This window comes from Streptomyces sp. NPDC001502 (genome assembly GCF_042894785.1).
Taxonomy (GTDB): domain Bacteria; phylum Actinomycetota; class Actinomycetes; order Streptomycetales; family Streptomycetaceae; genus Streptomyces; species Streptomyces kutzneri.
In genome coordinates this window covers 335,003-450,109 of record NZ_JBIAVW010000003.1, presented here as the reverse complement: position 1 = coordinate 450,109, position 115,107 = coordinate 335,003, and the positions used below count along the sequence as shown (strand labels likewise).

Here is a 115,107-nt window from a genome sequence, read left to right as displayed (position 1 = left end):
CTTCCCATGGTGCGGGTGGCGACTCAGGCCGTCGCACGACGGCGTCGGCCGGTACCGGCCACCCACACCCCACCGCCGCCCGTGGCCCTCAGGCCCTTTGACCTCAAGCGGACTTGATGTTTTACACATGGAGTCATGACCACTCCTCTGCGTACCGCTCTCGTCGTCGGCAGCACCCGGCAAGGCCGGTTCGGCCCCACCGTCGCCCGCTGGTTCGAAGCCGTAGCCGCCGCCCGCACCGACATCGAACTCACCGTCGCCGACCTCGCGGACGCCGACCTACGGGCACACTGGACCACCGACCTCACACCCCGCGGCCGCGCATTCGCCGAACACCTCGCCGGAGCGGACGCCTACGTGGTCCTCACCCCCGAGTACAACCACTCGTTCCCTGCCTCCCTGAAACAGGCCATCGACATCACCGGACCCATCTGGCGGCGCAAGCCTGTCGGATTCGTGTCCTACGGCGGCCTCTCGGGCGGCCTGCGCGCCGTCGAGCAGCTCCGCCCCGTCTTCGCCGAACTCCACGCCACCACACTTCGCGAGACCGTCAGCTTCCACCAGTTCCCCTTCGACGAAACCGGAACGCCCCACGACACCGACACCGCCGCGCAAGCCGCAACAGTCCTCCTCGACGACCTCCACTGGTGGGGCCACGCCCTACGCACAGCACGCCAACACGACGAGACACTGGGTGAAACCGCCTGACAAACCCGAACCGCCCCTTCAGCGACGTTCGTCGTAGCGGGTGGCGGCTGCCCGGTGCCGTTCGAGGCGGCTGACGGCCCGTTCGACGGTGTCGCGTTTCTTGTCGCGCTCTGCGCCGAAGCCCCGTGGCCGTCCGCCGCGCAAGCCTTCGCGCAGGCGGGCGGCCCGGCTGTCACTCTGCTCGGGAACGGTGTGTCGGATGCCGCGGCTGCGCAGGTACTCGTGGCAGGGCCCGCTGCTGCAGGCCTTGTCGGGCGCCACGCTGTCAGGCCTCTTGCGGCTCATGACCGGGCCCGGGCTCCAGGACGCCTCTCCAGGAGCGGGCCTGAAACGGGTGCAGTCCCGCCCGCCGACCCGGTGTGACGGCCAGGGACAGCGGGCGGCAGCGGCCATCGGTGCGCAAGCGGAGCTCGGTGGTGAACCCGCCGCGCGGGCAGCCCAGACCCCCACCTCCCGCACCACCTCAACCAGGCGTGCGCGGAGGCCCTGCCGCCCGCCGCTGCGCCGATGTTCTGCCCACCGGGCCCCCTCCAAGGCAGGGCCCGCGGCGGACCGCACCTGCCGGAACAGCCGCCCCGGCATCACTCACACCACCCCGCCTCAATCCCACAACGACCCGACCCCGCCACCCCGCCGGTCCCAGGCTCAGGTAGCAACGGCACGGGGCAGCGCGGGGCCGCGCAGGACATCCAGACGCGCCTGCGCCAGCCGCAGATGACGGGGGTCCAGGGCGGGCAGGGCCCCCAGCAGAGCGACCAGTTCGGGCCCCGACTCCACCGCCGAAGCCCGGTCCCGGACCTGGGACCAGCAGTACAGCGCCCCCGCTGCCGCGGCATAAACCTCGGGAGCAGCCGCCCCCTGACCGGCCAGCCGGACCCGGCAGGCCCCCATCCACAACCCCGTCGCCGGCAGGAAATCACCCGCCATCCGAGCCAGATCCGCACGGATCTCCACCCACTGGACCGCCTCCGGCGAGGAGAACCCATACAGCTGCCGGACGTGCTCCTCCCAGGCACCGGCCAGAGCAGCCGCCTCCGAATGACGGCCCTCGGTCGCCAACGCATGGATGTAAGGCCGCGGATCCCCGCCAAGATCCCCACCCGGATCCCCACCCGCGGGCGGGGCGGCCGGCCCACCCCCGTCCTGCCACCATTCCCGCCGGTCCGCCCCCGGCCGGCCCGGCTGCTGCGGCTGCGGCTGCGGCTGCGGCTGCGGCTGCGGCTGCGGGCCGGAACGCATGCCCAGCTCGCGGGCGGTCGGCAGGACCAGCGCACCCGGTGGAAGACCCGCCGCCCCCGCCGCCAGAGCGTGCACCTGCACGTCGGCCGGCCGGACCGGACCGCGGCGCAACTGCTCGATCCAGTGCCGCGTGTAACCGCTGACCGCGCCGTTCCCCGCCGCGAAACCCGGCGGGGACACCACCCCGACCACTACCCCACCCGGCAAGCCCGGCAGACCACCCCACTCCTGGAGCAACGACCAGGCCTCCCTGTCCGCCACCAGATCGACGAGCACCCTCGTCGACCCGGCAGGACGAGCCCGCAACTCACCCACCACCCAGTCCCACGGCACAGCCGTGTAACGCACGGCTGCCCGCGCCGTCCCCGCCAAAGCCAGAAACAGACCGCGGCCACGCCGGCCGGCCGTGAGCCGACCCGAGAGATAGACGAACAACGGACCCGGAGTCACAGCCGCCGCACGCAACCGCACCAACACCGTGTTCGGATCACACACCCCGTCCAGACACACCGTGTCGGTGGGGAGTTCGCTCCCCAGCAACACCGAAGCCGGCACCATCCCAAGGGCCGCAACATTCGCGCTGGGGGCGAGATGCACCGCCCGGCGGGACACCGCCGCATCCCCCGCCACGAGAAGGACATGACCCCGCTGCTGCCCCGGACCGATCAAGTACATGAACAGACCGTACCCACCCCACTGACACCGCCACCACCGACCGCCACCGGACGGGCCCCCACACACGGACAGAACGACACACAGGCGTACGCGCCCGACCGGGCGGGCAGGCCGGGCGGGCGGACGGGCCGCCGATCCGCCGATTCACCGAGAACGAGGCGGGGCGCCATGCCCACCGGTTACCTGGTCTACCCTCGGTCGGATGATCGAGTACGTGAACCAACTCGGCCCCGGCGCACCGCGGATCGGGCCGCCGCCCGCGGGCACGGCCGCCTCGGTGTGGTCCCTGGACACCACCGCGGACACGGTCGGCGGGTACCGCGTCGAGGAGGCGTACGCCGTCCTGGACGCCGGGGAACGCGAGAAGGCCGCACGGCTGGTGCTGCCCGGCCACCGCCACCGCTACCTCGCCTCGCACCTGGCACTGCGGGTCCTGCTCGCCGCCCGCCTCGGCTTGGCGCCAGACAAGGTCACTCTGGTCAGGGAGGACTGCCCGTGCTGCGGCGGCCCCCACGGCCGTCCCGCCGTCGCCGGCGGTGGCATCCATTTCTCCCTCTCCCACAGCGGCGACCTGGCCTACCTCGCCTTCGCCGCCGTCCCGGTCGGCGTGGACGTCGAGGAGACACCCGGCGCGGACGCCGTCGCCGATGTCCTGGGCTCCCTGCACCCGGCGGAAACCGCCGAACTGACCGCCCTCGCACCACCACGGCGGCCCGCCGCCCTCGCCCGCCTGTGGTCCCGTAAGGAGGCCTGCCTCAAGGCCGCCGGCACCGGACTCGCCCTCGGCACGGCCGAACCGTACGTCGGCTCCGCCCCCGCCCCGGCACCGGTGACGGGCTGGATCCTCACCGACCTGCCCGCCCCCGACGGCTACGCCGCTGCCCTCGCCGTCGCCGACCACCGCCATGAGCAGGGGAACCCGGCATGATGATCACCGTGCCGAGCGGACACGTCACCCTCTCGGACCGCCGCACCGAACGCACCTGGACCGTCGAGGTCGCCGCCTACCGCCTCGCGGCGTACCCGCTCACCCAGGCCGCCTACGCACAGCTCACCGGAACACACCCCGGCAGCACACAAGCCGGGCAGGACGGCGGACGGCTCCCGGCGCACAGCCTGTCGTGGTGGGACGCCGTCCGGTACTGCAACGCCCTGTCCCGGCAGGAAGGACTGACCCCCGCCTACCAGCTCCCCCGCACCACCGACATGGCGGACGCCGGGGACGCTGAGGAGGCCGACGTCGCGTGGGACCGGGACGCGGACGGCTACCGGCTGCCGACCGAGGCCGAATGGGAACACGCCTGCCGGGCCGGCACCACCGGCCCCCGCTACGGCCCCCTCGACGACATCGCCTGGCACCGCGGGAACTCCCGGGAACGCATCCACGAGGTCGCCGGCCGCCGCCCCAACCCCTGGGGCCTGTACGACATGCTCGGCAACGTCTGGGAATGGTGCTGGGACTTCTACGACCCCGCGGTGTACGGCACCTACCGGGTGCTACGCGGCGGCGGCTGGTTCGACGAACACTGGAGCTGCCGCGCCTCGGTACGCCGGCGCAGCCACCCCACACTCCAGATCGAGGACGTGGGACTACGCCTCGCCCGCACCCTGAGGCCCTGACCAGCCACCCGCCCGCCCTCCTTGGCGCACGCCAGCCACGGAAAGCCCCGACAAGGACCGCTGCACCAGCCCCGACCCGGCACCTGTGACGGCAGGGCCGTCCTGCTGAATGGCAGGACGTCCACCCACGGGCGGCGGACGGCCATCAGGTGCCTGCCAGGCAGCCTCCTGGCGCACCACCCGGCGGTGCACTCCATAGCGTCGAGTCAGGCTCCGAACCGAGGCGTTCTCCGGCCTCCGGTCACGACGAATCCGCTCGAACAACTCAACACGCGGCAACGGCCGCCCTCCTGACACGGCCGTGATCAACCCTCACAGCGTGGTCCCGGCCCCGAACCGGGTCGGTCCGCCACCACTCCAAACGAGTGCACCACTGCCCTTCCGACAGCGGTCACGAGGATTTCCTCAGGGACGGCCGGTTGCGGACGGGACGTTGAGCACCTTCGGTGGGTTGACCAGGAGAGTCGGATTCGGGTCTAGGGCGGTGACCCGGCAAGGTTTGCCGGGTCACCGCCCTAGCCGCGGAGGGCCTTGCGTATGAAGTCGCCGAACTCGGCGGGGTGCGTGGTCATGCCGGTGTGCCCGCCGGGGAGGTGCAGGAGTTCGATGCCGAGGCGCTCGGCCAGGAAGGCGGCCGGACGGTAGGGAAGCTCACCGCGTGAGTCCTGGCCGCAGGCGAGCACGAGCCGGTCCGACAGGGCCTCCAGCCGGTGGATGTCCGGGGTGTAGGACATGAAACCGGGCACGATGCGCCCGACGAAGTACGGCAGGTTGGCCATCGTCTGCTCGGCCCGCGCCGCTGCCTGCGGTGGGAGCTCGATCTCGGCCTTCGGCTCGGTGGTGGCGCCGTCCTTCTTCAGTCCCGCAGCGAACATTGCCATCGCCGGCATGAGCCCCTGTGTGCGGAAGGTCTCCTGCACGCGCGCCACGAGTGCGCGATGTTCGAAGGCGTCGGGCAGGACCTCCACCACCGGCGGCTCGTGCGCCACGAGGCGTTCGACGCGTTCGGGATGGGCGGCGAGCAGGTGCAGGGCGGCGATCGCGCCCGAACTGGCGCCGAACACCCGGGCGGGCTCACCGGGCGACAGCAGTTCCAGCATCCGGAACGCGTCGTCAGCGTGCTCGGCCACTCGCTGTTCGGCCTCGGGGTCGTCCAGCGTGCTCCGGGACATGCCACGCGGGTCGTAGGTCGCGACGGTGTACTCGCCGGCCAGGCCGTCGGCGATGCCGTCGAAGGAGGCCGCGCCACCCGCCCCTCCGGGTATCAGCAGCAGGAGCGGTCCCTGGCCGCGTACTTCGTAATGCAGGGTCGCGCCGTTCACGCGCAGGCTACCGATGGTCGGGGCGATCATGAGGAGTCTCCTTCTCGGGACGGGGGCCAGTGCTCCAGGAGGGTGTGCAGGGCGTCGAGGGCGCGGACCCAGGACTGCTGCGGCGAACGCTCGTGTGCGAAGCCGCCCGCGGCCTCCAAGGCGACGAACCCGTGGAACGTGCTGCGCAGCAACCTGACCGCGTCGGTCAGGTCGGGCTCGGCCAGTCCGTAGCCGCGCAGCATGCCGTAGGTCAGCTCGACCGCGCGCCGCGGTCCGGAGGCTTTCGCGGCCAGCTCAGGGTCGATCTGAATCGGGGTCTGCGTCGCCATGTAGCGCCCCGGATGCTCGTGGGCGTACTCCCTCCAGGCATTGGCGAACGCGACCAGTGCGTCCTTGCACGCCCGCCCGGCGGTCGCCTCCGCGATACGGATGGTCTTCTCGTCCGCCGCCAGCAGCGCGATCCGTCCGCGCAGATCCTCCAGACTGCGGACGTGCGTGTAGAGGCTCGCATCCTTCACGCCCAGCCGTCGCGCCACCTGCGACATGGTCACCTGGTCCAGCCCGACCTCGTCCGCCAACTCGGCGCCCGCGATCGTCACCCGCTCCGCCGTCAGTCCTGCCCGCGCCATGCGCCCTCCCCTGATCCTAGGATCACTAGGTATAACCTAGGGGTCCTAGGAATGACAAACAGGAGGCCCGTTCACACAGGTACCGCTGATGCGGATGGCTCACCGCGCTCGGCCGCCGCCGGACATGCTTCTTCCGGCTTCCCCACTCACCGGCCTTCGCCGGCAGATGCCCCGCCCCGCCTGCACGTGGTGGTCGGGTATAGCGCGAGGATCCGCGGCGGCCAGGCAGCTCTCCGCCAAGCGGCCGCGAGCGGGGAGACGGAACCGGCCACCAACAACCGGCCAGATGAGGCCACTTCGAACCGCTCCTCGGTCGGTGCCAGACGAAGCCGTAGAGGCGGGGCCGGGAAAGGACGTCCTGGACACCCGCGGCCGCGCGCCCCCCTTCAGAGCCGGCCAGCCCGGACGACTCTCCTTCGTGGCCAGCGCCTCATCCTCCGACGAGGCCAGGACGACCCTCTCGGCGCCACGCGAGAACGCCCAGGCAGCCACGGTGACGACTGATGCCGACGGACGATCCAGCTGCCGCCGCCGGGGGTCTCGGGGCACGTCGGTGCCGCCATTCGGCATCGACACGTGCCTCACCGGAACCGGAACCGGAACCGGACTCGACCTGACGGCAGCAGAGCGGCAAGCTGAGTGACCGTCGGTTTCGGAATACCTGATTCCGGGGACGGTGTCCCAGCATCGCCGTAATTGTCCCGCGCCATGACGGCGCCTCACGTGATAGCCGAGGGAGACCATGGGCTGGAAGAAGGCCAGACGTCGGACGGCCACGTCGGCCGCTCTTGCCGGAGTAGTCGCCCTCGTCCTGGCAGCTCCGCCTTCGGTCGGCGCCGAGCCCGGGAGCGGGACCGCGCCGCTGTCCGGGGCTGTGGCCGCGGCCGTGGCCGTGCCCTCGCAGCAGAACGCCTCCCCGACGCCGCCTCCGCCCCGACTCCCCCGCGACTTCCGCGGCAAGGGCAAATGGATCGTCCGCGACCTGGACATCACAGTGCCGTTCACCTGGGAGGGCAGGGACGGCGACAGCCAGATGACCGCAGGAGGCCCGCAGTACCCGATCTGGTTCACCAACCTGATCTACCACGACACGCTCTACACGCTGACATACAAATGGCCGGGTCTGAACGAGCATCCCTGCTCACGCATCCCAGGCTTCAACCTGGAGGCACTGAACCAGGGGTTCGAGAACGCCCGGTTCGTCGGGCCGGAGACCCTGCGGCGCACCCCGCAGCGGCGCGTGAACCACTGGAGGGTGGGCGTGGTCTTCCCGAACCTGCCTCCCGGGAACTATCCGCGTCTACCGCTCGCGCTGGGCGACATCTACGTCGACGAGAACAACCGAGGCACTTTCTGGCAGGTACTGCAGTTCGGTGTCCAGAACCTCTACGACCCCGCGCTGGACGAGTGGCTGGTCATGGACACCTTCGAGCACCGGCCCGGGACCGTGACGCTTCCCCGGCGGTGCGAACCGCCCGGGTGAACGTGGCCCGGCTCAGGCCGACCGCGCGCTGTCAGACTCGGCAGCCGGACCACGCCGGGGCGGGCAATGACGAGGTCGCGCCACGGTTCGGACGTGTCGTCCACGGTGTTGCCGGAGGCCCTGGCGCAGGCGACGGCGACGCCGTGGCGAAGTGTTCGTTGCGGGTCGGCAGCGGGCGCAGGAGCACTACCTGCTCCAGAAGCGCTGCGGCCCGCCAATGCACGCTGGGTGCACCGGTGCACGATCCTTCGGCGCAGGCGCAGGCGTTCAGCGGCCGTCGCGCCTCAAGGCCCACCGGGATGGTGGCGTACGAGTCACCTTTGCGTGACGCGAAATCGTCGACCCCCGGCACCCTGACCTGCCCGCCTGCGGGGTCGGGGAGCTTGAGGCTGTCAATGCTCCGTGAAAACCGACCCCCGCAGAGTCCGGGAAAGTTGACCCCGCTCCTGTAGCGCGGCCCTGTGGGAACCGCTCGGGATAGTGTTCGGCCGTGAGTCTTGAACAGCTGCGCGGCCACTTCTACTGGCTGACGTCGATCGTCATTCGGACCGATCTGGAACCAAGCGAGGCTGTCATCGAGCTGAGCTCGGAGAGCGCGAGTGCGAGGCTCCGCCTTTTGGGCATCGTGCATGCGAGGGCCGACCTGTCCGGCCCGGATGTGGACTTCGTGGACGAGGTCGTCGTGCGGGAGCTGCCCCAGCTCGGCCCGTGGCCGGTCGAGGCCCGCCACCTTCTGCAGCACCACAACAACCGCTGTGCGCTGCAGTGGTTGACCATCATCGGTCCCAGCGAAGTGGAGATCCTGGCTGAGGAGTTCAGCGACGCCTAACGTTCAGTCCCGTCCGGCGCGGTCCTTCGCCAGGAGCCCGCGTCGCTGGCGGGTGCGGTAGGAGCCGCCGGTCAGGGTGAGGACTTCGGCGTGGTGGACCAGGCGATCGATCATCGCGGCCGCGACGACAACGACGGTGTGCTTTTGGCCTTGTCACCGAATGCCATGCCGAGGATCAAGATGGCGAGGAAGGCTGGGCTGAGCTGTATCCCGATGGGCTGGGCTTCTCGGCTCCATGGGATGGCCAGTACGACACCTGACAGACCAGGCGGTCAGCCAAGCCGAGCGGTCACAACGCCGTGTGCCGGCGGAGGAGCGGCTGGAGCGCCTCCGGGAGGTACTTCTTCGTCCAGTCGACGAGCTGACCGGCGTAGGCGGAGTCGGCCCAGACGATGGTGATCTCGGGGTGCATGGGGTCCTCGGGCTCTGGTCCACTTCCTGCGGTAGGTCCAAGCTCGGGTCCGGTCGCCTGACGGGCTGACTGTCGACGGTGAGTGTCATGATCGGTCGTATGGGAGCTCTCTTCGGCTACTACGCCGCTGCTGATGACGAAGACGCCGTTCGGGCTGTGGTCCGTGAGGACGGCCGGCCAATCGGAGCGGGATATGACTCATTCGTGGTCAAGGGTGTCGATCCCGTGGTCGAGCTGCTGCCGGCCGAGGTGCTCGTTACCGGGAGAACGGCCGATGCCATTGAGGCCGACCCTCGGCATGGGCATTTGGTCGGGATGGTGGGTGACGGCGAAGTCGTCAGCCTGTCACTCACAGACTCCTTCTCTGACTCCCTCGCCCGTTTCGATCGGAAGCAACTGGCCGAAGTGGCCAGCAGTTGGGCTGCGTCGGGTGTCTTCAGTGCTCGGCCGGACCCGAGCGGGCTCACGGGCTTCCTGGAAGGTCTTGCTGCTCTTGCAGAGAGGTCGGCCGTTCACGGCCACCGGTTGTACTGCTGGATCAGTGTGTAACGATGCGCGACTCAGTCCGCCAACCGGACACGCTTCCGCAGCAGATTGAGGCCAGCTCGACCGTACATCTGGCGCCTCGGCATCTTGATCCGGTTGGCATGCCCTTCTAAGACTCCAGAGTCCGAACACCGGCCTCCAGTGGGAAGACCCCTCCGATCTGACCGGCAGCCGCCGACGGCGCATGGTGCCGTTCATTTCGCCGGTGCACGGCAGGCAGTGAGTGGCAGGCAGTGAGTGGCAGGCCGACCCCGCCGCCGGGCAACGGGCGTGAACCGGGCGGGTCGTACGGGCGCCTGGGGTACTCCTTCCGGATCTTCGCCGCGGTCCCGGGCGGGCGGTGCAGTGCGCGCCGTGGACATACCCGAGTGGTACGTCTGGATCGCTCTCGGTCTGGCCGTCCTGCAAGCCCTTGGCCTCGTTCCCATCGTCCGCCGGTTGCGCGGTCCCGACTTCGCACCCGCCGCGGCCACGCTTCCTGATCCATACGACAGGCCGTAGGGCCGGCGACGAGAGCCGGACCGCGTACGGCTGCGTTCCCGACACCCACCCGCTGAGCCACCGCAGGCATCAGCCTGCGGTGGCTCAGCCGGAGCATCATCGCCCGGGTATGCGAACTACCGGATCACCGCGACCGCGACTGTTCCGCCCCGGCTCGCCGCCGGGGTCCCCACCTTGCTGCGGCCCCGGCCCGTCACCAGGATTCCGGCCTGTGCTCCCTCCCCGCTCCTCCCCTGTCACCTGGCCCGGCGCCTTCCCCGGGCCGTTGCCTAGGCCGGCGCCCGAATGCTGGCCCTTGCCCCGGCCCTCGCCCGATGCCTTCCCGGGACCGGCGCCCGAGTCCTGGCCCCGGGCCTTCCCGGGATCCTGGCCCTGACCCTGGCCCTGCCCCTGGCCCTGGCCCTGGCCCGGCTCCTTGCCCGGCTCGTTCCCGCGCTCCGTTCCGGAATCATTGCCAGAGCCCCTGCCCGGAGCCTTGCCGGACTCCTGACCGGACTCCGGCACCTTCCCGGGGGCCTTGCCCGGCTCATGGCCCGGCACGCTCCCGGACTCCTGACCGCTGCCCTTGCTCGTACCGTGACCGGGGGGCTTCCCAGGCTCCTGGCCGGACTCCGGAACCTTCCCGGGAGTCGTGTCCGGGGTCTGGCCCGCGCCCCGGCCAGGGTCCGTGCCGGGCACCTTCCCGGGATCCTTGCCCGGCTCCTGACCGGGCACCTTCGCGGGGTCGTGGGCGGGCTCCCTGTCGGGCTCCTGGCCGGGCGCCTTCCCCGACCCCTTCCCCGGGCCGTGGTCCGACTGCTGACCGGGCACCTTCGCAGGATTCTGGCCTGACTCCTGACCCGGAACCGTCCCCGAGTCCTTCCCAGGGGCCTTGTCCGGGTCCTGGCCGGACTCCTTGCCCGGGTTCTCGCCCGACCCCTTTCCGGGCTTCTGGCCCGACTCCTGACCCGGCGCCTGTGCCGGGTCAGGAGTCGGCTCCTTGCCCGGCACCTTCTCCGAGCCTTCGCCCGGGTTCTCGTTCGAATCCTTGCCTGGCGTCTTCCCCGGGTGCTCGCCGGACTCCCTGCCCGGGTCCTTCTCCGCGTCCTTGCCCGGCGCCTGCCCGGGAGTCTGGCCGGACTCCTTGCCCGGCTGATTGCCCGACTCCTTGCCGGGAGCCTTCCCCGGGCGCTCATCTGGCTGCTGGCCGGACTTCTTACCCGGCTCCTTCGCCGGATCCTCACCAGGCTCCTTGCCCGGTGCCTGCCCGGGGGCCTTGTCCGGGTCCTGCCCGCGCTGCTTGCCTGCATCCGGTCCGGGGGCCTTGCCAGGCTCCTGACCTGACTCCTTCCCCGGGTTCTCGCCCCGATCCTGACCCGGGTCCCTGCCCGGGACCTTCTCGGAGGCCTTGTGCGGGTCCGTGCCGGACTCCTGACCTGGCGCCTTGCCGGGCTCCTGGCCCGGTACCTTCTCCGAGCCGTCGTCCGGCGTCTGGCCCGGCTTCTGGCCCGGCTTCTGGCCCGGGGTTACGGTCGGTGCCTCCCCAGGGGCCTGGTCCGGGACGTCGCCCGGGGGCCGGCCAGGGCTGTTGCCCTGTACGTTGCCCGGGCTCTGAGCGGGGGCGTTCCCGGGATTCTGGCCCGGCACCCGGCCGGGAGTGGTCTCCGGGGGCTGGTTCTGGGTCGCGTCAGAGGGTGGCTGGACTGATCCCGAGCGGGCCGTCGGCAGGACCGGGTAGGCAGAGCCCGGGGTCTGGCCCTTCGGGGGCGGGACCTCGCGGTCGTGCCTGCCCTCCGCCGCTCCGCTCGGGCGCTCGTACCATCCCTTCCGGTCCTGGTCGAAGACCGTGACGGTCTTCACCGGCTTCGCGGCGGGCTTGACCGCGACGAGGCCGGAGGACCGGAACGAGGACCACTTCGCGCCGCTGTACGTCTGCCCGCCTCTGACCGCGACGGGCGGATTGAGGGGGTTGCCACAGGCACAGCGGACCCGGGGCACGCCCCGGCCGTCGACCAGCACGGGAGTGTCGGCCTGCAGGACCGCCTGGTAGCTGGTGGGCGCGCCGTTTCGGTATCCGTGATTGGTGACCCTGGTGTCCCAACCCAGCCGGACGGGCGTCAGCGACCGCAGGTACGAGGGAATCTCGGGCTGCTGGATACCCAGCGAGACGGCAAACGCCCTGCCCTTGTCCGGGTGCTCCGTGAGGAACCGGATCTGCTTCTCGACGTCACAGCTCGCGACGTTCCGTGTTCCGCCGTACAGCCCCGGGTACCCGCCGTCGACCTCGAGCGTGCGCGCACCGCTCGTGGCGCTCGCGGTGCTCGTAGCGTCCTTCGCATTCACGCCCGCGGGCATGGGCATGGCCTTGGCGACGCTCTCGGCCTGTGTGGCCGTCGAAGGAGTGAAGGGATCGGGCCCGGCCTCCGGAGCGGCCTGGAGGAAGACCTCACCGCCCGCCGTGGAGTTTCCGCTCAGCACGGTAAAACTGAGGACCACCGCCGACACCACGGCCACCGCCGTGCTCACACTCAGCACGGCTCCGCGCGATCGCCACCTGCGAACCCGGCCACCGCCACCCGCCGGCGGCAGCGAAGATCCACCGGACGAGAACGGAAGAGGCCCCGACGGGGGCCCCGAGGGAGGCGGAGGACCTGGTGGCGGCGGAGGGGGCGGCGGGGGCGGGAGCTCTGCATGTGCGCCCCCGCCCGACAACGGGCCGGGCGGCGGGCCCGTGGGACGCTCGGAGGAGGGAGGCAGGGAATTCACGACGCTCGCCCCCCGATACAAGACAGCGGGTGGACCATGGTGACTCGCATGCGCTCACTCCTTCCGAACGGTCAAGCCTCCACATCCCGGAAGTGGAACCTGGAAATGTGGAACTCTGGACATCTGGATACGCCCGGGCGGGAACCGTCCACTACGCGTGCGTCCATCTCCTGAGTAAGCCCTCTCCCCCGCACGAGGTCATGCCGCGACCTTTCGGGACTTGACAAACCCCTGCTCGAACCCAAGGTGTCTACCCGCCAACCGTCGTCAGCCCGCGTGGGGCGAGGGCAACAGCCCGGCCGGCATCGTCGACGGCCACTGCCCGGCACGACTGCTGCTCTGTCTGGGCCGGCATGTGCGGGTGATCGCCGAGCCGGACCAGTGCGGCGGCCGGCCCGACGCGGTCGATGCCGATGCCGATGCCGATGCTGTCGAAGGGTCCGTCCCCCGGCTGCTGGGTTGCGGCGCGGCCTTCGCCAGGGTCGAGGCCGCGTTCCTCGCCGACGGGCCGCGGGCCTCCTCCATGAGTACGCGCACTCGCGTGAGGCGCTCGTCCGCCTCGGGGCACATGACCTGATGCAGCTTCAGATCGTTGTGCACGTCGAACTTCTGGGACCACAGCACCCCTTGCACCGGGGCGTCTTTTCGTGTGCGACGACACAGAGAACACGAGCGGGTCGGAGAGCCGTCGGCCGTACCGACGGCAGCTCCCACCGTTCCAAAGCCCCGCTGATCAGGTCAGCGACGAACTGAACCGCGCCTCCGGTGTAGTGCCACCAGCCACCGTCGCGTGAGGCCACGGTGACAGTCCACTGACGAGGTACCTGAGTGCCGATGAGAGCTTCCACCGGGACGGCGTGCCAAAGCACCGAGCACGAGCCTTCACTGCCTCCTACGTCGCACCACGCCCCGGGCCCAGGGCGGCTCCCCGAGCGCGTCGTCGCAGCCCGCCCCTGAGCAGCCGCGTCCGGCCCTTGGCCGAGGGTCGGACGGGTCGGTCCCGCGGGCGGCGCGGTCACCCGCGTGTCATCGCAGTGGCCCGGTTGTGGGTGGTGCACCGTCTGTGCCCGGTATCGGTGGACGGCTTCTGGATGGACGAGCACCCGGTCACCGTCGCCGCCTTCCGCCGTTTCGTGAAGTCGACGGGCCACGTGACCGTGGCCGAACGCCCCCTGGACCCGGCGGACTACCCCGGCGCCGACCCGGCCGAACTGGTGCCCGGCGCGCTGGTCTTCCGGATGACGTCGGGCCCCGTGGACCTGGACGACTGGCGCCGTTGGTGGAGCTACGCCCCGGGCGCGTCCTGGCGCCACCCCGACGGCCGGGGCAGCGGCTCGAACGGGCGCGAGCGGCACCCGGTCACCCAGGTCGCCCACGAGGACGCGCGAGGACCGCTCCGAACTCCACGACCTCGCCGCGCAGGAACCGCAGCGCCTCACCGAACTCATCGGCCTGTGGTTCTACGAAGCGGGCGTCAACCGTGCCCTGCCCCTGGACGACCGCTCCGCGCTGGAGATCCTCTCCACCCCCCGCCCCCGGCTCACCCCGCCCCGCAGCCGCTACACCTACCGGCCCGGTGGCTCCGAGATCCCCGAAGCCGTCGCGGTCAGCATCCGCAACCGCTCCTACGCCATCGGCGCCCTCGTCGACATCCCCGGTCCCGATGCCCGCGGCGTGCTGTTCGCGCACGGCGGCCGCTTCGGCGGACACACCCTGTTCGTCCGCGACAACCGCCTGCACTACGTCTACAACTTCCTCGGCACCGACCACCAGCTGATCACCGCCACCGAGGAACTCCCGACCGGCGAGAAGCTCATCCTCGCCGCGTCCTTCGAGAAGGACGGCGAGGTCTCGCCCGGCGTCGCCACCGGCGTCCTCAGCCCCTACCACGGCGACCGCAAGGTCGGCGAGGGCCGCATCAAGACCCAGCCCGGCCGCTTCACCCTGGCGGGCGAGGGACTCGCTGTCGGCCGCGACAGCGGCGAAGCGGTCACCGACCACTATCCCGGCACCGCTCCCTGGGCGTTCACCGGCGCGGCCCTTCACCGCGTCGCCGTCGACGTCAGCGGCGAACCGTACATCGACCTCGAAGCCGAGGCCCAGGCCATGCTCGCCCGCGAGCAGCCCCCGGACGCCGACCGAAGCGGCGCGTCACCGCAGGAGCTCGGCCGTGTGGATGATGTCCGGCGCAGGGGCGGCGTCCGGCGAAGAGGGCGCTCTCAGGCGGCCTCGGCCTCACCGGGTGGCTGCGATGGGTGGTTTCGGTCGACCGAGATCGAGCTCCAGGTGATCGGCAGGCGACATACGAGCGACCGCCCGTGGCATCGACCACCTCGGGCCGGTCGAGCCGGCCGGTCGCGTTCCGCCCAGCGTGCAGGGTCCGGTGCGGCTGGTCGCCAGGCCCTCCGTTCAGTGCTCGGGGTCGGGCCGGGCGGGAGGGTCGGGGCTTCCGAGCGAAAGGCACCACGGACATCCGTGGGAGTCGCTCGCGGTGCTCGCTTGATGAGGCAAGGGCAGGGGGAAGCCCGCCCTGTATTCGTCTTGAAGTACTTGTGCCGATCTCCTTTTCATTCCGGGCGGAGTGAGAGTGCCGGCCATACGCGCTTCAGAGAGGCGGCGCGTCACGCGCATCAGCGCAGCCCGGACCGTGCTCGCCGTCCGTGCTGCCGCACGCCGGACGCAGCGGGGCACGGCCGACGATGAGCCGCGATCCGATAAGTCGCCACAGGGTCCATGCTCATGCTCCTTCACAAGATCAGTCACTCCTTGGTCGCACAGAACGCAAATAGATGGATGATACTTTTTTTGTTTTGGATATATCCCGCTCTTTCCGCCGGCCATTAGCACGGAGGCACGTCGAACGGGAATTTCACAGACCGCCGCCGGTTCAGGGCGGACGCTATGGCGCCGAGATTCGACAATGTACGGATTGCCGGGGTTTTTGCGTAACCGGCAATGCGCGGATTGCCGGGGTTTTTGCCCAGCCGACGATGTGCATATTGCCGGGGTTTTCAAGGGATTCGGCGCTATCGACCGCCCTTTCGGTCAGACGCGCGGCCTGCCATGTGAGGAATTGCGCGGCATTCCGTCATAGATCATCGGCGATCGTCATATGGCAGTAGCATCGAAGGCCTATCGCGAGCCAGGGCCCCCGTCACCGGGGGTCGGCATCCCCCGGCCCGCCGTGGTGCACAGGGGCCAACACGGCTCATGGGCGGCCTGGAGCGGCTCCGCACTCGGGCAGGCCGAGACGCCCGCAGACCGCTCCACCCGTACCGCGGCGCGCCGGCGAGACAGCCGGATGGCGTCCACATGGCAGGACAGGACGTGCCTGAAGCGTTGCTGCCGCCTCAGCTCAAGGGCGTCGACACGCCGCAGACGGCCGGTCCCTGATGACGTGAACGCGGTGCAACCCGTGCCCAGTGCGGCAGAGATCAGCACGATCCACAGGAGGAGGTGTCCCACGGCTGGTCCTTTCGAAGGTTGAAGCTCAAGGGGGCACACGATCTAGGCCCCGTCGATCGTTCGGCATAACGCAGAGGCATATGCAGAGTTGCGCCCCACCCTCTGATTGCAGCCATGCGCAGCAATCCGCCGACCCTGGCATCTCAGTCCTTTTACCGATGATCAGTCGGCACACAGGGGCTCGACCCGTGGATCGGCGTGCTCAGGTCACGGCGATGGCGTCTGGCGCCAAGGAATCGACATGAAGGGATGAAAATATGGCGAGTCGGCGACTTGTGGAGACGCGTCCGGTCATTCATGGGGGCGCCGTCGAGCGGGCGCGCGGCGCGCAGCGGAGCCGTCGCGGGCCTGCTTCGGCCCGGCACTCATCGTCTCCCTGAGCTGCGGATTAGCAGCGCGACAGGACGTGGCTGCCGAGCTCTTGTCGTGTTGCCGGAATCGACGAGAGACAGGGTCGGCACTTACTCATCCGCCACCATCACCCGGATGGCGCATACCCTGACCAACATCGGCAGCGTTTATGGAATATGACAACAGCAAAGCCCCCCTTCTTCTTCCGCAGGCCTCCAGAAGAAGACGAAGGGGGAGGTGGTTTTCACACCGGTACTACCCGGATCGGAAAGTGGACTTTCACTCCGGGATCAACCGGCTCCAGCGACTTCCGGAACGCAACACTGCATGACGAGGGCCTCGAAATCGATCTGAGGTACTCGTCCTCGGTCCTAGAGGACTTCCTCCGTACGATGAGCATGATCCAGGTCGACTTCGACCGGAGGTCGGGGAGCACCGCACCGTCCACGACGGTCGGCGAGCGACCGGGCGGCAGTTCCCGTGCATGAGCCGTACGGATACCCGGACGTCCACGGTCTCCACCCCCAGCCGGCCACCACCGGGTCCTGGCGTCTGCCGGAACACGGGGAACCGCTGGGCAGGTCCGGCGAGACCCATCTGCCGTGGGATCCGGTGGAAGAGCTCGCGAACCTGCTCCAGGAGGGCCCCGTACCGGGACAGCCGGAGTCCTTCGCCCGCGCCGGCTACGAGGACACCGGTGACACGGTCAGCGCATTCGGCCTCGTCGCCGGGCTGAGGCAGGTCCAGACCCCTGCCGAGCGGCCGCCCGGACGAGCTTCCAGCGGGCACCGCCGGAACGCGTCGAGGACGCCGGTGGCAACCCTGGTGCAAACGGGCAGCCTGTTCACCGCCGTACTGGTCGCCGTCATCGCCGCCGTGGTGAGCGTCCTCAGCGGCATGGCCATCTGCGACGCCCTGCGTCACAGCGCCGGACTCCACACGGCCCGCGATGTGGTGAGCTGGTGGCCCCTGCTGATCTACGGGCCTTGGACGGTCGCCTCCCTGTCCATCCTCAGGTCCGCGCTGCACCAGCGCCGCGCGCTTCATTCCTGGTCGATCGTTCTGCTGTTCTCCACCTTGGCGACGCTTCTGTGCGTGGCCCAGGCACCCAGAACACTCGCCGCCGAGACGTCGTCCGCGCTTCCCGCCATCGCCGCGCTGGCCTGCTTCCAGCAACTGGTCCGCCAGATCACGCTCACGCGGCCGCCCCGCCAGGCCGCTCCACGACATCGGAACACGCCGGCCTCTGTGCTGGGGGCCGGGCAGACGGCCAGGGCCCGCAGGGGCCCGGACGGTGTCCGTCCCGGCTACCCCGCGACAGACGGAAAGACGGGCCGCTCTGCGTCCAGCGGGCGCAGATTCGGGTACGGCGCATGACGGTCGTACGCGTGCGGCGGTGTCCCGTACGCAGGCCGGAGCCACGGCTCTCGGCTCGGGCCTCGGAGAGACGACCGGTGTCGTGCCGGCGTCTCGGGGGCAACCACGGCGTTCTCCAGCTGTCCGGTCGGCAACAGACGGCGCGCTCCCGCGGGAGGGCCGGGCGCTCACCTTCGCACCGTCGGTGGAGTCTGACCGGCCGACAGTCCCGGTGCCGACGAACCGAGGTGCTGAGGCCGCCTGCGGGGAGCCGGCCGTGAGGTTCCCGCGCAAGCGAGCCGGCGGGAACGGCGCTGCCGGGCCACGACGCAAGAGTGCCGTGCGTCCCGTGCGCGGCGACCGCGATGAGCGGAGGCGGTGACAGCCGCCGACTTCCTGGTCAACCCGGTCCTCCCCACGCATCAGAAGGGTGCTCGCCTGCACCTTTGAAACGAAGATCGAAACCGATAGTCACGGGCCGTGCGCAGACTCAACCCGACGGTCCATGCCCAGGTCCGGACCCTGTTCACCGGGCTGCGGCCCAGGCCGCGGCTCGTACTCCGGGCCTGCCGTGTGATCAACGCCGCGGCGCCCATGGCACCCGTGTGCTCAGGGGGACCGAACCGGCCGAACCGGCCGAACCGATCGAACGAATCCACGACGCGCTCCGGCGCCTCACCTCCCACAACTGCCAAACATGACACGAAGGGCAAGAACCATGGTGTACGAACTGACCCACGCCGAGCGGATGCAGTACAAGCGGCGTCAGGACACCGCCTACCAGGACGGCCAGGACGCGGTCACCAAGCTGCAGGCGGCGCTCGCGCTCGCCGGTATGACCCTTCCCTCCCTGTGCAACGACGGGCCGGTGGCAAGCCACGGTTTCGTCCGGCTCGGTGGATGCAACGCGGACTTCGCCAACCGGCTCGCCGAAGTCATCGCCGCGGGTGCCGACGCTCTGCAGTACCAACGGTGAACCGGCGGACGGCCCCCTTGCCCGTACGCCCGGTCGGACCCAGATGTTTTCGCGCCGCACCACGGTGAGGTTCCCGAAGCCGCCCGGCATCGACCGTCCTGTTACCGGTCCACACCCTCTTGGGCCGAAAGGCGTCGTTCCAGTGGGGTGCGGAGACTGGGGCGGATGCAGATGTCGCCGAAGAAGGCGGTCAGTCGTGCGGTCTCGGCGTCGATGGCCGCGCGGGCTTCGCGGCCGATGCCCGCGTCGGTCAGGAGGTGGGTGGCGATCTCGCCGTCGGGGCGTTGGGCCCAGCCGCCGATGATGCGGCCGTTCCACCAGAGGGTGGGGCCGATGTTGCCGTACGCGTCGAAGAGTTCGGGGACGTGCGCCGGGTCGAGGTACCAGTCGCGGTGGCGCCAGCCCATGGGCGTGGGGTCCAGCGCGGGCAGCAGGACTGCGGCCGGCTCCTGTGTGGTGGGGGCCTCAAGGTGGACCGGTAGGGCATGGCCCGGGCCGCACGTCAGGTCCACGTCGACGGTGTCGATGCGGGCGAGGGCTGTGCGGGTGTCGGTGCGGGTCCAGCCGGTCCACCATGTGAGGTCTTCGGTGGTGACGGGGCCGAAGGCGGTGAGGTAGGCGGTGGCCACTTCGGCCCGGGCCTGGTCGACGGGGAGTTCGGGGTGGGGCTCGGCGATCGTCCAGCGGAACTGCGAGGAGGCCCAGGTGCCCAGCGGGCGCCCGCGGCGGATGCGTCCCTCGGCGGCCAGGACGGACAGGACTCGGCTGGTGAGGCGGGGCCTGGACTCGTACGGTTTGCCCGGCGCCACGACGATCCGCTCTCTGAGCTGCGGTACGGCGTCGGCGAGGCGGGCCGCGGATGCCTCGCCGCGTTCCACGAGCGCGGCGAGCACGGCCTGCTCGGTGGCCGACAGCCAGCGGGCGTCATGGCCGAGCTGCTCGGTCAGCACCTTGAGGAGGTTCCGGCGTTCGCGGGCTGCGACGGTGCGGGCGGTGGAGGCGTCGATCGCGGGGGCGAGGGCGCGCGGGACGACGAACATGGTGCGGCGCATGCACAGCATCCGCACCAGGTTCCGGTCGGTGTACAGGGCCCGTTCCGCCTCGGTGACCGAGGGGGTGGCGAGGCGGGCGGCCACGCTCAGGTGGACGCCGGCCGGGTCTGTGGCGTGCAGGGCGACCACGGCGTCGGCGACCTGTTCGGGGGTGGCGGCCCGGGTCGCAGGCGTGAGCAGGTGGCGGGTGACGAGGAGGCGTCGGCGATGCTCGTCGCTGATCTTCGGCCGTATGGGGGGCATGGCAGGTGGCCGGCGGCACGGGGCCGCCGTCGGCTCTCCCTTCCGGGTCGGAGCAGGCAGGTCGGATCGGGTCGGGCACGGTGGCCCCGCGCCGGTGTGCGGTGCGGGGCCACCGGGGCGGGGCGGGGCTGGGGGGCCGGGAGGTGTCTTGTCGATCAGGCCGGATCAGGGAGCGATGGCCGGTGCCATGGGGTCTCCCCAGGCCCGCCAGGCGGACGAGGGAGGCGACGCGGAGCGTCGCCGACCGAGGACAACGCGGCGAGGCGCGGTGCCGGCCCGCGAGCCCGGCCTGACCGGCAAGATCCGGAAGAGACGGCCTAGGCGTCCAGGGTGGCGAGCCAGTCGGTCAGCAGCTTGCCGACCTCGTCGGGGCGTTCCTGCTGGAGCCAGTGGCCGGCGCCGTCCAGGATGTGGGTGGCGTGGATGTTCGGCATGGTGTGCTCGAACGCCTTGATGACCTCGCCCTGCATGATGACGATGCCGTCCAGGGCGCCGCCGATGAACAGCGAAGGCTGGGTGATCGGGGCCCCCGCGTACGGCTGGAGGTCTTCCCAGTCCTGGTCGAAGTTGCGGTATCGGTTCAGCGCGCCGACCAGGCCGGTGCGCTCGAACTCGCCCGCGTACACGTCGAGGTCGGCGTCGGACAGCCATGCGGGCCGCGCCTCGGGGAAGCGCTCGCGCATCCGGTGGCCGGTGGGAACGAGCACGGCCGGCGGCTCGGTCGGGCCGGCCATGGTGTCAGGGGACATGGCGGCGTAGAAGCCGCGCAGCCAGCCCCGTACGTCGGGTTCGATCTCCGCCTCGACGCGGCCGGGCTCCTGGAAGTAGGCCAGGTAGAACTCGTGCCCGGGGGGCGCCATGTGAGCGAACATCTCACTCGGCTTCGGTCCGCCCGCCGGTGCGTAGGGGACGGACATCAGAGCGACGGCGCGGAAGGTGTCCGGGGCGAGGATCGCGGAGTTCGCGGCGATGACCGAGCCCCAGTCATGGCCCGCGATCACGGCCTGCTCCTCGCCGAGAGCCTTGACCACGGCCACGTTGTCGGCGACCAGGTCACCGATCCGGTAGCCGGACACGTCGGCGGGCTTGGAGGAACGGCCGTAGCCGCGCACGTCGATGGCGACGGCCCGGTATCCGGCCGCGGCCAGCACGGGGAGCTGGTGGCGCCAGGAGTACCAGGACTCGGGGAAACCGTGCAGCAGGAGGACCAGCGGGCCGGTGCCCTGCTCGACCAGATGGATCCGGCCCGCGGGGCCCTCGACGGTGCGGTGGACGGGTTCGGTGGTGGCGCCGTTCGCCATGAGGTTCATCCTCCAACGGATACACGTGAAGTAGTACGAGGTCGTCAAGCCGGTGCGCCAGGCGCTCCGCGCCGCATTCGGGTGGGGTGGAGCATCCCTCTTTGGACGCGTCTGTCGGATCCAGGGCATGTCCGGCTTACGAGAATCACGCTAGAAGCACTTGCGGACAGATACGGTCCTAAAGTGCCGCGCCTGGATCCGCCCGCGTCCGCTTCGCGGAACCGGCGCGAGGAAGGTGAACCTGTGCCCCCGCCCCGCTGCCGACGTCAGGCTCGGCGGCAGCGGTCTCGGAGTTCGGAGATGACGGCCTTCTCGCGCGCGTTGACGGCGCCGTCCACCGCGGCCACCCGGTCGGCCACGTCGAGGAGGTCGCTCAGATCCCCTGGCTCGGCGTCCAGGCGTCGCCACACCTCGGCGGGATCCATGTCGACCGTGTGAGCGAGCCGTTCGTCGACCACCTGATGCCGATCCCGGACCAGCCTCACCAAGTGCCGCATCAACAGCGTCTCGTCGTCGGCGATCTTCCGGTCCGCCGTGATGACGAGCCACGCGACCCACAGCGTCAACTGCGGGTGCCGGCTCCGCTCGCTCAGGCCCTCGGCGATTTCGATCACCCGGGCCTCGTTCCGGAAGACGGCTTGCGCGTGCCGCCCCGCGAGCAGCGTCGTGTAGCGGTTCAACACCACTGCGAGGGGAACGCCGACCGCGGGGATGCCGATCTTGATGATGTTGCGTTGCAGGAGATGCTTTCCGACGACGGGGAGTCCCTTCGCGGCGGAAAGCACCGTTCCGGAGTAGAAGCGCTTGACCACCGGCCGCACGAAGACCGGGACCGCCTTGACCACGCCTTCCCGGACCACTTCCCCGCTCTTGATCGTGAAGGCCACTCGAATGAGTTTCCACATGTCATCGGGGTCGGACAGGTCGAGCGGGACCCGGTAGAGGACTGCGATGTCGTAGGCCAGGCGGAGCTGGAGCCGGGTGATGAACGCGACGTCGACCATGACGGTCGCGACGGCTGCCGGAAACGTCGCCGGCGAGGCACCACCGAGGCTCCCGATGGTGGCGACGACGGCCGCCGAGTAGGCACCGGCGGAGAGCCCGCCTTCGAGGGCGGCGTACCGGGCCGCCATCTTGATCCGCTGCTCGACAATGGCATCCGCGGGTACGCCCTCGTACCGCTCCTGGAAGTACTGCCAGTTGACCTTGGCGGTGTAGGAGCTCAGGGCCTGGGCGCTGAGTTTGGTGAACCAGCCGCCCGACTTGATGTCGTCCGCGCTCAGCCCTTTGATGAACTCCCGCAGTTCGGCCCGCTCGTGCTCGACGGCCTCCCGATCGGCGTCGTCCGCGCCGGTGTCGGTGGCGTCGATCAGAGTTTCGGTCATGGCGAGTCCTCCCAGGCGGTTCAGCGTCCCGTCAGGTTGTCAGGTTTTGAACAACACCGCTGGCGTCTCGGCACGATGACTCGGTGACCCGGTGACCCGGTGACCCGCTACGCTCCCGCAATGACCACCGGACCAGCCTGGGAGCCCGCGTCCCTGCCCGAGGTGGCCGGCATGTTCCGCCGGGCCGAAGTGCCCTGGTGGATCGCGGGCGGACACGCCATCGAACTCGCCGTCGGGCGCCCCATCCGCGAGCACGACGACATCGACGTCCTGGTCCTGCGCGATGACCAGCTCGCCGTACAGCGCGTACTTGCCGGATGGGAGTGGTGGGCAGCCGACCCGCCCGGCGCCCTGCGCCCCTGGCAGCCCGACGAGTACCTGCATCCGGGTGTCCACGACATCTGGTGCCGCCCCGGGCCCGGAGCGCCGTGGCGCATCCAGATCATGCTGGACGAAGCGCAGGACGGCCTGTGGGTGTCCCGCCGTGACGTCGCCGTGCACCGTCCCGTGGCGGAACTCGGAGCGACCGGCGCGGGCGGCATCCCCTACCTGAACCCGAAGTCCAGCTCTACTACAAGGCCAAGAAGCCCCGCCCCAAGGACGAGACGGATCTCGCCGCAGTCCTTCCGTCCCTCGCGCCGGCACAGAGGATCTGGCTCGCCACAGCCATCCTCGCGACGTACGGGGCGCACCCGTGGATCGACCGGCTCGACGTGCCGGAGCAGTACCGGCGGCCGCCGCAGAAGGAGCTCCTGGACGAACTTCCCTGCGACGGGGAGCAGCGGTGAGCGTGGCGGTGACGGCCCGGTCCGGCATGCCGTGGGCGTGGTTGACGTCGTCCTCGGCAGGGTCGGCTCGCGCCTCGGGCGCGGTGCGCCCGGAGCCCCGTCGGGGTGCTCCGGGCGCAGGCGGCGTGTCAGCCGTGGCCGCCTGGCGTGGCGCCGGTCATCTCTGCGAGTACCGTCCGCCGGTCCTCTCCCGGGCGTGCGCGGAGCGGACGGGCCAGGCGTGCGCTGTCGTAGTGCCAGCGGTGATCGAGGTCCCGGGGAACTGCCTCGGTCGTGCGGAAGTCCGCGCGGGTGCCGAGCAGTTCCGTGAGGTCCTGCGCCAGGTCGTGCCAGGACACGTGGCCACTGCACGCGTTGGCGACTCCGTGCACGGGCCGGTCCAGGCTCTCGGCCACCGCGCGGGCGAGGGCGGCCGCGTGCACCCAGGCGGCTCCGTACCAGCCGTGTCCGCCGGTACCGGGACGGGGCAGGTCGATCGGCCGGCCTTCGCGCGCGGACTGGTAGAGCGTGCCGATGGCACCCCAGCGCAGCTGTTCGCGCAGCCGGTCGTGCGCGCCCCAGACGAGCGGTGACCGCACGGCGCTCGCGCCCCCGCGCCCCTCGGTCCCCGCGGCGCGCAGCAGCATCGCCTCGCAGTCGAGCTTGGCCCGCCCGTACGGGCTGACGGGCTCGTGGGGCGGCGCCTCCTCGGCGACCCGGTCGGTCCCGGGGTGCCCGTAGGCGTCGACGCTGCTGACGAAGACGAACGGTCCGCGCCGCCAGGCGTCGACCATCGTCTCCATCGCCGCCAGGTCCACGTCGTGCCGGGTGAAGGTGCAGGCGGAGTGGACGACCGCGTCGGCCTGCGCGACGGCGTCCCGCAGCCCGGCCAGGTCGGAGAGGTCGCCTTCGATGACGTCGACGCCCTCGGTGGCGATGAGATGGGCGGACTCGGGCCGGGCCAGCGCCAGCACGGGGCGGCCCTGCGCGGCGAGTTCACGCACGACGAACGCGCCCACGCCGCCCGTGGCGCCGGTGACCAGCACCGTGCCCGGGCGGATGTTCCGGGAGCGGGGGGCCGGCCTGTTCGCGGTCTTCGCGGCGTTCTGCTGCGCCGCCCGTTCGTCGAGGAGCGCGGTCAGTGCCCGGGGCGTACGGGCCTGGAGCACGTCGAGGCCCGTGAGCGGCAGTCCGAGGTCCGTACGCAGCCGTTCGGCGAGCTGAACGGCTTTCAGGGAGTGGCCGCCGAGGGCGAAGAAGTCGTCGTCCGGCGACGGGGAGACGCCGAGCACAGCGGTGAAGGTCTCCTTGACCGCTGCGGCCCGGGGGCCGGACGGGGCGTTCGGCGTGGACGGCCCGGGCAGTCGGGCATGGTCGAGCGGCCCGGCGGCCGAGCGCGGCAGCGCGTCGAGCAGGGTGACCGTGGCGGGCACGGCCTCGGGCGCGAGCGACCGGCGCAGCAGGCCCAGCAGTTCGTGACCGGACGGGCCGACGCTGTCGTGCAGGACGGCGTAGGCCACGGGCGGCCCTTGCTCGGGCCGGACCACCGTGGCGTCGGCGACGCCGGGGTGGGCACGCAGGGCCTGCGCGGCCGGGTGACGGTCGCCGTCCGGCCCGTCGCCGGGCCGGGGGTCGGCGCTTTCCCGGGGTCCGGAGCCGTCGCTCGGTCCGGGGAGGGGCAGCTTGCTCAGGGCGCGTTCCGGGTCGGCGGCGACCGCGTGGAGCAGGGCCGCGTAGTCCCGTACGGCCGCCTCCGCCACCGTGTCGTCCAGCGCGTTCGGGTCGTACTGGACGAGCGCCTGGGGCTGGGCGGCGTCGCCCGGCATCATGCCGTAGGACAAGGTGAACTTGGCGCCGTCGGAAGGGATGTCGACGTACTCGGCCGACGTATCCGGCAGCCGGAGTACCGTCGGCTCGCCGAGGACGTCGGAGGTGACGCGGACCAGTGCGGTGCCGTCGGCGCCGCGCGCCCCGGCGCCGAGGCGTTCGAGGACCAGGTCGAAGGGGATGTGCCGGTGGCGCTGCGCTTCGAGGAGCGCGGCGCTCACGCGGCGCAGCAGTTGGGCGAAGGACGGGTCGCCGGAGACGTCCACCCGTACGGGCAGGGTGTTGACGCACAGGCCGACGAGGCCGCGCATGGCGGTTCCGCTGCGGTGGGTGCCGGCCACGCCGATGACGAGGTCGTCGTCGCCGGTGAGGCGGTGCAGTGCGGCGAAGGCCGCGGTGAGCGACACCGCGAAGAGCGTGGCCTGGCGCTGTGCGCCCAGCGCCCGCAGGGCTTCGGGGACTCCTGGCGCCAGCGGCACGGTGTGCGCGGCTCCGGGGCGCGCCGCTGCGGGTGGCGCGGCCGGCTGGGGCAGGCGCGGTGGGGCGGCGTCGGCCAGCAGGTCGCTCCAGCGGTTCAGTTCCGCTTCGAAGCCGGGCAGGGCGTCGTGCTCGCGGCGCGCGTGGTCGGCGTACTGCGGCGGTGCGGCGAGTGCGTGCCGACCCGTTCCGCCGGTGGCCGCCGTGTAGAGGACGGCGAGTTCGGTGGCCACGGTCTCCAGTGAGGCGCCGTCCACGGCGATGTGGTGGAAGGTCAGCAGCACGGTGTGGTCCTGCGGGCCGTGGCGCAGGACGAGGGCGCGTACGGCGTCGCCGGCCGCGAGGTCGAACGGGCGGCCCGTCTCGCGCCGCAGCAGCTCCGGGGCGTCCGTGGCGGCGGTGTCGACGACGTGGACGGGGACCGTCCGGGGCGTCGGGAGCACCTCCTGGCAGGGCTCGCCCTCGTGCTCCGTGTAGCGGGTGCGGAGGATGGCGTGCCGGGCCACCAGCCGGGTGAGGGCGGTGGAGAAGGCGGCCACATCGAACGGTCCGCGCACACGGGTGGCGAACGGTACGTGGTACGAGTCGCCCGCGCCGCCGAGCCGCTCCGTCAGCCACATGCGGCGCTGGGCGCGGGAGAGGGGGAAGCCTCCGGCCTGCGGGGCGGTGGTGGTGGTCGTACCGGAGTGGGCGGTGTCCTGCGGTGCGTGGCCGTCCTGGCCGGCGCTCGCACCGGCGGTGGGCTCGGCTTCGGCCGTCGCGCGCCGGGCGGTGCCGGCACGGGCCCGGCGCAGCAGCTCCTGCTGGAGTTGCTGCCTGCGGTCGCGGGCCGCGGAGTCGGTGTCAGTGGACATCGCTGTGCTCCGGGGTCTCGGGGTGGAGGTCCGCGTGGGCGGCCAGGAGGGCGCGTTCGACCAGCGCGGCCTGCGCGGCGACGGTCGGGGCGGCGAAGAACTCGGCGAGGGACAGTTCCACGCCGAGTTCCTCGCGCAGGTCGTCGGTGACGGCGAGGGCGAGGAGGGAGTGGCCGCCGAGGAGGAGGAACTCGTCGTCGGCGCGGGTGACCTCGTTGCCCAGTGCCTGGCTCCACACCTCGGCGACGGCCTGTTCCAGCGGTGTCATCTTCGCCGCCGGCTCCTCCGCGGGCCGGTCCTCGGCAGCGTGCGCGCGTGCGGTGAGTGCGCGCCGGTCGACCTTGCCGGCCGGGGTGAGGGGCAGCCGCTCCAGCACGGTGACCGTGTCGGGCACCAGGTGGGCGGGCAGGACCGCGGTGAGCCGTTCGCGCAGCGCCGCGCCGTGAGGTACGGGGCCGGGCGCGGCGACGACGAACGCGACGAGGCGCGCCTCGGGGGTGCCGGCGCCGTCGACGGTGACGGCGGCGTCGTCGACGTCCGGCTGCTCGCGGAGGGCGTGTTCGACCTCCGCGGGTTCGATGCGGAAGCCGCGGACCTTCACCTGGTCGTCGTTGCGGCCGTGGAACTGGAGGATGCCGTCAGGCCGTAGCGAGACGATGTCGCCCGTACGGTAGAGCCGGCCGCCGGCCGCGGGATGCTCGACGAACCGTTCGGTGGTGAGTGCGGGCAGGCCCGTGTATCCGTGGGCGAGCCTGCTGCCGCCGATCCACAGTTCGCCCCGGTCGCCGTCGGCCGCCGGGTGGCCGTCGGCGTCCAGGACGTGTGCCGTGGCGCCGGAGATGGGCCTGCCGATCGGTATCTGCCCTTCGCAGTCCTGCGCGGTGACCCGGTGGGCGGTTGCGAAGGTGGTCGTCTCGGTCGGCCCGTAGCCGTTGACGAGCTCAAGCCAGGGGAAGGCGGCGAGCACCTCACGGGCGTGTGCGGCGGCCATCGCCTCGCCGCCCACGACGACCGAGCGGAGCTGGGCGAAGACGCGGGAGCGGCGTGCGGCGAGCTGGTGGAAGAGGGCCGTGGTGAAGAACGCCACGGTCACGCCGTGCCGCTCGACGTGCCGGGCCAGGTCCTCCAGGGAGGGCCGCTGCTCGGTGCAGACGACGACCGCGGCGCCGTTGGCGAGCGCGGCCCAGACCTCGAACGTCGAGGCGTCGAAGGTCATGGGCGAGTGGAACAGGACGCGGTCGCGGCCGGTGAGGGTGACGTAGCCGGGTGCGGTGACCAGCTCGGCGATGGCTCCGTGCGGCACGAAGACGCCCTTGGGGCGGCCGGTGGAACCGGAGGTGAACATGATGAACGCCGGGCTGTCCGGGTCGCACTCGTCGATCGGCCGACCGGTCGTGAGCGGCTCCTCGGGCAGCGCGAGGACGGGTCCGGGGAGGGTGGCCGCGTCCAGCAGCTTCGCGTCGCCGACGGTGAGCTTGACCTGCGCGTCGGCGATCATCGCCTCGGTGCGCGGGCGGGGCTGGGCGGGATCGAGCGGCACGCACACGGCTCCCGCCAGCCACAGCCCGAGCTGTGCGACGACCGTACGGGACGACCGCGCCGTCAGGAGCGCCACCCGGTCGCCGCGAGCCACCTCGTGTGCGCGCAGGTGTGCCGCGAGGGCGTGGCCGGCCTGGAGGAGACGGCGGTACGTGAGGGTGGTGTCGCCGTCCACGACGGCGAGGGCGTCGGGGGTGAGTTCGGCGTACCGCGCGACGAGCGCCGGCAGGGCGGTCGCCGGGTCGGCGGACTGCGGGCTGGTGGTCTGCGGGGTGGCGGACTGCGGGCTGGTGGTCTGCGGGGTGGTGGGTGTCATGTCAGGCTCCTTCCGGGCACGGGGTCCGGCGCTGGTCGAGGAGGGCGGCGAAGGCGCGCAGGTCGGTGCTGCGCAGCAGCTCGGGGGCGCGCAGGCGTACTCCGGCCTCGCGTTCGACGGTTGCCAGCAGTCGTGCGGCGACGACGGAGGTGCCGCCGGCGTCGGTGAAGTTGTCGCCGAGGCCGATGCCGGGCCGGCCGAGGAGGTCGCGCACGGTCGCCAGTACGAGCCTCTCGGAGGCGGTGACGGTGGCGGTGGCGTCGGCGAGGTCGTCCGTGGTGGTGGTCCCGGGCGGCACGGGGGCCGAGGCCTGGGCCTGGGCTGCCAGGGCGGGCCGGTCCACCTTGCCGTTGGCGTCGAGCGGGAAGCCGTCGACGATCCGTACGGTGGTGGGGACGGCCTGCTCGGGGAGCCAGGACCGGACCGCGTCGAGGAGGTCGCCGGTCGCGGGGGGTTCGGCGCCGTCGGCGGGCCGTACGTGTGCGACGAGGCTGCCGTGGCCGGAGCTGTCGCGCAGCACGGTGACGACGGCGGTGCGCACCCGGGGGTCCTGCTCGAAGGCGGCTTCCACCTCGACCGGTTCGATCCGCACCCCGCTGATCTTCACCTGGTCGTCGAGGCGGCCGAGGAAGTCCAGGCTGCCGTCGGCGTTCATCCGTACCCGGTCGCCGGTGCGGTAGAGGCGGTCGGTCGCGGGCAGCTGCAGGTCCTGCGGGGGCGCGGTGAACCGGCGTGCGGTGAGTTCGGGGTCGAGGTACCCGAGCGCCAGGCAGTGGCCGCCGACGCGCAGTTCGCCCTCCTGCCCGCGGGCGACGGGGCGGCCTTCGCCGTCCGTGACGACGAGGGTGACGCCCGGCAGCGCGGTGCCGATGGGCGGCGGGGTCGGGTCGCCGGCCTCCGGGTCGGTGCCGCGCATGGTGTGGGTGGTGGTGACGACGGTGGCTTCCGCGGGACCGTAGGCGTTGTGGACGGTCGCCGTGACGTCGGCGCCGGGGCGGCGGCGCATGCGGTCGCCGCCGACGACGAGGTGACGCAGCTTCAGGTCCTGCGGCCAGGGCCGGTCCAGGAGCGGTTCGACGGTGGGAGTGGCCGCCACGGCGTGGGTGAGGGCGGCGTCACGCCACCAGTCGGTGAGCACGTGCGAGTCCCAGCGGGTGTCGTCCGGGGCCGGGACGAGGGCGGCGCCTGAGGTCAGGGCGGCCCACAGTTCCAGCAGGTGCGGGTCGAACGCGACACCGATGAGCAGGGACTGGCGGTCGCCCGGCGCGAGGCCGGTCTCGGCCCGGTACCAGTCGAGGGCGACGGAGAGCGAGGACTCGGCCACGGCGACCGCCTTGGGGCGGCCGGTGGACCCGGAGGTGAGAACGGCGTACAGGGCGCCTTCGGGCGCGCGCCGGGTGCCACGGCCGGAGTCGGTGAAGGCCGCCACCGCGGTGGCGGGGGCGTTGACACCGCCGGTGGGCAGCGGCAGCAGGGCGTGCTCCCCGCTGCGGTGTTCCGCGGGCAGGACGGCGGGGTCGCCGATGAGGCAGGCGACGTCGAGGTCCTCGGTGACGGCCTGGATGCGGCGTTCGCCGGGGCGGGGGCCGAGCGGCAGGTAGACGGCGCCGAGCCGGGCGAGCGCGACGGCGGTGACCACCAGGGCGGTGGACCGGTCGAGGCAGACGCCGACCAGGTCACCGGGCCGGACGCGGTCGGCCAGATCGGCGGCGACCAGCGCGGCCGCCGCGTCGAGGTCCTGGTACGTCCAGGTCTCCGTACGGTCGATCACTGCCGGGGCCTGCGGGGTACGCCGGGCCCAGTCCTCGAAGCGGGCGAGCACACGGGTCGGTTCGGCGGCGGGGCCGTGGGCGATGCTCGGCGTGGATCCGGTGTCGAGGGGCGTGGCGGGAAGGGCGGGCGCGGTCGGGGACTGCATCATCACGACTCCGTGGAAAGGGCGGTGGTGGCGAGGGCTTCGGCCTGGTCGGCGAGCACGGGGTTGCGGAAGAGCACCTTCAGCGGCGGGCGCGTGCCCAGCCGGGGCTCCAGCCAGGCGGCCAGCTCGGCGGCCAGCAGGGAATGGCCCCCGCTGTGGAAGAAGTGGGAGCGGGCGTCGAAACGGCTGTGGCCGAGGACCTCGCGCCAGCCTTCCGTGAGCAGAGCCGTCATCGGATCGTCGGACACGGCGGACACGGCGGACACGGCGGTGGTCGCAGGCTCGGGCTCCGGGCCGGTTCCGGGCTCGGGGGTCGCGGCGTCGTCGGGGTCGAGTGCCGCCGCCCGGCGGGACAGTGCCGTACGGTCGGGCTTGCCGCCGGCGAGGGTCGGCATGGTCTCCAGCCGTGCCCAGCGGGCGGGCACGAGGGGGCCGGGCAGGCGGCGGCTCAGCTCGGTGTGCAGCGCCTTCTCGTCGAAGGCCGCGCCGTCGGCCCCGTCTTCGAGGAAGCCGACGAGCCGGGGCCCGCCGGGGTTCTCCCGGTCCAGTACGACGGCGCAGGACCGGCCGCCCAGCACGGCGGACGCGGCCGCCTCGATCTCCTCCAGCTCGATGCGGTGACCGCGCAGTTTGATCTGGTTGTCGCGCCGCCCGAGGAAGTACAGCAGTCCGTCCAGACCGCGGTAGCCGAGGTCGCCGGTGAGGTAGACGCGCTGTCCGCCGAGTGCGCCGACGGTCACGAACCGGGCGGCCGTCGCCTCCTCGTTGCCCGCGTAGCCCTCGGCGAGACCGGGTCCGGCGACGGCGAGTTCACCGACCGCGCCGGACGGCAGCGGACGGTGGTGGGCGTCCAGGACGTGGATTCGCTCGCCCGGGAGCTCGGTGCCCAGGGGGATCTCGGATCCCTCGGCGAGGGCGTCGCGGGAGACCTCGTGGACGGTCGAGCTGATGGCGGCCTCCGTGACGCCGTACACGTTGAGCACGGTGGCTTCGGTGTCGGTGAGGACGCCGCGCAGGGCCTCCACGGGAAGGCGCTCGCCGCCGAGGGCCAGGAGCCTGGGCGCCCAGCTCCCGTCACGCAGTGCGGGACGCAGGTCCTCGCGGGTGGCGAGGAAGTAGCTGGTGGGCAGGTTGGCGACGGTGACCCGGGCGGATCCGAGGAGTTCGGCGAGCTCCGCGCCCGTGGGCACCTCGTACTCGGGCAGGACGAGGCACGCGCCGGCGTGCAGGGCCGGCAGCACCTCCTCCAGTGCCACGTCGAAGGACGGCTGGGCGAACATCAGGACCCGGTCCGAGGTGGTGAGGCCGAACCGGTCGGCGGCCGCGGTCAGATGGTGCACGAGCGCCGCGGGACCGACGGCGACCGGCTTCGGCAGCCCGGTGGAGCCGGAGGTGTGGATGACGTAGGCGGTGCCGGGAAGTGCGGTGGTTCCGCGCGCGGGAGGCAGGACCGGGGCGTCGATCCGGGCGGTCGGCAGTGCTTCCGGCAGGGCCGGGGTGCCGTCACCGGTGAGGACCAGCGCCGGGGCGAGCCGCTCCAGCAGCAGGGCGAGCCGGGCGGGCGGATCGGACGGGGACAGCGGGCAGTAGACGGCGCCGGTCCGCAGGCACGCGAGCAGGGCGACGACCGAGTCGGTCCCCCGGGGCAGGACCACGGCCACCGGCCGGCCGGGCGTCACACCGGCGGCACGCAGTCGCTCGGCGAGTGAGCCGACGCGGTCGTCGAGTTCGCCGTAGGTGAGACGGCGGGCGCCGCACAGCAGGGCCGGCTGCGACGGGTGGTGCGCGGCGACGGGATCCAGCGGATCGCGGTCGGCCGGGACGGGCACGGGCGCGGCGGCCGGCTCCACGGCGGTCGGTTCCAGGTCGGCCAGCGGGGTCTCGGGGCTGTCGAGATAGGCGCGCAGCAGGTCCAGGAAGCGGCCGGAGAGCATCCGGGCGACGTCTTCGCCGAAGAGGTCCATGTCGTAGTCCCAGACCAGCGTCATACCGGGCGAGCCGTGGCGCGGGGTGACGCCGCGCCGGTCGTCCGGGAGCAGGACCACGTCGAGGTCGAAGCGGGTGGTGCCGGTGTTGAAGCCCTCGAAGAGGGTGATGTCGAGGCCGGGCACGTCGATCTCGGGCAGCGGTGCGTCGTGGGCGCTGAACATGACGGAGAAGAGCGGGTTGTCGGCGCCGGAGGTGTGCATGCCGAGCGCCCGGGTCAGCTCCTGGACCGGTACGTCCTGGTGCGGCAGAGCCCGGATGAGGGTGTCGGTGACCTCGTCCATGGCGTCCTGGGCGGGGGCGGCGCCGTCCAGGACCAGGGGCAGCGGGATGGTGTTGACGAACATGCCAACGGCGTCCTCGTAGCCGAGGGGGCGGTTGCCGACGGCGGTGCCGATGACCATCCGGGAGCGGCCGCTGTGGCGGCGCAGGAGTTCGGCGAACAGGCCGAGGAGCGTGGAGAAGGGGGTGAGACCGCGGGTACGGGCGTGCGCGCGCAGGCGTTCGGTGAGATCGGCGCCGATCGTCTGGCGCAGCTGTCCGCCGTGGTGCTTGCGGCGGGCACCGGGGCGGGTCAGGCCCGGCAGCGGCAGGTCGTGCTGCTGGTCGCGCAGTTCGGCCCGCCAGAAGTCGAGCGATTCGGGGGCGTACGCGGCTTCGGCCCGCTCCCGGACGTGGTCCGCGTACGAGGAGGCGGGCGGGAGCTCCAGGGTCTCGCCGAGGACGTGGGCGCGGTAGACGCGGAAGACGTCGTCGAGCAGGATCGCGAAGGAGTGCCCGTCGTGGATCAGGTGGTGCTCGACGTGGACCAGCCGGTGGTGGCGCTCGGCCAGTCGCACGAGGGTCCAGCGGATGAGCGGTGCCTCGAAGGTGTCGAGCGGTGTCTCGGCCTCGGTGCGCAGGAGGCGGGCGAAGGCGGCCTCGGGGTCTTCCTCGGTGCCGAGGTCGACCGTGTGCAGCCTCGGCGCACACTGCGACGCGACCCGCTGGGCCGGTACGGACCCGGTGGAGGCGACGAGTTCGAGCCTCAGACCGGGATGGCGTGCCAGGGTGGCGGCGAGTCCGCGGCGCAGCGCCTCGGTGTCGAGCGTGCCCCACAGGTCCAGTGAGGCGGTGAAGTTGTAGGCGCGACTGCCGGGCTGCATCTGCTCGTGCAGCCAGACGATCTCCTGCGAGGAGGAGAGGGGAAGCATGGGCGATCCCTGAGGTTGTCGGGTCGGTCTCCGGTGCCGGCCACGGTCGTGTCCGGTGGTCGTGCGGGCGGCTACGCGGGTCGCGCGGTGCCGCTGACTTCGTGGGGGGATGCCGTGGGGGGGATGCCGTGGGGGGATGCCGTGGGGAAGCCCGGGGGCGCGGGGGCGGGGTCACTGCACGGTGTGCTCCGAGGGGCGCAGCGCGTGGGTGAGCGCGTCGAAGGCCCGGTGCGCGGTCTCGTCGTCGAGTACCGCCCGGTCCCAGACCATCCGCAGGCGGATCTCCGCGCCCTGGGTGACGGATACGGCGAAGGGTCCGCGTACCGGTCGGCCGTCGACGTGGACCTCCCGTCCCTCGACACCGGCGAGCACCAGGGGCGGGCGACGGCTGTCGTCGTCCACCGTGAGCAGTCCGTCGAGGCCTCCGGTCCAGCCCGAACCGGCGGCCCGCACCGCGGCCACGACCGCGTCGAACGGTACGTCGGCCCGGTCGAGGTCGTCCCACCACGCGTCGGCCGTCGCCTCCGTGCCGGGTCCCGGGCCGGGTCCCGTGCCGGGTCCGGTGTCGGCCGGGAAGACGAGGGTGTTGAGGAAGCATCCGACGACCGGCTCCGCTCCCGGGGGCCGGCCGCCCCACGGGTAGCCGAGCGGGACGGCGCGGCCGGGGCCGTACAGCTCGCGGACCGCGGAGCGGCAGGCGTCGAGCAGTCCGGGGAAGGACACCCCGCCGTCGTGCGCGGGCAGCCGGGCCTGAGCGGCGCCGCTGGGCCGTGCGCCCTCGGGCACGCGGGCCGGACGGGGCGCCGGAGCGTGGGCATGCAGCGCGTGCAGCCGGTCCGCCCAGTACGCGGCCGCTTCGGGCGTCTCCGCCCGTTCCTCGGCGGCGAGTTGACGCAGGACCGCGTCCTGGTAGGCGGCGAGTTCGGCTGCCGTCTCCCCCGGTGCCGCGTGGGATGGGGTGGTCTCCTCGCTGTAGGCGGCGCCGAGTTCGTCGACGATCCGCGCCAGCGACCGGCCGTCGCAGACGGCGTGGTCCAGGGCGACGGCGAGAACGTCCTGCGCCCGCTCCGCATCGTGTACGAGGAAGAGCCGCAAGGGGGGACCCTGCGCATCCCAGGAGTCCAGCGCGCGGCGGAGCGCCTCGGCGGGCGACTCCCCCGGCAGGAGGTCCGGCCGGGTCAGACCGACGTCCGGACCGGCGACGCGCAGGACAGGGGTGCCGCGGATGACGGCGGGCCGTGAGCGCAGGGCGGTGTGCCGTGCGGCGAGCCGGGATGCCGCGGCCCGCAGGCGTTCGGGGTCGATGCTCCCGTGCGGGAACGCGAAGAACATCGGCACCACGTCGGGGCGTCCCGACGGGTCCAGCGAACGCACCAGCAGGAAGCGGCGCTGTGCTCCGGTGACCGGCAGCAGGGTGTCGGACCGGCCGTCGGTGAGACGCCGGTAGCGGGCCAGGTACTGACTCGTGATGCTGGGCACGTGGTCCTCTTCGTCGTGGCCGCGGTCGCGCGGAACGGGTGGCGCGGCGGGCGGTGCCCGCGCCGGGGTCGTCCCCGGTCGCCGTACGGTGGTCGGTCGAGGGTCAGACGGTGGGTGCGGGGGCCGGCCGTTCGTCGCCGTCGGCGGAGGCCGTGTCCCGGGGTGTCCCGTGGTCGGCGCCCGTGCCACCGTCGTCCTGCGGCCCCGGCAGGTCCCGCATCCGGCGCAGGGGGGAGAGCACCAGCGGCAGCGGTACGGCAAGGATGCCGACGGCGCACCAGGCGAGTGCCGTGCGCGAACCGTAGGACTGGGCGAGGGCTCCGCCGAGGAGCGCGCCGAGCGGCAGGGTGCCCCACATGAGGAAGCGCAGGGTGGCGTTCATCCGGCCGAGCAGCCGCGGTGGGCACATGCCTTGGCGGAAGCTGACCTGGGCGACGTTGTAGACGACGGCGCCGAAGGAGACGACCGCCGATCCGGCGGCGAAGAGGACCGCCCCGGGGACACCGTGCCCGGACAGGGGCCACAGCAGCGCGAACGGGCCGGTCACGAGGACGGACAGGAGCATGACCCGGGCCTGCCCCAGCCCGGCGGCGAGGCGCCCGGCGCACAGGGCGCCCAGGAGACCGCCCACGGCCGACGCGGACAGCACCAGTCCGAGCCCGCCGGCCTCCAGTCCGACGACACGGACGAGGTGGACGGTCTGCGTCGCCATCAGGACGGCCGTGGAGAAGTTGGCGAGGCCGGTCGTGAGGGCGATGACACGGAGCAGCGGATGGCCGAAGACGAAGCGGACGCCCTCGCCGATCTCCTTGCGCAGGGAGCCTCCGGCGGCGGCGGGTTCGGGCGCTTCCTCGGTCCGCTCGACGCGCAGGAGGAAGAGGGCGGAGAGCACGTAGCCGATGGCGTCGACGATGACCGCGAACTGCGCTCCGACGAGCTGGACCAGTCCGCCGCCGAGACCGGGGCCGGTCACCTGGGCGGTGGAACGGACGGTCTCCAGGGCGCCGTTGCCGGCCACGAGTTGATCACGGGGCAGGATCTGCGGCAGGTAGCTCTGATGGGCGACGTCGAAGAACACGGTCGCCACGCCGGTCACGAGGGCGACGACGTAGAGCTGGGCCATGGTCAGGACGTCGGCGAGCGCGGCGACGGGGATGCTTGCCATGGCCACGGCGCGCACCAGGTCCGCGCGGATCATCAGGGGCCGCTTGCGCATGCGGTCGGTGAGGGCCCCGGCGGGCAGCCCGACGAGCAGGAAGGCCGCGGTCTCGGCAGCGGTCAGGAGGCCCACCTGGAAGGCGGGAGCGTCGAGTTCGAGGACGGCCACGAGGGGCAGCGCCACCAGTGTCACTTGTGCACCGAGCTGTCCGGTGGCAGCTCCCGCGAGTAACAGTCGGAAGTCGCGCAAGCGCATAGGGCCACCGGTGGCGGCTCGGGATGTGTCGGACATGTGAACGACATTCACGGATCCATCGCTCAACAGTCAAAGCAAACCTGTCACTTTCGGACTTGTTTTGCGCTGTTGTGGGCACGGATCGGGAAATCCTTCGCGCTACACGGGGTACAGCCGCGTGAATTCCTGCCGGTGTGCATGCAATGCGGGACAGGTGGGGCAAGGGAGGACAGGGAGCACAAGGAGGCGCCGAGCGGCTCCCCTTACCCTGAGTAATGGGTTCCATTCTGACCGAAAAGACTCACCCCATGATCACGCTCCCGCGGAAGCACCTGTTCCGTCAGCTATGAACGCCCCGACGCCTGCTCGTCAGCCCCGCGCGTCGCCACCCGCCCGGTCGGCGCCGGCCGTGGTCCGGCGCGCGCAGTGCCGGACGACCGAGCCCAGGTCTCCCTCCGAGCGCAGCAGGCTCCGCTGGACGCGCGCTCCGTTGCCGTGCTCCAGGAGGCGGGCGATGCCGGCCCGTACGAGTTCCTCGTCGCCGGAGTCGGCCAGTGCGTCGCCGACGTGCCGGTACAGCGCGTCGACGGCCGACTCGGGCGCGGTCTCGCGCAGCGTCTCGGGGTGCAACAGCGGACCGTCGAGTCCCGAGCGGCCCGCCTGCCACGACGCGAGCCGGAGCAGCCCGGTGCTGACCCTGGCCGGGGGTTCGCCGGCTCGCCACTCCCGGGCCGCGGTCTCCACCAGGGCGCGTACGAGGGCGGCCAGCAGGACGGGGGTCGACGCGTCGAGGCACACGTCCGCCACCCTGACCTCCACTGTCGGATAGGAGGCGGACAGCCGCGCGTCGAACCAGATCATCCCCTTGTCGCGCAGCACGCCCGACTCGACCATGGCCCGCACCTCCGCGTGGTAGCGGTCCGCGGAGCCGAAGACGTCCACCGGCCCGGCCGCGGGCAGCCGGTTCCAGACCCGGCTGCGATAGCTGCCGTACCCGGTGTCCTCGCCCTGCCAGAACGGGGAATTCGCGCTCATCGCGGTCAGTACCGGCAGCCAGAGCCGGATGCGGTCCAGTACGGCCACGCCCTCCTCGTCCGACTCCACCGACACATGGACGTGGCAGCCGCAGGTCAGCTGCTCCTGCGCGGTCAGGCCGAACTGCCGCGACACCCACTCGTAGCGGTGTCCGGGGGACATCGAAGGGCGGACGGCCAGCGGTGACGTGCCGATCGCCGCCACGACCGCGCCGGCCGCCGCGGCGTGCCGGGCGGCCTCGGCGCGCCACCGGAAGATCTCCTCCTGCAGCTCGCCCATCTCCGTCACCGGTCTCGTGCCGAACTCGACCTGCTCCTCCTGGAGCTCCGCCTCGAAGGTGTGGCCGGCGTCCTTTCCGTCCGCCTCACCGGCGGTCGCGGCACGGTCGGCTGCGGCGAGCACCGCCCCCGACACGGCCAGCGGCTCCCCGCTGTCCGCGTCCGCCAGGAGCAGCTCTTCCTCCACACCGACGCTTCGCATGCAATCGCCCCTCTCTTCGTCGTCCTGTCCACCGATCGGTTGTCACCGTCTGCCCGGGCCCGCCGTGGATATGCGGAAGGAGACCCGCCGGGCCGGGGGTCTACAGAACCGCAGGTGGTGGGGGTGTGGGCTCCTCAGCGGGGGCCGGGGATCCGGCCGCAGAGCAGGTTGCCCGGGTCCGCGGGGTCGTCGCTGATCCAGAACTGGCGCCAGAGGAGGGCGAACCGCTCGCGGCTGAGGTGGCCGGCGCCGTCCGGGTCGAGCAGTTCGAAGACGCCGTCCAGGTCGGCCGGTCGGCCGTTCCAGGTCTCCACGAGTCGCCGGTGGTCCTCCGGCGAGATGACGCCGTCGGCGTTGCTGTCCACCGCGTCGAAGACGGTGTCGGCGGTGGCGGTGACGTCCGCGACCACGGTCGGCAGGCGGTCGACGAGGGTGAGGAGTTCGCCCATGTCGACCGCCCCGTCGCCGTTCGCGTCACCGGCCTCCAGCAGCGCCGCCCACCAGCCCATCAGCAGCGTCTCCACCCGCGCCCGCAGCTCCGTACCGGGCTCCACTCCCGGCAGCCGGCCCCAGCGGCCGACCAGCGCCGTGAAGTCCTCCTCGCACAGGTAGCCGTCGCCGTCCGCGTCGAACGCGGCGAACATCCCCCTGAGCTTGCGCTCCTGAAACGCGTTGGCCACGAGCGGCCTCCCTCGACGCCGAACCGAACCGTGAACTGCCGCCCACCGTCTACCGGGGGCGGCAGCGCGTAACTATAGGTCCGTGGCCGCACCGGCCCCCACGGGCACGTGTGCACGAAGTGTCACCCCGGGGCGGGGCGGTCAGTCGCTGAGCCGGGCGGGCCCGGTCCCGGACGGGACCGGCCGCTGTTGCTCGAACGGGGAGGGCACCGGGAAGTAGGCCTCCAGGAAGGCCGTGACGACGTTGTGCTGCTGCGTCGCCGACAGACCGCCCCCGGCTCCGCCCTCGCCGGGTCCGTCCGGGTCCTCGTCGTCCGCGAGGCAGAAGGCGTCGTGGCCGCGCTCGGCCGCCAGATCCGGCAGCCGCTCGATCTCGGAGCGGCGCGCGGTGCTGACGTAGGTGTGCGTGAGGTCGCCTTCGACGGCACGCCCCTCGGCGAGCGCCAGGTGGGAGGCGAGGGTGACCGGGGCGAGATCGTCGGCGCTGCGGAAGACGGAGCGGGCGGTGACGGCGAGCCTTCCGGGCAGCAATTCCTCGACGCGGGCGAAGGCGGACCGGGTCAGGGGGTACGGCGTGTGCGCCAGGATGTGGGGATAGGTGCGGCCGATCGCCTCCTCGACGGCCTGCCGGGTGACCTTCTGGGACGAGGTGAACACGTCGTCCCCGGCCCGGCTGCCCGGGTCCACCGCCCGCCAGTCGTGGAAGACCTTGGCCAGTCCGGAGGGCAGGAAGTAGTTCTGCGGACGCTGGGGCCTGCCGAGGAAGATGTCGTCGTTGAAGTAGAGGAAGTGCTCGGCCAGGCCGGGGATGTGGTGCAGCCGGCTCTCGATGGCGTGGGAGTTGAACACCGCGGGAGCCGCGGGTTCCATGGACAGCTCGCGATGGTCGACGACCGTGATGCGGGGATGGTCGGCAGCGAGCCAGGCGGGGGCCTGGTCGTCGGTGACGAGGAAGATGCGCCGGACCCAGGGCGCGTAGGCGGCGATGGAGCGCAGGCAGTAGCGGAGCTCGCCGCGGTCGCGGTAGCGGTTCTCGGCGAGGTCGATCCCGCCGCTCTCGTCGATCTCGGAGGGGTGACCTGAACCGGCCTCCGCCTCGGCGGCCCGGTCCCGGCGGTGGCGCCAGGCGGGGTCGGCGGCGTCCACCCAGGTGATCACCGCGTCGATCGGGAAGTCGATGTCGTCGGGGAACCGGCTCGAAAAGCAGTCGACGACGGGGTACTCCCGGTCGTCGATGCGGCGGGTGGTGGAGGCGGCCAGGGAGGGGACCCACCAGCCGTACGGGGTCTCGCGCAGCACGGCGAGGGCGCCTTCGCCGGAGTCGGGGACCTCCCAGAACTCCAGGTCGCAGCCGGTCTCGGGGCCGTACTTCAGGGTCCGGCCGGAGGTGATGACCGGCCGGTGGACGCGTACGGCCCGCACGCGGGCGGTGTGCGCCGGCTCCTTCCCATCCCTGCCGTCCTTGCCGGTCTCGACGGACTCGACCGCCGCCGGGAGGTCCTCGGCGAGTACGTGCCCGGCGGCGCCGTCGGCGGTGACCAGGCGCGCGTAGACGGGGAGCCCCGTGAAGGCGGCGGCGCATGCCTTCAGAGCCGCGGCCCGGTCGCCGGGCGCGATGGCCACCCGGTGGATGAGCCCCCCGTCCGGGACCAGTCCGTAGGGGACGGCCGCAGCCTCCAGGGCCTCGGCGACCGACCGAAGACTGGCGGCACGGGCGTCGGCGGGGAGGAGGTCGTCGCGTACGGTCACCAGTCGGCCGCAGTGCTGGATCAGCCCCGGCACGGTCGCCAGCAGCTCCTCCTCACGGGAGGTGAGCCCGCTGGACGGAGGGGTCCTGCCGCCGATGCGCTCCCGCGCTGCGGGACCGGGCTGCGGCGGGACGCCACCGGGTCGACGCAGCGTCCGGGCGAGTCTGCGCAGCCCGGCGGGCATGGGAAGGCGGTGGACACCCTGCATGTACGACCTCGGTGTGGGGTGCCGGTGCGCTGCAGCCGGTCGACCGAGCGTCCCGGGCAGGAGCGGCGCGCTCAGCGGCAACGATGGATACCTTGTTCACGCTCACTTTTGCTGTTGTTCGCTTTTCACGCAAGAGTCGTGAGTGCCGCCGTCCCGACTCACAGCCAATTCTCAGGTGCGCCGACGGTCCGCCCGGCCACTCCCCCGCACCTCTGGTGCCGCGGCCCGCCCGGAGGGGATCATGGGCGGTGCGCGTTGGCCGTCATCGCCGCAGCGAGTGCAGGAGGTACGTGTGTCCGTAGCGTCGAGTCGTGCGTCCGGAAGTTCCGAAGTCCCGCTGCTCCGCGAGACGATCGGGGACAACCTCGACCGGACCGTACGGCGCTTCCCCGGCCGGGACGCCCTCGTGGACGTGGCCGCCGGCCGCCGGTGGACGTACGCGGAGCTGGCCGCCGACGTGGACGCCCTCGCCCTGGGGCTGCTGGACCTCGGGATCGTCCGGGGCGACCGCGTCGGCATCTGGGCGCCCAACCGCGCCGAGTGGACGCTGGTGCAGTACGCCACGGCGAAGATCGGGGCGATCCTGGTCACCGTGAACCCGGCGTACCGCTCCCACGAGCTGGAGTACGCGCTCGGGCAGGCCGGCATCCGGCTGCTGGTCGCGGCGGAGCGCTTCAAGACCTCCGACTACGCGGCGATGATCGAGGAGGTCCGGCCGCGCTGCCCGGGGCTGGAGTTCACCGTCCTGTTCGACGGGCCGCGGTGGGACGAGCTGCTGGACCGCGGGCGCGGGGCCGATCCGGCCGTACTGGCGCGGGCGCAGGCCGCGCTGAGCCCTGACGACCCGATCAACATCCAGTACACCTCGGGCACCACGGGCTTCCCCAAGGGGGCGACCCTCTCGCACCACAACATCCTCAACAACGGTTTCTTCGTGGGCGAGCTGTGCGGATACGACGAGCGCGACCGGGTGTGCATCCCGGTCCCCTTCTACCACTGTTTCGGGATGGTGATGGGCAATCTCGCCTGCACCAGCCACGGTGCGGCGATGGTGATCCCCGCGCCCGCCTTCGACCCGGCGGCGACGCTGGCGGCGGTGGAGGCGGAGGCCTGCACCTCCCTGTACGGGGTCCCCACCATGTTCATCGCCGAGCTGGCCGACCCCGGGTTCGACGGGTACGACCTGTCGAGCCTGCGCACCGGGATCATGGCGGGTTCGCCCTGCCCGGTGGAGGTCATGACCGAGGTCATCGAGCGGATGGGGATGACGGAGGTCTCCATCTGCTACGGCATGACGGAGACCTCTCCCGTGTCCACGCAGACCCGTGTGGACGACTCGGTCGAGCGCCGGGTCTCCACGGTGGGCCGGGTCGGCCCGCACCTGGAGGTCAAGGTGGTCGATCCGCAGTCCGGCCGGACCGTCCCGCGCGGCACCCCGGGAGAACTGTGCACCCGGGGCTACTCGGTGATGCTCGGCTACTGGGGCGAGCCCGAGAAGACCGCCGAGGCCGTCGATCCGGAGGGCTGGATGCACACCGGCGACCTGGCGGTCATGGACGGCGACGGCTACCTGAGCATCACCGGCCGGATCAAGGACATGGTGATCCGCGGCGGCGAGAACCTCTACCCCCGCGAGATCGAGGAGTTCCTCCACGCCCACCCGGACGTGATGGACGTGCAGGTCATCGGGGTGCCCGACCAGAAGTACGGGGAGGAGCTGATGGCGTGGGTGCGGATGCGTGAGGGGGCCGAGCCGCTGACGGCGCAGGCTGTGCGCGCGTACTGCGCGGGGCGGCTCGCCCACTTCAAGATCCCCCGCTACGTCCACGTCGTGAAGGAGTTCCCGATGACCGTCACCGGGAAGATCCGCAAGATCGAGATGCGTGCGATGGCGACCCGCCTGCTGGAGGAGGAGGCCGCGGCCGGCAGCGCCTGACCCCGCCGGGGCGGTGGCCGAGGCCCGCCGGGGGGGCGACGCCGACAGCTCCCCGGCAGCCTTCTTCCCCGCCCCTCTCTCCTCCCTCCGTCCTCCTTCCGTCGTCCCTCCCCGTCCCTCCCTCGTCGCCGAAGGCCCGGTCGGTTCGGCCACCGACGGCGATGGCGACGGCCCCGGCCGTCTGGGCGCCGACCGCGTTCCGGTACGGCTCTGCGCCCACGATCCGGACGACGCCGTCCGGGATGGCCGCGCATCCCGCGGCCCGGCCGTGACGCCCCCCGTCGGCCCTCAGCCCTTCCGCTTCGCCGCCGGCTTCCCGAGCGTTCGGTAGCCGGGGTGCACACCCGGCGTCAGTTCCTGCTGCGCCGCGACACGTTCGAGGAGTTCCAGCAGCCGCGCCCGCCCGTCGGGGTCGAGGGCGGCCAACAGGTCGTCCTCGTGGGCGGCCGCCGCCCGGGAGACCGCGCCGAGGGCCTGCCGCCCCCCGGGGGTGAGGTGCAGTTCGTAATTGCGGCGGTCCTCGGCGCTGCGCCGCCGCTCGACGAGCCGCTTCTCCTCCAGGACGTCGATCAGGGCGACGACGCGACTGGGCACGACTCCCAGGTCCTCGGCGAGAGCGCGCTGGCTGCGGCCGGGCTGTCCGGCGACCATCCGCAGCAGGCCGACGTCGGCGGGGGTGAGCCCCAGGGTGGCGACGCGTTCCGCGAACCGCCCCGCGGCGTGGGCACCGATCTGGGCGAGGAGGAAGGCCGCTCCGCGCGGAGCCGGGGCCGCGGCCTGGACCGGGGCCGCGGAGGGATCTGGTTGCCGGGCGGTGTTCACGCGGCTATCGTACGCGACACGAAATGATTCATCGAAGTGAATCGTTCTCCTCAAGAACGGATTGTGCCGTGGAAACGATCGAGAGCCGTGTCCCGCACGACACCCGCACCACCACCCCGCAGTCCGGGCCGCCACCCGGTGTCCTCGCCGTGGTCTTCACCGCCCTGTTCCTCGGCGGCCTCGTCCTCAGCACCGTGCTGGCCGGCGGCGATCCGTTCCCGTCGCCGTTCGGCGACTCGGACGCGATCACCGCGTACTTCCGCGACCACGGGGACGCGGTCCGGGTGTCGGGGGCCCTGCAGTTCGCCGCTGCCGTCCCCCTGGCCATCTACGCCGCGACCGTCTCCGCCCGCCTGAACCGGCTCGGGGTCCGGGCGCCCGGCGCCACCATCGCCCTCGCGGGCGGGGTGCTCGCCGCGGCGTTCCTGGCCTGCTCCGGCCTGGTCACCTGGGTCCTGTCCCACGCCGAGGTGACGCAACGGCCCGAGCTCGTACGGGCCCTGCAGTACCTGGCGTTCGGCCTGGGCGGCCCCGGACACGTGGTCCTGCTGGGCCTGCTCGTCGCCGGGATCGCCGTACCCGGACTGCTGGCCGGTCTCCTGCCTCGGGCACTGGCCGTCGCGGGGCTCGTCGTGGCCGCCGTCGCCGAGCTGGCCACCCTCGTCCTGCTGACCGAGAACGCCGCCCTGCTCCTGCCGGTCGCCCGCTTCACCGGGCTGGCCTGGCTGATCGCGGCGGGCTTCCTGCTGCCGCGCAACCGTGCCCGTATCCGCGTACGTGCCTCCGAGGAGGGCTGAGATGACCACCACCGACCGGAACACCGCCCAGGCGCAGCGCCTGCTGAGGTTCCACCAGCCGGAGAAGCTCCTGCGCCACCTGGGCCCGCTCGACGAGCCGGTGCTGGCCGCCCTGTTCGGGACCGATGCCGGGGACTACCGGGGCCGGCTGGAGCAGTTCGAGGAGCGCAACCGGGAAGCGGCGGCCGCGCTGTCGGCCGAACCGGGGGCGACCGCTCGGATCGCCGCACTGCCGTTCCGGCCGGGGCAGCACGTCGTGGCCCTGGGCGAGAGCACCACCGCCGACCGGCTCTCCTGGTTCGAGATCCTGCGGCACCTGCTCCCCGAGGGCGTACGGTGCACCAACCTGGCCGTATCGGGGAGCACCACCTCCCAGGCTCTGGCGCAGCAGCTGCCGGCGCTGGGATTCGGGCGGCCCGACTGGGTGTTGTGCATGCTCGGGGCGAACGACGTACAGCGCATCGACAGCACCCCGCTCGTCGGTTTCGCCGAGATCTGCCGCAACCTGGGCGCCCTGCACGACCTGGCGGTGGCCCGGACGGGGGCCCGGTGGGTCTGGCTCACCCCGACGCGCACGGACCCCGGCCGCGTGGAACGGTACGAGCACTTCCGGCGGGCCGGGCTGAGCTGGTCCGACGCGGACCTGGACGCCGTGGCCGACTTCCTGCTGGGCCGGCCGGAGCCGGTGGTCGACACACGCCCCGCGGCGCGCGGCCACCATGAGGCCGACGGCCTCCACCTCACCCCGTCCGGCCAACGCGCGGTCACCGCAGCCCTGCTGGAGACCCTCGGCCTCTGAGGGTCCCGCGCCGCACGCGCGGGAGCGCGGGCCCCTCCCGTCCCGGCCGTGGCGGGGCCTGCGCGCGCGTGGCGTGCGCAGGCGGCGACATCGCCTCCAGCAACATGGTGTTCACCACATCGCGCACCCGGGGTAACAACCGCTTTCTAGCGTGACCGACGTGGGACCCCAGGCACGAACAGCGCGGCCGGAGAACACTCATGACGGTCCATCGCTCCCCGTCCTGCCGGCGGCGCCGCACCTTCACCTGCACCCAGCCCCACCGGGAGGCGTGGCATGAGCACCACCGAGTCGCGACAGACCACGGCACACGCGACGAAGACCGCTGCCGACCAGGCGGTCAAGGAGACGCTGGAGGACTACACCCTCCGGTTCGCACCGCGTAGTTACCGGCGCTGGACCCCCATGGTCGTGGCCACCACGGCCCTCGGCGGCATCGCCTACATGGCCGACTTCTCCATCGGCGCCGGCATCGGCCTGGCCCACGGCACCAGCAACGCACTCGTGGCCATCGCCGTCGCCGCCGCCGTCATCTTCCTCACCGGCTTCCCGCTGGCCTACTACGGCGCGCGCTACAACATCGACCTCGACCTGATCACGCGCGGCTCCGGCTTCGGCTACTACGGTTCGGTCCTCACCAGCATCATCTTCGCCAGCTTCACCTTCATCTTCTTCGCCCTCGAAGGCTCGATCATGGCCCAGGGCCTCGAACTCGGCCTCGGACTGCCGCTGTGGCTGGGCTACGCCGTCTCCACGCTCATGGTGATCCCGCTGGTCGTCTACGGCATGAAGGCGCTCAGCAAGCTCCAGGTGTGGACCACCCCGATCTGGCTGCTGCTCATGGTCGGTCCGCTGGTCTATCTGATCGCCGACGACCCCGGCACGGTGGACCGCTTCCTGGCCTACCCCGGCACGGACGGCGACGGCGCCGTCAACACCGCCTCCGTCATGCTCGGTGCGGGGGTGTGCCTGTCCTTGATCGCGCAGATCGGCGAGCAGATCGACTACCTGCGCTTCATGCCGCCCAAGACCGAGGCGAACCAGCGCACCTGGTGGACCGCCGTGGTGATGGCCGGCCCCGGGTGGGTGGTACTCGGCGCGCTCAAGCAGGCCATCGGTGTCTTCCTCGCCGTCTACATCCTCGCCGAGGTCGGACCGGCGGCCGCGCCCGAGCCCATCCAGCAGTTCCGCAGCGCCTTCGACGCGATGCTGCCGGCCTGGTCGGTCGTCCCGCTGGCCGTGATCCTGGTGGTCATCAGCCAGATCAAGATCAACGTGACGAACGCGTACTCCGGCTCGCTGGCCTGGACGAACTCCTTCACCCGCGTCACCCGGCACTACCCCGGCCGCATGGTCTTCGTCCTGGTCAACCTGGCCTTCGCCCTCGTTCTGATGGAAGCCGACATGTTCAGCTTCCTGGGCAGCATCCTGGGTTTCTACTCGAACTGCGCGATCGCCTGGGTGGTCACCGTGGCCACCGACATCGGCATCAACAAGTACGTGCTGAAGCTGTCCCCGCTCCAGCCGGAATTCCGCCGGGGGATGCTCCACGCGGTCAATCCGGTCGGCGTCGTGGCGTTCCTCGCCGCCTCCGGCCTGTCGATCGCCATGTACTTCCACCTCCTCGGCGACACCCTGCAGCCGTACTCGCCCGTGGCCGCGGCCGTCATCGCCTTCGTCGTCACACCGCTGATGGCCGTGGTCACCAAGGGCCGCTACTACTTGCGGCGCACCGACGACGGCATCGGCGAGCCCCTGCTGGACTCCGACGGGAACCCGAGCGCGGCCACCCTCGGCTGCCACGTCTGTCACCAGTCCTACGAGCGCCCCGACCTCACCGCATGTGTCACCCACGGCTCGGTCGTCTGCTCGCTGTGCCTGAGCACCGACAAGGCAGGCGACCACGTCCTGCCGGCCACCGCATAGGCCGGCTCTGTCCGGCCGGCGGTCACTGCGGGCCCTGCCGGGGTGCGCCGGCCGTCGGCGGGGTGCTCGTCGCGCGTCGGGGTATCCGCAGGTGCAGGCGGTAGCCGCCGTCGGGGGTGGGTCCGCCGGCGAGGGTGCCGCCGAGCTGTTCGGCCCGTTCGCGCAGGCCGATCAGGCCGTGCCGCGCGCTGGGCAGCGCCAGAGCGGGATGCCGGGCCGTGGTGTTGGTGACGGTCACGTCGAGGGCGGGTCCGGGCCGGCGGAAGTCGACCACGACGGTCGACCCGGGTGCGTGTTTGCGTACGTTGGTCAGGGCCTCCTGGACGGTCCGGTAGGCGGCGCGCTCCACGGCGGGGCTCGCATCACGGGGGACCTCGCCCGTCAGCGTCACGTCCAGGCCGCAGTCCGCGATCAGGCCGTCGAGCTGGGCCAGGACGGACTGCGGCGGCTGCGGCTGCGGGGCGGGTCCCGCGTCACTGCTGCCCGGGGCTCGCAGCACGGCGACCATGTGGCGCAGTTCGTCCAGTGTGGCCGCGCTCAGGGTGCGGATGGTGCGGGCGGCCTCCTTGGTGTCCGTGCTGTCCGCGGACACCTGCAGGGCGCCGGCGCGGACCGCGATGAGGCTGACCTGGTGGGAGACCACATCGTGCATCTCCCGGGCGAGATGGGCGCGCTCGCGGGCCAGGACCTGCTGGGCGTGGAGCTCGCGCTGGTGTTCCTGCGCCGCGCGCAGCTCCTCCATGTGCCGGGCGAGTTCGTGGCGGGTGAGGACGAGCCGGCCGAGGAGCACCGCCACTCCCGCGGCGGTGAGCGAGTAGCCGACGGCGACGGCGAACTCGGCGGGGTGGTCGGCCTCGTACGGGCCGAGGTCCGGAAGGTTGGCGAAGATCCCGTACGCCAGCACGAATCCTGCCAGGGCGCGGCGGGTGCGGTGCTGTTCGGCCAGGGAGAAGAGGGCGGCGAGGGCGGCGACGACGTTGTGGCCGAGTTGCACGGCGAGCAGGGTGAACACGAACACCGTCACCGGCCAGCGGCGTCGTGCCAGCAGAGCCACGGCGGCGGCGGCTCCGGGGGCGGCCGCCGCCCATGTGCCGGTTCCGGAGAACACCCACGCGTCGGCCATGGCGGCGGCCGCCAGCCCCGCGTCCACCACGCGGGGGTCCAGGGTGCGGCCGGTACGGGCCATGTGCCCGGCTCCGTCCGGGGCCGTCCGGCCGGTCATGCGTGTGCCCCGTCGAGCAGGCCGGCGCGCTGCGCCCACAAGGCGGCCTGGACGCGGTTGCTGACGTCGAGTTTGGCCAGTACGGCGCTCACGTAGTCCTTGACGGTGCCGATGCTCAGGTGGAGACGGCGCCCGATGTCGGCGTTCGACAGTCCCTGCGACAGCAGCACGAGGATGTCCCGTTCGCGTGCGCTGAGCCGGGAGACCGCGTGGGTGGTGGCGCGCTGCTCGCCGTGGTGGTGGAGGTAGCCGCTGATCACGGTGGCGGTGACCTGGGGGGCGAGGGCCACCGCGCCCGCCGCCAGTGACCTGACCAGGTGGGCGAGTTCGTCCGGGTCGGTGTCCTTGACCAGGAAGCCGGAGGCACCCGAGCGCAGTGCGGCGACGATGTACTGGTCGGAGTCGAAGGTGGTGAGCATGGCGACCACCGGCGGATCGGGCAGCTGCATCAGCCGCGCGAGGATGGTCAGCCCGTCGACGTCGGGCATGCGTATGTCGAGCAGCACCAGGTCGGGGGTGTGCGTGGCGACCGCTGCCAGGGCCTGCCCGCCGCCGGTGGCCGCCACCACCTCGATGTCCGCCGCGGCGTTGAGGATCAGCGTGAGCCCGGACCGGACGAGAGCCTCGTCGTCGACCACCATCACTCGGATCACCGCACCGGTCTCCCACCTGTAGTTGCCTGCCGGCCTCAGCCCTTTCCGCAGGTCAGCACCGGGGAAAGCAGGTGTCACCCTAGCGGCACCCGCGGGCCCACCCGTACGGCGGGACGACCGGGCCGGGCGGCCGGTACGCAACCCGCGCGGTGGCGGGCCGAACCAGCCGGTCGGCGGGTGTCGTTCGCCCCCGGGCCCGGCCGAAGATCGTGACGTCGCGGGCCACGCCGGCAGCCCGTGGACCGAGCACCGTCCGAGCCCGTCCGTCCAGGCGCATCCGCATCCGGAGACCCCGGAATGCCCGTGCGCGGGACGGCCGGCAGCAACAAGGAAGTACGGGAAACACCTTGCGCACCACGCACAGAAGTCTCGCCCTGGTCATGGCCACGGCTGCCTTCCTGGTATCGGCACCTGCCGCTCACGCAGTCGATGTGATCCAGGAGAACAACATCAAGAACTGCTACCTGGGCAAGAAGAAGGACGCCGCGGCCTGCGAGCGGCTGCTGTCCGTCCGCCCGATGAACCAGCGGGCCAAGGACTGTCTGCTCAAGGCCGGCATCGGTGGGGCCGCCGCCCTGATCGTGGGACGCGTCAACAAGGACGCCGCGAAGAAGATCGCCACCAGTGTGGTGGCGGGCGGGGTCACCGGCTGCCTGAGCGGGCTCGTATGAGCACCGCGCTCCGGTGGGTGGCCAAGGCCGCCGTCACCGCCTTGGGCGTGCTGTTCCTGGTCCTCGTACGCGTGCTGGCGGGCCCGCCCTATGGGGCCGAACTCCTCCTGACCGCGGCCGTGGCGGCCGCCGGCGCCTGGGCGTGGTCACGGATCGACGCCGCGGAGCCCCGGCCGGCAAAGACACAGGCGGCCGCCCGTCACTGAACGGGCCCCGGTCCGGGGCGTGTCTGCGTCGCTCGCAGGCACGCTCCGGGCCGGGGGCCACCGTTGGGTCTGGCATCGGCTCAACGGAAGAGGTGGACGTGTTCCTCGGCCCAGTCGTCGAAGGTGCGGGGAGGGCGACCCGTCAGATCGGCGAGTGCGGGGCGCTGGTCGAGCGTCCACTGGGTGAGTTCGTCGAGGTGGAGGGCGTACTCGCGGAGTGCGAAGAGGGTGACCTCGATGCCGTCGTCGGGCCAGCCCTGCGCGCGCCAGGCGTCGCGGCCGGCTTCCGGGGTGAGGTCGACGGCGGTGATCGGGCGGCCGGTGGCCCGGGCGATGCTTTCGAGGCGGTCGCGGGTGGCGAGCGGCGGCCCGACCGCTTCCAGGACCGTGTGCACGTGGTCGGCGGTGCGGAGTGCCGTCGCGGCCACGGCGGCCAGGTCCTCCTCGTGCACGAAGGGGTAGTGGCCGTCGTCGAGGAACGCCTCGCGGACGGTCCCTTCGCGCCGCACGGCCTCGGGCCAGTCCGATCCCGTGGCCGGATAGGTGCCCTCCAGGACCGCGCCCATCACCGCAGAGGGCCTGATGTGCGTCCATGCCATCCCGGCCGCCTCGACGGCCCGTTCGACGGCCCGTTCGACGGCCCGTTCGACGGCCGGCCAGAACCAGGTCTCCGGCGGGTACGCCGCCTCGTGCCCGGGCCCGTGCGAGGAGAGCGTGACGACGCGCCGTGTACCGGCCGCGCGAGCGCGGCCCAGGACTTCCCGGACCGTGGCGGGTACCGCACCGGCGAGGAAGAGAGTGTCGGTGCCGGCGAAGACCCCGGCTTGCTCGGCGGGTCGGGTGACGGAGCCTTCGACCACCTCCGTGCCCAGGGGCCAGTCCGCAGCCTGCTCGGGTTCGGCGAGGACGCGGACGCGGTCACCGGCCGCGAGCAGGCGCCGCGCGAGGCGTCGGCCGACGACTCTAGCGGAGATCTTGCGCCGCCTTCCCCGGTCCGGGGGAAGGCGGTTGCGGATCCGGGGAACCGACCCTGGCGGCGATGGGCGATGCGGCACAGGCCCTCCCCGCGGTGGGGGCAGGAAACCGGACACGGCGCTGTTCGCCACCCGCTCGGGGTCAGCCGCTCCAGGCCCTGCGCACTCTGCCGTCCTCGACCTCGAAGTTCAGCCTGCCTTCGAGGTGTTCCATGGTCAGCATCGTGCCGGGCGGGACCGTGCGCACCGTCGTCCAGCCGCGCGCCCGTGCCCGGTGTTCCGCCTCGTCGGCGAGGAGCCCGGTGTAGTGCGCCGGATCGTCGGCGGCGGGTGAGGCGGCGGAAGAGGAAGCGGTCATGGCTCCCACCTGCCCCACCGAGGTGCTGCGCATGCCCCCACCCGTCCAGGAGGTGTCTTTCGGATCTTGCCTGACCCGCTCCCGCCTCTACTCCCCGTCCAGCAGGAGCCGCTTCTGCGGCTTGCCCATCGCGTTGCGCGGGACTGCGGCGATGAAACGAACCTCACGCGGCCGCTTGTGCGCCGACAGATACGTGGCGACGAAATCGGTCAGCTCGGCGCCCGTGACCCCCTCGGCGACGACGAAAGCGACGATCCGCTCCCCCAGGTCGGCATCCGGCACACCGATCACCGCCGCCTCCCTCACGCGCGGATGGTCCAGCAGTGCGTTCTCGATCTCACCCGCCCCGATCCGGTAGCCACCCGACTTGATCATGTCCGTGGACGCACGGCCCACGATGCGGTGCACACCGTCCCCGTCGACGGCCGCGATGTCACCCGTGCGGAACCATCCGTCCTCCGTGAAGGCGGCGGCCGTCGCCTCCGGTCGGCCCAGATAGCCCGAGAACAAGGTCGGCCCCACCAACTGGAGTTCACCGATCTCGGCGCCCGGCTCGGCGGCGATGCGCGTACGGATTCCCGTGAGCGGGGTGCCGACCGCGCCGGGGCGGACCTCACCGCCCGCCCGCCCGCTCACGGTGATCAGGGTCTCCGTCATCCCGTACCGCTCCACCGGCCGGTGCCCGGTCAGCCGTTCCAGATCGCGGAAGACCGGGGTGGGCAGGGCCGCGCTCCCCGACACCAGCAACCGGGCCCTCGACAACGCGGCCGCCGCCTGCGGGGCGGCCGCGATACGCGACCACACCGTCGGCACCCCGAAGTACAGGCTCCCCCCGGCCTCGGCAGCCTCCGCATACGCCTGCGGCGTCGGCCGGCCCGTATGGACCAGGCGGCTCCCCGTCCGCAACGCTCCGAGGACACCCAGGACCAGCCCATGGACGTGGAACAGGGGCAGCCCGTGGACGAGCGTGTCCTGTGCGCTCCACTCCCAGGCATCGGCGAGCGCATCGAGGTCAGCGGTGATCGCGGCAGTGCCGAGGACCACGCCCTTGGGGGCGCCGGTGGTCCCGGAGGTGTAGAGGATCAACGCGGGATCCTCGGATACCGCCGTCGGCACGGTGGGTGCGGCCGATGCGGCGGGTGCCCGGCGGGCGAAGTCCACCTCGATGGGACGGGCGCCGGAGTCCCGCAGAATGTGATCACGTTCGGCGGGCCCGGCATCGGGAGGCAGCGGCACGCACGGCACTCCGGCAAGCAGTCCCCCGACCACCGCGGCGACGGTCTCGAGCGAGGGCGTAGCCGTCACCGCGAACGCGCGCACCGGGCCGAGGGCGGCCAGGTCGGCGGCCACCGCTCCGGCTGCACCCAGAAGTTCCTCGTAGGAAGCAGTGCGACCCGCGACGCTGACAGCGTCCGCGCGATCCCCGAAAACACCCGTCAGGGCGGTCAGCATGACGGCAGCTCCGATCAGCGACGAGCAGAAACGACCCGGTCAGCCTACGGTGGCGCCACGGCCCGCTCCGCACCTGTCGACGACGGGACCGGTTTCCTTCGTTTTCTCCGGATCCACGGGTTTCCGGGGCCGGGCTCCGGGCACGCGCCGACTGGGGGTTCCGACGTACAGGAAGGATCCGTCATGGACGACCAGGGAGGCGCCGGCGGCGCCCCGCTCCACGACCACGACGACGAGCAGAGCCGGCGCAGGGCACCGCACGTCGCGCCCCGCTCCACGGCGCCCCGCACGGGCGAACCGGCCGTACGGGCGGCGGACACGGACGAGGCCAGCCGTTTGGACCGGCCGGGCGACGACAGCGGGTCCCGGCGCGAAAGGCGCCGGCCCGGGCGTGAGCACTGACAGCCACAGGCGTACCGCACGGGTGGCTCCTCAGAGTCCGTACCGCATGCGGCCCAAGGCCGTCATCGGCCGGTCATGCGCGGCGACCGGTGCCGGGAGGCAGGTGGAGCCGGTCAGGTAGCGGTCCACGGCGGCGGCCGCCGCGCGGCCCTCGGCGATGGCCCACACCACCAGCGACTGCCCCCGGCCCGCGTCGCCCGCGACGAACACTCCCGGCGCCCGCCCGCCGACCGCCGCGAAACCGGCGTCGCGCGCGAAGTTGCCGCGCTCGTCGAGGTCCAGGCCCAACTGCTCGCACAGTCCACCGGCCCGCTCGGGGCCCGAGAAGCCGAGGGCCAGCAGGACCAGGCCGGCCGGTATGACCTGCTCGGTGCCCGCCAGCGGGCTGCGGGCCACCGGCTCGACGGCGGTCAGGTGCAGCGCCCGTACCCGGCCCGCGGCGTCCCCCTCGAAGCGCAGGGTGGCGCAGGCGAACAGCCTGGGGTCCCGGCCCTCGCGCCCGCGGGCCTCTTCGTGGGCGTGGGAGATCCGGTACGTCCTCGGGTACACCGGCCAGGGCTCGTCGTCGGTCCGGCCCGCGCCGGGCTCGGGGTTGATGTCGAGCTGGAGCACGGAGACCGCGCCCTGCCTCAAGGCGGTCCCGAGGCAGTCGGAGCCGGTGTCACCGCCGCCCACGACGACCACGTGTCTGCCTTCGGCAGTGACGGGGGATACGGGGTAATCGCCCTCCCGCACGCGATTGGCGCAGGTCAGGTAGTCCATGGCCTGGTGGATTCCTTGCAGCGAACGGCCGAGCACCGGCAGCTCCCGGCGCTCGCCGGCTCCGATCGCGACGACGAGGGCATCGCAGCGGCTCCGCAGCTCGTCCGCCCCGGCACCGGTCGCGCCGCCGACGTCCGTGCCCGTGGCGAACATCGTGCCCTCGGCGCGCATCTGCTCGATGCGGCGGTCCAGGTGGGCCTTCTCCATCTTGAACTCGGGGATGCCGTAGCGCAGCAGTCCGCCGATCCGGTCGGCCCGCTCGTGGACCGTGACGCAGTGCCCGGCCCGGGTCAGCTGCTGCGCTGCGGCCAGTCCGGCCGGACCGGAGCCTATGACGGCCACCGTTCTGCCGCTGCGCTTCTCCGGCGGTCTGGGCACCATGTAGCCGAGCCGCAGGCCCTCGTCCGCGATCGCCTGCTCGACGTTCTTGATGGTCACCGGGTCGGCGTTGATCGTGAGGACACAGGCGTCCTCGCAGGGGGCCGGGCAGAGCCTGCCGGTGACCTCCGGGAAGTTGTTGGTCGCGTGGAGCCGCTCGTACGCGGCATGCCAGTCGCCGTGGGCGGCGTACGCGTTCCACTCGGGGATGAGGTTTCCCAGGGGGCAGCCGGTGTGGCAGAACGGTATGCCGCAGTCCATGCAGCGGTCGGCCTGCCGGGAGACGAGCGGCAGCAGCGCCTGGCCCGCGTAGACCTCGCGCCAGTCGCTGAGCCGTTGCTCGACGGGGCGGGCCGGCACGGCCTCGCGGGGGGTCCTGAGGAAGCCGAACGGATCGGTCACGCGCCGCCTCCCTGGATCGTGGGCGCGGCAAGGTACACGGCCCGCGCACCGTGTCACTCGCACGCGCGTTCTGTGGCGGTTCAGCCAGATTACGCCGCCTGCGCGGCAGCGCCCTGGGCGACCGAGGTGAGCGACCGGGCGGGTGCGGACGGTGACGACCGGCGGCACCCTGGGCAGGCGGGTTTTGGCGAGCCAGGGCATGTCAGTGACTGGTGGCAGGGTGCCGGCTGAAAACGGTCCCGGCGTTGTGGTGATCTACCGCAACCTGGTCGGCGACTACGGCACCGACTGCCTCCTCACTCATCCGGGCCGGAGTGATGCCCGGCAGATCGCCGGATGGGAAGGAGATCTCGCGGGGACCGGGCTGACATGGCATGAACTGGTCCGCCTCGCCGACAGCCCGTCCCCCGCGGCCGAAGGTGTCGAGGACACGGCCGCCCGCCTGCTGCTGGTCCTTCCCCTCCTTGCCGAGTCCGACGTGCCGGCGTCGGCACCGGCGAGGCTCCGCGCCGCCCTGTCTTCGGCCGGAGCGCCACAGGACACCGTCCGCCGTGCGGCGGAGCATCTGCTCACCCACCTGACGAGAAGATCGCGCCACGACGCCACTTGGGGATCGCCCCTGAGCGGCAGCTGAAGGACCGGCCAGAGCTGCCGGTCACCCCATGGGCTCGCGCGTCGGCACGACCTCGCCCCCGCCGGACGGGCGAGCGGGCCGCACAGCGAACAGCCACGTCCGCGTTCGCATCCGCATCCGCATCCGCTCGGTGAGCACGTACGGGACCGCCGTCAGTTGAACGGTTCCAGCGTCATGAAGGCCTCTTGCGGGTTGCCGTCGTGCACCAGCGACTCGTGGGCGCCCACGTCGTCGAAGGCGAAGCCGTACGCCTTACCGTCGGCCATCTGTCCGTGGATGATGCGGGAGTAGTGGTTGGTGACGGCGTCACGGTAGAAGCCGGCGTCGTTCGGGTCGGGCTGGGCCGGGTTGGTCAGAAGCGTCGACCGGTTGAAGCCCGCGCACAGGGTGCGGGAGATCGGGCCGCGGACCTGGTCGTTGGGGGCGTCCAGCAGCTTGTAGCAGCCGAAGACGCTGTCCGAATCCGGCTTCTGGAAGCTGGTGACCACCGCTCCCGAGCCGTTGGTGAAGTTCATGACGTTGCCCGAGACCCGGCCGTAGTACTTGGTGCCCGGTTGGTTCACGAAGGGCGTCACGGTGAGCGTGGAGGAGCTGTACTTGCTCCAGACCCGGTTGATGTAGTCGTTCATCACGCCGGCGGGGATTCCGCCCGCCTCGATGCCGTGACCGGGCGAGAGCGCGCGCAGCGGCGTGCCGTCGGAACGGGTCTGGATCAATCCGCCCCAGCCGGCCGAACGCAGTTGGCCGAAGACGGCGTTGTAGCCGCCCGGCTTGAGCCGGCCCGTGTTCGTGACCGTGCCGCCGGCCGCCTTCACGCCCACGGCGTACGGAGCCGAGAACATGTCGACCTGGGTGCTGTTGATCCACAGCCCGGCATCGTTGAGCGTGTACTCGGACCAGTTGAACAGGACGGTGCGGTTGGGGTCGGACGGGTTCTGCACGGCCGGCTGCACGAGACCGCCTGTGCTGAGCTTGAAGACGATCTTCTGGCCTATGGAGAAGTAGACGCGTCCGGAGAACTTGGGCATCCGGATCGTCTTGGTCTGCCCGTTGGCCGGGCCCGTGATCGATGCGTCGGGCGCGGGGGTGGGCGGATTGCCTCCCACGGGCCAAGGGTGGAATCCGCCGTTGGCGTCGGCCCAGCCCTGCCGGCCGGTCGTCAGCTGCGTGCCCAGGTTGTACACGTATACCGGCTCGCCGCGTCCCGAGCTGTTCTTGATCGTGAGCGGGATGGTCGCCGGTACGGCGTCTGCCGCCGATGTCAGCGGACCGAGAGCCATCAGACCGGCGGCGACCACCAGGGCCGAGAGCCCTGACGCAAGCACTTTCGATAAACGGAACACGATCATCCTCCTTGTGGGGGCACCTGGCAGTGGGGGGGAGGTGCGGCGCTCCCGTGCCCATGAGTTGACGGCCGAGAGCGCTCTCAGCCTCGGCCTGCGTTCAACTTCTGTCAATGGAACCGACCGCCTCGACACAGCCGGGCGAGCCCTGCCGGACCGTCAGAAGGGGGCGGGCGCTCGCTCGAACCTGTCCGAGACGTCCCCGACGAGGTCGATCCCCTCGGGGCGCAGCGTCATGACGGGAGCGCCGGGCGAGAGGTCGAAGCGGTCGATCTCGGCCCACAGGAGGTTCGGGCTGGTGGCCAGTTCGAAGAAGTACCGCTTGCCGGTGAGATCGCAGACGGTGCGGTACTCGGTGTTGTAGGTCTTGAACCTCCCCTCGCGGTACGGCGCGCCGAAGGGCACCGACGCGTTGCGGGTGACGGCCAGGATCGCGGCGACCGCCTGCCGGTCGTCCGCCGGCTCGGGCAGCAGTGAACCGAAGTAGGCGGCGCGCTGGAAGCGGTCGACCGCGTTCACGTTTCCGGGCAGGGGGACCTCGCTGCTGGGCCGGTCGTGGCCGAGCCCCTGCACGGCACGCACCTTTTCCCGCAGCAGGCGGAGTTGTTCCTCGTAGGAGGGTTCATTGGTCATGATCGTGTAGCTGCGGTCGTGGTGCACCCGCCGTTGGCCCGCGATGTACTCGATGATCGCGGAGTCCCCCGACGCGTCCTCCAGGGCCACGTGCACCGAGGCCTGGAAGCCGCGCACCTCGACCGGCACCAGCTGGCAGGTGTCGAGCAGGTCCAGGGCTTCCTGCACGGTGCGCGCGCGGTCCAGCAGGTACTGGATCCACAGGGCGATCTGGAGTCCCGGCCGGCTGGGGTCGCGGGGGCCGAGGTCAGTGCTGTCCAGGTACAGCATGTGCGCTGCGAGGCCGGCTTCGTTGATGCCGTCGGCCGTTCCGGCACCGTAGACGGTCGTCACGAGACTGCCGAATGCACTCGTCCACAGCAGGGGGTTGTCGCCGACGACGGTCGCACTCCCCAGTGTGCCGCCGTTGCGTTCGAGCCCCCGGGGGAACACCGTCAGGACCGGCTCCGTCGATTCCGGCCAGTCCATCGTCCGGCCGGCGAGAACGGCGTGGCTGTTGGTGTTCCACAAGATCCGCGTGCACATGGGTGAATCCCTCGTCCCTCTCTACGTGAGCCGCGCGCCTCAGCGCGCTCGCGCGGCCGAGGCATGCGTCCGGCCGGCGTTTCCCGAACGGGCGCGGGCCCGGTCGCGGAACCACGCGCACACCCCCACCAGCACCGCCACCCCGACCCCGTACACCGGCAGCCACAGGGTCGTCGTGGCCGCCAGACACTCGGCAACGGCCTTGCGGGCCTGCTCCTCCCGCGCGAACGCGACGGCCGGCCCGTCACTGGCGGCCAGGTTCCCGAGCACGGCCTCCGCCTGGAGGGCCGCGTACCTGCCCATCAGCACGCAGTCGCCGCGCGTGCCCGGCATCGGGAACAGCCAGGCCCGGCGCTGCAGCAGGGGGGCCAGTGCGATCGCCACGCACAGGCCGACGACCAGCGAGTACGCAACCAGCCCCCGCATGTACGGCGAGCGGAGGCCGGGGGCCCACTGCGCCCGTCGCTGAAAGGCGAGCATCACCGCGAGCAGCGTCACCCCGATGAACGTGGCGAACCACTGCCACGAGCCCTGGGCGAGCGCGAACGTCAGCACCGCGGCAAGTCCGATGCCGATGACCCCGGGAGTGGGAAGGCCATCGGCCGCCGCGGCGGTGACCGGCCTCGTCGTGGTCACTCGCGGTCCGGAATCACTCACAGGCCTCTCCTGCAGGGCGGGGTGACCCAGCATGCGCCGCGGGACGCCGCGGCCCCGGTTGCCATGCCGTACGCATCCTGTTACCCCGCCCGGATGGCCCGCGCACCCGGCCGGCGGCGGGCTGCAGGGCGCCGGAGCCGGCCAGGTCCTGCTCGGCTACGCTCGGCGCCACTGACGATCATTGCGCGGTCCGGGAAAACCGCGTCCGGACCGCCCCTCGGGAGACGCCGAAGCATGCACACGCCACCATCGCCGCCTGGGGCGGAACGTACTGACGGATCGTCCGTCCGGATCGGCGCTCTCGTTCCGCTGACCCGGCCCGGCTGGGTCGAGGCGGGCCAGCACCTGCTCGCCGGGATCGAGCTGGCCGTTCGCGAGGTCAACGACGCCGGCGGGATCGGTGGAAGGCCGCTGGAGCTGCTGGTCCGGGACACCGCGGCCGATCCCCAGAGGGCCGCGGCGGCCGTGGACGAGTTGGCTCGCCTGGGCGTGGCTGCTGTGGCGGGCGAGTACCACAGCGTGGTCGCCCGCGCCGCTGCCGCCCGGGCCGACGCCCTCGGGCTGCCGTTCCTCTGCTCGTCAGCGGTTCTCGACGCGCTCACCGAGCAGCCGACGCAATGGGTCGCGCGTATCGCCCCGGCACAGTCCCACGGCTGGCAGATCTACGCGGACTTCCTCCTCGGCGCGGGGCACCACCGCATCGCCGTGGCGACGCAGCCGAGTGTCTACTGGGCGTCCGGGGTCCGCATCCTGCGGGAGTACCTCGCTCCGCGCGGCGGCACCGTCGTCGAACTCGACGTGCGCGCCCTCGATCCCGCCGCGGTGTGCGACGAGCTCGTCGGCCACCGTGCGACGGCCCTCCTCCTTCTGGTCGGCCACCCGGACCCGGCCGTGCCGATCGTCCGGGCCGTCCGCCGTGACCGGCGTCTCGCCGGGATCCTGATCGGCGCTCCGGCCGGGCAACCGGAGTTTCCCGAATGGGCGGGGCTGCTGGGTGGTGACGGCGCCGCGATCCCGTTCCTGCGCTACCTGCCGGAAGTTCTGGGCCCGCTCGGTGCACGCGTCGGAACGGCCCTCCGCGAACGGCTGGGCCAGGCACCCTCCTTCGTCGCCTTCGAGGGTTACGACACGGTCCTCGTCCTCGCCGAGGTGCTGCGTGCCCGCTTCGCGGACGAGGCGGGCGCCGCCGAGCCCTGGTCGCGCGTGGCGGTCGAAGGCACCCGCGGGCAGATCCGGTTCTCCCGTACGCCAGGCATCGGCGTGCGGCAGTGGACCTGGGCTCCCACCCAGGTCGTCGATCGTGACCCGGCGGAGCCTGATCGCTTCCGGATCCTGCACGCCGGCTGAGAGGCACGAAGCCGAGTACGCGGAGCGAGGTGTCCGAGCGGGACCGGCGCACCGCCGATGGCGACGAGCCCCAGGGTGCTCAGGTCAGTAGACCATCCAGGGGCCGCCGAAGAGGACACCGAGGACGTACTCCACCCCGAGGCTGACCAGCACGAAGAGGATGAGCATCAGCACCGTGACCACGGCGAATTGACCAGCGGGATGCCTGAGGACCCGCTGGCGGAGCGGGCGCCGGATCGTCATGCCTCCATCTTGCCCTGCCGCATCCGAAGCGCTCTAGGGGGTGGCCGGGCCGCCGAGGGCCTGTTCCAGGACTTCCAGGACGGTGTTGCCGAACAGCCCGGCCTTGTAGCCGGTCTGCGGCAGCGGCCGGCAGCGGCCCCGGACCGTCGCTGCGGCCGCGGCGAGGACGTCGGGGGTGGCCTCGCGGCCGATCAGGGCGGCCTCCACCTCCGTGAGCCGCAGCGGTACGCGCGCCACCCCGCCCGCCGCGACGGCGGCGTGCGTGACGGTGGAGCCGTCGAGCACCAGCCGGGCGGTGGCCTCGACCAGGGGCCATTCGGCGTGGGCCCGGCTGATGGCCCGGTGGCAGGCGGCGCGTTCGCCGGGCAGGGGCGCGGGCAGGTCGACCGCGGTGAGGATACGGTCCGGCCGCAGCAGGTGGTCGGCGTGCGAGAGCCGGTCGCCGTCCCCGTACAAGCCGGCGACACCGCGCGGGGATTCGCCGTGGACGTGGACCTCGGCGTCGTAGGTGAGCAGGGCCATCGCGAGGGTGGACGGGTGCGGGGCGACGCACGGGCCGTTGCCGCTGACCACGCCGAAGTGGTGGTCGCCCTCACGCGCGGGGCAGCCGGTGCCGCCCTTCTGGAGGCAGCTGAAGTGAGGATTGCGGAAGTACCAGCAGCGGTTGCGCTGCAGCAGATTGCCGCCCACGGTGCCGGCCGCGCGGATCTGCGGAGTGGCCGCGGTCCCGGCCGCCAGGGCCAGGGCCGGCCAGCCGGCGCGTACGCGCGGATCCGCGGCCAGCTCGGCGAGGGTGGTCAGGGCGCCGATCCGCAGCCCGCCGCCGGGCAACGGCGTGCAGCCGCGCAGGTGGCCGACGCCGCCCAGGTCGGTGAACGGCCCCGGAGAGACGCCGCTGCGCTGGCGGGCGGTGGTGTCGGTGCCACCGGCGCGCAGCTCCCCGCCGCGGGCCTGGACGGCGGCCGAGAGGTCGGTGAGGGCGGTCTCGGTGCTCACGTACCCAGTCCTTCCAGGAGCCGGTCGGGGCGGATGGGCATGTCGTACGGGCGCCAGCCGGTGGCGTCGTGGACCGCGTTGGCCAGGCAGGCAGCGGTGGGCAGGGTCGCGATCTCGCCGAGGCCGACCCCGCCGCCGGGCACGTGCTCGAAGCCCTCCTGGTGGAAGTGGACGGTGATCTCGGGGGTGTCCCCGATGCCGGGGATGCGGTAGTCCTCCAGGTTCTCCGTCAGCACCCGCCCGGTGGCCGGGTCGGTGCGCCGCTCCTCGTACAGGGCGTAGCCGACGCCCTGTACGACGGCGCCCTCGCACTGGCTGCGGGCGAGGCGCTCCTCGTGGATCCGGCCGGCGGCGATGCCGCTCCACACGCTCAGCGGGCGGACGCGGCCGAGCCGGGTGTCCACCTCGACTTCGGCGACCTGCACCGATCCGGTGAAGCCGCGGCCGATCGCGACGCCGCCCATGGTGAAGGGGATCACGTAGCCGCGGCGGTCGCGGGGGCGGCGGCCGGTCACCCGTACGCCGTGCGCGGTGTCCAGCCGGGCGGCCAGGTCACCGCCGCCGAGCGCGTCGCGCAGCCGGGCGGCGGCGTCCGTGGCGGCGGGCACGAGGGAGGGTGTGGTGCGGCTGCCGCCGGAGGTGGGGCCGTGTACGGCGTCGCTCCGGCCGACGTCGGCGCGCACCCTGTCCTCCGGCAGGCCGAGTGCCGCGGCGACGGCCCGGCGCAGCACGGTGCGTGAGCCCGTGCCCATGTCCTGCACGGCGCAGCGGGCGACGACGAGCCCGTCCTCGACGGTGAGTTCGACCTCGGTGACGGGGTCGAGGAAGTACATCCAGTTGGCCGCCGCGACGCCGACGCCCCGGCGGAAGCGGCCGGTGCCGCCGCGGGGGCCCGACCAGACCGGGAGCGCGGCTGCCCGGTCGTACAGGGCCTGCCGCTTGGGGTTGCCGTCCCAGCGGCGGCGCAGGGCGATCGGGTCCTGGCCGAGCCGGTGGGCCATCTCGTCGACGGCCTGCTCCAGCGCCCAGCACATGGTGGGGCCGCCGGGGCCGCGGAACGGGGCGCCCGGCGGACGGTGGGTGACGGTGTCGAAGTCGCGGAGCCGGCGGGGGGCCTTGCCGTACATGAACCGGGCCAGTGCCGCCACGGTGCCGCCGACCGAGACGCCGCCGTCGTTGTCCGCGTCCATGGCCAGCGCGCTCAGATCGCCGGACTCGTCCGCGACCATCGCCAGCCGGATCCGGGTGCCGGGCCGGTATCCGCCGTCGGTGAGTTCCTCGTCCCTGTCGAGTACCACCCGCACCGGGGCGCCGTGCAGCCGGGCCAGCTCGGCCGCGGCGACGACGTCGGAGGTCAGTCCCATCTTGCAGCCGAAACCGCCGCCTACGTGGACGGCCCGTGCCACCACCCGTTCGACGGGCACACCGAAGCGTTCGGCGGCGAGCTCGGCCGTGCGTTTCACGGACTGGGTGGACACCTCCAGGTGGAGGGTGCCGTCGACCCACTCGGCCAGGCAGGCGTGCGGTTCGAGCGGGGTGTGCGTCTGTGCGGCGGTCGTGAACACGCCCTCCACGACCCGCTCGGGGTTCCGGCTGCGGGCCTCGGTGATACGGCGCACGGCCGTGGCGGGGCGTCTGCTCATGGCGGACGGGCCCCGGAGGTTGCCGCGCCAGCGGGCGGGCACCAGCTGCGGGGTCTCTCCGGAACCCGGTGCCCGCTTGCGTGCCGCCTTGTCCGCGTAGACCGGCGGGCCCTCGCCGGTGCGGGCCTGGCGTACGTCCAGGGCCGCCGGCAGCACCTCGTAGTCCACGGTGACGCGCGCGGCCGCCGCCCGTGCGGAGGCCCGGTCCGGCGCCGCGACCGCGGCCACCGGCTGCCCTACGTACCGCACCACGCCGTCCGGGGGCAGCAGCGGTACCAGGGGCAGGTCCCCGGCTTCGAGGGAGCGTACGTGCGCATGCGCGTGCGGCGAGCGGATGATCACCCCTTCCAGCAGCCCTTCGGGGCGCAGGTCCGTGGTGTACCGGGCCGATCCGTCGGCCTTCTGCGGGGCCTCGACGCGCGGGACCGCCGGCGCCTCCCCGGTGGGCGGAGCCGTGTCGTAGTCGCCGGAGCAGGCCGCGGCCACCGCGCTGAAGATCCCCTCGTACGCACCGCACCGGCACAGGTGGCCCGCGAGCGCGTCCGCGATCTGCTCGCGCCCGGGCCGGGTGCGGCCGTGGGCGGCTCTCCACCGCTCGAAGAACGCCGCCGCCTCGACCACGAACCCCGGGGTGCAGTAGCCGCACTGGAGGGCGTCCTCGCCGGCGAAGGCTCGCCCGACCGGGTGGCCGGACAGGCCCTCCACGGTCGTCACCCGCCGGCCGGCGAGCGCGACCGCCGGGGTCAGGCAGGAGACCCGGGGTTCGCCGTCGACCTGGATCGTGCAGGCCCCGCACACCCCGCCCGCGCAGACCAGTTTGGTGCCGGTCAGACCCAGCCGGTCCCGCACCACGTCCACGGCGGCCGGGTCGTCGTCCACGTCCACCGCGTGCCGGGTGCCATTGACCTCGAACTCCACGAGACGTTCTCCTCACCGCGGGGCGGCGTGCGTCGGACCTCGCGCTCGCCTTCACGCTCCTTGATATCCCGCCTGCGGCTCCGGCGCAGTTCGGCGCGCGACCGGCCGGGCCGTGGGTGTCGGGGAGCTCTGCGCGCAGAGCGGACCGGAACGGGCTGCACCGGGGCGGCTGCTTCCTCACGTACCGGGGCGCGGGACGAGGAGCGGTCGGCGCTCAGCGGGAATCGTCGGGCGTGGCGGTCGCGGCGCGGCGGAACTCGGCGTTGATGCGCTGGGCTTCTTCGAGCTGGTCCTCCAGGATGACGATGCGGCAGGCCGCTTCGACCGGGGTGCCCTGGTCGACGAGCTCCCGGGCGCGGGCCGCGATCCGCAGCTGGTAGCGGGAGTACCGGCGGTGCCCGCCCGGGGAGCGCAACGGTGTGATCAGACGGGCCTCGCCGATGGCGCGCAGGAAGCCGGGGGTGGTGCCGAGGAGTTCGGCGGCCCGGCCCATCGTGTAGGCGGGGTAGTCATCGTCGTCCAGCCGGCCGCCGAGCGAGTCATCCGCTGTCATCTGCACCTCTTCTTAGAACGCGTCGAAGGGCCTTGGTGCCGTACGGCACCAAGGCCCTGAAGGGAATTCAACACCATCTGTCGGCCTCAGTGCTGCGCCGACTTCTGTTTCCGCGGTCGCGCCCGGGAGACGGGCGGGAGTGCGGGGATCGCGAATGCCTGACCGGGGACCACCTGCCGTTCGGGGGTCGTGCGGTACCCGGGCCGTGTGCTGCTGCCCGGGCGATCCTGATGGCGTCTGCCTCCTCCGTTTCTTCGCTCAGCGGTATGCGACAAACCCTAGGCACGCCAGAAGCAGATGTCTACCGTGACGGAGATAGATTTTCTTTGTTCGACGACGAACGATCTTCTCTCGAACAGCACGTGAGGGCCCGACCGGACGTGCCGGTCGGGCCCTCAGGTGGTGTGCCGATGGTGCTGTGCGGTCAGACGGAAACCGATACGGGCTCGGGCGCGGGCGCGGGCTCACCGAGCATCGCCGAGGCCCGCTGGAGCGGGGTCAGACGGGGCGTGGAGGTGGGCGTGGCGGGTGCCTGCGGCAGGCCGCGGCACGTGAAACCGAGCAGGGTCATCGCCCGTACGACCTCCGCGGCGCTGAAGTCGCGGCGGTCCTGGCGGGTGATGACCTGGCCGACCTGCTTGACCGGGTAGTGCCGGCGTCCGATGATCACGGACTCACCGTCGACGGGCTCGGGCTTGACGCCCTTCATCGACTCCAGCACCCCGCTCTTGGTCAGGTCGAAGGGGAATCTGGCGATGACGACGCGCATGATGCCTCACAAGGGGAAGAAGAAGGGTTCACGCTACGGCGTCGGCGGCGGACTGCCGTGCCGGCCTGCGCCGGGCGGCAGCCGCGGCGGGGCGGCGCCGGCTCCGCGCGGAGGGGCCGCTGCGCTCACGCCGCTCCGCGGCCGGGGCGGTGATGACGACCGGGATGCCGGAGGGGGCCTGGGCGCCGGTGATCCGGCTGAGGGCCTCTTCACCGGAGCGGACCTGGGTGGTCTGCGGGGTGATCCCGGCGGCGGCCATGAGCCGCACCATGTCACGGCGCTGGTTCGGGGTGACCAGGGTGACGACGCTGCCGGACTCGCCGGCACGGGCGGTACGCCCGCCGCGGTGCAGATAATCCTTGTGGTCGGTGGGCGGGTCCACGTTGACGACCAGGTCGAGGTTGTCGACGTGGATGCCGCGGGCCGCGACGTTCGTGGCGACGAGCACGCTGACGTGCCCGGTCTTGAACTGTGCCAGGGTGCGCGTGCGCTGCGGCTGCGACTTGCCGCCGTGCAGGGCGGCGGCCCGCACTCCGCTGTTCAGCAGGTGGCTGGTGAGCTGGTCCACGGCGTGCTTGGTGTCCAGGAACATGATGACGCGGCCGTCGCGCGCCGCGATCTCGGTGGTGGCGGCGTGCTTGTCACCGCCGTGCACGTGCAGCACGTGGTGCTCCATCGTGGTCACCGCGCCCGCGGAAGGGTCGACGGAGTGGACGACCGGGTCGGTCAGGTAGCGGCGCACCAGCAGGTCGACGTTGCGGTCGAGGGTGGCGGAGAAGAGCATCCGCTGGCCCTCGGGGCGCACCTGGTCGAGCAGGGCGGTGACCTGCGGCATGAAGCCCATGTCGGCCATCTGGTCGGCCTCGTCCAGCACGGTGACGCCCACCTGGTCCAGCCGGCAGTCCCCGCGGTCGATGAGGTCCTTCAGCCTGCCCGGCGTGGCGACGACGACCTCGGCGCCGCCGCGCAGCGCGCCCGCCTGCCGCCCGATGGGCATCCCGCCGACGACCGTGGTCAGCCGGAGCTTGACCGAGCGGGCGTAGGGGGTGAGGGCGTCCGTGACCTGCTGGGCCAGCTCGCGGGTGGGTACGAGGATCAGTGCGAGCGGCTGACGGGGCTCGGCGCGCCGACCGGCCGTACGGGCCAGCAGGGCCAGTCCGAAGGCCAGGGTCTTGCCGGAGCCGGTCCGCCCGCGGCCGAGCACGTCGCGGCCCGCCAGGGAGTTCGGGAGGGTGGCGCCCTGGATCGGGAACGGCACGGTCACGCCCTGCACGGTGAGGGCGGCGAGCAGTTCCGCGGGCATGGCGAGGTCGGCGAAGGCCTCGACGGCGGGCAGTGCGGGGGTGATCGTCTTGGGCAGGGCGAATTCGCCCTGCAGCGCGGCGGGCCGGCGGCCGTACCCGCCCGAGCGGCTCGGGCCACCGGAGCGGCTCGGACCACCGGAACGGCTTGGGGCGGAACCGCCGAAGCGGCCGCCGCTCTTGCCGGATCCGGCCGCGCTGTTGCGCGTACGGGCGAATCGGTCGTTGGTGCGCGTGCGGTTCATGCGGAACCTTCCTCGATACGGCGCATATCAAGGAATTCCCGCGGGCGTGCAGTGCGCGGAGAATTGCAAGAAACGGGCCGAATGAAAATGCGAAGCGAACCTGCCCGGCCGGAGTTCCTGGCGGGTACAGGTACGGAAAAAGAGGTGACGCCGTCAGGGCGCACAACCGGCGTATCGGCCGGGGCGTGATCCGCGTACGGAGGACTGCGGATTCCTGGGCGCCGTCCCCGCAGCCGGCACCGGGTGGGCGGGGCGGGGTGGGACGGAAAATGCGTGCAGCTGGGGCCCGCACCCCGAAGGATGCGGGCCCCAGCTACGAAGTGCGCGTCAGCGTCAGGCGGGAACGATGTTCTCGGCCGTCGGGCCCTTCTGGCCCTGCGCGATGTCGAAGCTGACCTTCTGGCCCTCAAGCAGCTCGCGGAAGCCCTGGGCGGCGATGTTCGAGTAGTGGGCGAACACGTCGGCGCCGCCACCGTCCTGCTCGATGAAGCCGAAGCCCTTTTCCGCGTTGAACCACTTCACGGTTCCAGTAGCCATGTCATATCTCCTTTGGGGCAGTGCATCGGAATCCACACTGTGTGGACTCCGTGTCGCCGCAATGATTACCCCGCCCGATAATGACCGGAAAAGTAAAAGTACTCCCAGGGGGTGTAGACACCTGGTGGGGGCACTTGAAGTTTTGGGAACCACAACTGCAACTGAGATCGACAGTAGCACGAATCGAGACCCCGTGTACGGTGAAACATTTCACTTCGCCCGCTGCAGGAAAAAGCCTCACTGCGTGGTTCGTCTAATTCTCATCGCGCGGACACAGATATTGACCGGCCGCCGGTCGATGTACGTCCGAGGGGGCGTGGGCGTGCGGCTCGCCGTACGGCCGTGACCATCCGTCCTGCGGGTCGGGTGGGCTACGGTCCGTTACCTGATCTTCGCGTCAGGCGGACGTCCGACCAGCTCCCCCGGAGACCACCGTGTCCCAACTCCCCCGCCCCGCTCACACCCGGCGACTCCGGGCGGCCGCCGTGGCTGTGGCCCTGCTGGGTCTGCTGCTCGCCCCGGCCGCCGTACCCTCGGCCGCGGCCCCCCGCCTCACGGCCGGTCCGGGTTCCGCTCCCACCGCGACGGCGGTGGCGTCCGGCGGGACCGCCGCGCTGACCGGGTACGCGATCCGGTCGGCGGCCGAGGTCCCCGACACGGCGGCCGCCGTGTCCACGCCCGGCTATGCGACGACCGGCTGGCACCGGGCCGGGCCCCGCTCCACGGTGCTCGCCGCCCTGGTCGCCGACGGCACGCACCCGGACCCCTTCTACTCCACCGACCAGCAGCGCATCCCGCGCCGTGACTTCGCCGGTCCGTGGTGGTACCGCAGCGACTTCACGCTTCCCGACACCTCGGAGCGCACCTCGCTGGACTTCAGCGGGGTGATCTCCGCGGCGGACGTGTACGTCAACGGCCGGCAGGTCGCCTCGGCGGCCGAGGTGGCCGGTGTGTACACGCGCCACGAACTCGACATCACCGGTCTGGTGCGGGCCGGCACCAATACGGTCGCCTTCCGGATCCAGCCCAACGATCCGCGCAAACACCTCACACTGGGCTGGCTGGACTGGCTGCAGCCACCGCCCGACGCCAACATGGGCATCGTCCGTGATGTCCTGGTGCGCCGCCGGGGGCCGGTTTCGCTGCACGACGCCCACGTGGTGACCAGCCTGGACGTGCCGTCCCCGGAGGCCGGCCCGGCCGAGCTGACCGTGAAGGCGCGGGTCCGCAACGACTCGCAGGAGGCCGCCACCGCGACCGTCACCGCCGCCATCGGCGGTACCGGGATCGTGCTGCGCGAGGACGTCCTCCTGCGCGCCGGGGAGACCCGCACGCTCGTCTTCGCCCCGGACCGCCACCGGCAACTGCGCCTGCAGCGGCCCGCTCTGTGGTGGCCGGCCGGCATGGGCCCCCAGAACCTGTACGGACTCCACCTGACGGCGACGGTGGCCGGCAGCCGCTCGGACTCCGTCCGCCACGCTTTCGGCATCCGTGACGTGAAGGCGCCGCTCGACTCCGCCGGCGCCCGCCGGTACACGATCAACGGCCGCCCCCTCCTGATCCGGGGCGCCGGCTGGTCGGCCGACGAGCTGCTGCGCTGGGACACCACCGCGGCGGAGGACCGGATCAAGGCCGCGCTCGACGCGGGTCTGAACACGCTCCGCCTCGAAGGCCATATCGAGCCGGACGAGTTCTTCGACCTCGCCGACCGGCACGGAATGCTGATGCTGCCCGGCTGGGAGTGCTGCAACAAGTGGGAGGGGCCGGTCAACCCCACCGGTACGGGCGAGAAGTGGAACGCCGCCGACCGCCTGACCGCCCGGGCCTCCATGACCGCCGAGGCCGCCCGGCTGCGCGGCCATCCCAGCGTCCTGTCCTTCCTCATCGGCAGCGACTTCGCACCCGACGCCGGGACCGAGCGGGACTACCTCGACGCCCTGCGCGCCGCCGACTGGCCCACCCCGGTGGTTCCGGCCGCCTCCGCGGTCACCACGGCCCTGAGCGGTCCGTCGGGCATGCGGATGACGGGACCCTACGACTGGGTCCCGCCCTCGTACTGGTACGACAAACGCGAGGGCGGCGCGACGGGCTTCAACTCCGAGACGAGCGCCGGACCCTCGATCCCCACCCTCGACACCCTGCGCCGCACGCTCTCGCCGGCCGAACTCGAAACCCTGTGGAAGTCCCCCTCCGCCCCGCAGTACCACCGCTCCCCCTCCCGCACCTTCAGCACACTGAAGCTGTTCAACGACGCCCTCACACGCCGCTACGGCGCGCCGCGCAGCCTGCGGGACTACGTGGCCAAGGCTCAGCTCGGCCAGTACGAGAACGTCCGCGCCCAGTTCGAGGCCTACGCCCGCAACGCCACGGACTCCACCGACCCGTCGACGGGGCTCGTCTACTGGATGTTCAACAGCGGCTGGACCTCCCTGCACTGGCAGCTCGTCGACCGCTACCTCGACCAGGGCGGTGCCTACTACGGCGCGAAGAAGGCCAACGAGCCGCTGCACATCCAGTACTCCTACGACGACCGGACCGTGGCCGTCGTCAACCGCAGACCTGACGCCGTTTCCGGCCTCACCGCCCGGGTCACCCTGTTCGGCACCGACGGGGCCTCCCTCTACGACCGCACCGTGCGCGGGCTGCGGGTCGGCGGCGACGGCGCGCGGACCACCGCGGTCACCGTTCCCGCCGTCGTCGCCGCCGCGGACGGGCCGGATTCAACGTACCTCGCCCGGCTCACGCTCACCGACAGGGCCGGCCGCGAGGTCAGCCGCAACGTCTACTGGCTCTCCACCCGTCCCGACGTTCTGGACTACGACGCCACCGACTGGTACCACACTCCTACGACCGCCTACGGCGACCTCACCGGCCTGAACTCCCTCGCGGCCGCCGCCGTGACCGCGACCGCCCGCACCACGCGCCACGCCGGCTCGCACTCCACCACCACGGTCACCATCCGCAACACCAGCAGCGGGAACACGCCCGCGCTGCTGACCGATCTCCATCTCGTCGACGGCCGGGACGCGCCTGTGCTGCCGGTCCGCTGGAACGACAACCAGATCAGTCTCTGGCCCGGTGAGAGTGCTGTCCTGACGGCTCATCACCGAACGGCGGCGCCGGCCGGTACGGCGCTCCGGGTCCGGATCTCGGGCTGGAACACACCCACCACCCACATCACTCCGACCTCCCCGTAACCGGGACGGCCCGCCCCGGGGGCCAAGTCCGCCATGCCCTCCCGATATTCGCTTGCGCACCATCCGTCACTCGCGCCAGCGTCGGTCGACACCGAACGAAGGCAGAGCCGATGACCACCGCCCCTCCCCACCCCGTCGACCACGAACTCATCCGGGCCGCAACCCACATCGCGCGCACCCGGTGCCACGGCGACAACCACACCGTGGCTGCAGCGGCCCGTGCCCGGGACGGCCGGATCATCACCGCCGTGAACGCCTACCACTTCACCGGCGGCCCCTGCGCCGAGCTGGTCCTCATCGGTACCGCGGCCGCCCAGGGCGCGTACGTACTGGACACGATCGTCGCCGTGGGCGACCGTGAGCGGGGGATCGTTCCCCCGTGCGGCCGATGCCGCCAGGTCCTTCTCGACTACTTCCCCGCCATCGAGGTCGTCGTCGGCACGGACGACCGCCCCCGGACCCTCTCCATCAGCGACTTGCTCCCCGAAAGCTACGTCTGGGCCGACCACCAGCTCGACACGGCCTGAACCCCCGTACGCGATCGAGCAGTTCCGGTGGCTCCACGGGGTCCGGATTCGGTCTGGCAGGATCTGCATCATGAGTGATGAACCGTTCGACGCCGTGCTCTGCGACTTCGACGGGGTCCTGCGCCTGTGGGATCCCGATGGGATGGCCGCGCTCGATCGGAAGGCCGCACTGGCCGAGGGCACCCTCGCGTCGGCCGCGTTTCGCCCCGAGCTCCTGGACGCCGCCGTCACCGGTCGCATCAGCGACGAGCAGTGGCGCCGGCGCGTCGCGGAAGACCTTGCCGAGGCCTGCGGATCAGCGGCCCTGGCTCAGGATCTCGTCCGCGGCTGGACGGCGCTGACCGGCCGCGTCGACACCGCTGTCCTGGAACTCCTGACCGCGATCCGCCGCCGGGTGCCGGTGGTTCTGGTGTCGAACGCGACCACTCGGCTGGAGGCCGATCTCACCGCGCTGGGGCTGGCCGGCGCGTTCGACGCGGTCGTCAACACCGCCCGCACCGGGTTCGCGAAACCCGATCGGCGGGTCTTCGAGGCCGCGGCAGAAGCGGTGGGAGTGAAGCTGCAGCGGTGCCTGTTCATCGACGACACGCCTGGACACGTCGCCGCGGCACAGGCGGCCGGACTGACCGGAATCCACTACACGCATGTCGATCAGCTGAGGCGTGCCACCGCGCTCCTGCGATCGTGACCTGCGCTGCTGTTCCGGTCCGGGACGGCCCCGGGCATCGTGGAAACGGGTGGACGGGCGCCTCGGCGTGATCGAGGATTCCCGGCATGACGACGTGAAGAGCACCGGCCGGGCGGCGGGATTGACGCAGGGTGGGGACCTGGGGCACGGTCCCCGACGGGGACCGGCGAGTCTGCGTCGCCTGTGGGACGCCCGTCCGCTCGTACCAGTACCGCTACCACCCGCCCGGGTCCGCCCTGTTCGAGCGGTGCATCGGACTCGCCTGGTGTTCGGGGTGCCGGATCCACTCGGGGAACATGGTGTACATCCACCGGAAGCGAGTCCTCGTCGACGCCCTCGCCTCGCTCCCCTGCGAACAACGTGAACCTATCGCCCGTTCGGAAACACGGTTGATCGAGTTCCTGGACCGCCGGCTCCGAGACAGACGCTGACCGGTGCCCCGGCCGCGCCGTCCCGCGCGTAATTCGCAGGTGGCAGCGGTGACGGGTCTCGTACAGTGCTGCGATGGCGACTGTACGAGCGATGACCGAAGCCGATGTCGCGGCGGTAGCGGAGATACGGGTGACCGGCTGGAAGGCCGCGTATGCCGGGATCGTGCCCCAGTCCTACCTCGATCGCATGACGGTCGAAGCGGACGCGCACCGGCGCAGGCAGTACTTCACGAGGCCGGACAAGGCCACCACCGATCTGGTGGCGGTGGACGCCCGGGGTGGGGTGGTGGGTTGGGCGTGCCTCGGGCCCTCGCGTACGGCTGCGGGCGAGCTCTGCGCTCTGTACGTTCGGCCCTCGCTCATCGGGTCCGGCATCGGACGCACGCTCCTCCAAGCCGTGCACGCCGACGCTCTGGCCCGCGGCTTCGGCTCGGTCCTGCTGTGGGTGCTCACCGACAACACCCGGGCGCGCCGGTTCTACGAACGAGCCGGCTACGCCGCTGACGGTGCCGTCCAGGCCGACGACTACGACGGAGTGTCCATCACCGAGGTTCGTTACCGTATCGCCTTGTAGCGGGGCTCCATGGCGTGGTCTGAGCGGGGTCGTGCGCGGTCCGGTCGAAGCGGTGCGGCGGGCGCTGGCCGGATTGCGGCTGGACAGTCGGCACGAGCCGCCGGAGCATGGCGCGCAGGTGCGAGGCCTTTCCAGCGGAAGGACCGTCAGGATGAACGTGGACGACGGGAAATCAGGCGGCCGGCGGCCTTGGCAGCGGTCGCCCGCGAGCGGCAACCCGGGGCCGGTGGGACCAGTGGGACCGGGCGGCCCCGGTGCGCCGGGCGGACTCCCCCACGAGCCGATTCCCCCCGGCGCGCGGATGCCGGACGCCGTGCGGAACCTCCGTGTGCTGATGATGGTCCTGGGCGGCATGCAGGCCCTCCTCGGGGTCGCTCTGGTGACCAACAGCGTGGCCGTCGCCACATCCGTCTGGGGCGACGGCGACGCCTCCACCCCGTGTTGCACCACGCCGGGCGAGGATCACGCCGGGATGGTCGTGTTCGCCGGCCTGCTCGTCCTCGCGGTCTCGGCATGGGGGGTCACCACGGCCCTCAAGTTCCCCACGCGCCATCGCAATCTGCGCGTGTCCGCCTTCGTCTACGGGTGGACGGCCCTGCCCTTCAGCTGGGCGTTCTTCCAGGTGATACCGCTGCTGGGATTCGCCTGGCTCGTGCCGGCGGTCCTGGCGATCGTCCGTCCGAACCAGCCGGAAAGCCGTGCCTGGTTCAACCGTCGGCCCCTGTGACGCGTGGAGGCGGCGTGAGGGCGGCCCCCGCCGGAAGGAACGATCCTCTGCGGGGCCTCCCGGGTGACAGGGGGAGGCGCCCGGCCCGGCATGCCGCTGCGCGGCGGTCCGCTTCACCACCATGTGGCCGTGATCCCATCCCACTTGATCGGTGCGCTCTCCGCCCTCGCCCTGCTCGCACCCGCCTCCGCGTACGCGGCCTCCGCCCCCGTCGCGCCCCCGGCCCCGGCGCCGGCCCCCGCGCCGGCCCGGCCCGGGGACTTCTTCGCCGACCTCCCCAAGGGCGGTGACCTGCACAACCACCTGTCCGGAGCGGTCACCACCGAGTTCCTGATCGAACTCGCCGCCGGGGACGGCCTGTGCATCACCACCGACACCACCACCGCGGTGCCCCCGCCGTGCGGGGCCGGCACCCGGCCCGCCGCCGACGCCGTCACCGACGCGGCGTTCCGTCAGCAGGTCATCCGGGCCTGGTCGATGCAGGACTTCCCGGCGGACGGCAACGGCCACGACCACTTCTTCGCGACCTTCGGCAAGTTCGGCGAGGTGACCTGGAGGCACCCCGGCCGGATGCTCGCGGAGGTCGCGGGCTCCGCCGCCCGGCAGAACCAGTTCTACCTGGAGACCATGATCTCCCCGGCCTCCGGCCAGGCCCGGACGCTCGCCGACCGGGTCGGCTACGACGCCGACCTCGACCGCATGCACGACAAGCTCCTGGCCGGCGGGGGCCTGGACGCGGTCGTCCGACAGGCCCGCGCCGATGCCGACAGCACCGATGCCGAGTTCCGCGGCGCCGCGCACTGTGACACTCCGCAGCCCGACGAGGCGTGCTCCCTGCCGTACCGGTGGATCTCCCAGGTCGCCCGCGCCGGCACCCCGGAGCGGGTGTTCACCCAGATGGCGCTGGGCATGCGGCTGGCCGAGCGCGACCCGCGCTTCGTCGCCGTCAACCTGGTGCAGCCGGAGGACGACCCGGTCGCCCTGCGCGACTACCGCCTGCACATGCGGATGCTGAACTACCTCAAGACCCAGTACCCGAAGGCGCACATCACCCTGCACGCGGGCGAGCTGGTGCCCGGCCTGGTCAAGCCGGAGGACCTCACCTTCCACATCAGGGAGGCCGCCCAGACCGGCCGCGCCGAGCGGATCGGGCACGGTGTGTCGGTCCTGCACGAGGACCGCTCGGAGTCACTCATGCGCTACATGGCCGAGCGGCGCATCGCAGTGGAGGTCCCGTTCCACAGCAACGAGCAGATCCTGCGCGTCTCCGGCGACGCGCACCCGTTCGCCACCTACCGCCGCCATGGCGTGCCGGTCGTCCTGGCCACCGACGACCCGGGCGTGTCGCGGATCGAGATCACCGACGAGTACCGCCGGGCGGCGGAGATGTACGGACTCGACTACCCGGAGCTGAAGGACCTGGCCCGCGCCTCCCTGGAACACTCGTTCCTGCCCGGCCGGGGTCTGTGGAACCGTGACGTCCGCACCGGCTACCGTCCGACCGGGGCGTGTGCCCACGAGCAGCAGGGCGCCGAGCGCCCGAGCGAGCGGTGCGCCCGGTTCCTGGACGTCAGCCCGAAGGCGCAGGTCGAGTGGCGGCAGGAGGCGGCCTTCCAGCGCTTCGAGGCCGACCACGCCCGTGCCACCCGCCCCGGCTCCCACTGATCCCGGGACCTGGCCGGACCGGTCCGCACCCCTCGGGGGCGCGGGCCGGTCCGCGGTGTCGCCGGCGATCAGCGCATGATGGCTCTCATGGAGATGGCGGTCGAGAAGATCAAGGTGTGGTTCCGGTTCGTCCCGCGCGAGGGGTGGTTCCCGCAGGACACCGAGGGCCTGTGGGCGACGAAGCTCGGCGATGACACCGCGAGTGTGGAGAACTGCCCCTTCCTTCAGGACGGGGTGGCCGAGGGCGATGTGGTGCGGTACCGGACCGACTCCGACGGGCTCCACTGGGCTGTCGGACGGGTCAGTTCCTCCGGCAACTGCACGATCCGTGTGGTGCCCGTGCCCACCGGTCCCCTGGGGCGCAGCCCGCAGGCGGTGCACCAGCGCCTTTCGGTGTTCGGGCTCGGCGGCGAGGTCTTCAGTGAGGACTTCCCCATGCTGGCCCTGACCGCGGAGGCAGGGGCGGACTTCGCCGGGATCAAGGCTCTCCTGGACCGGGGCCGGGACGAGGGATGGTGGCACTACGAGGTCGGCTGCGCCACGGACGAGTGGTGGAACGCCTGAAACCGACCGGAACCTCGCGGCAGCCCCGGGGGGGCGGACACGCCGGCTCGAACGTCGCCTCGAACGCGCGCGATGCCGCGGTCCGGCCGTGACGGCGCCGCATCCGGACCGTTCTTCAGGGCACCAGTTAAGGAGCCTTCGATGACCGAATCCGACGAACCGCACGGTACCGCCGCGCTGCTGGTCGACTCACGAGGCCGGTACCTGCTGCACCTGCGCGACGCCAACAAGAACATCTGCGATCCGGGTACGTGGTCGATCCCGGGCGGAGGCCGGGAGGGCGAGGAGACGGCGGCGCAGGCCGTCGAGCGGGAACTCCTCGAAGAGACCGGCCTGGTGGTGCCGTTGGAGCCCTTCACGATCGTCGGCTGCACCGGGCCCGGGCCGGACGGGCCGGCCGAGGGGCGTATCCAGGTGTACCTGGGGGCCTGGGACGGCGACGCCGACGAACTCCCCTGTCCCGAAGGGATCATGCTCCGCCATTTCGACGCGGCCACGATCCCTTTCCTGACGATGTGCCCGTGGACGACGGAGGTCATCGAGCTCCACCGGGCCCGGGGCCTCGCCCCGGCCGTACCGGCCCAGGCCCGGCCCGGCGGCCGGGCACGGCGGAACATCGTCGGTGTTCACCTCTACCTCGAACGCGACGGTCAGGTCCTGCTCGGGCTGCGTCACCCGGACTCCGCCTTCGCCGCGTCCACCCACCACTTCCTCGCCGGACACTGTGAGCAGGAATCCGCCGTCGCCTGCCTGGTGAGGGAGGCGCAGGAGGAGGCCGGCCTGGGCATCGACCCGGGCGACGTGGAACTGGTCCACGTCGTGCACCTCGTGGACGGACCGGGCGGCCGGCCCCGTATCCAGCTCGTGTTCCGCGCGCGGCGGTGGCAGGGCACACCCGAGGTGCGCGAGCCCGACCGCTGCCTGTCCTGGGGCTGGTGGCCCGCCGACGAGCTCCCCGAACCGGTCGTCCCCTACACCCGGGCCGCGGTCGAGGGCATCCGGGCCGGCCACCTGTACACCGAGCTCGGCTGGACATGAGCCGGGCATGAAACCGGGCATGGACTTCTCGGGGGGGCGGTAGCAGGCAGAGGGTTCACCCGTGACGCCTCACGGGCGACGTTCCCCGAGGAGGTCGAGGCCGTTGAGGGTGACTTCGCGGTGCCGGAGTCGTTGAAGCCCGCTCTGGACGGGGTGCGCTCGCTGTTCCTCGTGTCTCGTATGGGCCCTGACGCGGACATCCTCGCGGCAGCCCGGCGGACCGGGGTCGAGCACGTGGTGCTGGTGTCGTCCATCACCGTCCAGACCCATCCGCACCTGGGCCCCGCCGGCGAGAATCTGGCGGTCGAGCGGCTGCTCAAGGACAGCGGCATGGAGTGGACGATCCTGCGGCCGACGCAGTTCGCCTCGAACGCCATGATGTGGGCGGCTTCGATCCGCGACGGTCAGGCGGTCCGCGCGCCGTACGCGGACACGGGACTCCCCACGATCCACCCTGCGGACATCGCGTCCGTGGCGCGGGTCGTGCTGACCGAACCAGGCCATCGGGGGCGGACGTATGCCCTGACCGGTCCGGAGCCGGTGACAGCCCGGCAGCAGGTCGAGGCCATCGGGGCAGCACTCGGGCGGGATGTGCCCTTCATCGAGATCAGCCGACGGGAGGCTCGTGCCCGGATGGCTGCGGTCTTCGGGGAGGAAGCCGCCGACGCGGTCCCCGATGTCACGTGCGGAGACGTCAACAGCGAGCTGCTGGCAGTGCGCGACACTGTTTCACACGTCACCGGCTCCCCGGGCAGGCCCTTCCGGCAGTGGGCCGAGGACCATGCCCACATGTTCCGCTGAGACGCCGCGGGCGGTGACTCACCCGGGGCCCTGGTCCGCCAGACCCTGACGATCCAGGTGGCGATCAGGTGTTCCCTCCGGAGCGTCAGAGCGTCTCGCTCAGCGAGTCGGCCGGCCGCCGTCGGGCCGCCCGGGTCGCCGGCAGCGCCGCCGCCGCCACCGCGCCCAGCACCGCCCCGACGATGACGGTCAGCAGCACGGGGAGCGGCGGCAGCTGGGCGATGCCCGCGCCGATGCCGCTCGACGCGCCTTGGGTGTCCACCAGCCATCTGCCGGACAGCACCCCCACCGCCGTGCCCACCAGTGCGGATGCCAGCGCCGTCAGTCCGGCGGCCGTCACGGTCATCGCGCCGATCTGCCGGGGCGTCAGCCCGATCGCCTTCAGCGCGAGCAGGTCCCGGCCCCGGTCCCGTACGCCGGTACCGATGAGTGTCAGCAACTCGATCAGCCCGATCAGCGCCAGGACCGCGATCAGGGCGGCGATCACCGCGCGCGCCGGTTCCAGCCGGTCGGCCGGGTTGGGCGTCTCCCGGACTTCCAGGGTTGCGCCCGCCGCCGCGGCGAGTGCGGAGCTCACCGTCACGGGGTCGGCGCCCTCGCGCAGCACGAGGGCGTGGAAGCCGGGCCGCAGCCCCGGATCGCGCTCGCGCAGTGCGTCGATGGTGGTGGTGATCACCCGGCCCGCGGATTCGGGTTCGATGGTGCGGCCGACGACGTGCAGGATCTGTGGCCGTCCCTCGACGGTCATCCGCACCCACGCGCCGACCCGTACGCCGAGGAGGTCGAGCAACCCCTGCCCGGCCACCGCCTCGTCCGGGCCGCTGACGGCGCGCCCTTCGACCACCTTCGAGGGGTACGGGTCCCCGGCCGTACCCAGGCCCCGGAGCGTGATGGTGCCGGTCTGGCCCGGCACGAGCGCCGCCATTTCGGCGCCGGGGTGGACCGCGGCGACGTCCGGGACCTGTGCGAGGGCCCGCTCCAGTTCCGCGTCGGACGCCCCGGCCGGCTGCGCGGCCCGTACGGTCAGTGCCGCGGGCCGTCCCATCTGCGCGGGCCGGCTGCGGAACTGGTCCAGCGTCGACCAGGCGACGAGGGCGACCGTGATGAGGACCAGCGGCAGGGCGAGCCGGGCGACGGGGACGAGCGTCCGGCCGCGCCGCGGGAAGGCCGCGCGCCATCCCAGGACCAGGGCGGGCGGCACGCGTACGCCGAGGGCCCGCCTGCCGAGCGCGGTCATCGGCGCGGCGGACGGCAGCGCTGCACGGGCCACCGGCACCGGTGGGACCCGTCCGGCGCGCCAGGCCGTGAGCCCGGTCGCGGCCGCGATCAGGAGCACGGCGCCGCACGGGATGCCGATCATGAGCGCGGTGTGGCCGGGCAGGTCCTGCCACACCGCCGTCGCCTCGCCGATCCGGCCAGGTATCCGGGCGCCCAGCAGGGCGATCGCCGCCGTGCCGAGGGTGACGCCGAGGAGGGCGAAGGCCAGATGCTGTACGAGGAAGCCGCGGGTCACCTGGCCGGGGGTGAAGCCGACGGCCTTGAGGATCGCGATGTCCCGCAGCTGGCCGCGGACGCGGGCGCCGATCGCTCCGGCGGCGGCGAGCGCGGCCGCGAGCAGCGCGCCGAGCCCGAAGACGGCGAACATCTGCCCGAGCAGCCGGTCGTCGCCGCCGGCCTCGGCCCGTGCCTGCTGCCACTTGGTGACCTGGGCGACCCGGTCGGCGCCGAGGACGGTCACGGCCCGCTGGACGGTGAAGTCGGTGTCGTCCGGATCCCGCAGGCGCAGGCCCACGCTCTGCCCGGTGTCGCCGTGGGCGACCTCGTCGAGGGTGTCGTCGAGGACCCAGCCGATGCCGGGCCCGCCGCCGGGGTGGTAACGGGGCTCGGCCACCTCGGCGATTCCGCTCACCTGCAGTGCGTGCGGGGCTCCGTCCGGCCCGGTGACCCGTACGGTGTCGCCCGGCTCGGCCCAGAGGGCCCGCGCGACCGAGGCCTCCAGTACGAGGGCGCCGTTGCCGGCACCCGTGCCGTCGCCGGTGGTGTCCGGCCGGGCGAGCCATGTGCCGTCGGTGACGAGTGGCCGTCCGGTCTCCGGGGGTTCCGTCGCGGCCGCGCGCAGCGTCACGCCGACCCGGGCGCCGCGCGATTCGACCGTGGTCGCCGTCGTGCGGTAGGGCCCGGAGAGGGCGGCGATCCCGTCCACGCGGGACAGGGCGGCCGTGTCCGCGCCGGCCCGGGTGTGCAGCCAGATGTGTGCGCCGTGGGACTGGTTGAAGACGCGCTGCCAGGGGTTGGCGGCGTAGCTGAACAGTGCGCCGGCGAGCAGGAGCGAGGCGATGATCCCGGCGCTGGCCAGGACGACGAAGACGGCTTCGCCGCGGTGTGCGCGGAAGTCGGCGTGCGCCCAGCGCAGCGTGGCCCGCACGGTCACTCCTTGAGTTCCAGGTCCAGGTCCAGCACGCCGGAGACGCCGCGGGCCGGCCCGCGGCGTCCGCCGCCGAGCTGTGCGTCGTCGGCTATGCGCCCGTCGAAGAAGCTGATGACGCGGTCGGCGGCGCTGGCCATCCGGGCGTCGTGGGTGACCATCATGATCGTCTGGCCGCGCTGGTGGAACCGGGAGAGCAGCCGCAGCACCTCGCGGGTGCCCTTGCTGTCGAGGCTGCCGGCCGGTTCGTCGGCGAGCAGCAGTGCGGGGTGGTTGACGAGGGCGCGGGCGAGTGCGACCCGCTGCTGTTCGCCGCCGGACAGCTCTCCGGGCATCGAGCGTTCGCGGCCTTCGAGGCCGAGTTCGGCGAGCAGTTCGGCACGGGACGCGCGGGCGGCCTTGGGGGAGGCTCCGGCGAGCAGGGCGGGGAGTTCGACGTTGTCGGCGACGGTGAGGTTGGAGACCAGGTTGAAGAACTGGAAGACGACGCCGATGCTGCGGCGCCGCAGGACCGCCCAGCGGGCCTCGCGGTACTCGTCGACCCGCTCTCCGCCGATCCACAGTTTCCCGCTGTCGGGGCGCTGGAGGCCGCCTATCAGGTGCAGGAGCGTGGATTTGCCGGCTCCGGAGGGCCCGGTGACCGCGACGAACTCGCCGGGTCCGACGGACAGGTCCACCCCGCGTACGGCGTGCACGGGTACGCCCTCGCCGTGGTGCGTCTTGGTCAGGCCCTCGGCCCGCACGATGGGCTCGACGGACGCGCCAGGAGCGGCGGTGGTGGCGTCGTCGCTCATTCCAGCTCCTCCTGGCAGCGTTCGAGCCAGTCGAGGTCGGCCTGCAGGTGCAGCATGGCGCCCTCGATCAGCAGTTGGGAGATCTTGTTGTCGCGGTCCTCGGCCGCGGCCAGTTTGGACAGGTCCCGCATGGTGTTGAGGTACTGCCGCCGCTGCTTGTTGATCAGTGCGACCGGATCGGCCAGTCCCGACTGCGGTGCGAGGGCGAGTTTCATGAAGAACTCGTCCCGTACCCGGGGCTCCTCGGTGGTGTCCTCGAACCAGGCCAGCACGGCCTCGCGTCCGGCGTCCGTCAGCTTGTACGTGCGCTTGTTGGGGCGTCCCGACTGTTCGACGTCCTCGCCCTCGATGAGGCCGCTCTTCTCCAGCCGTCCGAGGGTGACGTAGATCTGGCCGACGTTGGGCTGAGGGTACGCGGCGCCCAGGAGCTTCTCAAGGTCCTGCTTCAGCTCGTAACCGTGCGCAGGGCTACGGGTGAGGAGCGCAAGGAGCGCCAGCCGCACTCGCTCCCCCTCCTTCCCGCTCTGTAGTCAACGGTTCACTCGGCAGCGGGCCGAGTTGCGCCGCCGTCCGTCTCGTCTGCCTGGGCGTCTAGTATCGCCCATGCCTAACGGGTATATATAGGCCACGATGGTCGGCAACGCAGCCGGATCGTGTACTGGGAGGAATCTATGCGGTGGATGCGTGCCGCGGGTAGAGCTCTCCTGGTCGGGGCGGTCGTACTGGCGGGATACACCGGTCTCGGCGTCCGCGCCGGGACGGGCGCGGCTTCCGAGGACGGCGACCGCGGCCCCCTGACTCTCGTCACGGCGGGCGATCTCACCGACTACCTCCCTCCGCTTCTGGAGGACTGGAACGACGCCCATCCCGGCGAGCGCGTCACGCTCGTCGAGCTGCCCGACTCGGCGGACGAGACCCGGGCCCAGATGATCAGTGAGCTGCGGTCGGGCCGCGACCGGTTCGACGTGCTGAACATCGACGTCGCCTGGACGTCCGAGTTCGCGGCGGCCGGATGGATCTCCCCGCTCCGGCGTGATCGCTTCCCGCTGGACTCCTTCCTGCGGCCCGTCGTCGACACGGCGACCTTCGACGGCCGGCTGTACGCGGTCCCGTACGTCACCAACGCGGGACTGCTCTACTACCGCAAGGACATCCTGGAACGGGAGGGCGAGCAGCCGCCGCGCACCTGGGACGATCTGGTCCGCCAGGCGCGCACGATCGCCCCGGAGTACGGACTGGACGGATATGCCGGCCAGTTCCTGCCGTACGAGGGGCTCACGGTCAACGTCACCGAGGCGGTGCACTCGGCGGGCGGATCGATTCTGCGCGACGACGGAGCCCGCGTGACCGTGGACTCGGACGCGGCGCGCACCGGACTGCGGTTCCTCGCGGACGGTGTGCGGGAAGGCTGGATCTCCCGCGACGCGCTCGGTTACAAGGAGGAGGAGTCGCGGCGGGCCTTCCAGGACGGCCGTCTGCTGTTCCTGCGGAACTGGCCCTACGTGTACGCGGACGCGAGCGCGGAGGGATCGAAGGTCGCGGGCAGGTTCGGCGCCGTGCCGCTGCCCGGACGCGACGGGCCGGGCACCAGTGTGCTGGGAGGCTCCAACCTCGCCGTGAGCAGCCATGCGCGGCATCCGGCGTCGGCGGCGGATCTGATCTCCTACCTCACCAGTGAGCGGGTCCAGCGGCAGGTGCTCACCAAGGGCTCGCTGCCTCCGGTGCGCGCCGCGCTGTACGAGGACCCCGAGCTGGTCCGCGCGTATCCGTACCTGCCCACGCTGCGCCAGAGCGTGCTGTCCGCGGTGCCCCGTCCCAAGAGTCCGCGCTACGACCAGGTGAGCCTCGCCGTGCAGGCCGTGGCGCAGGACGTGCTGGCGCTGCGCCAGACGCCGGAGCAGGCGGCGGCGCGGCTCGCGCGCGAGCTCGGGACCATCTCCCGCAAGGGCTGACCGCACTCCTCCGCTCCCCTCAAGGGTCTCTACTTACATGTTAAGTAGAGACCCTTCGTCGTGCATGTGGGCATTCACGCACAAACCACCCCAGCTTTTCGCTGTTTCTGGACACATCGTTGACACCTTCCAGTCGCTGCTACTTAACATGCATGCATAACAGCGCACCGATCCGGGGCGCTCTCGCATTCAGCAGACAGGTCGACGCGAGATGCTCAGCACCCTTCCGGCCGCCACCGGCCACACCTCCCCCACCGCCACCCCCTCGGCCCCTTGGTGGCGCGACGCGGTGATCTACCAGGTCTACGTCCGCAGCTTCCTCGACAGCACCGGGGACGGCATCGGCGACCTGGCCGGCGTCCGGGCCGGGCTCCCCTACCTGCGCAAGCTCGGTGTCGACGGCATCTGGCTCAGCCCCTTCTACCCGTCGCCGCAGCACGACCACGGCTACGACGTCGCCGACTACCGCGGCGTCGACCCGGTCTACGGCGACCTCGCGGAGTTCGACCGGCTGGTGGCCGACGCCCGCCGGCTCGGGCTGAAGCTGCTCCTCGACATCGTTCCCAACCACTGCTCCAGCGAGCACCCGTGGTTCCGGGGCGCGCTCGCCGCGGAGCCGGGCAGCGCGGAGCGCGCCCGTTTCCACTTCGCGCCCGGCCGCGGCCCGGAGGGGGCCGAGCCTCCCAACAACTGGCGTGCGATGTTCGGCGGTCCCGCCTGGAGCCGGACCACCGGTCCCGACGGCGCCCCCGGCGAGTGGTACCTGCACCTCTTCACGCCCGAGCAGCCCGACCTGAACTGGCGCGATCCGGCCGTGGGCGACGACTTCGAGGAGGTGCTGCGCTTCTGGCTGGAGCGCGGGGTCGACGGCTTCCGCATCGATGTCGCCGCCGGACTGTTCAAGCACCCCGCGCTGCCCGACTCGGACGACCCCGGCGCCGACGAGCGGGCCCGCGACGCCGTCAACCAGCTGGCCTGGAACCAGCCCGAGGTCCACGGCGTGTGGCGGCGCTGGCGCGCGGTCTGCGAGGAGTACACCGCCCGGGACGGCCGCGAACGGCTGCTGGTCGGCGAGGTGTCCGTGCCCACCGCGCGCGAGCACGCCGAGTACGTCCGCCCCGACGAACTGCACCAGGCGTTCTTCTTCGACCTGCTGAGCGCCCCCTGGGACGCCGACGCCTTCCGCGCGACGATCACCGACGCGATGCGCGACATCGCCGGGACGGGCTCCACCGTCACCTGGGTCCTCAACAACCACGACCAGGTCCGCACGGTCACCCGCTACGCGGGCGAGCCCGGGGTGGAAGGCAGCGGACTGGGGGCCGCCCGCGCCCGCGCCGCGGCCCTCCTCATGCTCGCGCTGCCCGGCGCCGCGTACGTCTACCAGGGCGAGGAGCTCGGCCTCCCCGAGGTCCTCGACCTGCCCGACGAGGTCCTCACCGACCCGATCTTCCACCGTACGGGCAGCCGCAAGCACGTCCGGGACGGCTGCCGCGTGCCGCTGCCCTGGTCCGGGCACGCCTCCCCGTTCGGCTTCTCCGGGGAAGCGGCCGGCGCCAAGCCGTGGCTGCCGCAGCCCGAGTGGTTCGCCGAGCACGCGACCGACCGCGCCCTGGCCGACACCCGCTCGTTCTGGCACCTCTACCGCGACGGGCTCCAGCTGCGGCGCACCCTTCCGCAGCTCGGCGAAGGCCCCCTGCGCTGGCTGGACGCGCCTCCCCGGGTACTGGCGATCACCCGCGGCGACGGCCTGGTCTGCGCGGTGAACTTCGGCACCGAGCCGGTACCCGCCCCGGTCCCCGGGACTCCGCTGCTCGCCAGCGGCCCCTGTCCCGAGGGGGTCCTGCCCGCGGCCACCGCCGCCTGGTGGACGGCCGAATGCCCGGCCCCGTGACCCCGGGCCCCTGAGCTCCCCCTCCCCCTCCTCGCCCTCCTCCCCCTCCTCCTCCCCCCCTTCCGCCTCCTCTTCCTGACCTCCAGACAAGGACTCCCTCATGCGACGACCCAGCAAGACGACCCGGCGGACCGCGGCCACCGCATCGGCGGCCCTCGCCCTCGCCCTCGGTGCCACCGCCTGCGGCAACGCCACCGGACCCGCGAGCGGCGGCGAACTGAGCGGCCAGACCGTGACCGTGGCAGGCGTCTGGACCGGCAGCGAGCAGCAGAACTTCAAGAAGGTCCTGGACGCCTTCACCGAGAAGACCGGCGCCAAGACGGTCTTCGTACCCTCCGGCGACAACGTCTCCACCTTCGTCGGAAGCAAGATCGAAGGCGGCAACGCGCCCGACGTGGTGCTGGTTCCCCAGGTGGGTGTGCTCCAGCAGTTCGCCAAGGAGGGCTGGCTCCAGCCCCTGTCCGACGAGGCCACCAGGAAGGCCGGCTCCACCCTCGCCCCGGTGTGGAAGAACTACGGCACCGTCGACGGCACGTACTACGGCCTCTACTTCAAGGCCGCCCACAAGTCGACGGTCTGGTACACCCCGGAGGCCTTCGCCCAGGCGGGCGTCAACGAGCCCACGAGCTACGCCGACATGCTGAAGGCCGGCCGCACCCTGGCCGACTCCGGCCGCCCCGCCTTCGCCATAGCCGGCGAGGACGGCTGGACCCTCACCGACTGGTTCGAGAACGTCTACCTCTCCCAGGCCGGGCCGGAGAAGTACGACCAGCTCGCCCAGCACAAGCTCAAGTGGACCGACGACAGCGTCGTCAGGGCGCTGACCACCCTCGGCGAACTGTTCAAGGACAAGCAGCTCGTCGCCGGGGGTGCCCAGACGGCGCTGGGCACCGACTTCCCCTCGTCGGTCGCGCAGGTCTTCGGTCCCGATCCCAAGGCGGGGATGGTCTACGAGGGCGACTTCGTCGGTGGCATCGCCAAGGACCAGTTCGGCAAGAAGCCCGGCGAGGACGCCAAGTTCTTCCCGTTCCCCGCGGTCGACGGCGGCAAGGCGCCGGTCGTCAGCGGCGGCGACGCGGCCGTCGTCCTGAAGGACGCGAAGAACGGCAAGGCCGGCATGAAGCTGCTCGAATTCCTGTCCGGCTCCGAGGCCGCCGAGGTCTGGGCCCGCGCCGGCGGTTTCCTGTCCCCGAACAAGGAGCTCGACATCGCCTCGTACGGTGACGAGATCACCCGCAGCACGGCCAACTCGCTCATCGCGGCGGGCGACTCGATCCGCTTCGACATGTCGGACCAGGCCCCGGCCGCGTTCGGCGGCACCAAGGGAGCGGGCGAGTGGAAACTCCTCCAGGACTTCCTGCGCGACCCGTCGGACCCGCGGGGCACGGCCGCGAAGCTAGAGGCCGAGGCCGCCAAGGCCTACGGGAACTGAGGCGGCACCCATGGCTGACACCATGACCGCCGCCCGCGGCGCGGCCGACGGGCGGCGCCGGGCCCAGCGCAGGAAACGCCGCCTCGCGGTCGTCTTCGTCCTGCCCGCCCTGCTGCTGCTCGGCGCGCTGGTCGTCTACCCGGTCCTCTTCTCCCTCGGCCGCAGCCTCTTCGACGCCGACGGCGACCGCTTCGTGGGAGCCGCCAACTACGCGGCGATCGTGCAGGACCAGGCCACCCTCAAGGCCATCCGCAACAGTGCGCTCTGGGTCGTCGTCGCTCCGACCCTGCTGACCGGCCTCGGGCTGATGCTCGCCGTACTCACCGAGAAGGTGCGCTGGGCGACCGCCTTCAAGCTCGTGCTCTTCCTGCCGATGGCCGTGTCGTTCCTCGCCGCGGGCATCATCTTCCGGCTCGCCTACGACCAGGACCCGGCCCGGGGCGTGCTCAACGCCGCCGTCACCGGTGTCCACGACAGCTTCGTGGACACCGCCGCCTATCCGACGGCCCGTGCCCGGGAGGGCCAGGGCCTGACCGGCGGGCCGGGCGGCCCGTACAGCACCGAGGAGGCCGTTCTTCCCAGCCGCTCGGTCGGTCTCGGCTTCCTCGGGGTGGCACCCGGCGCGATGCCGGCCGGAGCGAAGGCCGCGGCCCCCGCGGAGCCCCGGCCGGACAGCATCGGGGGTGTCGTCTACCTGGACTTCGCCCCCGGCGGCGCCGGCACCCCGGGCCGCATCGACCCGGGCGAGAACGGGCTGCCCGGCATGACGGTCGAGGCCGTACGGGACGGCCGGGTGGCCGCCACCGCGGTCACGGCCGAGGACGGGTCGTTCCGCTTCACCGGGCTGGCCGACGGCCCGTACACGGTCCGGCTGCCCGCGGCCAACTTCGCGGCCCCGTACCAGGGGGTGAACTGGCTCGGTCCGGCGCTGGTCACACCGGCCATCATCGGCGCCTACCTGTGGGTGTGGACCGGCTTCGCCATGGTCCTGATCGGCGCCGGCCTCGCGGCCATCCCGCGGGACGCCCTGGAGGCCGCGCGGATGGACGGTGCCTCCGAGGGCCAGATCTTCCGCAAGATCACCGTACCGCTGCTCGCACCGGTGCTCACCGTCGTCTTCGTGACCCTGGTGATCAACGTGATGAAGGTCTTCGACCTCGTCTACATCATCGCGCCCGGACCGGTCCAGGAGGAGGCCAACGTGCTCGCCACCCGCATGTGGCTGGTCTCCTTCGGCGGCGGCAACGACCAGGGGCTCGGCAGCGCGCTCAGCGTGGTGCTCCTCCTGCTCGTCGTCCCGGCGATGATCTTCAACATCCGGCGCTTCCGAAGGAGTGGAGCATGAGCGGCCACGGCACCATCGAGCGCCGGCCGTCCCGGCGGACTGCGGCGGTCCGCCCCGTCCCCGGCCCGCCGGCGCAGGGGCCCGTACGCGGACCCGGGCGCCGGCGCGGGAAGCGGCTGTCGCGCCTGCTGAGCAACTCCCTCGTCCAGGGCGCGCTGATCCTGGTCGCCCTGGTGTGGATCACCCCGCTGGCGGGCCTGCTCATCTCCTCCATGCGCTCCGAGGGCGACAACGCCTCCGGCGGCTGGTGGACCGCGCTCAGCGACCCGTCCCAGCTGTCCCTGGACAACTACGGCGCCCTGCTGCAGGACTCCGGTATCGCGGCGGCGTTCGGGAACACCGTCCTGATCTCCGTGCCGACCACCATCCTGGTGGTCGCCATCGCGGCACTCGCCGGATACGCCTTCGCGTGGCTGGAGTTCCCCGGCCGGGACGCCGTCTTCCTGGTGGTCGTCGGACTGCTGGTGGTCCCCGTACAGATCGGGCTGCTGCCCGTGGCCAAACTCTTCGGTGCGGTGGGGCTGTTCGGCACGGTCGCGGGCGTCGTCCTCTTCCACGTCGCCTACGGCCTGCCGTTCGCGATCTTCCTGCTGCGCAACTACTTCGCCGGGATACCGCGCGAGATGCTGGAGGCCGCCCGGATGGACGGCGGCAGCGAATGGCGGATCTTCTCCCGGCTGGTGCTGCCGCTCGGCCGCCCGGCGATCGCGAGCCTGGCCATCTTCCAGTTCCTGTGGGTCTGGAACGACATGCTCGTGGCGCTGCTCTTCGCGGACAGCGGGTCCCAGCCGCTCACGGTCGCGCTGCAGTCCCAGATGCGGCAGTTCGGGAGCAACATCGGCGTCCTCGCGCCCGGGGCGTTCCTGTCCCTGGTGGTCCCGCTGATCGTCTTCTTCGCCTTCCAGCGGCACTTCGTCCAGGGGGTGATGGCGGGCTCGGTGAAGTGACCACATTCCTACCGTCAAAGGCCGCGGGCCCCGCTGCCGGTCGAGAGACCGGCGGCGGGGCCGCGCCGGGATCAGGAGGTGGGAACGGGCCAGGGAACCCGGGTCGCCACCGGGGCGCTGTAGTCGACGCCCGGCACGGAGAATCCGTACAGGCGTCGGACCTCGGCGTGAAACCAGTCGAGGTCGGCGAGAGCGGCGATGGTGTCGCTCGTGGCGGCCTCCCAGCGCTCGGCGACGGCCGCCTGGACCTCGTCGGTGAGTTCCCAGGTGTCCAGGCGGACGCGGCCTTCTTCATCCAGGGTGAGCGGAGCGACACCGGTGAGCTGGTCCCACAGGGCGGCGAGCTGACGCACGGGCGGCATCAGGTCCGGTCCGAGGACTCCGCGCAGCAGGCCGGTGTACAGGGCGATGCCGGGGATGGCGGTGGAGGACTGGGTGACGGCGGCGCCGTTGACGGAGGTCACGGCCCGCCCGCCCAGCGTGGTGCCGAGCCGCTCGTTCAGGGTGCGGGCGGTGGCTTCCAGGTGGGCCTTGGCCACGCCGATGGTGCCCTGCCGGTAGATCGCCGCTGTCAGAGGCGATCCGATGTACGACAGCGCGGCGGTGGCGAAGCCCTCGCCGAGCAGTCCCCGGCCGGCCAGGTGGTCGATCCAGCGTTCCCAGTCCGCGCCGCCCATCACGGCCACGGTCTGCTCGACGTCATCTCCCTCGGCCGGCCCGGTCTCGACCTCGCGCACCGCGGGAACGCCCTGGTCGTCGAAGACAAGGGTCTTGGTGCGGTTCGCCCGGCCGATCGGCTTGAGGACGGAGGCGTACGTGGTGCCGGTGTCCGGGTCGGTGCGCCGGGGCGCGGCGACCGAGTAGATGAGGTAGTCCAGCCTGCCGCCGAAACGCTGCTCGATGAGGTCGGCCACCTCGTTCTTCATCGTGTCGGAGAACGCGTCGCCGTTGAGGAAGACCAGATCCCGCCCGGCGGTACGGGCGATGTCGGCGGTGGCGGCGGTGCGGTACCAGCCGGCCGTGGCGGTGCGCCGTTCGGTGGGGGCCTTCTCGAAGGAGACCATGATGCCGCGGATGCCGGCGCGCTTGAGTCCGGCGACTGTGGCGGCCAGGCCGTATCCGGCCGAGGAGCCGATGATCAGAGCCACCGGCCCGGCCTCGTCCGGAGGGCCGGCAGGGTCGGGGCAGGCCTGCCACATGTCGGCCACCAGCCGCTCGCAGCCCGCCGGGTGGGAGTCGAGGAAGAGAAAGCCCCGGTTGCGGGGGGTGAGAACGCGCTCGCTCACGATGGAGTCCTTGGGTCGATCGGGCCGGGGACGCGGCAGCCGGCCGGGCCACCCCGTCCCGTAAGTCTGCGACAGGACGGACACGGACCGTGGCCCCCACCAGGGACAAGGATCACGAGTCGATCTTGGAGTGTTCCGCCACTTCCGGCGGAGCCGGGGATGCGTCACGACGAAGTGCGCACGGCGCGGCCGTCCTTGACGCTGAACGCGCGGCGGTCGGGTTCAGGGGGTGGTCCACGGGTGCGGGGCGGGCGAGGTCGCTGTGGCACCGCTCCGGGCGACGCCGGCGGATCCGGACCCGAACGGGATGCGACAGGGGGTGCGGCTGCCTGCGCAGGGTTCGGTGCGCGTGGCGTCGCGCCTCTCGGCGCGGCCGCCGGAGGGGCGGCGCGTCGGCTTCGGCGCTGCCCCTCCGGTGCGCCGGACGGTCAGTTGCCCGGGGTCTCGCCTTGTTCCCGCATACCCCACGGGGAGCCGTACGCGGTGAGCAGGTCGAGGAAGGGGAGCGGCGGCAGGGCCTCGGGGCCGAGGACGCCGGGCTGCGACCAGACGCCGGTGGCCAGGAGTTCGAGGGCCACCACCGGGTTGACGGCGGTCTGCCAGACGACGGCCTGGGAGCCGTACTCGCGCATGGACCACTGGTTGTCGACCACGTGGTAGAGGTAGACCTCGCGGGGCAGGCCGTCCTTGGTGCCCTTGACCCAGGTGCCGGCGCAGGTCTTTCCGGTCATGCGGTCCCCGAGCGTCGCCGGGTCGGGCAGGCAGGCGGCGACCACGTCGCGGGGCGAGACCCGGACCTCGCTGCCGTCCTCGCCGCGGACCGCGACCCGGGCGGTGGAGTCCAGGCCGAGGGCGTGGAGGGTCTTGAGCTTGCCGATGAAGTCGTCGCCGAGGCCGTACTTGAAGGTGACCCGGCGGGCGCCGACCCAGCGCGGGACGAGGAGGACCTCCTCGTGTTCGACGTTGACGCACTCGACGGGGCCGATGCCCTCCGGGAAGTCGAAGACCTCCGGCTCGCTGAACGGTTCGGTGGTGAACCAGCCGCGCTCGCGCTCGTAGACCACGGGAGGGTTCAGGCACTCCTCGATCGTCGTCCAGATGTTGAAGGACGGGGCGAAGTCGTAGCCCTCGACGGCCAGGTTCGCTCCGTCGCGGATGCCGATCTCCTCGATGTCGTCGAAGAGGTGGTCGGCGGCGTAGCGGGCGAAGACGTCCGAGAGTCCGGGCTCGACGCCCATGCCGACGAGGGCGAGGCGGCCCGACTTCTCCCACTCCCCGGCCCGTTCGAACTGCTCGTCGCCGAGCTTCACCCCGCATTCGCTGTGCGGGTGGTCGGGGTGGGGCCGGGAGAGGGACATGGCCATGTCGAGGTAGTGGCTGCCCGCCGCGAGCGCGGCGTTGAACAGGGGCATCACGAAGCGCGGGTCGGTGGCGTTCATGAGGACGTCGCATCCTCGCTCGGTGAGCAGCCGGCTGACCGCCGCCTCGTCGGAGGCGTCGACCCGGCAGGCGCTGAACCGCTGCTCTTCGCCGCCCAGGGCCGCGACGGCGGCCTCGGCGCGGGCCAGGTCGTAGTCGGCGACGACGAAGTGGTCGAAGAAGTCGCGGCGGGCGGCGATCTTGGTGATCGCGCTCCCGACACCGCCGGCACCCACAAGCAGAACACGCATGGCGAGGTCCTTTCTCTGTGAGGCGTGCGCCTCAGGGGCTGATGGAACCGTTCCGTCCGAGTTAAGGTCAATGGTGTTGGCATAAGGCTGGACGGAGGCGGGCGATGGCGAAGGACGTGGTCCCGGAGGAGGCCCGCAGACGGCGGCGCCCGACCCGGCAGGGGACGGTGCTCTCCGAGCGGCTGATCGTCGAGACGGCCCTGCGGATGGTGCGCGAGCACGGGAGCGCGGGTCTGTCCGCCCGGCGGCTGGGCGCCGCTCTGGGGGCGGACCCCAGCACGCTGTACCGGTACTTCGACGGCATGGACGGTCTGACCCTGGCCATCGGCGAGGAGCTGATCGGCCGGGCGCTCGACGGCTGGGTCCCCACCGGGCGGTGGCGCGACGACCTGCGCTCACTGGGGCTGCGCATCCACGGCGCCTACCTCGCCCACCCGCAGGCCGCGCTGCTCACCGCGAGCCGGGTGAGCGGCCGGCCGCGCGAGATCGCGGCCGACGAGGCGATCCTCGGCAGCCTGCGCGGCGCGGGCTTCGCGGACGTGGACGCCGTACGGATCTACCACGCCTACATCGACCAGGCCCTGGCCTTCGCGGCGCTCGACGCGGGGCCGCTCGCGCTGACGGAGAAGGCGCGCGAGTCGGACGAGGAGCGGTGGGAGTCGACGTACGCCCGGCTGCCGGCCGACGCCTACCCGAACATCGCGGCCACCGCGGGGCTGCTGGCCGCCCGGATGCCCCACAGCGCGTACCCGGTCGCGCTGGAGATGCTGCTGGACAGCGCCGAGAGGCAGCTCGCGGACGCGACGGGCGCCGGGGGCGGGGGCGCTGCCGGGCGCGGCTGACCCGACCTTCCGGGCAGGGTTATGCCAACACCATTGACCCTCTGTGCGGAGCACCGGTTTCCTCATCGCATCAACGCCCCGTTCACCGTGCACCAGTGAGGGACCATGGTCGAAGACACCGCGCGGACGCCTGCCGCCACCGCCACGCTCAGACCGAACGCGATCGGGTTCGTCGACGCCCTCGCCATCGGGCTGAACGCGACCTCGCCGGCGTACTCCCTGGCCGCCGTGATCGGGCCGATCGTCGCCCTGGTCGGCGTCCACGCCCCCGGGGTGATGCTCGCGTCGTTCGTTCCGATGGTGCTCATCGCTTCCGCTTTCTACTACCTGAACCGGGCCGACCCCGACTGCGGCACGACCTTTTCGTGGGTGACGCGTGCGCTGGGGCCCACGACCGGCTGGCTGGGCGGCTGGGCGATCACCATGACCGGGGTCCTGGTGGTCGGCTCGCTCGCCGACGTCGCCGTCAATTTCGGCCTGCTGGCCGTCGGTCTGGACGGCTGGTCCGGGAACTCGCCGATCCGCCAGGCACTGACCGTGCTCGTGATCGTGACGATGGCGGCGCTGTGCGTCCGGGACACCCAGGCGGCGGCTCGTCTGCAGAACGTCCTGGTGCTGCTGCAGACCGTGTGCCTGTTCGTCTTCGCGGCCGTCGCCCTGTACCGGGTCTACGCCGGTACCGGCTCCCTCGACGCGCTGCGTCCGTCGGTCGGCTGGCTCGACCCGTTCGGAGCCGGGAGCACGGCGCTGACCGGCGGGCTGCTCCTCGGTGTCTTCGTCTACTGGGGCTGGGAGTCGGCCGTCAACCTCACCGAGGAGACGAAGGATTCCTCCTCCGCCCCGGGCCGGGCCGGCATCTGGTCGACGGTGGTCCTCCTGGCCACCTATGTCTCCGTGGCCTTCGCGGTGGTCGCGTACGCCGGCACCGGCTATCTCACCGCGCACGCCGACGACGAGGAGGCCGTCTTCGCCTCCCTGGCCCGCGAGGCCCTCGGCGGCTGGGACTGGATCGTCCTCCTCGCCGTCGCCACCTCGGCGCTCGCCTCGACCCAGACGACGATCATCCCGGCCTCCCGCACCGCGCTGTCCATGGCGCGCAGGCAGGCCCTCCCCCGCCGGTTCGGTCTGATCCACGGCCGGTACCGCACCCCCGCCGTCGGCACCTGGTGGGTCGCCGGCACGGCCACGGTCTGGTACCTGTTCATCCACCAGGTCAGCGAGAACGCGCTCGCCGACTCCCTGACGGCCCTGTCGCTGCTGATCGCCTTCTACTACGCCCTCACCGGTATCGCGTGCGCGGTCTACCACCGGCGCCTGCTGACCGCGGGGGTGCGCGAGTTCCTGTTCATCGGGGCCGGCCCCCTCATCGGTGCGGGGATGCTGATCTGGCTGCTCGCCGAGGCGGTCGTCGACATGGCGGACCCCGCCAACTCCTCCGGTGGGACGTCCTGGTTCGACCTCGGCCCGCCGCTGGTCATCGCCCTCGGCCTAAGCCTTGTGGGGCTGCTGGTGATGCTCGCGCGGCGCGCGGCCTCCGGGGCGTTCTGGGCGGAGCGCCCGACCGTCCACGCAGGCCCGGCGGACCTGCCGGGCGGGACGGAGGAGGCCGGAGGGGCGGAGCGGCCGGCGGCAGGCGCCGCGGCGAGGGCGGCGGCGAGGGCGGCGGCGAGGGCGGCCGAGCCCGCGGCACGAGGGTGAACTCGCGGTGGGCGTGCGGGCCGTGACGGCCCGCCGTCCGCCGGGAAGGGCCCGCGGTGGGCGGGCCGGGGCGATTGTCAGTGGTGCGCGAGAGGATCACTTCCATGATGAACCTTTCCGCCGATCAGGCGCTGTCCAGCATGTCCGGCCGCTCCGCGTACGAGGCCGCGCTCGGGCGCCTGCGCGACGCGTCGGGGGCGTACTACGCCGACGGCGACAGCCCGATGGACGATGCCACCTACGACCGGCTCCGGCTCGCCGTGCTGGCGTGGGAGACGGAGCACCCCGACGAGGCCGCCGCGGACTCCCCCACCGGGCAGGTCGGCGACGGCGCCGCCCCGGCCGGCGATGTCGCGCACACCACCCGGCTGCTCAGCCTGGACAACGTCTTCAACCCCGACGGCCTGCTGTCGTGGGGCGATTCCCTGCAGCGGCGGCTGGGCACGGCACCGGTCTGCGGGTTCACCGTCGAGCCGAAGCTGGACGGCGCGGCCGTCGCGGCCCGCTACCGGGCCGGGCGGCTGGTGCAGATCATCACGCGGGGCGACGGCAGCACCGGTGAGGACATCAGCCATGTCATCGGGCAGATAGAGGGCCTGCCCGAGCGGCTGCCGGTGCCGGCCACCTTCGAGGTGCGCGGAGAGGTGCTGTTCACCCAGGAGCAGTTCGAGGCGGCGAACGCGGTCCGCACCGCGCACGGCGCGCAGGTCTTCGCCAACCCGCGCAACGGCACGGCCGGCACGCTGCGGGCCAAGGACCGCCCGTACCGGCTGATGATGACGTTCTGGACGTACGGCGCGGTCGAACTGGACGGAGAATCGTTCCTGCCCGCCGGAGCCACGCACGCCGAGACCCTGGCCGCGGTCGCCCGGGCCGGAGTCCGAACGACCGCGGACACCCCGGTCGGGCTGCACGTGGTCGCCACCCTCGCCGAGGCCCAGCAGCGGGTGGACGAGATCGCCGCCCTGCGCGCGGGGCTGCCGTTCGGGATCGACGGTGTCGTGATCAAGGTCAACGACTCGGCCGAGCAGGAAGCGGCTGGACTGGGCAGCCGGTTCCCCTACTTCGCCGTCGCCTTCAAGCTCCCGGCCGTCGAGCGGCAGACCGTGCTGGAGGACGTGGTGTGGGAGGTAGGCCGGACCGGGGTGCTCGCCCCGACCGCCGTACTCGCCCCGGTCCTGATCGACGGGTCCACGGTCACCCGGGCCACCCTCCACAACCCGGCCGACATCCGGCGCCGCGATCTCCACCTGGGCGACACGGTGACGGTCTACAAGGCGGGCGACATCATCCCGCGGGTCCAGGCCGCCGTGGTGCCGCTGCGCCCGGCCGGAGCGACGGAGGTACCCCTGCCCGAGACGTGCCCCAACTGCGGTGGGGAGATCGACAAGACGCAGGAGCGGTGGCGCTGCGCGCAGGGCGCGGCCTGCGCCCTGCCGGCCCTCATCGAGTACGCCGCCGGGCGCGAGATGCTCGACATCGACGGGCTGGGCAGGACGTACGTCAAGGCCCTGGTCGACGCGGGTGACGTCACGGACGTCGCCGACCTGTTCACCCTGTCCCCGGAGCAGCTCACCACCGCTTCCGGCAGCGCCAAGCGGGCCGCGAAGCTCACCGAGCAGATCGCGGCGGCGAAGGCCCGGCCGCTGAGCCGTGTCGTCTGCGCGCTGGGCATCCTGGGCACCGGGCGCAGCATCTCCCGCCGGATCGCCCGGCACTTCGGCACGATGGACGCCGTCCGCCGGGCCGATGCCCTCGCCATGCAGGCCGTGGACGGCATCGGCCCGGAGAAGGCCCCGGTGATCGTCGAGCAGATCGCCGCCCTGGCGCCGGTCATCGACAAGCTCGCCGCGGCGGGCGTCAGCATGAGCGAGCCGCGGGACGAGGCGGCGGCGCAGGGCTCGGGTCCGCTGGCCGGGAAGGTCGTGGTGGTGACCGGGAAGATGACCGGAGCGCTCGAAGGCCAGGGCCGGGACGCGATGAACGCACTGATCGAGAAGGCGGGCGGGCGTGCCGGCAGCAGCGTCAGCGCCAAGACCACCATCCTGGTCTCCGCGCCCTCGGCGGGCGGCAAGCCCAGCTCGAAGGCGGTCAAGGCCGCCGAGCTGGGTGTCGAGGTCCTGACCCCGGAGGCCTTCGGCGAGCTGGTCGCCGACTTCCTGAGCTGAGCCGGGCTGAGCTGAGCTGAGCCGGCCTGCCCGGCGGTCCGGCCGGCCCGGCGTCCGGCGTCCGGCGTCCGGCGTCCGGCGTCCGGCGTCCGACACAGAAAAGCCTCCGGCCGTCCCGCGTGGTGCGGGACGGCCGGAGGTCTCAAGTCGGTGGCGAGGAAAGCGAAGAGGCTATTTTAGGAGTGTTGAGAAGGAAGCCCCTTCATGGCCTCGCCACGGCTACGTTAACAGTCAGGCGGGGATCAGGTCACGCAGATTTTCCGGGGTGACGATCCGCGACGCCGGGTGCAGCTTCTCGGGCCGCTCCAGGCCGATGTAGGTGACGGGACCCGCCGGAACGGTCTTCCCGTCCCACACGGTGACGGTCGTCGCGCTGCCGGTCATCAGCTCGACCAGATAGCGGACGGTGAGCTGCTCGCGCTCGACGACGGCCCGCATCAGCGTCGCGACCGTCACCCGGTTGTCCTCGACCCGGTTGTACGACGGAGACCCCGTCAGGCACAGGTGCAGCCACTTGGCGCGCCACCGGCCGTCGGACCCGCGCAGGAACACCAGCGGCAGGGCGACCCGGCCCGGACCGCGCAGATCCGACTTCATGCGCACCGTGCGCGGCTCGAAGGGTCGTCCGTTCTGCTCGGCCCCGCGCAGCATGAACCCGAAGAACGACTCCTCGACCTCCTCGAAGCCTTCCCCTGAGTAGATGTTGACCTGCGGGACGATGCAGGAGGCGCGGACCGCGTCCAGCCGTAGGTCGATGAACTCCGAGGCCCCGTCGACCGCGTCCGTGATGTCACCGGAATGCTTGCCCCCGATCTCGCTCAGGTTGGTGTACGACAGCCAGGAGATGGTCGAGTAGTCGGTGTCCAGCAGGGCCGCCGACAGGTCGAAGTCGGTGCTGCGCGCGGTCTGCTTCCAGTACACGAAGAAGCGCAGCAGTTCTCCGTCGACCGGGGACACCGAGCCGCGCGGCAGCACACCGAGCCCGGACGCGGTCGCCTTGCCGCTGAGCGGCAGCGCCACGTCCAGGACGTCCGGGTCGATCAGCAGGTGGTCCGCCGCGGGCACCCGGCGGCGCAGCTCCGCGTCGATCGCGGCGATGATCCGCTTGCGTTCGGGCGCGAACACCGGAGGGCGGGTGTCCTCGGTGACCCAGGCCCGGCCGGCACGGTTGACGAACACCCGCTGCTCGCCGGTCTCCTCCGCGCGGTTGTGCAGGTGCTGGCGTACCGACAGCAGGACCCGGCCGGAGACGCCGGGGACGACCTGCTCGGCGGCGGCCACGACCGCGTCGCGCTCGTCCTGCGTGTGGGCGGAGCGCAGCAGCCGGTCCAGGGAGCGCAGCAGCTTGCCGGGCGCGGCCTTCAGCAGCTCGGCCGCGCCGGTGGGATCGAGCCGGGCGTGCAGTTCCTCCACCCGGCTGTCGAGGGAGCGCGCCGCCTTCTCGCCGCGGGCGACGGCGAACACGTCGGCCGCGTGCGGCCACTGCGGGTACTCGTGCGGGTGCAGCCGCTCGCCGAGCCGCTTCCACATCTCGCGGTGCGCGTGCACGTCGGCGAGCTTTGCGGGCGCGGAGCCGACGACCGCGTCGAGGCCCGCGAGCAGCGCCCGGCGCGCCGCACGGGAGATCCCGCGCAGCCGCGTCGGCTCCTGCAGACCGACGTCACCGCCGGCGAGCGCGCAGGCGAGGCGGAGCACGTCGGTGACCGTGTCCAGCAGCAGGCTCGCTCCGGCCTTCAGCCGGGCCTCGTTGACCACGGCCCGGTTCTCCCGTACGGGGATCTCCTCGGGCTGCGGTCCGTCCGCGCAGTGACGGGCGAGTTCGCGCAGGTCCCGCAGGCCGTCCTCGCCCAGGGGCGTGGTGCTGCCCGCCAAGGCCAGGTAGAGGGAGGTGAGTTCGTCGTCCGGGGCGGCGCCGAGGTGCAGGACCGTCATGCGGTCGCCCGCCGCGGCGATCAGCTCGTCGTGGTGGGTCAGCATCTCGGCGTAGGTGTGCCGGTAGTTCCCGTACGAGGGGAGCGTGAGCAGGTTCACGACGCCGGTGCTCAGCTGCTCCAGCGCGCTCGCGCGCGTGTCGTCGTCGGCGAGCGCCTCGGCTATGCACCGCATCCAGAAGTCGAAGGTGTCCGGCACATGGGCCGGGAAGTCGATGAAGTACACGTTGTGCCGGACGTGGTCGCCGACCATCTCGCGGACGGTGCCCAGCGTCCGTACGGCGGTGTCGACGACCGCCCCCTGCGACAGTCCCGACAGGTGTGCGAGCAGCTGTCCCGAGAGCTTGAAGCCCACGGACATCAGCGCGGCGTCGAACTGCTGCGCCGCGACGGCGCCTTCCCCGACGGGTCCCGTGGGGCGGGGGATGCGGTGGGTGTGCCGGAGGACCAGGGGGTCGAGTCGGTGGACCATTCGAACATGATCCCAAGGCCGTACGGGCGGCCGCACCCGGTTTTCGCGGGGCGGATCGGTGTCCGCCGAAACCGTTCCGTGCCGGACGGGAAGCGGCCTACTGTGGCGCGGTGACTCAGATGATCATTCTCAACGGTGGTTCCAGCTCGGGGAAGTCCGGGATCGTACGGTGTCTGCAGGCCGTGCTGCCGGACCCGTGGCTGTCGTTCGGGTGCGATGCGTTCGTCGACGCCCTGCCCGCCGCGATGCAGACGGCGCAGGAGGGCATCGAGATCGCGGCGGACGGCACGGTGAGCGTCGGGGCGACGTTCCGGGCGCTGGAGGCGGCCTGGACGGAGGGGATCGTGGCGATGGCCCGTGCGGGCGCGCGGATCGTCGTCGACGACGTGTTCCTCGGTGGGGCGGCGTCCCAGCAGCGGTGGCGGAAGGCGCTGGGCGACGTGCCGGTCCTGTGGGTCGGGGTGCGGTGCGACAGTGCGGTGGCCGCGGGCCGTGAGATCGCGCGAGGGGACCGGGTCCGGGGAATGGCCGCAGCGCAGGCGGACGCCGTGCACCGGGGAGTCACGTACGACCTTGAGGTGAACACCGCGCACACCGAATCCCTGGAGTGTGCGCGGATCATCGCCTCCCACGCCGCCTGACCGGGGATTCCCCTCCCCGGCGAAGGGAATCCCCGGCGGATGCGCCCGGTGCGATCAGCGCGTGGCGCGGCCGTGGAGCAGCGACGCGCGGGCGAGCGCGGTGAGGGCCGCGGTGCAGAGCAGGGTGCGGACGATGTTCGTCGTGACCCAGGTGGTCCTGAACCGCTCGACGATCGAGAAGTCCGTCATCTGCTCGACCGCGCCCGCGTCGGCGAGCTCGTTGTTGAGCGGGATGTTCACGCCGAAGGTGATCACGAGGACGACGAGGTACGCGACCGCGGCCGCCCCCACCCACAGGGCGGTGGCGCGGCGGCCGCCGCGGTACTCCACGACCGCCGAGGCGACGGCCGCCACCAGGGCCAGCAGGAACACCGAGCCGAAGAGCGGGTTGCCGTCGATGGCCTTGTTGAAGGCGCGCATCGCGGTGACGTACGTCTGCTCGTCACCGGCCGCCAGGCCCGGCATCACCGAAACGTCGAAGGCGAAGAACAGCCCGGCCATCAGACCCACCAGAACGGTGGACAGTGTGATCAGGGTGGCGGCGATCCGGGTGCTCTGCGGCCGGCCCGGTGTCGCCGGCGAGGCCGGCGGCCGGGTCGGATCGTTCGGCGTCGGGTTGATGGTCATTCGGCTCTCGTCCTCTTCCAACAGTCAATACAGCACGGTGCGATGCAGTGCGGTGCGACGCGTTCTGAACACGAACGCCCGATCGTGACATCACTTGTTCGATATTCCGCCGGGTTTCGATGACCCCTTGGGTGAATCTTTAGCCACTGCCGCCTGTTTCCGGGGAGCGTCGGAGCCGGGGATACGCTGGGTTCATGCCAGCCCTGAACTCCCCCGCACCCGGCCCGCTGCGCCTGGAGCCCGTCACCGGCGACAACTTCGACGCGGTCTGCGCGATACAGGTCCGCCCCGACCAGGCCCATCTGGTCTCCCCCGTGGTGAAGTCCCTCGCCGAGGCGTACGTGCACACCGCGACGGCCTGGCCCCGGGCCATCGTCGACGGCGACGAGATCGTCGGCTTCGTCATGGCCTTCCACGACGTCGTCTGGGACCCGGCCGCCGACCCGAACGACCGGCGCAGCGGCATCTGGCGCCTCAACATCGACGCCCGTCACCAGGGCAGGGGCTACGGCCGCTTCGCCGTCCAGGCGGCGACGGAAGAAATCCGCGCCCGCGGCATCGCCCACGCCTACGTCAGCTGGGACACCGGTACGAACAGCCCCGAGCCCTTCTACCTCGGCCTCGGCTTCCGCCCCACCGGCGAACTCAGCGGCGCCGAACGCGTCGCCAGGCTCTCCCTCATCCCGGACGGCACCTGAGGGCCGTCCCGCAATCCGGCTCTTCGGGGGCTCGGCCCTCGGGGGATCGGTCCTCGGGGATCGGTCTTCGCGGGCTCGCCTCAGGAAACGGCCTGGCCGAGCACGACCGTGCCGCGCGGACCCTGCGCCATCGCCGTACCCGGCGACGTCGTCCCTGAGCGGAACTCCCGCGGGCTGACCCCGCGGACCCGCTTGAAGGCGGCGGACAGGGCGAAGGCACTGCTGTAGCCGACCTTGCGGGCCACCATCTCCACCGTGGCATCCGGTTCACGCAGGAGATCGGCCGCCAGCGTCAGGCGCCAGCCCGTCAGATAGCCGACGGGCGGCTCGCCGACGACCTCCGTGAACCGGCGCGCCAGCGACGCCCGGGAGACGCCCACCTTCAGGGCCAGCTCCTCCACGGTCCACCCGTGCGCCGGGCTCTCGTGCAGCAGCCGCAGCGCCGGTCCGACCACTGGATCGCCCTGTGCCCGGAACCAGCCCGGGGCGCCGGACCCGGGTGCCGCGAGCCACGCCCGCAACACCCCGATCAGCAGCAGGTCCAACAGCCGGTCCAGGACCACCTCCTGGCCCGGCTCCTCGCTGGAGATCTCCGAGGCGAGGAGTGTGATCAGGGTGGAGTCGGCGGTGCCGGCCGGCCTCACCAGGATCGTGGGCAGCGCGCTCAGCAGCCTGCCGCCGACCTCGCCCGGCGCCTGGTAGGTGCCGCTCAGCATCACCGCCGCCCCTGCGCCGGGGCGGTCGGCGCCCCATGTCCGCACACCGAGCGCCATCGAATCCGAGACGTCCTCGCCCTCCTGCGTACTGCACCGCTGGTCGGGCCCCACCGTGATCTCGACGGGGGTGTCCGGCAGGTTCGCGACGGTGTAGGGCGCGGGCCCCCGTACGACGGCCACGTCCCCGGGGCCGATCCGTACCGGCTCGGCGCCCTCGTCGTCGGGCAGCAGCCAGGCAGAGCCCTGCACCATGGTCACCACCGACAGCGGGGCACGGTCCTCGATCCGCACCGACCACGGAGGGTTGAGCACCGACTTCAGCAGGAACGCGCCCCGGGCCTGCGGGCCCGCGAGAAGACCGGCCAGCATGTCCATACGCACATCCTCCCCACGTCGGAACAACACCCCGGCACCAACCCGGGCGCGGGCGTGGCCGGTCCGCATCAGAGGGCCTCGACGTCCCAGACACCGGTGGCCGCCGCCTCCCGGGCGAAGTCCGAGAAATCCCGGGGCGGCCGCCCCAGCACCTCCTCGACCCCGTGCACGAGGTGCGCATTGCGCCCGTCCAGGATCAGGGTGAACAGCTCGGCGAACTCCTCCGGCAGCCCGTTCTCACGCAGCACCGCACGATAGTCCTCCATCGGGACCGGCGCATAGGCGATCTCACGGCCGGTCGCCTTCGAGAGCTCGGCGGCCACGTCCTCGAAACCCAGCAGGCGCGGCCCCGACAGCTCGTACGTCTGTCCGATGTGCCGGTCATCGGTCAGCGCGGCCACCACCACGTCGGCTATGTCTCCGGTGTCGACGAACGCCTCGACCGCGTCCGCCGTCGGCAGCACGATCTCGCCCGCCCGAACGGAGTCGAGGAAGAAGCTCTGGTCGAAGTTCTGGTTGAACCAACTCGACCGGACGATCGTCCAGTCCGCGCCGGAAGCCTTCAGCCACTCCTCACTGGTCCGCGCCGCCTCCTCACCACGCCCCGACAGCAGCACCAGGCGCCGGGCCCCGGCCGCCACCGCCACCTCCGCGAAGGCCGCAACCCGCACGGAAGCCCCCGGGAAGGCGAGATCGGGGTAGTACGTCACGTACACCCGGTCCACGCCTTCGAGCGCGGGAAGCCAGGTCGCGGGTTCGTTCCAGTCGAAAGGCGGCTCGCCACGGCGAGATCCGACCCTGACGAGGCGGCCCTGGGCCGTGAGCCTCTCGGCAACCTTCCGGCCGGTCTTGCCGGTACCTCCGATCACCAGGGTGATACCGGCGTCGGCGTGGTGCGCGTTCGCGTGCGTGGTCGGGTCGGTGGTCTGCGTGTCGTTCTCGTTCTTCGTCGTCTTCGTCATGACCACAGTCAAATCCAACGGCACGAGACGCGACATAGCCGAAGAGCTCACCCGCATACGCGTGCGTCCATCCGACCGTTCGGCGTGGGGGTCCGGGAAACGGGATGACAGGGCGGCAGGCGGGGAGGAACACTCACTGCATGCGCGAACGTGTGGAAATTGCCTCGGGTTTGGTGCTGCGGAGATGGGCCGTGCGCGACGCGGCGCCGGTGACGGCCGCGTTCGCGGATCCCCTCATGCGCGAGCAGACCGGCCGTCCCATCGGTTCACCGGAAGATGCGCGGGAGTGGATCGCGGAGCGTACCGCCGAGTGGGAGGCAGGCTCCGCCTTCGCCTTCTCCGTCGTCGACGGCGCCGACACGGTGCTCGGCCAGGTGTCGGTCGGCGCGGTGAACCGGCGGCACTCGGTCGGCTGGGTCTCCTACTGGACGACGGCTGCCGCCCGGGGGCGTGGCGTGGCTTCTCAGGCCTGCCGGGCTCTCGCTCGCTGGGCGTTCCACGAAGCCGAACTGTTCCGGCTTGAGCTGGGGCACCGGGTGAACAACCCCGGCTCGTGCAGAGTCGCTCACGCCGCGGGCTTCGCCGTGGAAGGACGCCAGCGGCAGAAGCTCGCGTACGACGGCCTCCGCTACGACGTCGAGCTCCACGCCCGTCTGGCGACAGACCCGGAGCCGGTCGCCGCGTCCCGTGAGTGCATCAGTACACGAGCTTGTACGTGACGTCCTTCGGGACCGGGGACGGTGCGGTGTCCGTGTAGAGGAGCCGGATCGTGCTGAAGCGCTGGACGTCCGGGTGGCCCGGCCAGGGTTCCGGAGCGCTCAGGGTCACCGTCACCGGGTAGGACCGGAAGCGGCCCGCAGCGCAGTAGGGAATGCAGTCGTTCACCATGTCGGTGCCCTTGGCCGTCGCGGTCTTCGGCCCCCAGGTGTCCCAGGTCAGTCCGACGAGACGGTTGTTGCCGTCCCCGCAGGCCAGCAAGTACTCCTCGGGACGTACCTGGGACTGCGAGAAGCAGTCGACGACCACGAGGGGCTCGGCCGGAGCCGCTACGGCCCGGGGGCTCTGCGCGGAGGCCGGGACGGCGGCCGCGGCAAGAGCCGCCGCCGCACACAGAATGGTGGCGGTCCGCACCCTGGACCGGAACCAGGACCGGGGTGCACGAATGAGCCGGCCGTCTTCTGAGGTTTCCACGAGGCCCTCCTCGCCCTTCTGTCCCGCTGTCGGCGGTGCGGCTAAACCCAGCTTCCCCCATCCGGGCGGGCCCCGCACGCGCAGGAGCGGGTCCCCCGCCCTACCTGTTCGAAGCGTCCATGGGGGCCGCCTGTGCTGCCCCTGCCGCCCCTGCCGCCCCTGCCGCCCCTGCCGGATGGTCGTGGACCCGGCCCGGCCGTCGCGGGGACATCCGCCGCGGCGCCGTGAGTCCGGTGCGGTGCGTCCGGTGTCGGCGGAACCGGCCCTGCTCAGGCAGGCGTGATCCGGCTCGAACCATGTGATCATATTGCGGCATGACCACGAAGACTCTTCACCTGCTCTGCTCCGCCGCCCCGCCCGTCTTCGACGTCGCCCGGGTCATCGAGGACGCCCAGGCGCGGGGCTGGGACGTGTGCCTCGGCCTCACTCCCACCGCCGCGCACTGGCTTTCCGAAAGCCTCGACGGACTCGCCGCTCTCACCGGCCATCCCGTCCGCTGGCAGTACAAACTCCCCGGCCAACCCGACATATGGCCCGCGGCCGACGCACTCCTCTTCGCACCGGCGACCTTCAACACCATCAACGCGTGGGCCCTCGGCCTGACCGACAACCTCGTCGTCGGCCTCGCCGCCGAAGCGACCGGCAAGCGCACGCCGGTCATCGCGATGCCCTGCACCAACACCGCCCTCGCGGCCCACCCCCAGTTCGAAATCTCCCTGAACACCCTGCGCAACGCCGGAGTCGAGCTCCTGCACGGCGAAACCGGATACACCCCCGACCCCGCCGATCCCGACGCCCCGGTCCACTTCCCCTGGCCCACCGCCATCAACGCCCTGGGCGCCCTCGACCACGCCGTGCCCCAGGCGTAGAGCGCCGGGCGAGGCCCTCGTCCGACCCGCCCGGGGCCGCGCCTCGGGCCCGCAAGCGATTTCCGGTGAGCCGACCCCCGTACCGGCGGGTTCCGGCCAACCTCCCGTCCGTCTCCGCCCGGAAGCCCGGCGGCGCCCGAACACGATCAGCGGCCACGGCTGGGGAGCCGTCGCCGCGAGGTCGGCCAGATCCCGCTGCTCCGGCCTTCGGCCTGCGCTGTACTCACTGCCTCCAGTTCCCGCGACCACGCAGCCGCCCCTCCGCACACCGCGGGGAAGGGCTTCTCCGGCATGCGCTGCGAGCGGTGAACCGGCCTTCAAAACAACCCAGTTGAAGGAGAGACGGCAGCATGGCCGAGCAGCAGACCGAGCACCGGAAGACCGCCGCACCACCCGCCCCGCCCGAGTTCAAGTACACCTGGGGCCAGCACAACGAGACCATGGAGGCGCTGTCGCTCGGGCAGATGGCCCGCCGCGTTCCCTCCGCCCTCCGGCAGACCGCGCGACTCGCGCTCGCCGTCAACCGCACCGCGTTCCACGTACTGGTCACCGCCCAGATCCTCGGCGGGATCTGCACGGCGGCAGCGCTCGCGGCGATCTCGCGGGCGATGGTCCCGCTCCTGACCGGAGACGGCATCGAGGAACGGATCTCGGCGGCGGCCTGGCCGCTGGTCGTCGCGGCCGCCATGACGGCGCTCGGCGCGCTGGCCTCCATCACCTCGGGCAGCGCGGCCCGCCGCCTGAATCCCGGCATGGCCACCCTCGCCGATCTCGCCATGGTCGACGCCCACATGGACGTCGAACTCGCCGCGTACGACGCTCCCGACTTCACCGAGCGCTCCGAGGCCGCCGAGACCGGATCCGCCCGCTCCGCCATGCTGCTGCAGGACGCCCTCGGCTTCACCGGCGGCCTGATCGACATGCTCGCCGTGGCGTCCGTCCTCGCCGTGGTCCACCCCGTGCTGCTGCCGCTGCTCCTGCTGTCGGTGGTCCCCCGCGGCCTCGGCTCCGTCTACGCCGCCCGCCTCGACTACCGCCTCCACAACCAGACGATCGCCTCCCGCAACATCAAGCACATGATGCGCTGGCACCTGACCACCCCGAAGCTCGCCGACGAGCTGCGCGGCAACAGCATGCGTCCGTACGCCCACCACTGGTACGCCGCGGTCTGCGAGCGCATCGACGCGCGGATGGTCAGCTCCGCGCCCCGCTACCTCACGGTCTATCTGATCGCCGCCGCCGCGTCGGGGGTCTTCGTCGTGGCGACCTACGGGGCCCTCGCCGGGCTGGTCCTCGGCGGGTACATGGCGATCGCCGCCGCCGGCACGGCGATCGTCGCCATGCGGACCTCCACCGCCGCCCTCTCCCAGCTCGTCGTCTACGGGGCGGCCATGTTCCAGCACGCCCTCTACCTCGGCGACTACACCACCTTCGTCGCCGAGGCCGCCGAGAAGTCCGGTCCGCGCGGCCCGCAGGTCATGGAGGCCGCCCCGGAGAAGATCCGCCTGGAGGAGGTCACGTACACCTACCCCGGCAAGGACACCCCCTCGCTCGGACCCGTCTCGCTGACCCTGTCCCGGGGCGAGGTCATCGCCGTCGTCGGGGAGAACGGCGCGGGCAAGTCCACGCTGATCCGGCTGCTGACCTCGCTGACCGTCCCGACGTCCGGCATCGTCTCCTGGGATGGGGTCCCGACCTCCGACGCCGACCAGCGCTCCGCCTGGCAGCACGTCGGCCTCGTCACCCAGTCGTACGGGTACTGGCCCTTCTCCGCCCGGGAGAACATCACCCTCGGCCAACCCGGCCCGCGTGGCGAGGAGGCCGTCTGGGACGCACTGGACGCGGTCGGCATGCGGGCGACCGTCCAGGAGTTCCCGGACGGCCTGGACACCCTGCTGGCCCGCTCGATCTGGGGCGGGCACGAGCCTTCCGGCGGCCAGTGGCAGCGCCTGGCGTGCGGGCGGGCGTTCTACCGGAAGCCGGGGCTCCTGGTCATGGACGAGCCGACGTCGGCCATGGACCCGCGCGGTGAGCACATGGTGTTCTCCGGGCTGCGGGACATGAAGGACGACCGGATCACGGTGATCGTCACCCACCGGATGGAGAACTGCCGCCTCGCCGACCGGATCATCGTCCTCGACGCGGGCCGGATCACGGAGCAGGGCGGTTACGAGGAGCTGGTGCGCCTGGACGGCTCCTTCGCCGAACTGGTCCGGCTCTCCCAGGACCGGTAGTCCGGTGACGTCCGGGGGACGCGCCGCGCCGCGCGTCCCGCGGACCCACGGCCTCGGCGAGGGCGCCTGACGGCGTGGTCACCCGAGGCCACCCGCTCAGCGCACCGGCCGGAAGTGCACGACGGTGATGTGGTCGGCCGGCCCGATGCCGGGGTAGTGGTGGCGGAGCCTGCCGTGGAGCTCGGCCAGGTCACGAAAGCCGTCCGCCCGGGCGTCCAGCTCGCTGAGCCGGTCGACCGTCGTCTCGGTGAGCCGCGTGACGACACCCGGCAGGACCACCTCCTCGTCCAGTTCGAACACCAGGCTGACGGGGCCCACCTCCACCGGGTCACGGAAGCGGACGGTGGTCGTCTTCCGGCCGGCCCGCACGGCGTCGAGGTAGTCGGGATGGAAGTACAGAGACTGCGAGTTCATCGGCGCACCCTAGGCCATCTCGCGGCGGGCGACACGAGTGGCCTGCTGCCCGCGCGCCGGGTCGATCACGGACTGCCGTTTGGGTAGGGTTCATCCCGAATTTGTTCGCGACCTGACTCGATGGAGAACGGGCGGCACGGCGATGCGGGGAACGGGAGCGCGGGACCCGCATCACGGCCGGCCTGACGGAAGGCGGACGCGGTGAGCCCTCAGCCGGTCGTGCACGTGCGCAGGAACGTGTGGACCCTGCCGGAAGACGACCTGACGCTCGCGCACTACGCGGCAGCCGTCACCGAGATGAAGGGACGGGACGCGGACGACCCCACGAGCTGGGCCTACCAGGCGGCGATCCACGGGACGTCCGCGACACCTCCGAAGCCGCTGTGGAACAGCTGCAAGCACGGCTCGTGGTTCTTCCTCTCCTGGCACCGCATGTACCTCTGGTACTTCGAGCGGATCGTCCGCGCCGCGGTCGTGGACCTGGGCGGTCCGGCCGACTGGGCGCTGCCGTTCTGGGACTACGACGCCGATCCGTCGCAGGCCCGGATCCCGCCGGCCTTCCGGGACGAGGAAGGCGGCGCCAACCCGCTGTTCGCCGCGCGGGCGCACCGCCTCAACCTGGGTGAGCCCCTGCCCTTCGAGATCACCTCCCCGGCCTATGCGATGGGGCGCACCCAGTTCGTCGGCGAAGCCGAGTTCGGCGGCGGCATCACACCGGACGGCGATGCCTTCTGGAACCGGGACGGAGCGGTCGAGAGCACCCCGCACAACGCCGTGCACAGCCACATCGGCCGCTGGATGGGGCGAACCGACACGGCGGCGCTGGACCCGATCTTCTGGCTCCATCACGCGAACATCGACCGCCTCTGGTTCGAATGGGCGAGCCGCCCGGGACACGGCAACCCGACGGACCCGCCCTGGATCACCCAGGAGTACCGGTTCTTCGACGCCGACGGGAGCGAGCGGAGACTGGCGGCCTCCGCCGTCGTCGACATCGCCGGTCAGCTGGGATACACGTACGAGTCGCCCGTACCGGTTCCGCCGCCGCCTCCGGTTCCGCCCCTCTCCCCCCTCTCCCCCGTGCCCGAGGTGTCGATGAGTGGTCCGAACGCGTCCGGACCGACGCCGCCCAAGCGGCGCGAGATGGCCGGCGCGTCACAGCAGACCGTGCAGCTCGTCGGTCGCGCGGCGAGCGTCACCGTACCGATCGACCAACGGACGACGCGGTCACTCGGCACGGCGCTGGGTGTCCCCGTCCCCGAGGCCGATCGACGTGTGTACCTCAACGTCGAGGACATCGAGGGCGAGCAGAACCCCGACACGGTCTACGGCATCTACGTCAACCTGCCCGACGGAGCCCCCCGTGAACTGGCGGAGAGCCACCGGGTGGGCAACCTGTCCTTCTTCGGCATCGAGCGGGCCCAGGATCCCCGCGGCGACGAGCACCCGCACGGTCTGCGGGTGACCGTCGAGATCACCCCGCTCGTGCGCAGGCTGGTGGCGGAGAACGCGTGGGACGACCGTGCGCTGCGCGTGACGTTCCTTCCGCTCGGCGCGCGCGGGCCGGCCGACGCGGAGACCGAGGACCCGCCGGTCGAGATCGGGCGGGTCAGCCTCGTCTACACCTGATGACGACGTCCGCCGCGGCCCGGACGCGGTCCCCCCGGACGGCGCCCGTGCGGCGGTTGCTGCGGCCGCGTGTCTCGCTCGGCTTCGAGCTGGTGGCCGTCGCCGCCTGGATCGCCCTGGCCGCACCGGCCGTGACGGGCGGGTCGCACGGTGCCGGCGGCGCCGGCCGCACCCCCGGCACCGGGGCCTCGCACCACCATGTGTCCACGGCGCACGCGGCGCACGGCGCCGCCGGTTCCGGGGGTCTGGGGATGTGGGCGCTGATGAGCGTCGCGATGATGCTGCCGGCGGCCGTCCCCGCGCTCGCACATGTCGGGGCGAACAGCCTGCGGCGGCGCCGGCAGCGCGCGATGGCCACGTTCGCGGCCGTCTACCTGGCGGTGTGGATCGGGTACGGCGCACTGCTCCTGGGGTCGGCCCCGCTGTGGGCGCGGCTGCCGGACGACGTCGTACTCGCCTGCGCGCTCGCCCTCGCGGCGGCGTGGCAGCTGACCGTCCACAAGCGGCGCGCCCTGCGCGACTGCCACCGTTCCTCCCCGCTGCCGCCGACCGGCTGGCGCGCGGTGGCGGGGGCCGGCCGCTTCGGGCTGCGCCAGGGGGGCGCGTGCCTGCGTGCGTGCTGGGCGCTGATGCTGGTGATGGCCGTGGCAAGCGGCAGGAGCGGGAGTGGGAGTGGGAGTGGGAACGGGATGCTCGCGGGGATGGCCGTACTCACCGGGATCGTCATGACGGAGAGGCTGGCCCGCAAGCCGCGACGCCCCACGCAGCTCGCCGCCGCGGTACTCGCCGCGGCCGCCCTGGCGGTCGCCCTCGCGGCGGCCGGCCGGCGGTGGTACTGAGCAACGGAACAGCGCCCCCGCGCCGGAGTGCGCTCGACCCGGCGCGGGGTGAAGCTGGAGACCGAGCTCGCTCCGGAAGACGGCCCCGGGTACCGGGAGGCGTGGACATGAGGGTGCAGAGCAGTTCCGGGCCATTGCGCGTACAGGCCATCGCCGGGACCCACGTGGTGATCCTTGGGTTCGACCACGATCGAGCCGCCATGGACGGCGTCCTCGGCTTCGGGGTCGAACGGTTCGACCACGCCGAAGGAAAGCACCGCTGGCTGGACAACCGCCTCCGTTTCCCTCAGGCAAGAGGCCGCTGGGGGTCCAACTGGAACCCGTTCCAGACCTTCGCCTGGGGTGACTACCGCGCCAAACCCGGGCGGACCTACACCTATCGCGTGCACTCCATGACCGGAACCCCGGGGGAGGAACTCACCCCGGCCTCGACCGTCGAACTGCGGGTGCGGACCGAGGAGCCGGGCGTGCACGGCGTCTGGTTCAACCGTGGGGTGTACGCCTCGCAGGCCTACGCCGAACGCTTCAGGAACCTCCACCCCGACGACATCCCCAACCGTGAGGCCTGGCGCTGGCTGTCGCGCGGCCTGGAGGAGGCGCTGCTCGCCTTCATCGGCACCGCCGTCGGCGACCACCGCCAGCTCCATGCGGCGCTGTACGAGTTCGAGTACCTGCCCGTGCTCAAGGCCTTCCGTGTGGCCGCGGACACGGGCGTGGACGTCCGGCTCGTCGTGTTCGACCACCCGCACAACCGCGAGGCGGTGGCCGCCGCCGGCATCGACGACCTGGTCGTGGCCTGGCGGGCCCGGGCGAAAATCCCGCACAACAAGTTCGTGATCGCGAGCCACGACGGCGAGCCCGAGGCCGTGTGGACCGGGTCGACCAACATCACCGAGAACGGGATCTTCGGACAGTCCAACGTCGGACACACCGTCACCGATGCCTCGGTCGCCCGGCGATACCGTGACTACTGGGCCCAGCTCCTTGCGGACCCGACCCCCGGCACCCTCAACAACTGGGTGGACGCCAACAACCCGATGCCCGACCCCTGGCCCGCCGGCATATCGGTCGTGTTCAGCCCGCATACGCACACCACGGCGCAGGACCGCTACGCCGATCTCTTCGGATCGGCCCAGGACCTGGTGTGCATCACGTTCCCGTTCAACCTCGATCGCCGATTCGCCGACCAGCTCCCGGGCGACCACTCCGCGCTCCGCTGGCTGCTGTTCGAGAACGCCGGTATCGCCGAAGCGCACCGGAGCCTGGTCACCGATCCCGAGACGGAGCTGGTGGCCTGCGGCCTCGTCGAAGAGGGCGGCCTCGCGGGCTGGGCGGCCGAGCACGACAACCCGTTCTCCAACAACATCGAGTACCTGCACACGAAGTACCTGCTGATCGACCCGCTCGGCGACGACCCGATCGTGGTGACCGGCTCGGCCAACTTCAGCGATCACTCCGCGAACTTGAACGACGAGAACATGCTGGTGATCCGGGGCGACCACGGCCTCGCGGAGATCTACTTCACCGAGTTCTCCCGCCTGTTCAACCACCACCGCTTCCGGGACTCGCTCCGCCTGGCCGCGCACCAGCCGACGCCCGGCCCCGAGACGGGAGTCGAAGCCCCGGTGCCGCTCGTCGCCGGGCACTGGTCGGACAAGTACTACGACGAACCGGCGCGGGACCACCAGCGCCGGCTGCTGGCCGGCTCGTCGTAGAACGCCTCAGACCTCGGGAAGGGACGGGTCGGGTGTCCAGGGGTTCGGTGCGGTGACGGCCCAGCGTTCGTGGTCCCGCCAGTCCCCGTCGATGTAGAGGTAGGAGGGCGAGAGCCCCTCGTAGCGGAAGCCCAGCCGCCGGACCAGGGCCAGGGAGGCTTTGTTCGCCGGCTGGATGTTGGCCTCCAGGCGGTGGAGCCGCAGGTCGGCGAAGGCGTGCCGCAGGGTGGCGGCGACCCCTTCGGTCATGTACCCGCGCCCCGCGGACGGGGCGAAGGCCGCATAGCCGAGGGACGCGCCCTGGTAGCGGCCCCGGATGATCGAGTTGATGTTGACCATGCCGACGGCTGCGCCGGTTTCCCGGACACGGACCAGAAAGCCCAGGTTGGTGCCGTCGTCGAAGCGGCGCGTCCAGACCTGGAACTCCTCCGCGGTCGCGGGGAGCTGCATCCATGGCCGGTGCAGCTCGGAGCTGGCCCGCACGAGCGTGCAGAACTCGTCCTGGTCGGAGGGGGTGAGCGGGCGCAGTTCGACCCGTGACGGCATATCGATCATGGACCAACGTTAGGTCTTGTGAGGGTCGCGGGCCAGGTCGCGGTCGTCTCCCAACCTCGTATGCTTTAATACATGTACGTGCATTTATTAAAGAGGAAAGAGGAGCGACAGTGGCCGGACGTCCCCGTGGGGTGGAAGACGCGGTGATCCTGCGTGCTGCGGCCGAGGTGATGGGACGGCTGGGGCCGTCCGGGCTGACTCTGGCGGCGGTGGCCCGCGAGGTCGGTCTCGTACCCGGCACGCTCGTGCAGCGGTTCGGCTCCAAGCGCGGCCTGATCCTGGCACTGGCCGACATGTCCGTGCGGGACACGGACGCGCTGCCCGACCGGATCCGGGGGGAACAGGGCTCGGCACTCGGGGCCTTGGCCGCCCTGCTCGCGGAGTGGGCGGCTCCGATGGTCTCTCCGGAGACCTTCGCCAACCATCTGGCCTTCCTGTGCATGGATCTCACGGACCCCGAACTGCACGAGCGGGCCCTCGCCGTGCACGAGGCGCAGCGCCGGGCGGTCGGGACGCTGCTGGCGCAGGCCGTTGCCACGGGTGAGCTCCGTGCCGCGACGGATGTCGAGGCGCTGACCGCGACCGTGCAGGCCGTCACCTCCGGCACGGGTCTCAGCTGGGCACTCGACCGCCGGGGCGCCCTCGTCCAGCGCGTCCGGCACGGACTCGGCGCCGTGCTGGCCCCCCATGTCGCCACCGCCACCGCCACCACGTGAACCCGCCGGAAGACCTGGAGAAGAGATGACGACCAAGACTCGACAGCTCGCCGGAAAGGTCGCGCTGGTCGCGGGCGGCACGCGGGGCGGCGGGCGGGGAATCGCCATCGAGCTCGGAGCCGCCGGTGCGACCGTCTACGTGACCGGCCGCAGCAGCGGAGCGCGGCGCTCCGACCTCGACCGCCCCGAGACCATCGAGGAGACGGCCGAGAGGATCACCGCCGCCGGAGGTGTGGGCGTCCCGGTCCGCACCGACCACAGCGACCCGGAAGAGGTGCGGGCCCTCGTGGCGCGGATCGCGGAGGAGCAGGACGGCCGGCTCGACGTCCTGGTCAACTCCGTCTGGGGCGGCGATCCGCTCACCGACTGGGAACACCCCCTGTGGGAGCAGGACCTCGACCAGGGCCTGCTCCTCCTGCGCCGGGCGGTGGAGACCCATGTGATCACCAGCCGGTACGCGCTGCCCCTCATGGTCGCCCGCGAGAGCGGCCTGGTCGTGGAGGTCACCGACGGCAACACCGCCCGCTACCGGGGCTCCTTCTTCTACGACATGGCGAAGTCGGCGGTGATCCGGCTGGCCGTCGCGCAGGCGGCCGAGCTCCGGCCGCACGGCGTCGCGGCCGTCTCTCTGACGCCGGGGTTCCTGCGCTCCGAGGCGCTGCTGGAGCATTTCGGCGTCACCGAGGCCAACTGGCGTGACGGCGCCGCGAAGGATCCGAACTTCGCCCACTCCGAGACTCCCGCCTATCTGGGGCGGGCGGTCGTGGCCCTGGCGGCCGACCCGGACGTCATGGCCAGGACCGGCCGGGCGCTCGCCACCTGGGATCTCTACAAGGAGTACGGGTTCACGGATGCCGACGGCACCCAGCCCGACTTCGCCGCGCACTGGGCCAGGAATCTGGAGGCGGAGTACGGGCCCCTCGGCGACCCGCTCTGACTGCACCACGCCGGCGGCGGCGCTGTCAGTGGCGGGGGCTAGCCTGCATCACATGATCAAGGGGGAATTCGCCGTACCGTCACTGGGTGCGCTCGCCGACGAGGTCGCGGCCGTGCTGGCCGCTCGCCACGACCCTGGCGTGGTGCCGTTCGAACGGGTGCTCAACGCCGTGGTGAGCCACAGCTTCCGCGACCGGAAGGCACTGACCGCCGCGCTGGGCTCCGTCCCGCGCGAGTTCAAGATGAAGCCGCACGCGCAGGTGCGCTGCACAGCGGGCATCGTCGGCGCGGCGGTCGGTCCGGTACGGGCGGAGGAGTCCTGGGAGAACGCCGGGAAAGGGTGGCTCGAACTGTGCCAGCACGTGGCACTGGACTACATAGCGGGCGCGCGCACCGGCGAGGTCGCCGCACGGTTGCGGGCCGGTGACCCCGTGCCGTTCCTGCTCTCCGTACCGAGCGGGCCGACGGGCGCGGTGGAGCCGTACGAGCTGGTCGAACGGCTCGCACAGTACGAGCGCCTCGGCATCCGGCCCGGACCGGCGGACCTGGGGCAGGCGCTGCTGCGCTGCGGCGGCCCGGTGGACCCCGAAGTGGTGCGCGCCGCGGAGACGCTGGAGCTGGCGGAGGGGCCCCGGGTTGCCGCCTGGCTGCGGCAGGGCGGTCTGCCCATGCCCGCGTGGTGGCGGGAGCGCGAAGCGGGTGAGGCCGAGCGTCCCAGCAGGCGCCGGGGAGCACGCATCGGCCGCCGGATCCTGGTGGGGCATGAGGCCATAGAGGGCCGCGGCGCGTTCCCCCGGCAGTTCTGGTCGCTGTTCCGGAAGTTCGAGCCGCACATCTCCTGTCCGCACTGGTCCCTGCCGGACTACCGGGACGCCCATACGGTCGCGACCCTGCCCTGGCACCCCGAGATAGCCGCGGCCCGCCTGCTGACGGGTGTCGCGTCGGCGGCCGACCAGGACGGCTGTGGCTCCCCCGCCTTCCTGGAGGCGCTGGCCTCGGCCGACGGCCCGGCCGGTCCCGCCGTGCATCTGGCCGTGGCCTACGGGCTCGCCTCCGTCCCCGAGCGCGACCGGGAGGCCGCCGTGCGGGCGCTGGTGGTGCTGGGCTCGCGGGGCCGGCTGGACGGCGAGCTGCTGGGCCGGGAGCTGACCGAACTCGTGGGGCTGGGCACGCTGAGGGTGCCCCTGCTGACGGGGTCACTGCGGGCGGCCGTCGCCGTACCGGAGGGCTCCGGGGCGGTCTGGGCGGTCCTGGCCGCCGCCCTTCCCGGTCTGCTGGCCCGGACCCGGCCTCAGGTGCACGGAGCGCTGCTGGCCGTCGCGGCGGACTCCGCCCGGCTGTCGGGCGCGCGCGGTGAGCTGCCCGAGGTGACGGCGCTCGCCGGACGACCGGGCTCCTCCCAGCTGCTCATACAGGCGCGGCGGTTGCGGGATGCGCTGGCGGGGGTCTGACCCGGGGCCCCGGGAACGGCGGCCCGCGGCGGCCCGCGGCGGTCAGCCGTGCCGGTGCTGCTCGGGCAGCCGGCTGTCCGGGTGCGCCCACAGCAGTACGTTGTCGGGCCGCTCGTCGTGGAAGAAGTCCAGGACGTCCTGGTCCGAGTGACGCAGGCTGAAGTGGGTGAGGACGAAGAGGGTCTCCGGGTGGGCCTCGACGACGGGCTTCAGCCTGCTCCAGACGGTGTGTCCGACCCGGTCGGCGCGCTCCAGTTCGGCGTCGTCGAGAAACGTGCACTCGGTGATGATCACCGGGTACTCGAAGAGCCACGGGTTGTCCTCGAAGACGCTCACGTGGGTGTCGCCGAGGAAGGCGAACAGCGGCCTGTGTACTTCTCGTTCGACCTCGGCGCCGTCCTTGCGGCGCTGCGCCAGGATGCGGCCGAACTCCGCGCCCCGGCCCTGTCCGGCGAGGGTGCGCCGCAGTTCCTCGTACTCGGGCAGCAGGGCCTTGCGGCGTTCGGCGAAGGCGTACCCCACGCAGGGCACCTTGTGCACGCACTCCACCACCCGTACGTGGTGGCCGCGGCGTCCGAAGGTGAACTCGTCACCGCCACGCACCCCGTGGAGCCGGCAGCCCGCGGCGAGGGCCGGAT

Annotated in this window: 93 protein-coding genes and 5 pseudogenes (1 of these 98 running past the window's edge); 48 read left to right on the top strand and 50 right to left on the bottom strand. The window is 72.0% G+C overall.

Annotated elements, in window-relative coordinates:
- The first annotated feature begins 135 nt into the window (after positions 1–135).
- Positions 136–708 carry an NADPH-dependent FMN reductase gene (locus tag ACFY0D_RS06885; protein ID WP_390797341.1) on the top strand — a complete coding sequence of 191 codons (573 nt, stop codon included), beginning with the start codon at positions 136–138 and terminating at the stop codon, positions 706–708.
- Positions 709–726: 18 nt separating this feature from the next.
- On the opposite strand, the gene ACFY0D_RS06880 is transcribed toward ACFY0D_RS06885, so the two are convergent.
- Positions 727–993 carry a hypothetical protein gene (locus ACFY0D_RS06880; protein WP_390797340.1) on the bottom strand — a complete coding sequence of 89 codons (267 nt, stop codon included), beginning with the start codon at positions 991–993 and terminating at the stop codon, positions 727–729.
- A gap of 360 nt (positions 994–1,353) precedes the next feature.
- Entirely contained in the window at positions 1,354–2,622 is a 1,269-nt protein-coding gene (locus ACFY0D_RS06875) for a hypothetical protein (RefSeq protein ID WP_390797339.1), read from the bottom strand.
- A 202-nt stretch (positions 2,623–2,824) separates the two neighbouring features.
- Here ACFY0D_RS06875 and ACFY0D_RS06870 point away from each other — a divergent pair, with 202 nt between their 5' ends.
- Positions 2,825–3,550: a 4'-phosphopantetheinyl transferase family protein gene (locus ACFY0D_RS06870; RefSeq protein WP_390797338.1), complete on the top strand. Its 726-nt coding sequence runs from the start codon at positions 2,825–2,827 to the stop codon at positions 3,548–3,550.
- Complete coding sequence (locus tag ACFY0D_RS06865) at positions 3,550–4,242, top strand: formylglycine-generating enzyme family protein (protein ID WP_390797419.1); 693 nt, start codon at positions 3,550–3,552, stop codon at positions 4,240–4,242. Before ACFY0D_RS06870 ends, ACFY0D_RS06865 begins: the two co-directional genes overlap by 1 nt.
- A gap of 515 nt (positions 4,243–4,757) precedes the next feature.
- On the opposite strand, the gene ACFY0D_RS06860 is transcribed toward ACFY0D_RS06865, so the two are convergent.
- On the bottom strand, positions 4,758–5,594 hold the full coding sequence (locus ACFY0D_RS06860) for an alpha/beta fold hydrolase (RefSeq protein WP_390797337.1): 837 nt from the start codon (positions 5,592–5,594) through the stop codon (positions 4,758–4,760).
- Complete coding sequence (locus ACFY0D_RS06855; protein WP_390797336.1) at positions 5,591–6,184, bottom strand: TetR/AcrR family transcriptional regulator; 594 nt, start codon at positions 6,182–6,184, stop codon at positions 5,591–5,593. The genes ACFY0D_RS06860 and ACFY0D_RS06855 overlap by 4 nt, the downstream gene beginning before the upstream one ends.
- Positions 6,185–6,926: 742 nt before the next feature.
- Between ACFY0D_RS06855 and ACFY0D_RS06850 the strand changes: the two genes are divergently transcribed.
- Both ACFY0D_RS06850 and ACFY0D_RS06845 read left to right on the top strand, forming a co-directional pair.
- Positions 6,927–7,667, top strand: coding sequence for a hypothetical protein (locus tag ACFY0D_RS06850; RefSeq protein ID WP_390797335.1), 741 nt, complete (start codon positions 6,927–6,929; stop codon positions 7,665–7,667).
- Positions 7,668–8,157: 490 nt separating this feature from the next.
- On the top strand, positions 8,158–8,496 hold the full coding sequence (locus ACFY0D_RS06845; RefSeq protein ID WP_390797334.1) for a hypothetical protein: 339 nt from the start codon (positions 8,158–8,160) through the stop codon (positions 8,494–8,496).
- Between the two features lie 3 nt (positions 8,497–8,499).
- Here the strand turns inward: ACFY0D_RS06845 and ACFY0D_RS06840 are convergent.
- Together ACFY0D_RS06840 and ACFY0D_RS06835 are read right to left on the bottom strand one after the other, a co-directional pair.
- Positions 8,500–8,613, bottom strand: a pseudogene (locus tag ACFY0D_RS06840) (ATP-binding protein); the annotation flags it as partial.
- A gap of 190 nt (positions 8,614–8,803) precedes the next feature.
- A pseudogene (locus ACFY0D_RS06835) lies at positions 8,804–8,905 on the bottom strand (IS5/IS1182 family transposase); the annotation flags it as partial.
- 102 nt (positions 8,906–9,007) lie between these two features.
- Between ACFY0D_RS06835 and ACFY0D_RS06830 the strand changes: the two are divergent.
- Entirely contained in the window at positions 9,008–9,457 is a 450-nt protein-coding gene (locus ACFY0D_RS06830) for a hypothetical protein (RefSeq protein ID WP_390797333.1), read from the top strand.
- A gap of 594 nt (positions 9,458–10,051) precedes the next feature.
- Here the strand turns inward: ACFY0D_RS06830 and ACFY0D_RS06825 are convergent.
- Positions 10,052–12,460 carry a DUF6777 domain-containing protein gene (locus ACFY0D_RS06825; protein ID WP_390797332.1) on the bottom strand — a complete coding sequence of 803 codons (2,409 nt, stop codon included), beginning with the start codon at positions 12,458–12,460 and terminating at the stop codon, positions 10,052–10,054.
- Between the two features lie 460 nt (positions 12,461–12,920).
- On the opposite strand from ACFY0D_RS06825, the gene ACFY0D_RS06820 reads away from it, so the two are divergent.
- Positions 12,921–13,277 carry a hypothetical protein gene (locus tag ACFY0D_RS06820; protein WP_390797331.1) on the top strand — a complete coding sequence of 119 codons (357 nt, stop codon included), beginning with the start codon at positions 12,921–12,923 and terminating at the stop codon, positions 13,275–13,277.
- Between the two features lie 514 nt (positions 13,278–13,791).
- Positions 13,792–14,028, top strand: a pseudogene (locus ACFY0D_RS06815) (SUMF1/EgtB/PvdO family nonheme iron enzyme); the annotation flags it as partial.
- 31 nt (positions 14,029–14,059) lie between these two features.
- Here the strand turns inward: ACFY0D_RS06815 and ACFY0D_RS06810 are convergent.
- The gene (locus ACFY0D_RS06810; RefSeq protein ID WP_390797330.1) at positions 14,060–14,746 is read right to left on the bottom strand and encodes a hypothetical protein; all 687 of its coding nucleotides are present in this window, start codon (positions 14,744–14,746) and stop codon (positions 14,060–14,062) included.
- A 2,250-nt stretch (positions 14,747–16,996) separates the two neighbouring features.
- Between ACFY0D_RS06810 and ACFY0D_RS06805 the strand changes: the two genes are divergently transcribed.
- Complete coding sequence (locus tag ACFY0D_RS06805; RefSeq protein WP_390797329.1) at positions 16,997–17,893, top strand: hypothetical protein; 897 nt, start codon at positions 16,997–16,999, stop codon at positions 17,891–17,893.
- Positions 17,894–18,590: 697 nt separating this feature from the next.
- Positions 18,591–18,848 (top strand): hypothetical protein, encoded by a 258-nt coding sequence (locus ACFY0D_RS06800; RefSeq protein ID WP_390797328.1) that lies wholly within the window; start codon positions 18,591–18,593, stop codon positions 18,846–18,848.
- A gap of 101 nt (positions 18,849–18,949) precedes the next feature.
- Here the strand turns inward: ACFY0D_RS06800 and ACFY0D_RS06795 are convergent, their stop codons facing one another.
- The 3 genes from ACFY0D_RS06795 to ACFY0D_RS06785 all read right to left on the bottom strand — a co-directional run bounded on the left by ACFY0D_RS06795 (position 18,950) and on the right by ACFY0D_RS06785 (position 22,829).
- Positions 18,950–20,143, bottom strand: coding sequence for a winged helix DNA-binding domain-containing protein (locus ACFY0D_RS06795; protein WP_390797327.1), 1,194 nt, complete (start codon positions 20,141–20,143; stop codon positions 18,950–18,952).
- Positions 20,144–20,460: 317 nt separating this feature from the next.
- Positions 20,461–21,444: an alpha/beta fold hydrolase gene (locus ACFY0D_RS06790; protein WP_390797326.1), complete on the bottom strand. Its 984-nt coding sequence runs from the start codon at positions 21,442–21,444 to the stop codon at positions 20,461–20,463.
- A 266-nt stretch (positions 21,445–21,710) separates the two neighbouring features.
- On the bottom strand, positions 21,711–22,829 hold the full coding sequence (locus tag ACFY0D_RS06785; RefSeq protein ID WP_390797325.1) for a hypothetical protein: 1,119 nt from the start codon (positions 22,827–22,829) through the stop codon (positions 21,711–21,713).
- A 120-nt stretch (positions 22,830–22,949) separates the two neighbouring features.
- On the opposite strand from ACFY0D_RS06785, the pseudogene ACFY0D_RS06780 reads away from it, so the two are divergent.
- Positions 22,950–23,539 (top strand): annotated as a pseudogene (locus ACFY0D_RS06780) (nucleotidyltransferase domain-containing protein); the annotation flags it as partial.
- 206 nt (positions 23,540–23,745) lie between these two features.
- On the opposite strand, the gene ACFY0D_RS06775 reads toward ACFY0D_RS06780, so the two are convergent.
- From ACFY0D_RS06775 to ACFY0D_RS06735, 9 genes are all read right to left on the bottom strand, one after another.
- On the bottom strand, positions 23,746–26,754 hold the full coding sequence (locus ACFY0D_RS06775) for a condensation domain-containing protein (RefSeq protein ID WP_390797324.1): 3,009 nt from the start codon (positions 26,752–26,754) through the stop codon (positions 23,746–23,748).
- Complete coding sequence (locus tag ACFY0D_RS06770; protein ID WP_390797323.1) at positions 26,744–28,609, bottom strand: amino acid adenylation domain-containing protein; 1,866 nt, start codon at positions 28,607–28,609, stop codon at positions 26,744–26,746. The genes ACFY0D_RS06775 and ACFY0D_RS06770 overlap by 11 nt, the downstream gene beginning before the upstream one ends.
- A gap of 1 nt (position 28,610) precedes the next feature.
- Entirely contained in the window at positions 28,611–30,530 is a 1,920-nt protein-coding gene (locus tag ACFY0D_RS06765) for a non-ribosomal peptide synthetase (protein WP_390797322.1), read from the bottom strand.
- Positions 30,530–33,706, bottom strand: coding sequence for an amino acid adenylation domain-containing protein (locus ACFY0D_RS06760; RefSeq protein ID WP_390797321.1), 3,177 nt, complete (start codon positions 33,704–33,706; stop codon positions 30,530–30,532). The genes ACFY0D_RS06765 and ACFY0D_RS06760 overlap by 1 nt, the downstream gene beginning before the upstream one ends.
- A 171-nt stretch (positions 33,707–33,877) precedes the next feature.
- Positions 33,878–35,185, bottom strand: a complete 1,308-nt coding sequence (locus ACFY0D_RS06755) for a condensation domain-containing protein (RefSeq protein ID WP_390797320.1) — start codon at positions 35,183–35,185, stop codon at positions 33,878–33,880.
- Positions 35,186–35,288: 103 nt separating this feature from the next.
- Positions 35,289–36,635 (bottom strand): MFS transporter, encoded by a 1,347-nt coding sequence (locus ACFY0D_RS06750; protein ID WP_390797319.1) that lies wholly within the window; start codon positions 36,633–36,635, stop codon positions 35,289–35,291.
- Between the two features lie 312 nt (positions 36,636–36,947).
- Complete coding sequence (locus tag ACFY0D_RS06745; protein ID WP_390797318.1) at positions 36,948–38,093, bottom strand: glutamate--cysteine ligase; 1,146 nt, start codon at positions 38,091–38,093, stop codon at positions 36,948–36,950.
- Between the two features lie 134 nt (positions 38,094–38,227).
- On the bottom strand, positions 38,228–38,773 hold the full coding sequence (locus ACFY0D_RS06740) for an EF-hand domain-containing protein (RefSeq protein WP_390797317.1): 546 nt from the start codon (positions 38,771–38,773) through the stop codon (positions 38,228–38,230).
- Positions 38,774–38,914: 141 nt separating this feature from the next.
- Complete coding sequence (locus tag ACFY0D_RS06735; protein ID WP_390797316.1) at positions 38,915–40,705, bottom strand: stealth family protein; 1,791 nt, start codon at positions 40,703–40,705, stop codon at positions 38,915–38,917.
- Between the two features lie 265 nt (positions 40,706–40,970).
- On the opposite strand from ACFY0D_RS06735, the gene ACFY0D_RS06730 reads away from it, so the two are divergent.
- A complete protein-coding gene (locus tag ACFY0D_RS06730) occupies positions 40,971–42,665 on the top strand; it encodes an AMP-binding protein (protein ID WP_390797315.1) in 1,695 nt (564 codons plus the stop codon).
- Between the two features lie 288 nt (positions 42,666–42,953).
- Here ACFY0D_RS06730 and ACFY0D_RS06725 read toward each other — a convergent pair whose 3' ends face one another.
- Positions 42,954–43,487, bottom strand: coding sequence for a MarR family winged helix-turn-helix transcriptional regulator (locus tag ACFY0D_RS06725; protein ID WP_390797314.1), 534 nt, complete (start codon positions 43,485–43,487; stop codon positions 42,954–42,956).
- A gap of 68 nt (positions 43,488–43,555) precedes the next feature.
- On the opposite strand from ACFY0D_RS06725, the gene ACFY0D_RS06720 reads away from it, so the two are divergent.
- The 3 genes from ACFY0D_RS06720 (at position 43,556) to ACFY0D_RS06710 (ending at position 47,009) form a co-directional block, all read left to right on the top strand.
- Positions 43,556–44,284 carry a hypothetical protein gene (locus ACFY0D_RS06720; protein ID WP_390797313.1) on the top strand — a complete coding sequence of 243 codons (729 nt, stop codon included), beginning with the start codon at positions 43,556–43,558 and terminating at the stop codon, positions 44,282–44,284.
- A gap of 1 nt (position 44,285) precedes the next feature.
- Positions 44,286–45,083 (top strand): SGNH/GDSL hydrolase family protein, encoded by a 798-nt coding sequence (locus ACFY0D_RS06715; protein ID WP_390797312.1) that lies wholly within the window; start codon positions 44,286–44,288, stop codon positions 45,081–45,083.
- A gap of 276 nt (positions 45,084–45,359) precedes the next feature.
- Entirely contained in the window at positions 45,360–47,009 is a 1,650-nt protein-coding gene (locus tag ACFY0D_RS06710; RefSeq protein WP_390797311.1) for a purine-cytosine permease family protein, read from the top strand.
- A gap of 22 nt (positions 47,010–47,031) precedes the next feature.
- Here ACFY0D_RS06710 and ACFY0D_RS06705 read toward each other — a convergent pair whose 3' ends face one another.
- Complete coding sequence (locus tag ACFY0D_RS06705) at positions 47,032–48,231, bottom strand: sensor histidine kinase (RefSeq protein ID WP_390797310.1); 1,200 nt, start codon at positions 48,229–48,231, stop codon at positions 47,032–47,034.
- Positions 48,228–48,884, bottom strand: coding sequence for a response regulator (locus ACFY0D_RS06700; RefSeq protein WP_390797309.1), 657 nt, complete (start codon positions 48,882–48,884; stop codon positions 48,228–48,230). Before ACFY0D_RS06700 ends, ACFY0D_RS06705 begins: the two co-directional genes overlap by 4 nt.
- 347 nt (positions 48,885–49,231) lie before the next feature.
- Here ACFY0D_RS06700 and ACFY0D_RS06695 point away from each other — a divergent pair, with 347 nt between their 5' ends.
- Both ACFY0D_RS06695 and ACFY0D_RS06690 read left to right on the top strand, forming a co-directional pair.
- Positions 49,232–49,555 (top strand): hypothetical protein, encoded by a 324-nt coding sequence (locus ACFY0D_RS06695; RefSeq protein ID WP_301374250.1) that lies wholly within the window; start codon positions 49,232–49,234, stop codon positions 49,553–49,555.
- Entirely contained in the window at positions 49,552–49,761 is a 210-nt protein-coding gene (locus ACFY0D_RS06690; RefSeq protein ID WP_390797308.1) for a hypothetical protein, read from the top strand. The genes ACFY0D_RS06695 and ACFY0D_RS06690 overlap by 4 nt, the downstream gene beginning before the upstream one ends.
- 80 nt (positions 49,762–49,841) lie before the next feature.
- Here ACFY0D_RS06690 and ACFY0D_RS06685 read toward each other — a convergent pair whose 3' ends face one another.
- The 3 genes from ACFY0D_RS06685 to ACFY0D_RS06675 all read right to left on the bottom strand — a co-directional run bounded on the left by ACFY0D_RS06685 (position 49,842) and on the right by ACFY0D_RS06675 (position 52,545).
- Positions 49,842–50,816, bottom strand: coding sequence for an NAD(P)H-binding protein (locus ACFY0D_RS06685; RefSeq protein ID WP_390797307.1), 975 nt, complete (start codon positions 50,814–50,816; stop codon positions 49,842–49,844).
- 61 nt (positions 50,817–50,877) lie between these two features.
- The gene (locus ACFY0D_RS06680; RefSeq protein ID WP_390797306.1) at positions 50,878–51,093 is read right to left on the bottom strand and encodes an I78 family peptidase inhibitor; all 216 of its coding nucleotides are present in this window, start codon (positions 51,091–51,093) and stop codon (positions 50,878–50,880) included.
- Between the two features lie 87 nt (positions 51,094–51,180).
- Entirely contained in the window at positions 51,181–52,545 is a 1,365-nt protein-coding gene (locus ACFY0D_RS06675) for an AMP-binding protein (protein ID WP_390797305.1), read from the bottom strand.
- Positions 52,546–52,728: 183 nt separating this feature from the next.
- Between ACFY0D_RS06675 and ACFY0D_RS06670 the strand changes: the two genes are divergently transcribed.
- The gene (locus ACFY0D_RS06670) at positions 52,729–52,947 is read left to right on the top strand and encodes a hypothetical protein (RefSeq protein WP_390797304.1); all 219 of its coding nucleotides are present in this window, start codon (positions 52,729–52,731) and stop codon (positions 52,945–52,947) included.
- A gap of 30 nt (positions 52,948–52,977) precedes the next feature.
- On the opposite strand, the gene ACFY0D_RS06665 is transcribed toward ACFY0D_RS06670, so the two are convergent.
- Positions 52,978–54,489, bottom strand: coding sequence for a glutamate synthase subunit beta (locus ACFY0D_RS06665; protein ID WP_390797303.1), 1,512 nt, complete (start codon positions 54,487–54,489; stop codon positions 52,978–52,980).
- A gap of 151 nt (positions 54,490–54,640) precedes the next feature.
- Between ACFY0D_RS06665 and ACFY0D_RS06660 the strand changes: the two genes are divergently transcribed.
- A complete protein-coding gene (locus ACFY0D_RS06660; RefSeq protein WP_390797302.1) occupies positions 54,641–55,123 on the top strand; it encodes a hypothetical protein in 483 nt (160 codons plus the stop codon).
- A 152-nt stretch (positions 55,124–55,275) separates the two neighbouring features.
- Here the strand turns inward: ACFY0D_RS06660 and ACFY0D_RS06655 are convergent, their stop codons facing one another.
- The 3 genes from ACFY0D_RS06655 to ACFY0D_RS06645 all read right to left on the bottom strand — a co-directional run bounded on the left by ACFY0D_RS06655 (position 55,276) and on the right by ACFY0D_RS06645 (position 58,260).
- Positions 55,276–56,472 (bottom strand): glycoside hydrolase family 64 protein, encoded by a 1,197-nt coding sequence (locus ACFY0D_RS06655; protein ID WP_390797301.1) that lies wholly within the window; start codon positions 56,470–56,472, stop codon positions 55,276–55,278.
- A gap of 153 nt (positions 56,473–56,625) precedes the next feature.
- Entirely contained in the window at positions 56,626–57,624 is a 999-nt protein-coding gene (locus tag ACFY0D_RS06650) for a linear amide C-N hydrolase (protein WP_390797300.1), read from the bottom strand.
- A gap of 39 nt (positions 57,625–57,663) precedes the next feature.
- Entirely contained in the window at positions 57,664–58,260 is a 597-nt protein-coding gene (locus tag ACFY0D_RS06645; protein WP_390797299.1) for a hypothetical protein, read from the bottom strand.
- A gap of 255 nt (positions 58,261–58,515) precedes the next feature.
- Here ACFY0D_RS06645 and ACFY0D_RS06640 point away from each other — a divergent pair, with 255 nt between their 5' ends.
- Positions 58,516–59,628 (top strand): ABC transporter substrate-binding protein, encoded by a 1,113-nt coding sequence (locus tag ACFY0D_RS06640; protein WP_390797298.1) that lies wholly within the window; start codon positions 58,516–58,518, stop codon positions 59,626–59,628.
- Between the two features lie 84 nt (positions 59,629–59,712).
- Here the strand turns inward: ACFY0D_RS06640 and ACFY0D_RS06635 are convergent, their stop codons facing one another.
- The 7 genes from ACFY0D_RS06635 to ACFY0D_RS06605 all read right to left on the bottom strand — a co-directional run bounded on the left by ACFY0D_RS06635 (position 59,713) and on the right by ACFY0D_RS06605 (position 66,833).
- On the bottom strand, positions 59,713–59,871 hold the full coding sequence (locus ACFY0D_RS06635) for a hypothetical protein (RefSeq protein WP_390797297.1): 159 nt from the start codon (positions 59,869–59,871) through the stop codon (positions 59,713–59,715).
- 33 nt (positions 59,872–59,904) lie between these two features.
- Positions 59,905–60,867 carry an FAD binding domain-containing protein gene (locus tag ACFY0D_RS06630; RefSeq protein WP_390797296.1) on the bottom strand — a complete coding sequence of 321 codons (963 nt, stop codon included), beginning with the start codon at positions 60,865–60,867 and terminating at the stop codon, positions 59,905–59,907.
- Positions 60,864–63,428, bottom strand: a complete 2,565-nt coding sequence (locus tag ACFY0D_RS06625; RefSeq protein WP_390797295.1) for a molybdopterin-dependent oxidoreductase — start codon at positions 63,426–63,428, stop codon at positions 60,864–60,866. The genes ACFY0D_RS06630 and ACFY0D_RS06625 overlap by 4 nt, the downstream gene beginning before the upstream one ends.
- Positions 63,429–63,642: 214 nt before the next feature.
- Positions 63,643–63,981, bottom strand: coding sequence for a MerR family transcriptional regulator (locus ACFY0D_RS06620; protein ID WP_301374226.1), 339 nt, complete (start codon positions 63,979–63,981; stop codon positions 63,643–63,645).
- Positions 63,982–64,405: 424 nt separating this feature from the next.
- On the bottom strand, positions 64,406–64,750 hold the full coding sequence (locus ACFY0D_RS06615) for an SCO5918 family protein (protein ID WP_390797294.1): 345 nt from the start codon (positions 64,748–64,750) through the stop codon (positions 64,406–64,408).
- 28 nt (positions 64,751–64,778) lie between these two features.
- Positions 64,779–66,296 (bottom strand): DEAD/DEAH box helicase, encoded by a 1,518-nt coding sequence (locus ACFY0D_RS06610; RefSeq protein WP_390797293.1) that lies wholly within the window; start codon positions 66,294–66,296, stop codon positions 64,779–64,781.
- A gap of 333 nt (positions 66,297–66,629) precedes the next feature.
- A complete protein-coding gene (locus ACFY0D_RS06605; RefSeq protein WP_004986771.1) occupies positions 66,630–66,833 on the bottom strand; it encodes a cold-shock protein in 204 nt (67 codons plus the stop codon).
- A 485-nt stretch (positions 66,834–67,318) separates the two neighbouring features.
- Between ACFY0D_RS06605 and ACFY0D_RS06600 the strand changes: the two genes are divergently transcribed.
- The 9 genes and pseudogenes from ACFY0D_RS06600 to ACFY0D_RS06560 all read left to right on the top strand — a co-directional run.
- The gene (locus ACFY0D_RS06600) at positions 67,319–70,030 is read left to right on the top strand and encodes a sugar-binding domain-containing protein (RefSeq protein WP_390797292.1); all 2,712 of its coding nucleotides are present in this window, start codon (positions 67,319–67,321) and stop codon (positions 70,028–70,030) included.
- A 110-nt stretch (positions 70,031–70,140) separates the two neighbouring features.
- Entirely contained in the window at positions 70,141–70,557 is a 417-nt protein-coding gene (locus ACFY0D_RS06595; protein WP_390797291.1) for a cytidine deaminase family protein, read from the top strand.
- A gap of 70 nt (positions 70,558–70,627) precedes the next feature.
- Entirely contained in the window at positions 70,628–71,245 is a 618-nt protein-coding gene (locus tag ACFY0D_RS06590; protein WP_390797290.1) for an HAD-IA family hydrolase, read from the top strand.
- A gap of 504 nt (positions 71,246–71,749) precedes the next feature.
- Positions 71,750–72,250, top strand: a complete 501-nt coding sequence (locus tag ACFY0D_RS06585; RefSeq protein WP_390797289.1) for a GNAT family N-acetyltransferase — start codon at positions 71,750–71,752, stop codon at positions 72,248–72,250.
- Between the two features lie 313 nt (positions 72,251–72,563).
- Positions 72,564–72,977, top strand: a complete 414-nt coding sequence (locus ACFY0D_RS06580; RefSeq protein ID WP_390797288.1) for a hypothetical protein — start codon at positions 72,564–72,566, stop codon at positions 72,975–72,977.
- Positions 72,978–73,067: 90 nt separating this feature from the next.
- Positions 73,068–74,642 carry an adenosine deaminase gene (locus ACFY0D_RS06575; protein ID WP_390797287.1) on the top strand — a complete coding sequence of 525 codons (1,575 nt, stop codon included), beginning with the start codon at positions 73,068–73,070 and terminating at the stop codon, positions 74,640–74,642.
- A 75-nt stretch (positions 74,643–74,717) separates the two neighbouring features.
- Complete coding sequence (locus tag ACFY0D_RS06570; protein WP_390797286.1) at positions 74,718–75,206, top strand: DUF4265 domain-containing protein; 489 nt, start codon at positions 74,718–74,720, stop codon at positions 75,204–75,206.
- 141 nt (positions 75,207–75,347) lie between these two features.
- Complete coding sequence (locus tag ACFY0D_RS06565) at positions 75,348–76,244, top strand: NUDIX domain-containing protein (RefSeq protein WP_390797285.1); 897 nt, start codon at positions 75,348–75,350, stop codon at positions 76,242–76,244.
- A 33-nt stretch (positions 76,245–76,277) separates the two neighbouring features.
- Positions 76,278–77,045, top strand: a pseudogene (locus tag ACFY0D_RS06560) (SDR family oxidoreductase); the annotation flags it as partial.
- An 85-nt stretch (positions 77,046–77,130) separates the two neighbouring features.
- On the opposite strand, the gene ACFY0D_RS06555 reads toward ACFY0D_RS06560, so the two are convergent.
- Genes ACFY0D_RS06555 through ACFY0D_RS06545 form a run of 3 tightly spaced genes read right to left on the bottom strand, consistent with a single transcriptional unit; the run spans position 77,131 to position 80,767 of the window.
- The gene (locus ACFY0D_RS06555) at positions 77,131–79,470 is read right to left on the bottom strand and encodes an FtsX-like permease family protein (RefSeq protein ID WP_390797284.1); all 2,340 of its coding nucleotides are present in this window, start codon (positions 79,468–79,470) and stop codon (positions 77,131–77,133) included.
- Positions 79,471–79,472: 2 nt separating this feature from the next.
- On the bottom strand, positions 79,473–80,264 hold the full coding sequence (locus tag ACFY0D_RS06550; RefSeq protein ID WP_390797283.1) for an ABC transporter ATP-binding protein: 792 nt from the start codon (positions 80,262–80,264) through the stop codon (positions 79,473–79,475).
- Complete coding sequence (locus ACFY0D_RS06545) at positions 80,261–80,767, bottom strand: PadR family transcriptional regulator (RefSeq protein WP_314252823.1); 507 nt, start codon at positions 80,765–80,767, stop codon at positions 80,261–80,263. Before ACFY0D_RS06545 ends, ACFY0D_RS06550 begins: the two co-directional genes overlap by 4 nt.
- Positions 80,768–80,935: 168 nt before the next feature.
- On the opposite strand from ACFY0D_RS06545, the gene ACFY0D_RS06540 reads away from it, so the two are divergent.
- The 5 genes from ACFY0D_RS06540 (at position 80,936) to ACFY0D_RS06520 (ending at position 87,834) form a co-directional block, all read left to right on the top strand.
- Positions 80,936–82,216: an ABC transporter substrate-binding protein gene (locus tag ACFY0D_RS06540; RefSeq protein ID WP_390797282.1), complete on the top strand. Its 1,281-nt coding sequence runs from the start codon at positions 80,936–80,938 to the stop codon at positions 82,214–82,216.
- A gap of 211 nt (positions 82,217–82,427) precedes the next feature.
- Complete coding sequence (locus ACFY0D_RS06535) at positions 82,428–84,110, top strand: glycoside hydrolase family 13 protein (protein WP_390797281.1); 1,683 nt, start codon at positions 82,428–82,430, stop codon at positions 84,108–84,110.
- 100 nt (positions 84,111–84,210) lie between these two features.
- A complete protein-coding gene (locus ACFY0D_RS06530) occupies positions 84,211–85,542 on the top strand; it encodes an ABC transporter substrate-binding protein (protein ID WP_390797280.1) in 1,332 nt (443 codons plus the stop codon).
- Between the two features lie 10 nt (positions 85,543–85,552).
- A complete protein-coding gene (locus ACFY0D_RS06525) occupies positions 85,553–86,887 on the top strand; it encodes an ABC transporter permease subunit (protein ID WP_390797279.1) in 1,335 nt (444 codons plus the stop codon).
- The gene (locus ACFY0D_RS06520; protein ID WP_390797278.1) at positions 86,884–87,834 is read left to right on the top strand and encodes a carbohydrate ABC transporter permease; all 951 of its coding nucleotides are present in this window, start codon (positions 86,884–86,886) and stop codon (positions 87,832–87,834) included. Before ACFY0D_RS06525 ends, ACFY0D_RS06520 begins: the two co-directional genes overlap by 4 nt.
- 71 nt (positions 87,835–87,905) lie before the next feature.
- Here ACFY0D_RS06520 and fabV read toward each other — a convergent pair whose 3' ends face one another.
- Both fabV and ACFY0D_RS06510 read right to left on the bottom strand, forming a co-directional pair.
- The gene (gene fabV / locus ACFY0D_RS06515) at positions 87,906–89,120 is read right to left on the bottom strand and encodes an enoyl-[acyl-carrier-protein] reductase FabV (RefSeq protein ID WP_390797277.1); all 1,215 of its coding nucleotides are present in this window, start codon (positions 89,118–89,120) and stop codon (positions 87,906–87,908) included.
- A 428-nt stretch (positions 89,121–89,548) separates the two neighbouring features.
- On the bottom strand, positions 89,549–90,790 hold the full coding sequence (locus ACFY0D_RS06510; RefSeq protein WP_390797276.1) for a saccharopine dehydrogenase family protein: 1,242 nt from the start codon (positions 90,788–90,790) through the stop codon (positions 89,549–89,551).
- Between the two features lie 104 nt (positions 90,791–90,894).
- Here ACFY0D_RS06510 and ACFY0D_RS06505 point away from each other — a divergent pair, with 104 nt between their 5' ends.
- The 3 genes from ACFY0D_RS06505 (at position 90,895) to ligA (ending at position 95,498) form a co-directional block, all read left to right on the top strand.
- Positions 90,895–91,632 carry a TetR/AcrR family transcriptional regulator gene (locus ACFY0D_RS06505; RefSeq protein ID WP_390797275.1) on the top strand — a complete coding sequence of 246 codons (738 nt, stop codon included), beginning with the start codon at positions 90,895–90,897 and terminating at the stop codon, positions 91,630–91,632.
- 105 nt (positions 91,633–91,737) lie between these two features.
- Positions 91,738–93,330 (top strand): APC family permease, encoded by a 1,593-nt coding sequence (locus ACFY0D_RS06500; protein ID WP_390797274.1) that lies wholly within the window; start codon positions 91,738–91,740, stop codon positions 93,328–93,330.
- A 104-nt stretch (positions 93,331–93,434) separates the two neighbouring features.
- Positions 93,435–95,498, top strand: coding sequence for an NAD-dependent DNA ligase LigA (gene ligA / locus ACFY0D_RS06495; RefSeq protein ID WP_390797273.1), 2,064 nt, complete (start codon positions 93,435–93,437; stop codon positions 95,496–95,498).
- 231 nt (positions 95,499–95,729) lie between these two features.
- On the opposite strand, the gene ACFY0D_RS06490 is transcribed toward ligA, so the two are convergent.
- Entirely contained in the window at positions 95,730–97,901 is a 2,172-nt protein-coding gene (locus tag ACFY0D_RS06490) for a TerD family protein (RefSeq protein WP_390797272.1), read from the bottom strand.
- A 119-nt stretch (positions 97,902–98,020) separates the two neighbouring features.
- Here ACFY0D_RS06490 and cpt point away from each other — a divergent pair, with 119 nt between their 5' ends.
- Positions 98,021–98,542, top strand: a complete 522-nt coding sequence (gene cpt, locus ACFY0D_RS06485; RefSeq protein WP_390797418.1) for a chloramphenicol phosphotransferase CPT — start codon at positions 98,021–98,023, stop codon at positions 98,540–98,542.
- Positions 98,543–98,596: 54 nt separating this feature from the next.
- On the opposite strand, the gene ACFY0D_RS06480 is transcribed toward cpt, so the two are convergent.
- Positions 98,597–99,169: a DUF1772 domain-containing protein gene (locus tag ACFY0D_RS06480; RefSeq protein ID WP_390797271.1), complete on the bottom strand. Its 573-nt coding sequence runs from the start codon at positions 99,167–99,169 to the stop codon at positions 98,597–98,599.
- Positions 99,170–99,363: 194 nt separating this feature from the next.
- Here ACFY0D_RS06480 and ACFY0D_RS06475 point away from each other — a divergent pair, with 194 nt between their 5' ends.
- On the top strand, positions 99,364–99,867 hold the full coding sequence (locus tag ACFY0D_RS06475; protein ID WP_390797270.1) for a GNAT family N-acetyltransferase: 504 nt from the start codon (positions 99,364–99,366) through the stop codon (positions 99,865–99,867).
- Between the two features lie 80 nt (positions 99,868–99,947).
- Here ACFY0D_RS06475 and ACFY0D_RS06470 read toward each other — a convergent pair whose 3' ends face one another.
- Positions 99,948–100,958: an AraC family transcriptional regulator gene (locus ACFY0D_RS06470; protein WP_390797269.1), complete on the bottom strand. Its 1,011-nt coding sequence runs from the start codon at positions 100,956–100,958 to the stop codon at positions 99,948–99,950.
- Between the two features lie 68 nt (positions 100,959–101,026).
- Complete coding sequence (locus ACFY0D_RS06465; RefSeq protein WP_390797268.1) at positions 101,027–101,920, bottom strand: NAD(P)H-binding protein; 894 nt, start codon at positions 101,918–101,920, stop codon at positions 101,027–101,029.
- Between the two features lie 140 nt (positions 101,921–102,060).
- On the opposite strand from ACFY0D_RS06465, the gene ACFY0D_RS06460 reads away from it, so the two are divergent.
- A complete protein-coding gene (locus tag ACFY0D_RS06460) occupies positions 102,061–102,639 on the top strand; it encodes a GNAT family N-acetyltransferase (protein ID WP_390797267.1) in 579 nt (192 codons plus the stop codon).
- Here ACFY0D_RS06460 and ACFY0D_RS06455 read toward each other — a convergent pair.
- Entirely contained in the window at positions 102,617–103,111 is a 495-nt protein-coding gene (locus ACFY0D_RS06455) for a hypothetical protein (RefSeq protein ID WP_390797266.1), read from the bottom strand. The two genes, ACFY0D_RS06460 and ACFY0D_RS06455, sit on opposite strands and share 23 nt — an antisense overlap.
- Positions 103,112–103,425: 314 nt before the next feature.
- Here ACFY0D_RS06455 and ACFY0D_RS06450 point away from each other — a divergent pair, with 314 nt between their 5' ends.
- Positions 103,426–103,980: a flavoprotein gene (locus ACFY0D_RS06450; RefSeq protein WP_390797265.1), complete on the top strand. Its 555-nt coding sequence runs from the start codon at positions 103,426–103,428 to the stop codon at positions 103,978–103,980.
- A 350-nt stretch (positions 103,981–104,330) separates the two neighbouring features.
- Positions 104,331–106,214 (top strand): ATP-binding cassette domain-containing protein, encoded by a 1,884-nt coding sequence (locus ACFY0D_RS06445; RefSeq protein ID WP_390797264.1) that lies wholly within the window; start codon positions 104,331–104,333, stop codon positions 106,212–106,214.
- Between the two features lie 96 nt (positions 106,215–106,310).
- Here ACFY0D_RS06445 and ACFY0D_RS06440 read toward each other — a convergent pair whose 3' ends face one another.
- Entirely contained in the window at positions 106,311–106,628 is a 318-nt protein-coding gene (locus ACFY0D_RS06440; protein ID WP_390797263.1) for an ASCH domain-containing protein, read from the bottom strand.
- Between the two features lie 201 nt (positions 106,629–106,829).
- On the opposite strand from ACFY0D_RS06440, the gene ACFY0D_RS06435 reads away from it, so the two are divergent.
- The 3 genes from ACFY0D_RS06435 to ACFY0D_RS06425 all read left to right on the top strand — a co-directional run bounded on the left by ACFY0D_RS06435 (position 106,830) and on the right by ACFY0D_RS06425 (position 110,811).
- Entirely contained in the window at positions 106,830–108,257 is a 1,428-nt protein-coding gene (locus ACFY0D_RS06435; protein ID WP_390797262.1) for a tyrosinase family protein, read from the top strand.
- Positions 108,257–109,096 carry a DUF2182 domain-containing protein gene (locus tag ACFY0D_RS06430; RefSeq protein ID WP_390797261.1) on the top strand — a complete coding sequence of 280 codons (840 nt, stop codon included), beginning with the start codon at positions 108,257–108,259 and terminating at the stop codon, positions 109,094–109,096. Before ACFY0D_RS06435 ends, ACFY0D_RS06430 begins: the two co-directional genes overlap by 1 nt.
- A 107-nt stretch (positions 109,097–109,203) precedes the next feature.
- The gene (locus ACFY0D_RS06425; protein ID WP_390797260.1) at positions 109,204–110,811 is read left to right on the top strand and encodes a phospholipase D-like domain-containing protein; all 1,608 of its coding nucleotides are present in this window, start codon (positions 109,204–109,206) and stop codon (positions 110,809–110,811) included.
- Positions 110,812–110,817: 6 nt separating this feature from the next.
- Here the strand turns inward: ACFY0D_RS06425 and ACFY0D_RS06420 are convergent, their stop codons facing one another.
- Positions 110,818–111,366, bottom strand: coding sequence for a GNAT family N-acetyltransferase (locus ACFY0D_RS06420; protein ID WP_390797259.1), 549 nt, complete (start codon positions 111,364–111,366; stop codon positions 110,818–110,820).
- A 143-nt stretch (positions 111,367–111,509) separates the two neighbouring features.
- Here ACFY0D_RS06420 and ACFY0D_RS06415 point away from each other — a divergent pair, with 143 nt between their 5' ends.
- From ACFY0D_RS06415 to ACFY0D_RS06405, 3 genes are read left to right on the top strand one after another with little or no spacing between them, the layout of a single operon-like run.
- Positions 111,510–112,082 (top strand): TetR/AcrR family transcriptional regulator, encoded by a 573-nt coding sequence (locus ACFY0D_RS06415; RefSeq protein WP_390797258.1) that lies wholly within the window; start codon positions 111,510–111,512, stop codon positions 112,080–112,082.
- Between the two features lie 25 nt (positions 112,083–112,107).
- Positions 112,108–113,019 carry an SDR family oxidoreductase gene (locus ACFY0D_RS06410; RefSeq protein WP_390797257.1) on the top strand — a complete coding sequence of 304 codons (912 nt, stop codon included), beginning with the start codon at positions 112,108–112,110 and terminating at the stop codon, positions 113,017–113,019.
- Between the two features lie 52 nt (positions 113,020–113,071).
- Positions 113,072–114,469, top strand: a complete 1,398-nt coding sequence (locus ACFY0D_RS06405; RefSeq protein WP_390797256.1) for a hypothetical protein — start codon at positions 113,072–113,074, stop codon at positions 114,467–114,469.
- Positions 114,470–114,511: 42 nt separating this feature from the next.
- On the opposite strand, the gene ACFY0D_RS06400 is transcribed toward ACFY0D_RS06405, so the two are convergent.
- On the bottom strand, positions 114,512–115,107 hold the 3' portion of the coding sequence (locus ACFY0D_RS06400) for an MBL fold metallo-hydrolase (RefSeq protein WP_390797255.1). Its footprint extends 364 nt past the window's final position; only the last 596 of its 960 coding nucleotides appear in the window; its start codon lies beyond the right edge, outside the window; its stop codon occupies positions 114,512–114,514.

Coding starts and splice junctions, on each gene's coding strand:
- ACFY0D_RS06590 (WP_390797290.1), top strand. CDS start 70,628: ATGAGTGATGAACCGTTCGACGCCGTGCTCTGCGACTTCGACGGGGTC.
- ACFY0D_RS06420 (WP_390797259.1), bottom strand. CDS start 111,366: ATGATCGATATGCCGTCACGGGTCGAACTGCGCCCGCTCACCCCCTCC.
- ACFY0D_RS06850 (WP_390797335.1), top strand. CDS start 6,927: ATGGGCTGGAAGAAGGCCAGACGTCGGACGGCCACGTCGGCCGCTCTT.
- ACFY0D_RS06735 (WP_390797316.1), bottom strand. CDS start 40,705: ATGCCCGCCGGGCTGCGCAGACTCGCCCGGACGCTGCGTCGACCCGGT.
- ACFY0D_RS06885 (WP_390797341.1), top strand. CDS start 136: ATGACCACTCCTCTGCGTACCGCTCTCGTCGTCGGCAGCACCCGGCAA.
- ACFY0D_RS06880 (WP_390797340.1), bottom strand. CDS start 993: ATGAGCCGCAAGAGGCCTGACAGCGTGGCGCCCGACAAGGCCTGCAGC.
- ACFY0D_RS06765 (WP_390797322.1), bottom strand. CDS start 30,530: ATGATGCAGTCCCCGACCGCGCCCGCCCTTCCCGCCACGCCCCTCGAC.
- ACFY0D_RS06680 (WP_390797306.1), bottom strand. CDS start 51,093: ATGACCGCTTCCTCTTCCGCCGCCTCACCCGCCGCCGACGATCCGGCG.
- ACFY0D_RS06770 (WP_390797323.1), bottom strand. CDS start 28,609: ATGACACCCACCACCCCGCAGACCACCAGCCCGCAGTCCGCCACCCCG.
- ACFY0D_RS06425 (WP_390797260.1), top strand. CDS start 109,204: ATGAGGGTGCAGAGCAGTTCCGGGCCATTGCGCGTACAGGCCATCGCC.
- ACFY0D_RS06430 (WP_390797261.1), top strand. CDS start 108,257: ATGACGACGTCCGCCGCGGCCCGGACGCGGTCCCCCCGGACGGCGCCC.
- ACFY0D_RS06585 (WP_390797289.1), top strand. CDS start 71,750: ATGGCGACTGTACGAGCGATGACCGAAGCCGATGTCGCGGCGGTAGCG.
- ACFY0D_RS06650 (WP_390797300.1), bottom strand. CDS start 57,624: ATGTGCACGCGGATCTTGTGGAACACCAACAGCCACGCCGTTCTCGCC.
- ACFY0D_RS06410 (WP_390797257.1), top strand. CDS start 112,108: ATGACGACCAAGACTCGACAGCTCGCCGGAAAGGTCGCGCTGGTCGCG.
- ACFY0D_RS06535 (WP_390797281.1), top strand. CDS start 82,428: ATGCTCAGCACCCTTCCGGCCGCCACCGGCCACACCTCCCCCACCGCC.
- ACFY0D_RS06875 (WP_390797339.1), bottom strand. CDS start 2,622: ATGTACTTGATCGGTCCGGGGCAGCAGCGGGGTCATGTCCTTCTCGTG.
- ACFY0D_RS06615 (WP_390797294.1), bottom strand. CDS start 64,750: ATGCGCGTCGTCATCGCCAGATTCCCCTTCGACCTGACCAAGAGCGGG.
- ACFY0D_RS06870 (WP_390797338.1), top strand. CDS start 2,825: ATGATCGAGTACGTGAACCAACTCGGCCCCGGCGCACCGCGGATCGGG.
- ACFY0D_RS06715 (WP_390797312.1), top strand. CDS start 44,286: ATGACCACCACCGACCGGAACACCGCCCAGGCGCAGCGCCTGCTGAGG.
- ACFY0D_RS06745 (WP_390797318.1), bottom strand. CDS start 38,093: ATGCGAAGCGTCGGTGTGGAGGAAGAGCTGCTCCTGGCGGACGCGGAC.
- ACFY0D_RS06865 (WP_390797419.1), top strand. CDS start 3,550: ATGATCACCGTGCCGAGCGGACACGTCACCCTCTCGGACCGCCGCACC.
- ACFY0D_RS06855 (WP_390797336.1), bottom strand. CDS start 6,184: ATGGCGCGGGCAGGACTGACGGCGGAGCGGGTGACGATCGCGGGCGCC.
- ACFY0D_RS06550 (WP_390797283.1), bottom strand. CDS start 80,264: ATGAGCGACGACGCCACCACCGCCGCTCCTGGCGCGTCCGTCGAGCCC.
- ACFY0D_RS06785 (WP_390797325.1), bottom strand. CDS start 22,829: ATGACCGAAACTCTGATCGACGCCACCGACACCGGCGCGGACGACGCC.
- ACFY0D_RS06775 (WP_390797324.1), bottom strand. CDS start 26,754: ATGTCCACTGACACCGACTCCGCGGCCCGCGACCGCAGGCAGCAACTC.
- ACFY0D_RS06570 (WP_390797286.1), top strand. CDS start 74,718: ATGATGGCTCTCATGGAGATGGCGGTCGAGAAGATCAAGGTGTGGTTC.
- ACFY0D_RS06705 (WP_390797310.1), bottom strand. CDS start 48,231: ATGACCGGCCGGACGGCCCCGGACGGAGCCGGGCACATGGCCCGTACC.
- ACFY0D_RS06760 (WP_390797321.1), bottom strand. CDS start 33,706: ATGCTTCCCCTCTCCTCCTCGCAGGAGATCGTCTGGCTGCACGAGCAG.
- ACFY0D_RS06480 (WP_390797271.1), bottom strand. CDS start 99,169: ATGACCATCAACCCGACGCCGAACGATCCGACCCGGCCGCCGGCCTCG.
- ACFY0D_RS06595 (WP_390797291.1), top strand. CDS start 70,141: ATGACCACCGCCCCTCCCCACCCCGTCGACCACGAACTCATCCGGGCC.
- ACFY0D_RS06530 (WP_390797280.1), top strand. CDS start 84,211: ATGCGACGACCCAGCAAGACGACCCGGCGGACCGCGGCCACCGCATCG.
- ACFY0D_RS06475 (WP_390797270.1), top strand. CDS start 99,364: ATGCCAGCCCTGAACTCCCCCGCACCCGGCCCGCTGCGCCTGGAGCCC.
- ACFY0D_RS06800 (WP_390797328.1), top strand. CDS start 18,591: ATGGTGTACGAACTGACCCACGCCGAGCGGATGCAGTACAAGCGGCGT.
- ACFY0D_RS06640 (WP_390797298.1), top strand. CDS start 58,516: ATGCACACGCCACCATCGCCGCCTGGGGCGGAACGTACTGACGGATCG.
- ACFY0D_RS06490 (WP_390797272.1), bottom strand. CDS start 97,901: ATGGTCCACCGACTCGACCCCCTGGTCCTCCGGCACACCCACCGCATC.
- ACFY0D_RS06565 (WP_390797285.1), top strand. CDS start 75,348: ATGACCGAATCCGACGAACCGCACGGTACCGCCGCGCTGCTGGTCGAC.
- ACFY0D_RS06795 (WP_390797327.1), bottom strand. CDS start 20,143: ATGCCCCCCATACGGCCGAAGATCAGCGACGAGCATCGCCGACGCCTC.
- ACFY0D_RS06635 (WP_390797297.1), bottom strand. CDS start 59,871: ATGACGATCCGGCGCCCGCTCCGCCAGCGGGTCCTCAGGCATCCCGCT.
- ACFY0D_RS06670 (WP_390797304.1), top strand. CDS start 52,729: ATGGACGACCAGGGAGGCGCCGGCGGCGCCCCGCTCCACGACCACGAC.
- ACFY0D_RS06655 (WP_390797301.1), bottom strand. CDS start 56,472: ATGATCGTGTTCCGTTTATCGAAAGTGCTTGCGTCAGGGCTCTCGGCC.
- ACFY0D_RS06620 (WP_301374226.1), bottom strand. CDS start 63,981: ATGACAGCGGATGACTCGCTCGGCGGCCGGCTGGACGACGATGACTAC.
- ACFY0D_RS06750 (WP_390797319.1), bottom strand. CDS start 36,635: ATGTCCGACACATCCCGAGCCGCCACCGGTGGCCCTATGCGCTTGCGC.
- ACFY0D_RS06540 (WP_390797282.1), top strand. CDS start 80,936: ATGCGGTGGATGCGTGCCGCGGGTAGAGCTCTCCTGGTCGGGGCGGTC.
- ACFY0D_RS06690 (WP_390797308.1), top strand. CDS start 49,552: ATGAGCACCGCGCTCCGGTGGGTGGCCAAGGCCGCCGTCACCGCCTTG.
- ACFY0D_RS06460 (WP_390797267.1), top strand. CDS start 102,061: ATGCGCGAACGTGTGGAAATTGCCTCGGGTTTGGTGCTGCGGAGATGG.
- ACFY0D_RS06860 (WP_390797337.1), bottom strand. CDS start 5,594: ATGATCGCCCCGACCATCGGTAGCCTGCGCGTGAACGGCGCGACCCTG.
- cpt (WP_390797418.1), top strand. CDS start 98,021: ATGATCATTCTCAACGGTGGTTCCAGCTCGGGGAAGTCCGGGATCGTA.
- ACFY0D_RS06470 (WP_390797269.1), bottom strand. CDS start 100,958: ATGGACATGCTGGCCGGTCTTCTCGCGGGCCCGCAGGCCCGGGGCGCG.
- ACFY0D_RS06790 (WP_390797326.1), bottom strand. CDS start 21,444: ATGGCGAACGGCGCCACCACCGAACCCGTCCACCGCACCGTCGAGGGC.
- ACFY0D_RS06710 (WP_390797311.1), top strand. CDS start 45,360: ATGAGCACCACCGAGTCGCGACAGACCACGGCACACGCGACGAAGACC.
- ACFY0D_RS06520 (WP_390797278.1), top strand. CDS start 86,884: ATGAGCGGCCACGGCACCATCGAGCGCCGGCCGTCCCGGCGGACTGCG.
- ACFY0D_RS06525 (WP_390797279.1), top strand. CDS start 85,553: ATGGCTGACACCATGACCGCCGCCCGCGGCGCGGCCGACGGGCGGCGC.
- ACFY0D_RS06605 (WP_004986771.1), bottom strand. CDS start 66,833: ATGGCTACTGGAACCGTGAAGTGGTTCAACGCGGAAAAGGGCTTCGGC.
- ACFY0D_RS06505 (WP_390797275.1), top strand. CDS start 90,895: ATGGCGAAGGACGTGGTCCCGGAGGAGGCCCGCAGACGGCGGCGCCCG.
- ACFY0D_RS06510 (WP_390797276.1), bottom strand. CDS start 90,790: ATGCGTGTTCTGCTTGTGGGTGCCGGCGGTGTCGGGAGCGCGATCACC.
- ligA (WP_390797273.1), top strand. CDS start 93,435: ATGATGAACCTTTCCGCCGATCAGGCGCTGTCCAGCATGTCCGGCCGC.
- ACFY0D_RS06465 (WP_390797268.1), bottom strand. CDS start 101,920: ATGACGAAGACGACGAAGAACGAGAACGACACGCAGACCACCGACCCG.
- ACFY0D_RS06405 (WP_390797256.1), top strand. CDS start 113,072: ATGATCAAGGGGGAATTCGCCGTACCGTCACTGGGTGCGCTCGCCGAC.
- ACFY0D_RS06730 (WP_390797315.1), top strand. CDS start 40,971: ATGGGCGGTGCGCGTTGGCCGTCATCGCCGCAGCGAGTGCAGGAGGTA.
- ACFY0D_RS06440 (WP_390797263.1), bottom strand. CDS start 106,628: ATGAACTCGCAGTCTCTGTACTTCCATCCCGACTACCTCGACGCCGTG.
- ACFY0D_RS06575 (WP_390797287.1), top strand. CDS start 73,068: ATGCCGCTGCGCGGCGGTCCGCTTCACCACCATGTGGCCGTGATCCCA.
- ACFY0D_RS06610 (WP_390797293.1), bottom strand. CDS start 66,296: ATGAACCGCACGCGCACCAACGACCGATTCGCCCGTACGCGCAACAGC.
- ACFY0D_RS06675 (WP_390797305.1), bottom strand. CDS start 52,545: ATGCTGACCGCCCTGACGGGTGTTTTCGGGGATCGCGCGGACGCTGTC.
- ACFY0D_RS06830 (WP_390797333.1), top strand. CDS start 9,008: ATGGGAGCTCTCTTCGGCTACTACGCCGCTGCTGATGACGAAGACGCC.
- ACFY0D_RS06500 (WP_390797274.1), top strand. CDS start 91,738: ATGGTCGAAGACACCGCGCGGACGCCTGCCGCCACCGCCACGCTCAGA.
- ACFY0D_RS06445 (WP_390797264.1), top strand. CDS start 104,331: ATGGCCGAGCAGCAGACCGAGCACCGGAAGACCGCCGCACCACCCGCC.
- ACFY0D_RS06450 (WP_390797265.1), top strand. CDS start 103,426: ATGACCACGAAGACTCTTCACCTGCTCTGCTCCGCCGCCCCGCCCGTC.